This window comes from Paenisporosarcina quisquiliarum (assembly GCF_043641925.1).
GTDB lineage: Bacteria > Bacillota > Bacilli > Bacillales_A > Planococcaceae > Paenisporosarcina > Paenisporosarcina quisquiliarum_A.
Genome location: NZ_JBHZRU010000010.1, coordinates 1 through 115,343 on the forward strand (window position 1 = coordinate 1; position 115,343 = coordinate 115,343).

Sequence of the window (115,343 nt, forward strand, 5' to 3'; positions counted from 1 at the left end):
CTGTTTTTTTTCAACGTTCTACCTCCGTTTTTCTGAATTTCACTATAACGTATGTTACTCTTCTTCAACTAAACTGCCCCGCTAGTTGGATAAGAAAGCTATGTTAAAGTTATTGGTTGATTTTGTATAGAAAAATGCGCTTGGAAATGTATCGCCAAGCGCATTTATTTGACCGTCTTTTTTTACTAAAGCACTCGTTAGTTCAATAAGGGACTTCTATTAAATCTTCTCGTAAGACTTTATTTTGCTCCAAAGTGCCTTATATTCTAACGAATCTGTTCACACTTGCCTAATTCAACGAACACACTTATTAAAGACTTTTTTATTTCAATTTCTTGATCGGTTTGACTAAGTATATTTCTTCTATCTCTATACATAATGAGATTTTCTTTAAAATTTCTTCTTGCTTCTGTAAGAGAGTAATCCCCATTTGGACCACCCCAAACTTCATCTGCATATGGGTCGTCTTGTCCATCATCTTCCCAATTACAAAGTTCACATATATTAAAAATCCCACGCTCTTCTAATGTTGGAAAGCCACAACAAGGACACTTTTCACGTTGCACTAAAATCCCACCCTAATTGTTCTAATTAATTTTAATAATATCAAAATCTTTCTTAAGGTTAAACGTTCTTATTGAACTATTCTGCTGCTTTAGTTGAATATTTAACAGCGAAGTTGAAACCAACCTGTTTCTCTTGGAAAATCCTCTCGAGATAAAACTTTCCCCGTAATAAGTTGACGATATGAGGTAATCGTACCATCGTGGGAAATGATGTATATCCTTTCTCTATTTAGTTGTTTACATTTTCTAAGAAAACTAAGTGCTAACTCTTCAAATGTTTGTTCAGCCATTGTATTTATGCCATCACTCCACAATTTTGATGTAGAATCCAGATCTAATTCGAAGGTTGGATATTCAGTTCTAATCTTTTCTAAATCAAGGATCTTATCACAGGGTAACGTCTTTTTGTGTGGGAGAATAGGAAACATTCTTGGAGATACTAATGGACTTACAATCTTACGGCAATTTATGTTTTCACTTAAAATAATCGCTGTATCCAAAGTTCTTCTAATCGGGCTAATGATAATCACATCATCATCAATTAACTGAAACTGGGATTTTAATAACCGTGCTTGTTCTATCCCTATGGAAGTTAAAGGAGGATTTTTATTCTGAAGACTCCTCGGCATATCCAATGTATGCTCTCCCTGTCCGTGTCGAATAAATATTAAGTCCATCCCATAACCACCAATTCATTTTTCTTTAACTAAACTGCTGCGTTAGTTGAAGAAGAAAAAATGCTTTACCCCTTCTTGAAGTAAAGCACCCGTTAGTGAAAAAAGAACGAAGATTTAACTGTTTTTTAACTTTCTATTTTATAGAAGAAGCTACTTTAATCAATTCATCTTTAGGTAACGACTTATCTCCTGTGTAATCAATTGCATACTCTACTTTGTCCATACGCCAACTAATCATTTGAACATCATTTTTAACGTTATAATATGCTGTTGTACCATTTTCCAAGGTTATTTTTTCGTCCCAACTAGATACATTATTCCAACCAATTTCGCTTGTTGCCCAGGTAGTTAAAGATTCATCTAGATTTTCATACACTATCTTAACCCTATTAAAACCAACCACTTTAACGTAACTATTTTCAACATTCAATGGAATATAGTTAGGTATTTCTACTTTGAAGGGTACAAACCAACCTGCCATATTTACTGGCAACTTAATAAAATAAAATAAGGTCCCAATCAAAATAAAACCAACAATTATAAAATTTAAAATTCTTCTTTTCTTTATACTTCTTTGAATTTTTATTTCCATTTCATCCAACATTAATACCCCCATATCCAATCTATTTTCACTGTTTCTGTTCAAAATGAGGTTAGTTCTTATTTAACTAACTTGCTTCGTTAGTTAAATACGAGAAAGTATAAACGAGTTAGCATAGGTATCCCAAAATACCCTATTAAGATGCCGACAAATAAAACCCAAAAATAACTCCAATTCAGTAATCTTTTCAAAGCATTTCCCCCAATAAATGTTATGTGCTTAATACCTCTAATTGAACTAACCTGCCGCGTTAGTTCAACAAGCATAAGGATTTACCTCTAATTGAAGTAAAGCACCCGTTAGCTAAATAAGAAAACTTTTTTTAGTAAACAATTTCTTTAGAATTTTTCTTTCGTCTCATAATTCTTTCAATAAAAATTACTTCTACCGCAATTAATGTAATTATGGTTGGATAAGTTATTATAATTATGATGGTTGCAAACACAAAGTTTGTTACAATAATCAAAGTAAAATAAATAATAATAGCATATATGAACATAATTTTTTGAATATAAATATGAGTTATTTTAAAGTTGTTCTTATCTTTAAGTTTTTTAATAATGATAGGTATAGAAATCAATAAATTAATTATAATTACCAAAAGTACTGGAATGAGCAATAACAAAATTCCTATGAAAATAACACACCTCCCTTCCTTTAACTACTTCGACATGCCTTCAAATTCTACCTGTTTATTGAACTAACCTGCTGCGTTAGTTGAATAAGAAAAAAGAGCTTTCATCGCAGCTCATCTTTCTAAATTGTCTCTAAGTTTCCTACATCGTTTTTCAATAAAACCTCTTCAATAGAGTTCCAAGCTGCATTTAAATCAATTCTTGTTTTCAAATGACTGTAAGATTCTTCATTAGTTTTTAAAAAATCCTGTTTTATTTGACTATCACTAAGATTAAGAGCTTTCTTAAATTCTAATAAATCCTGAGAAAATACTATAGAATAAGAATTATCATTCAAGTGTTTTGTTAAACCAAACCTCGAATCATCCATTTTCTCAATCGATTCAATAAGTTCGTTATAACGATCACTTCTATTAAATTCTAAATAAAAATCAAAGACTATTAAACTTAGTAAAACATCATATGCTGACTCAATAAAACCACGTCGTTGGAAATTTTTCATATAAAGCAATTTACGGGTCCTCTCAAAGTTCATTCGTTTTGGATAATTATTTTCGAATGAAGATAATTGATTAACAGAGCGATCGATTAGGACCTTCATAACGTCAAAAGAAGAGAATTCTGAACCAAGTTCAATCCAGGTTTTCATAAATTCTTCTTCTGATATTTGTAAATGTGTTAATTCACGTACACACCATCTCTCATCGAAGTAACCTTTTTTTGCCTTTTCAAAATCATCTTTTTCATCTTGTCTTAACAAGACTTTTTTATCTTTCTTTTGAAAGTGACTACGTACCAGAATTTGATCTTTGCATTCTGGACATTTCCGATTTTGTTTAGGGGCTTCTTTCAAGCTAGACCCACAAGACGGACAAACTTTTTTGTCATAACGATCAATCCATAGTTGTTGATTTTCTGATACAGTCTCTTCGGATTTTTCTCTTGCCGACTTATAAAGTCTTTCAGAAGGAACAAAAGAAATTTGAACATCGGCATATTGTTCTTTTACTGTTGGAGATACGGGTGGGGGTGGAGTAGAACCAAATAACTTTTTAAAAAATCCCATTAGACTAACCTCCTCATATAGTTCTATTATACAATTAAAATTTGTATATTTTACCAATAAATTTCTAAAGCAAAAGGGTTATCAATTCGTATGTGAATTGTAACCCTTTTACTTTTGTTTGATGTGATATTTATTGATCAAAAAACGAGCTTCTTTAACTAACCTGCCCCGTTAGTTGAAAAAGAAATCCTTTACTCTTATTGAAGTAAAGCACCCGTTAGTAGAACAAGGTAGAAGGTTGAATCTTTAATTCTTTCTTCTTGTTCCAATAAAAAAAGGGAAGCCCATGCCACCCTTCTTCCGCAGTCGCACCCGATTGAGGAAACCGAGATAATGATTACTTCCAATAGCTTTCTAATTAAAGCACCCAATATAGTAAGCAAAGAAATAATAAAAAATCTTAACCAACTATATTGGGGTCTATTCTTAATACTTCTGTTATTTTAGTTAACGTTCATTTTTGTCCCAGTCTTCGTACGAATCAAAATTATGATTTGGATCTACAAAGTCTCTTCCAGCTTCCATTAAGCTGCTAGCACATCCTTTACAAAAAGACTCACCATCTATCAGTAATTCTGAATCGAGTTGATTTTTGGAGAATTCTCCTCCACATTCATTACAAATATACTTTTTCATAAGTTTCCTCCCTTTCCAATTTAAATAGCGTATCTAAATATTGATTATACAGCACTAGTAATATAGCTTTTATGAGTTGCAATTATAATACAATACTCACCCTGTTCAGACAACTATGAATTACTCTTACACTAAACTGCCCCGTTAGTTTAATAAGAAAAAATGCTTTTCTTCTTCTTGAAGTAAAGCACCCGTTAATGAAAAAATGATTGTATTATTCTGTAATCCTTTTCTTTAATAACACGATAAAATTGTCAGCCTTTTCAAGACAAGTTATTTGCTCTGAAAAAATAGTAGGGTTCTCCGTACCGTTTTTAATGGCGATTTTTTATTATAATGAAAAAAGCCTGTTTTGTGCTACCATACATGGTTATTAAAGTTAACCCAAAATCTCAATATCTTTCAAATTCAACTTACTAAAATCAACCTTAATTGCCCCCATTTCATATATAACATTGGATCTATTGTTAAATCCACCGTGGTCATCATTGCCTATGGTTATTAACATATTATTTTTTTGACAAAAGTCTATAAGAACATTTGTTGTTTCTTCTGTATGAGTTGTGTAATAACATTCAAAGCCATCTACGCCCATATTTTCAAGTTTTTTTAAACGAGGTTCTATTTCAAAAAGATTATTCTTCATTGTTTCTCCGATATGGGCAATAACTGCTTTACCATTTGCATTATGTATTACACTTATTACATATTCTATTGATGGAAATGAATTTTTGGGTTTAATATTATAATCACTGATGAGCTTAAAAAAACTATTAACATCAATAACTAAGTTTTTGGTCTTTAGGTAGTCAAAACCTTTCCAACCACCGTTTTTTAGATTTCGATTGTAAGAATTAAAATCTTCTATACTTATTTCCTTGTAGTCAACACTCATCTTTTTTATTAATTCAAAATCAATATCAGCATAAACCGTCTCGCATTGTTTGCAAATATCAATTATCTCTTTATTTTCAAAATTGAAGTCATATGCGAGAACATGAAATTCTTTATCTTCAAAAGAAGTAGAGATTTCTGCTCCTCGAATTAATTTAATTTGGTTCGCTTTACACAAAGGTATAAGCTCGTTATAAGCTGCTGTTGTGTTGTGGTCGCTTACACATAATAAGTCAATGCCGAGCTCTCTTGCCTTCTTGACAATTTCCTCAGGAGAACGGGTACTATCGGAATAGTGTGAATGAATATGTAAATCTGCATACATTATAATTTCACCTCTAACTTGTAATTGAATGTCTAATTCCTTTTTTTCATGACGGTCCTGGACTCTTCTTCGTTCTTGTTAGCTATGTTTCTGCATTTGTAATTTCATTGAAATTCATTTAATAATTTTTTTCTGGATAGATAAAAACACAACTAATACAATATTACAAAAACGGTTTCTTATTCCTTCGGAAAAATAGACCAACCTCTCTGGTAATCCTCTTCTTTAACTATTCTGCTGCGTTAGGAGAAAGTATAAACGAGTTAGCATAGGTATCCCAAAATACCCTATTAAGATACCGACAAACAAAACCCAAAAATAACTCCAATTCAGTAATCTTTTCAAAGCATTTCCCCCAATAAATGTTATGTAATTAATACCTCTATTTGAACTAACCTGCTGCGTTAGTTAAAGAAGACCGTTCTCGAGCTATAGCACCACGTTAGCCACGCATGCATCGCAATACCTGCGCTGCACCACTGAGGATGAAAATTTATTCAGAACGGGTATAGATTACTACTGCTAGGTGATTAAGGTCGATGAACTATGGTGCCGTAGAGCCCTTGCGTTAGTCTGACTCCAACAACCACGGTGTATCAAAGAATGTCGCGCCCTTAATGGGTAGCACTCATGGGAGATTAATCCTACTCAGGTTGTTGCACTAGTCAATCACCCTATACTTTTTACTAGGGGGAGGATTTTTGATCAGAACCACTATCAATTTTAATAATTAATTTTAACCGGCTCAGCCTTTTTTTAAAAAAGTGTTTTACTGGGTCTATTTTAATTTGCTCTTTTTTAATTTTAATTTTCATGGGAGTTCAATAAGCAAAATATTTTACCTCTCTTTGTAGTGAAGCACTTGTTGTTGTTGAAGTCCATTTACTTTTTCTTTATTTCCTCAATGATAAAAAAAGCACAAAATACTATTATCGAACTTAGTAAATTGATTGAAAATATTAGTCCCTTTATTCCTGTATTAAAAATACCACTTGTCATTTCACCATTTCCGGCATCACGAACGATTGTACCCATTAGATTTGTAACAATCATACTTACAATAAGTACAAGAAAACCATATAGATACTTTTTCAATATAAATACCCCCATAAAAATAATAAGACTGAAGTTGTAACAGAAAATCCACAGAATTAATCATTTGTTGATTCTTTAATTAAAGAATTTATTAGATGAAATGCTTTTACATAATTTAATTTTTAATTACCAATTGGGGATGTTTGTTTTTCCCATTCAGTTGGGCCTTCACCAGTTTCAATAAATTTTCTCCAATATTCTCCACTTTGATTATCGAAAATAATAATATTGCTATCGTTTGGTGAAATCATTTCATATCTATTTTGTTCCGCATCCGTGTTATTAGAATTTGATGAAGAATCTATTATTGCTCTTGAGATTTGAGAGGCAGAAAAAAGGATGGCAATACTCAAAATTATTATTGCACCAGTTAGTGATAATCTCGTTGTTTTTTCATTCAAAATATAACCTCCGATAGTAATTACGCGAATTTTATGGTTAATCACTGTTTCTACTTGGCTAATTAATTCTAGGGTTGTTCTGGAAGAGTTGAATAAATTAATTCTCCCGATTTAGAAAATGCTTTGATATTTGCAGGAAACACTTCCTTAGCTTTTATCTTTTTAAAGAAAAATCGATTTCCATTTGAAGTGATAAGAGGAACAACTTCAGCGGGTTTTTCGTTAGTTTGCACTGTTATTTTTTGGATCTCAGGATTCACTAATTGTCCGAAATAATATACTATTTTATTTTCTTCTCTTTCAGCTAAACTCCAGGTAATTTCGTCATTTTCTTCTGGAGGATAATACGTTGAAGCTAACGTACTTTCTTCGCCAACATCATCTCGGATATTCCATAATCCAAACCAATTTCGCTTTAATTCTCCAATCATTAAAGAATCTTGGTTTCTAAAAATGGTTACCCACTTCCCATCAATTTTTCGGACGAAATAAACTTCTTCAGTTCCTGGAGACCAATTCTTTGTAATTTCAAGGACGTCATTGATTGTTGGTTGTTGTTTGTGATTGTAAATGATGACAGAAATAAAAAGTAACGATATCAATAGTGTACCAATTACTATTTTTTTAATAGCCTATACCCCCATACTCTACTTAAAAGTAGTTTTTTCATTAATAGGTTTTCGGATTAGCTGTTGCTCTCTAAGTAATTCCAATAAATCCATCCTATCCCTATCTAAGTGAAGTCCTCTTATACCAACTCGTTCTGCCCCTTCGATATTTTCAAGTTTATCGTCTATAAATATACTCTCTTCACTTTTTGCATTTGCTTGATTAAGAGCGATATTATAAATTGATTCTCTTGGTTTTTCTTCATTTACAAAGGCTGAAAGTATAATCGAATCAAAATATTTACGGATCCCTAACCGATCAAATATCCAATCCATACTTGGCATTGCATTTGAAATAACAGCTAATTTGTATTCTTTATTTAGTTCCTCTAGAACATATTTAACTTCTGAATATAGTTCACAATGTCCAGCAAAATGAGCGAAGAAAAGCAATTCATTTGTAAGTTCAATTTCACCAAGTTCTTCAGCAATCGCCCCATAATATCGTTTGAAGTATTGCTCCTCTTCGTTCCAATTGGTTATAAAAGGAAGTTCGGTTTGCTTTGCCTTTAAAATAGCTTCTTCAATTTGTGATATTTGATATCCTCTTTCGATTAACAAATATCTGATTCTGTCGTCTCCTTTTATAAAGGTTTCAAAAAGAACACCACCAGCATCTAAGAAAATTGTTTTCACTTCAGTTTTTGTTTGATTCATTTGACCTCTCCATTTCAAATATGTATTAACAATAAAAGTACTCATTAACTAAATAATCCAAGTCACTCATTAGTTTTTGCTTCAATAACAAAACTTGTATATAGTTCGTTATCAACGAGAATGTCGATTTTCCAAAGTCCTGTCTTCTCAAGAACAAATTTTGCTCCACTTTGATTGTTCTCAATACTATCTTCATAAAGTTCAATGGTCTCTTCAGAATCTTTATGAGTTGCCAACATTTTATACGTTTTTCCATTGAAATCTTTGGTACTATCCAAGAAATAAAGTTGATATAGTCTCCCTTGGTCAACTACAGGAAATTCAGGTTCAACAACCTCACCATTCACTTTCCTAATACCAAACTCTCCTTTAGTTCCATGTAAGTCCATATCATCTGCAATAAATGCAGGTGTCGGCTTCCAATCAATTGTATTATCCTCACTACACCCTACTAAAAGAAAACTTGATAAAAAGAGAATTCTAATGACTATATATAATCTCACTGGAATCACTCACCCTCCCATTACTAATCCACATATAACTAATCACTAATTACAATAATGTCGATTCCAATCTCTCATTCTTCACTTCGAGTATATAATTCTTATAAACGTTTTCTCTTCCGCCAAGTGAATCATACCAATCTTGAATTCGCTGCACATGGGAAGTGTCTGCTTTTATAGTAGTCTCGATTTCTACATACTGTTCGTAGCTATCATATTCCCAAATAGCAAAAACGCAGGTAGTCTCTTCATCATTTTGGTGCATCCATCTCCCCACTAACTTTGCTCCTCGTTTCAATTGATTTGGGAGATTTGTTTCATTGAAATGTTTATTGAAAACTTCTACAAAATCACTTTTTACAATATAAGATTTTCTTCGATAGAACATGATATCTCCACCTTAATGTTGAATTAATTTATTTTCTTAATTTCCTTCACAACCGCTTTTCCTGGTTTAGAACCAATGATATCCCCCTGAATCGTTGCGTGGACTTTATCACCAATTTTGAATTCATCAGTATTAACTCCTTCTAAATTAGTGAAATCAAAAATCCATGTATCCAGATCATTTTGAGGTAATTCCACTTTAAGCCATTCAAATTGAAACATGTTTACATCTTCCACGATGACCAGCATATTATCTTTTATTTCGAGCACGTAGCCTTGAACCTCAACATCTGGCATTTCACTTTGTTCTATTTCGGATTGTTCAATGACGTACTCTGCAATTTCCGTCAATTTCAGACCATCATAACTTTGATCGCACGAAGTCCAACGATAATCACGATGACCTCTGTTTAGATGCATTTTTAGTTCATAGTTCGTTGCATCTTCCTCATCACATTTAGCTTGCAAGTCTTTTTCACCTAAATAACTCATCAGCACCAATTTCTTATAAACCTCTTGCATAACACTTTCAGGTAACTCAAAATCGTTCTTACTTTGAAGTTCTTTTGCATTGATAACTTTTCTCATAGTATTACTTACCGTATTTATTTCGTTCTCAAGCTCAACACCATACTTCAGTTCAATTTCAAATAAATCTTGCAGTTTCATGTCATAGTCTATTTGTAAAACACTCTCCATCCCATAAGGCATCCCCTTACAGTCGGTTACAATATACGATATATTGGTCGGATATGACTCCACCAACATATTCCCACAGGTATTTGTAGTGACTTGACCACTTCCAAATGTATCCCTTGTCGTATCGTGTTCCACTTCAATCGTATCCCCGTTAAAGCTTAAATCCGTAACCATTGGATCTCCTTCAATCGTGTAGTGGACAATTCGTAAGTCGGCAGCTATCCCTTTTTGAGTATTTTCATAAAACACCTGCATTTTTTCTACACCTTCAACTCCACCGTGAGTGTTCACGACATCAACATCACTTACTCCTTTCACTGACGGTTTCACTCTCTCTTGTATCTCACCTGAACCGTTAGAAGTATTACAAGCTACAAGAAGCGAGGCAATTACGAAAAGATATATGATGTACTTCATTTTCATCATTCATTTCTCACGCCCATCTAAATAGATTTTTTCACTATTTTTATTCATAACAGCTTTGTTTAATCAAAAAAGAGCCACCGTAGCAGCTCCTTTTTGACATTGCATCCCCTAATCCACCCTCACAAAATGAAAATCAGTACGCGGTAGTAAACTGTATAAGTAACTTGTAAAACTGTGACTGTCATGGGTTTAACTTGTGAGAGGATTTGAACCTCAAGGTTACCCCTGAACCTTTGCCCAGTAGTCCAACTTGCCCTGTTGGCGGGATGTGTACTCGCCTTTTCATGTTGCTACCAACTTGCTCAATTAATCGACTAAATCTGTTAACCAATTCAGTTCTTGAATTCGAGTATCAATCAATCGAAATTTGAGAGATAACTCGTCTACATGCTTCTGTGTGTCTTTGACATTAATTGACGTAACGAATTTAATTTCTGTTTTTGAATATCGATCATGTCGAACAGATGCACGGTCCAATAATTCACTATATATTTTTCTTTCTTGACCAATTAGGTCCCGTTCGACTAAAGCATCTCCAAGTGATTGATGTTCATCAAATGGTGTTAATAAGTTTGTACGATTAACTCTTTGAATGAGTTGTTTTAATTGTTTAAGTAAATGCTTTAATTCTTTTTCTAAGTCTTTTGGATCCTCGCTTGGTGATTCTCCTTCTTGGAATTTAGCGTTTAAAAGCAAACGATGTTTGACCTGTTCTAATCGTTTTTGAGAATCGGTTCTTAATATTAATGCTTCAGCTAGTTTCATTAAAATTCCCCCGTTCTAATCTACTGATTCATTTCTCTACTAAATCATAAATATGCTTACACAGTTAATCTCACAAACTCTTGGAACTTTTCTTCCTCTTCCGAAAAAGGGTTGTGGTTACTTTCTTCAAACGTGATAAATGTTGAGTTGGGTAATAGATTGGCAATTTCAACACCGAATCTATATGGACATTGTGCATCATGCTTACCAGCGTATATATAGCTTGGTAATCTCACATCTCCTAATTCACCTCTGAGATCATAGCTCTTACATTCAATCTTTCTAAAGTACTCTAAACGAGCGCCAACTGTTTTTCCGCTGTTTGGTTTTGTTAAAGCTTCTTTCAATTTATCTTCTGAGAAATAGGACATCAAAGCCCACTCATATCCAAGTTTCTGCCGTTCTTCAACTTGAGTTGAAGATTCATTTAGTTTGTCCATAATATCGATTATTCGATTAAAGTTCTTGTTTTCCGAACAATAAATACTGTCAGGATCTAATCCGTATTCTATACTCGCTGCAGCTCCACCAGCAATAATTTTAGTAAGAGAAGTTGGAGCGACTATGGCATATTTTAACGCAAGCATTCCACCGGTTGAATGTCCTCCAAACCCCCACTTTTCCAATCCCAACGCTTCCCTAATTGCCTCTAAATCTAATACGGTTTCATTCATGCTATATTGTCCTTCATGATCAGCTTTCACTGAATTCCCACAACCTCGAAGGTTGATTAAATACACTCGATAGTGGGATGTAAATGGATTGGCAAACAAATTCCCTTTTTCATTAAAAGCGCAATATAAATGAGTAACAGCAAGCGGTTCACCTTGACCCGCTACAAACAATTCAAATGCTCCTCGGGTTGTATCAATAAATCGTTGAACCCACATGGTCTCACCCCTTACAAAATAGTTCTATAGAAGAACTGTGATGATCATAGAACTAAAAATCGAGACGGCTATAACGCCTAACCAATCAGTAACTTTAGTCGTTTTAAATATGATGTTCATAAATGCACCGATAAGTAAGGTTACAATCAAAGTGAAGATAAATGTCATGATCAAAACCACCTATATTATTGTTTAATCTCATAGTTTTCCTACAAAAAGACCGTCTTGAAATTCTCGAATAAACTTATTCATTATAATTTCTACTTCTTCATCGGAAGGAACGGATGCTAATATATCTTTTTGCTCGTATACTTTCCCGCCTTTAATAACCTGGTGAATGGACAAGGTATGTTCAATATTTTCTAAAGGATTTTTATTTAACACTAATAAGTCTGCAATGAAATCCGACCTGATTTCTCCGAGATTCTCTATTTCTAGAGCTAAAGCAGCATTCCTTGTTGCACTTTGCAATGCTTCCAATTCACTGAAACCCGACTCTACTAGTAGTTGCAATTCTCGGTGAAGAGCAAGGCCAGGATATGTCCATACACCTGCTGGCGTATCGGTCCCAGCTACAATCATTCCTCCTAAATCGTGATAAAGCTTTACGATTTGTTTAATAATATGTATTGGTTTTCCCTGTTTATGTAATGCTTCTTTTAACGATTCTAAATACGTCCATTGTCTAACTAGATTTTGAGGATTCAAAAGACTCGCTGGAAGTTCAGCTGTTGGCTTCCATACATCTGGCATACGATATAATTGATCGTAAAGCGTTAATGTCGGACAAATGATAACACCATGATTGATTAATTCCTGACAAATCGGCTCTAATTCTTGACGATAATCTTCTTTCCAGTCAATCTCATTCCAAATAGTATCTTCTGCCTTCATAGACCACTTCGGAAATAATAATTGAAGAATACCCGATGCATGTTCATTCCATTTAATACCCATTTTTGCCGCATCGATTGCAGTCACGTCAGTAGAGTAAATTAGATCACAACTAACTTCTAATTGATTTTCCTTCGCTTCTTCGACAACAGTTTTCATATTTTCTTTTGATAGCCAACCATATACTTTAATTAAATCGGCACCAGCTTCAACTTGTCGCTTCACTTCATTCCTTGCATCTTCATCATTAGAAACAATGAGGTTCCAAGGACTCGTTTCTCCCCATAATCCAGGGGGACCATCGATTAGACGATCCGCTGAAATAACTCGAGGAGTTGTCGAATCATTAGTCGCTTTTCTCAATGATTCTAATTCGGTAACATTTCCTCCTGTATTTCGAACAGTCGTCACTCCTGCTGCTGTAAATAATGGAGCGAAGTTCTGTTTAATATGAACATGCATATCTATTAAACCTGGAATAATATACTTTCCTGATACGTCTAGTACTTCAACCGAAATTTCATTTTGTATTTCTCCAATAAAAATAATCCTACCTTCATCGATCATGACATTTGTTTTATGAAATTCACCACTTCTTATATCTAAAACAAGACCGTTTTTCAACAAATACATGGGATTCTCCTTTTAAAGATTATTGTTTTTCAACGACTTCTCTCTTAAAAACTTTTCTAAAACCAATGTAAGTAAATAGACAATTAAAAGTACAATCGAAATTATAGTTGATGAATTATATGTAGATTCAAACAACTCATGGGACCAGCGAACTTCACCTATTATCATGTAAGCTAATTGATTGGAAATGCCCATTCCGTCATTCGCTTCAGGAATCAAACTTTGTGTATAATTCTGCGCTAAGGCAACATTCGTTATTATGGAGAATAATAGTAAAATTAATATTGATGATGAAAATTTAATCGTCTTATTAATAGCTAAAATCAAAACAATAAATACGCATAAGAATAAAAAGAAATCCATCACAACAACTCCAATTTAAATCATTTTTTATGAAACCTTTAGGAATAAACTCTCCCATACTTACATTTCTCCAAAGACTTCCAAAATTCCTGCAACTTGTTAAAAATTAGCAATTATTCTTTTATCAAATTCCTTGGTATTCTTAGGCAACTCTTCACAAATTTTATTTGGTTGATATTGGAATTAACCTATTTGTAAGTTATGATGAAAATAAAAAGGAGGGGAAATATGTCAACTTTATTAGGATGGTCACCGGTAATCTTAATGGTGATTTTGGGATTGATCATTTTCTTAATCTATCGTTTAGTAACTAAGAATCGTCATACTTCACTACCGACTAGCAATCTTGAGAGCAGGGTTGCGAGATTAGAAGAAGAGAATCGCTTACTAAAAGAGGAATCGAATCGTGAGAGGTAGTCGAGGATATCATTTAAAGAAGTTATTTTTTGTTGTTCTTCTCCTTTCCTTTATTTCTGCTTGTGATGACAAAAATTCAACTGGCGATGCCTTTATTAAGGATGTAAAGCTGAGTGAAAATGAACAAAAACTGCTTAGTCTTTCGAACAAGGATTTTCAAATCTTTGATATTGAATTGAAGAATGATTCAATCAGAAAAGTAATTGTGACGATCGATTATTATGAGAACGGCAAGTTCATCAGTCAAATAAGTCAATTAACTCACTTAATTTCAAAAGAGCAACCACAAGATCATTTGAGAGCTTTGATTTTAAGACAAACAGCTAATAATAGTGAGGAAAAGTGGTTCACTAATCTAACCGTTGACAGTTCCTCTGAATTGTCTACTAGTTCTTTTCAGAATATCGAACATATTGTTGAAGGTGAATATGGCTCGAGTCAAAGTAATGTTAGAACTGGTCCAATAAAAATGGGAGAGAAAAAAATCATTTCCACACTTTTATATTCAAATGATGATGAGTTTGCATATCTCCGTGAAATTGAAACTGAAGAAGATTTCATGAAGATACCAAATAATGATTTAGTGTATCTTTTTTCGATTGAATTACAATGACAAGGACATTCTGTCTTATACAAAAATGAGCAATAACTATCTTTTCTCCTGTTAATGCTGCTATGTATAGCGCTTGTCTAGCTCTGAAGGATGGTAATGATGCTTAGTATAAAATTATAATAGTGATCTTTAAAAACATAAATATGGAGAGTGTATTAGAGGGAAATGAATTTTAAATATTATTGAGGAAGTGATGCAGTGCTCTATTTATATATTGTTTTTGTATTTTTAATATTGATTATTAGCATTGGTTTTCTAACTGAGAACAAACATAATAATAATAAATTTTTAAACTTTATTTACAGTTGTTGTGTAGGTTGGCTCCTAATTACTTTTTCTATGGGATCAGTCTTTAGTCTAGTAAGAAACGAGCATTTTTCTCTCCCTCCATTGATTTCTTATTTTATTATGTTTGTTCTTCCTTTAATCACATTTTTCTTATTTGAAGTAAAATTGTATAAAAAAGAGAAATTGATTGATTAAGTGGATTGTAACTTCTTATATGAATACGGATATAATTGTTTCTTTTCAATGCATTTAACACCTGAAGTTGCACGTTTGGATAGCTGCAAAACATGCAATTCGTTATAAAGAAATGTAATGCGCAAAAAAGGGTCCATCTCTCAGTCACTAAACGACTTTTGAGACAGACCTTTTTTAAATTTCATTTAACACTTCTAAAGATTCTAATACATGTTCTAGAAATTCTTCAATCTCATCCATGTGATCTTCATTTATCAGGTGATGAAATGACACTTCGATTGTATCTAAGTAGCTAGAAGTATCTTGCTCATACATGAAGCTTAATGTTTGAGTTAGTTTTTGGTCAGCTTCCCAAATTTCTTTTAAAGCTTGATCGATTTCTTTACACTGCTTCGTCACATTGTGAACACGCTTATAAAAACGCAATAACAAAGAACAGCCTGGATTTTTCCCTGGAAGTTCCATGATCTCAGCTGCGGTATTTTCTAATGAAGCTTCTAATACAATTTCCGCAGTGACGTCAGGCAAATCGACGAGTGTAAATTCAATGGTGAATTCCCGGCCCATTACCGCAAAATCCATCCGATCGATTCGGTTTGTAATGGTGATTTCATTTTCCAAATTATCGAGATCGTACACTTGGTTTTCAAAAGCTACTTTTAAATTGTCAAAGATGGTTGGATCATACATACCGATTCCTCCAAATGATAGTCACTTTATCCTCGAATTTCTCCTATACTTTTGCCACCTAAAAATGCGTGTCCCGTCATTAGTTTTTCTACTGTATGAAATCCGTACTTCAAATAGACTTTTTCGATTTCCTCATTAATCGGGAAGACCCAAAGGTTTTCTAAATCCTTTTTTGCCGCTTCCTTTTGAATATAATGAATTAGATCTCCAATTAAGCCTCTTCCTCGATATTCTTCTAATGTAGCTACAGTTTCCAATCGAGCTTGATTTCCACTAATAAATAGACAGGCAGTTGCACACGCTACCCCGTCATATCTGAGCAAATAGTGAATGAAGTTTTGGTTATTAAATTCCTCTTCAAACGCTTTCTCTCGAACTTCTCTTCCACCAAACTCTTGAATGCTGCATTCAATATCAAGTGCTTCCGAATAATTACTTTCAGTTACAATTTCAAATTGGACATTTTCATTCAGTTTTTTATTCAAGATTTTATTGTCCCAAAGTTGAACTGGCGTTGTTAATTCTTCATAGCCGAAGTGATTATTTTTTAATGTAGAGATAAGATCTCCAATCGCTTCTAAATTGTATAAATAAAATCTTGGAATGATATTTTTAGACTGATAAAACGCTATTACTTCCTCCATCACATCTTGCGGGTTTTCACAAGGTTCACTGATATGTGCATGGTTCGCATCGTAATAGGAAGGCTGATTTTCATTCAAAAACAATGAACCCCAATTCTTCTCTGTTCGAGTTGAGAATGTTTCTAAATAAGCAAAATCTAGTCGAAAGATCTGTTCAATGCGCATGAGTGTGCTCCTCTGTTGTATCGTTTATTTAATCATTTCGAAAATATGCTTTAAATCCTTGCGTTCTAATTTTGCTCTTATTGATCATGTAAAGTTATATCATTCTCTTTCGCATACTCTTCCGTCCACGTACAGAGACCATTAATTAATGGAATTAGGCTGGTGCCGAAATCGGTCATCGAATATTCCACTTTCGGTGGAACAGTTGCGTAGACTTTTCTCGAGATAATTCCTCGTTCTTCAAGCTCCCTTAACTGTTCAGTCAGCATTTTTTGCGTGATGCTCGGGATTGAGTTTTTCAACTCGCCAAAACGCTTCGCTCCACCGATTAAATACCATAGAATAATGAGCTTCCATTTTCCTCCGATTAAATCGATAGTTAAAACTAATGCGCAATCGTACTCTTTTTTGACTTTGCTCATGTCGACCATCCTTTATGCCTTGGTATGGTTTTCGTGCCTAACGCACAAAATAGTGCCGTATTGTGTAAACAAAAAGCTCATCTTATACTAGTCATCATATTGAAAACATTCATAGTAATTGATAGGAGTGAACTAATAATGACATATCCACGTGCATTTTCACACATTGGATTATCTGTACCCAATTTGGAAGCAGCCGTAACATTTTATCACGAGGTCATGGGTTGGTATATCGTTATGGAACCTTCGGAAGTTGTCGAAGAAAGAGAAACTGCAATCGGTCAAATGTGTATTGACGTATTTGGAGAAGGCTGGAATACCTTTAAAATCGCTCATATGGTCACATCTGACGGAATCGGAATCGAATTATTTGAGTTTCCGAACAGCGAAAAACCAGAGAATAACTTTGAATACTGGAAAAGTGGCGTGTTCCACTTCAGCATTCAAGATCCAGATATCGAAGGCATGGTTAACAAAATCGTAAAAGCCGGTGGCAAACAGCGAATGCCGATCCGCGAATATTATCCGAACGATAAACCATATAGAATGTGTTACGTCGAAGATCCTTTCGGCATCATCTTTGAAGTATATAGCCATAGCTATGAAGTTACTTACTCCAAGGGAGCATACTGAGATACCTCTAATCAGTAGAAAAGAAACGAGCGATTTTTTATACATCGCTCGTTTTTCTATCTATTCGTCTATTTAATCGTATCAATAAAATGCTTTAATATCCTCGCGGTCAATCCCCAAACCGTATATTGCTCATAGTCATAAAACCATTCCTCAATGACGCGCGATCTCCATTGATATTGATCACCGTTTGCAATTTTTTCATATGGAAAATCAGTTAGTGGCATGGGTTGAACAGGCACCTTATGTAAATAAGGCTCATAATTTAACAGCCAGTTAACTGGAATTGTAAAGATTTCTTCGACTTCATCTTTATTAAGAGAATGCGCTAGATGGTTATCGATTGTCGCAACAAAAGGATAGACAACAAAGGATGAAGTTGGAATAAAAGCACTCATCTGACCGATGACGGTTATTTCACTTGGATCGATTCCTAACTCCTCATGAGTTTCTCGAATGGCCGCATCAATTGGTGATGCATCGGTTGGATCAATTCGACCTCCTGGAAAACTAATATCGCCAGGTTGATGTCTCATCGTGAGTGAACGAACTTCAAAAAGGACATGCCATTCTTCTTTTACTTTTACTAATGGAATAAGCACGGCTGAACGCATGGCCGTGTCTTCACCTATAAATAGAGGCTGATTTTGAATAAACTCATTCTTAATCCGATCTAAGAACATAAAATTTCCCCCATCGTAAATTTTCATATAATCCCATGTTATCAGATTTCATTAAAGAGGTTGTTTTTTGCGTTCAATTAATACGCCAATAAAAAAAAATAACGCCCGAAATTTCGGACGTTACTGATATGTAAAGTCTATGATTTCAAATATCTCTTTATGATGAAGGACCCAAAATTTCCACTATTCGATCCGCTCGAACACGATTTTGACAAAGCTTAAAGAGATGATTTACAAAGGATTCAACTTCTAAAACAGATGTTGGAAATGGAATGTTCATGATTGTTGACCCATGCGTTTGCTTAAAATACGATTTACGGACGTCATTTTTCCTATCTCGTTTTAACGGATTGTATTTCCACGAAAGAACTATTTCGCCGTCTTCCTCAATGACTTTGTTGAGTTCGGCTAGAGTCGTGGATTTATTGTACGCATAAATTACTAAGTAATAGTTATCATTTCGGTGCCAATCAATGAACAAGAAAAAATAACGATCGTGACCAAGTTTGTTGACATCAAAGGCAGCTACGACTGGTTTTCTATTTGCCCATTGATGAAAGTTAATTATCGTATCATTTGTTGTGTCTAATTTATTGAGTTCATAAGTTGAAGAACCGGATTCATTCCAACGATCAAAATAATTACATAAGACTATAGCTTGCTGTTTCTCCATTTTTCCAATCCTCCAAAATTTCGCGAACGCTATGTATGTATATCTTCTGCAAGATGCAAAACAAGTGTAAAGGCTAACTTTATATATGAAGGGTATACTATAGATAAGTAGCAGTCACTGAATTTTTATTTAGACAAAAATAAAATCAATAAAATAATGGATAAAAATATCATGCCAAAAAGAGACACCAATTTTGTATGCCGAATAGCACTTTCAGTTATTTGAGGCTCATTTTGGTACATCCAACGCCTGCCCCATACCATTGCTTCTTTTGGATTTAAATATTGCCAAATCAATACTGCATATAAAGGCAGACTAATGATTAACCAGAAAATCGCATTCACCACGATGATACACCTCGCTTTTTTTATTAAATTATATACGATGAAATGTCATGATGAGTTTCAAAGTTAGCGATTAAGTAATAATGATCGAGTTAAAAAAGACAAAATACGAGGATGAAATTTAATGACAAAACAAACCAACGAAACAGGATGGAACTTAGATAATAGTTATGCACGCCTACCACAGTCATTTTTCTCAAACATTACGCCAAATGTGGTGCGTTTACCCAAGTTAATCTTTCTGAATGAACCCTTAGCAAAGTCGTTAGGATTGAATATCGAGGCGTTGCAAAGTGAGGAAAGCGTCAAAGTCCTTGCAGGAAATGAGGTTCCTAAGGGCTCTTTGCCAATAGCTCAAGCATATGCCGGGCATCAATTCGGTCATTTTAATATGTTAGGAGACGGACGTGCTTTATTGATTGGCGAACAAATGACACCAACAGGCGAACGATTCGACCTTCAGCTTAAAGGCTCTGGACCAACTCCATATTCCCGTAGAGGGGATGGTCGCGCGGCACTTGGACCAATGTTACGCGAGTACATCATTAGCGAAGCGATGCATGCGCTAGGAATCCCTACTACTCGCAGTTTAGCAGTTGTAGAAACGGGCGAACCCGTCCTTCGTGAAACCGAATTACCTGGAGCCGTTATGACCCGAGTAGCAGCAAGTCATTTACGTGTTGGAACCTTTCAGTATGCGGCAAATTGGACAAACATAGATGAGTTAAAGGAACTAGCGGACTATGCGATTGAACGTCATTATCCAGAGATGGAAGACGGAGAAAACCGCTATTTTTCATTCCTTCGAGAAGTGATAAAACGTCAAGCTGTCCTCATTGCCAAATGGCAATTGGTAGGCTTTATTCATGGTGTCATGAACACTGATAATATGACCATTAGTGGAGAAACAATCGATTATGGACCATGTGCATTTATGGACACGTATGATCCAGCAACCGTCTTCAGTTCGATTGATCAGCAAGGTCGCTATGCGTATGGCAATCAACCCTATATGGCTGGTTGGAACCTCGCGCGTTTTACTGAATCCTTACTGCCTTTATTGCATGAAGAACAAGAAAAAGCGATTGAATTAGCGCAAGAAGCAATTGGCGAGTTCAACAACTTGTATCATGTGCATTGGTTTGCTGGGATGCGTGCCAAGCTTGGACTTTTCAATGAAGAAAAACAAGATGAAGAGCTAATTGAAAATCTTTTGAGTATGATGCAAAAACATAAAGCGGATTATACGAACACCTTCCGTGCACTGACTTTGAATCAATTAGAGGATGCAGATTTGTTTAGTAGTGATGAATTTTCTCAGTGGTATGAAGTATGGCAAGCAAGGCTTACTAGACAAGATGAATCAAAAGCAGACTCACAACAATTGATGCAAAACAGTAACCCTGCGATTATTCCTCGAAACCATTTAGTAGAGGAAGCAATCGAAGCTGCGGTTGAAAATGGGGACTACAGTGTTATGGAGAACCTCCTTAACATCCTTTCCAATCCATATGCACATTCCCAGGAACAAACAGATTTCAACACTGTACCTACTGAGTCGAACCTACCTTATAGAACGTATTGTGGAACATGATTTTATGAATAAAATAGAAATGCCTGTCATCAAGAGTGAAGTTACTTCTTCTGATGACATGCGTTTTTATGTGAACTTTATATATTCAGGAAAAATCAAATAGGTCATGATATAGAAACTCGACATCAAAAAGAAAAATTCAGATAGCGTATACTTAAAGTCTTTTGGATTTTCAGCATACTTTTTTTCAAAAATAGCTCGAATTCCAAAAAACATAATAAAATAAACAATACTTACATTTAAGAAAACTATAAATTCCACATTATTCATTGTCATCAAAAATGTTGTGATAGCGAATCCTATATTCATAACCAACTCAACCATTTTGTGAGTACGATTTACATGTCTCTCGCGACCCCACATCTTTTTATCTACATTCAATAATTTTGACATGCGTAAAGTCAAAATAGTAGTCAACCCTAGAACACCAATTAACCAAACGGTTACTTTAACTCCTATACTCGCCGTTGATAAGAACATGAAAAAAACCTCCTAAAACAAATATACCATTATTACCCATTATATATTTGCCATTTCACAAAGTTTTTTGATTGTAATAATCTAAAGCTGAATTGACTGAAAACAAATCATAAATATTGTTTTCGAGGCAATATTGAATAATCAAATCAAAGGTGTTGCTATCTGATAAGGAATATCCAGCAGCACTAAGTAATGAATCAGTGTCTTCCTTATCCAACTGCAATGCCAGAGCTAAAGAAATGGCTGTGTTTTTACTCGGTCGATACTCTGGGTTAGAACGGATCTTCGAAAAAAGTCTTCTGTCGATACCCGCCTTCTTATAAATATCGGTGTCACTTAATCCTTTTTCGTCAATAAAGCCAAACAATACTTGATGCACTGTTGGTTGACGATGATTCTTAATATAATCCTCCATTTCAAGTGAAAAACTTTCAGCTTGAATCGTGTAATCAAGATCTTGCATTTTATTATGAAGAACCAAATTTTCAATACTTAAGTGAAACTCGATATACTCTTTTAACTCATCCAACATCTGTTGATCACTCATGAACATCCCCCTTAAAAATGTCGCTTCGCAGGCGACCAAACCTTCTTAAAAATTAGTTACTATTATCATACCAACAAACGAAAGAGGTTGATGATAATGAAAACCAATTTAACTGAAATTATTTTCCTGTTAGACCGAAGCGGTTCCATGTCTGGTTTAGAAAGTGACACGATTGGAGGGTTTAATGCTTTTATTAAAAAACAATGCCAACTTGAAGGAGAAGTTTCCCTTACGACAGTTCTCTTTGATGATCAGTACGAATTATTATGGAACGGCATCGATGCAACCAAAGCAAAACTGACGAAGAAAGAATATTACGTTAGAGGCATGACAGCTTTATTAGATGCAATCGGAAAGACCATATCAGAAGTCGATCACAGATTATCGAAAACGTTAGAAGATCGAAAACCAGACAAAGTCATATTTGTCATCACAACAGATGGAATGGAAAACGCCAGCCGCGAATTCACTTATGAAAAAATAAAAGACCGCATTAAACACCAAGAAGAACATCATAACTGGGAGTTCATTTTCATTGGGGCTAACATCGATGCTGCTAAGGAAGCAGACAGTATGGGGATACATGTAAGTAACTCATTTAGTTTTGTTGCATCAGAAGCTGGTGTTGAGTCTATGTATGAGATGGTGAATGAGAATGTTTCTAGTAGGAGAAAGAGAAATATAAACAATTAGTTACAGAATTAAACTAAACTTACTATAGTGGACTAATCTCATTATATAGAACTATTTATTTCATCTATTTTGAGTAATAGATTTGGATATAATATTTTTATATGAAGAAATGATAACCCTGGCATTAGAGCTGCGCCTCAAGCTGGACAAGAAGAAGGAAAAATAAATTCTTAATTGCCCGCTTGATTAGCACATAATGAACATGCAGATTCATTTACCTTTTCATTAAATTTTTATTAATAGTAATTACACCAATTTGGTTGGAATAAACCTACGTCCTTTTCAATAGCACTAATCCAATTGGCAATTTCTTGTAGTTTTTCTTCTAATTCGCCGACTAACATTTCTTGCTCATCTGCCATTTCCCATAATGTTTCAAACGCATATTTCACACCGTCTATTGGATATTGAATAGAATCTTGATTCAAGTTATCCAGTATTGATCCTGTTCCATCTTTTTTTGATAAACCATTTATTGAAAGATGTTTAACATACCATCCATCAATCCTTCTTTCAATAGAATAGTGATCCTCATGTCCCCATCGTCTACTAAAAACTTTAAAAACCATCTTTTTATTTAAATTCACATCACCTTTTAGAGAATTAGTTTGTAACATTGTACCAATTAACGTTTCATATAAATCTTCTAAAGTATGATAGTGATTATAATATTCATTTATATCGGTTTCCGGTAACAAACCCCTATTAATAATAGTACTTTCTGAATACTCTGGAAGTAATCCCCAATGTAATGTTTCTAAATCCGGACATATTTTTTCATAAAAGTTTTTAAATTTTTGGTTGGTATCTGAAGAAAATAAATTTTTTTGATATTCACTTCTATATGTGGCAAACAAATTAATATAATTATCTTTTAACAAAATGAATGAATTTTGTGATGCAATTTGTTTTTCTATTACTTCTTGAATTTTATTTTTAAATCCTTGATTAAATCTAAATTTATCCCCTTTTTTAGAAAAAAACTTTTTCATTGACTTAAGTTTATCTGATTGCCGAAAATAGAATATATTTGAGATATCTTCCATAGTAAATACATCATTTATGCTTGCCTTTTTCTCGCTTATTTGCTTAATAATTTTTATTTCTAAATTTCTTTCCCTAGCTTCAATCTTGGAGATTTCGATCATATCATCTATTCCATCCTTTCATACTTATCATTTATATATTGAATAAAGCCAAATGAATCTGGATATACAGTCATAGAATTAATATTTAATCTCTCTAGTTGACTCAATATTAAACTTTTGTACTTACTGGAAATAATAAATTCTACAGAATGATCAATTAAGTTCGTTTCATAACTATGATCCTCTTCCCTCCAAAAATTATTATTGTTTAGTTCTGAAAGAAATATATCAAAATCGAAATGTTTGTTAATATTTAAATTTTTGTTATCAGTAAAAAACTCTTTCATTTCTTCCAACTTAAAACGCGCAATTTTTTTATATATATTCATATCAATTTTGCTTTCCACAAAATTTGTATGCATATTAGAAGATTTTAAAACTTCCTCTCTAATTACATCAATATACTGAGGGCGAATATCTATTAGTATAGAGAATAACCCTCTTTGTGCCTTTAGACGATCATTCTCATTAGAGGTCTCAAGAAAAATAGATTGCGGTAGTGAGTTTCTAAAAATAGACACCAATAATTTTATTGATTCTGCAGATAACTGTGATTTATTAAAGTCTTCTTTAAAATAATTTGAAATACTATTATATTGTTCACCATCAAATTCATAGATTATGCTTGGTTTATACGCAGATACCCTTCCTATTTTAGAATTATCCGAACACGCAAAAAATAAAGGTATAAGAGGATTTTTACTCCAATCTAACAATCTTGTAGGAATACCATAATGCTGCATGTGAATTAAATTATCTAAAAAGTTATCACTAATAAATTCATTGAATCTATTTTTTTTAATTTCTTTAAATATATTGTATTCTTTATTATGATTATAATTCTTCCTAAAAATACTAGCAATTAAAGCCCAGTCTTTATTTTTTTGACCCCTAAATACATATTCTGATGTTTCATTTAATATGTCAGTTATTTTTATGAATTGTAACAAATTATTTATTTTTATTACGCAGATATCTTTAAAAGCATTATCTACCACTTGAATATATGTATCGGAGGCAAAACTTTGTATAATAGATAACTCGATATCTATAGTATCATTTAAAAGATTAAAGACATTTAACGACCCATTTTTATTGTTATAATATATAACTTCTACCTTTATATTATTTAAATCTCTAGTATGTATAAACCAAACTATTGCTTCATTTTCTTCAGAAATCAATTTTTCAATTTTTGATTTATTTTTTCTTACTCTATTTGAATAATAAATATATTTCAGCATGGTTTAAATTTCACTCCTTATGTTTATTAGGATTAAATCATTATATCTAATCCCTCATACCAATCAACCTAAAATTAAACACTCTATGGGAGTTTCTGTTTTATTAAATTCGGAAAAATAACATAAACCAATAATCTCCATAAAGAAACACCTACTATTTAAATAATAGAAGGTGTTTTAATACATTTTTTCGAAAATTAATAAATAGAGCTATTTGTAACTGCCCTTTCGTCACTAACATCCGCATAGATAATATCTTTAACAAGTAATAATTCAAATTTATTTTTAATTTCATTAAATTTATAATTGATAGTAATAGGTGATGGTGTTATTAACATTTTTCCGTCAAACTGTTCGCTTTCTAAATAACCTGATATCTGAATTTGTTCTTCGAGAATGATTTTGATGTTACCAGTCAAAGAATTGAACGATACCAACTTAGCTTCGATATTCTCAAAAATTTCTTCTTCATCTATTGAAGACAATATTGAATCAATTGATGTAGTAATATAATAATTTTCATGTGAATAGTTTGATATTGGTTCGTAGTATTGATCCCGTACGGTAAAAGTATAATCATTTTTATTTATAAATTTCAACAAATTATTTACCTTATCAACAACTTTAACTCCATTATCTTCTTTTACAAGGCTTTCGATATATTCTAAGTTGCTGTCAAAGCTACTTGTTGTAATAGCTTTAAAAATATCAACAAGTTTTGATAAACCATCATAAGAAAAAATATCAATTTCAGTAACATCTTTTTTATATGGAATAACTGTAATTCCAAATGATCCACGTGGAGTTGCTTCAGCTGCAAGGAAGCCATCTGATAAGCTGTGGTATAAAGAGTTAACTAATGAGGTGATATTTTCCAAGATATTCAAAGGCATATAGTGACTATTATCCTTATCAGAAAATGTGAATGAGATCCTCTCATTAAATGCATTTAAAACTGTGGATGCTTTTCTAGAAATAGAAAGCTTTGTCTTTGTTAAATAATCATAATTAAATTCAGCATCTAAATCCGGAAAATCTAGTTCATCGTATAAATCATTATTATAAATTTTTATTGATTTTAAATGATTATCATACGATGTTTCTAAGTAATATAATTTTTCCTTACTATAATAACTTTTAAGTAAAGTTGTAGGATGTATCTGTTGGTTATAGATTTTTTCATTTATTTCTGATGATATTTTAATTGTTAACCAAGCATCACAATCATCTTTTTCTTCAATATAATGAAATAAATACATAATTCCCTGATACTCTTTAACGTATGTTAAAGGCATGTCATAATATCCATAGATGGCAACCATAGAGCCTTTACGTCTAATTAAATCAATTGTTTTTATTAAGCTCTCGTTATCCAATTATTACGCCTCCTGTTGAGCCTCAGTATATATTTTAAAACCTCGTTCTAGGGTTGTATTATAAAAGGGATAAAAATCAACATGATAGTAATTGTTATTATCACATACACTTAAAGCTTGAGACGCGAGGACTTGTCCGACGGCAATGTAAGAATTCCCAAATTTCTTTTTATATATCTTTTTTTGTTTATAACAATAGTCTAATGTTCCCATTGAAACTCCTAATAAACCGCAAATGTCCGCATTTGGATTTTCTAATCTCTCAGGTTTCTCTTCGCCAGGACTTAAAAAATCTGCTCCATCAAATTCTTCCTTTTGTACGAGTCTATAAATTGACGCAAAATCTCTTTTTTTTGAACCTAGGTCTTTTGGGCACCCTACAGGTAATTCTGCTCTAAACAACATAATCAAGCCCCTTTAATTTCTTTATTTAAAATTTATGCTTTGCATTTTCCTCTTAGCTGAGTTATAGAACCTCTTGTTTAATCTTATCTTATTAACTCTTTCTTCGCCGAGAATCTTCTCGACAATTTCCGACATTTTACAAATCCATTTAGTAATACCAATGTTTCAAAATACATATTACTTACTATTAAACAGGCAATTAATTACTTGTTCTTAAACGATTTTCATTAGAGCCAGATGCAACTGTAGTCCACTTGAAACAGCACATTATTAATTTCATTAATTTCTAAAGTTCAAAAATCTTTCTCTAGGTTTCATAACAGTATGGACCTTGCCAAAAAGTTTAGCAGTCTTCCATATCAAAATATTAAACTCATTTTTTTCTTATGTAGTGAGAATTCAACTGGTCTATCACGCTGCAATATCGGGAAAATTCCAAAACGGTAACGACAATGGCTTGTCAGATTTTTTAACAAATCAATATCATGACTAACGAATGCTATAAATCAATAATTGAATATTATTTTTCTAAAACACCGGACTAATTGTTTGGTGTTTTTTGTATTTTTACCCGACTTAACTAAGTATGTTATGTTTCTTTCTATTAAAGTGGTTGTTATAATGTAGTCATCTATTTACTTCGAGTACAGAAGGATTGTGTGTTATGACAACTAAAAAAACTACTTCATCTTCATTGTCTTCAAATCCAGTCTATCCAATCATATTTGCGATTGGCGGCGTTCATTTATTAAATGATTCCCTGCAATCGGTCATTCCAGCGATGTTTCCTGTTCTTGAAAAAGATCTCGGTCTTACATTTACACAGCTGGGATTAATCGCTTTCGCTTTGAATATGGTTGCGTCCATTTTACAACCGGTCGTTGGTTATTTTAGCGACATGAAGCCTAGACCCTATTCCCTTCCTTTTGGAATGACTCTTTCATTACTAGGTATCGCAGGACTCGCATTTGCTCCAGAGTATTGGATGATTCTCGTATCCGTCATTTTTGTCGGACTTGGTTCTGCCATCTTCCATCCAGAGGGATCTCGGGTATCTTTTATGGCTGCGGGTTCTAAAAGAGGTTTATCGCAATCTATTTATCAAGTTGGTGGTAACTCTGGACAAGCATTAGCTCCACTCATCAGTGCATTTATTTTAGTTCCTTTGGGACAAAGAGGGATTGCTTTATTTATATTAGTTGCGGCTCTAGGAATTTTTATTTTAATGAAGATATCCGCTTGGTATAAAGGACAGCTAGAACAGGAACGATTATTGAATCGGAAAAAAGTGTTCCTTTCTTCCATGGCTAATTTAACAAAAAAACAAATTGGTATCGCACTTACTTTGTTACTTCTAATTATTTTTGCCCGCTCTATTTATGTAACAAATATCACTAGCTTTTATGTCTTTCATTTAATTGAAGCTTATGGGTTAACGATTCAAAAAGGACAACTCTTAATCTTTCTTTTTCTAGCAGTTGGAGCAGCTGGTACATTTTTCGGTGGGCCTTTGGCGGATAAAATGGGACGGAAAAATGTCATCGTTCTGTCGTTAATCGTGCCAATTCCGTTATCACTTATCTTGCCGTATGTCCCACTGCCAATTGTCATTCTTTTGTTAATACTCATTGGATTTTTCATCATGCTGAGTTTTTCGGTGACGGTTGTTTATGCACAAGAACTGGTTCCAAGTAAAATTGGTACGATGGCGGGGTTAACTGTTGGATTAGCATTTGGTATGGGGGCAATCGGAGCTGTCGCGATCGGTATACTGATGGACCATATTGGAATCTATCATACAATGATCATCATTTCATTCTTACCTATAATCGGACTCGTTGGTCTTGCCCTGCCTCGTGACCAGAAAATAACGGCAAGTCCACTTACTACTGACTGATTTGGGTAGTTGAAATTAAAGCAAAAAAGACTATTCCTTAACAATGAAAAAGGATTCCAACTAGAATACTAGCTGGAATCCTTTTAATTAATCTATTATTCTTTTGTTACTAAATAAGCTTTATACTCAGCAACTCCAGCTTTTTCAACATAGACTGCCAATACCCAATCTCCATTAGGTAAATTTATGCCGTTTTGTACAGTTCCATCCCATAAGAATTCATGATATGGAGCAGAAGCATTTGTATAATAACCTAATGTATCTACCTTTCCACCAATTGTCCCACTTGCAGTGAGTACATATAAGTCATACTGAAGCACTTCAGCGCCACCAGGTAAATAAGCACCAACATAGTATCCATTATCTACTTTATCCATGAATGCCCCAGTTACACGAGGGTAATCTGGCTCTCCCACAAACAGAATTGTTGGAACGTCAATTGTTTGATTACCATCCTTTACTGTAATCGTTCCTTCATAGTAGCCTGGATCTAATTTAGAAGTGTCCACTTGAACATTAAAGTTCACTTGTTGAGATTTTCCTGCATTCACTTTTAAGTTATTACTTAACATCACTTTGATTCCATCTGGATTTCCATCAAATTCTACGTCAAAGCTATAGTTCTTATTTACATTTGATAGGTTCTTAATTTCAAAGCTTTGTTTTTCTACTTGTTTGCCACTACCTTTAACAAACTTACCATATGAGTGGCTACCAGGAGCTACAAGCGTTTTTGTATTTAACGCTTCAACGATACGAATACTACCTGCACCTTGTGAATTGTGTTTGTAAGCTTCTTCTGTCGCAGGGTCAATCACATCTACAGCGGTGTTCATTAATGCCGCTTTTACATCTTCAGTTCCCCAATTTGGGTTCTTTTGCAATAATATTGCAGCAGCACCAGCAACATGTGGAGAAGACATACTTGTTCCTTGTAATGCAGCGTAAGTATTCCCTGGGAATGTACTTACGATATTCACACCAGGTGCAGAAACATCTGGCTTAATCATCCAAGATAATGTTACTGGACCACGTGAAGAGAAAGACGCCATTGTTTCTTCAACATGCTTAGAGAATGCAATGTTAAAAGAAACTTTGTTATTGCCAGCTTCCAATTCAGCAAGAAGCTTTTGTCCATCTGCAAGTTCCGTTTTAATGGTCGGGATTGCCATTCCAGGAACATCAGCATGCTCGCCAGCAACATTATTGAAAATGATCGCGCCAACTGCTCCTGCGTTCTTAGCGTTAGTCGCTTTATCAACGAATGCAAAACCTCCTCGGCTGATTAAAGCAATTTTTCCTGTAAGATCTTTACCTATAAAATCTGCTTCAGAACCTAGTCCTACATAAACAAACTCATATTCTTCTCCATTTAAAGCTAATAATTCTTCATCTGATGGGAATCCCATAACTTTTGCAGTAGGATAACTTACACCTTCAGAAGTTGATAATACGGAAGTATAAACGTTATAAGGAAGCTGAGTAGCCCCTACAGAAATAGCATCACGAGAAGTACCCGGAGATCCAACAGTCCAATTGTTTGGTCCTGCGTTACCGTTAGAAGTAACCGCTACTACTCCTTCAGCCATTGCCCAATCTAAAGCAATTGAAGTTGCCCAGTCAGGATTGTTTAGTGAATTACCTAAAGATAAGTTCATAACGTCAGCGCCATCTTGCACTGCACGTTCAATACCAGCTACCACATCTTCAGTTGTACCACCTTCTGGTCCTAAAACGCGGTAACCTAACAATGTAGCTTCAGGTGCAACGCCTTTGATTTGCCCATTTGCAGCTACTGTACCAGATACGTGTGTACCATGGTATTGTCCTGCACCTTCTTGTGGATCGTTGTCATCATCAACGAAATCCCATCCTTTATAACTCCCAAACGCATGAGTTAAGTCAGGATGCGTATAGTCTACACCAGTGTCAATAACAGCTACTGTTATCCCTTCACCAGTGAAGCCACTTTCCCAAGCTTCATTCGAACCGATAAATGGAGCACTTTCCATCATATTTGGGCTGAATGCTTCTGCCGTAATTTCTTCTGCAGAAATGACATCCGCTGTATAATGTACATTCGGATAAACAGCTTTCACACCTGGGATTGCTAATAACTTAATTATTTCATTAGCAGGCAGTTCTACAGAGAAACCTGAAAATACATAGTCATATTCTCTGTTTACATCCGCACTAACTACTGCTTTTTCTAATGCACTGATTACTTTACCTCGCTCGGCACTTAAGTTTGCCTTCGTTTGCTTTTTCCCCTTGTTTTTTGCTTCAACAATGGACTCAGCTTTTAGCTCGACAATAACCGATGTCGGTCTGCTTGAAGACATTTCAATATCGCCAAAAATTTCAGCTAACTGCAATTCGGTTAACTGTGTTTTTGGTGTAGTACTTGCTGTTGCACCTAGACTAAATGTTGAGAAAATTAGTATAAATGCTAAGAAACTAAATAACCCTTTTGAAAAATTTCTCTTCATCCCCTTAGTTCATCCTCTCTTATAATTCGTGTTAAGAATTCATTTTAATACTCACACTTCGCCCTATTTGAAGATTGCTCCAAAAGAAAAAAAGTTAAGTATAATCAATAAATTCCTACACTTATATAGTTAACCAATCACGGTATTATCTCCTTTGAATCATTTGTCTCAATTTTCCGACTTTTTAGGACAATTTCTGTTGAATAAATTCTATGAAACGATTAAATGCTTCAAATTCAGATAATAATCGAGGAATTATCTTAAAAGTAGTTTTAGAGGAATAACAGTTGTTTTGTTGAAATGAACGACATTTTAAAAGGGACTTCCACTTGGAAGTCCCTTTTGAGTAATTCAAATTTAATTGCTTATGTATTAATATTTTCACCTTTATCATTTTCGTAAAACTGTAATAAAACCATCTAAAATGTCATGACTGATACAGAACCCTTTTCGTTTATAGAATTCCAAGGCATCATCATTTCCATTCGAGACAAAAATAAAGTAATCTTTGATTTCGTCAAACTGTTCCAACCACTCCATTGACATCGTAAATAGCTTTGATCCAATTCCATATTGCCTATAACCTTCTTTAATATAAAATTGAGATAAGCAACCAACGTTGTCCCCAGTTACACTAGAAAGGTCAAAGAAAGTGGCGAATTCATTTGAATAAGTCTCTTTTGGAGAGATATTGGAATACACATATCCTACTATCTGATTCTCATCTTTCACCACCACAATATAATTATGTAATGCTTTTTTGACGGACGGAATCATGCGTGTGTCAAAATTCATGTTATCAAACAGTTCTGGTTGTATGTATGCTTTTGACTTTTGAAAAGCCATAAGTTCATTGCAAAGTTCTCTACAGCATTCAATCTCTTCTTCAGAAATAATCTCATATTTGAAATTCATATATTTCACCTCTTTTTTTACTTAAAGTAAATTACATTACAAATAAGCAGAGAATCCGTTTGTGATTCCCTACTTTATCTGTGTTGATTTCGAGTTCTAAATGGACCCATCCTATGTACGTCTTTACTTTACATCGTCGAAGCTGAGGAAGCAGCCGCTTGGTCAGCCTTCACACAATCAATTGCGATAACTAACGCAATTATGATGGTTTCCATCTCCTCATTCAATATTTGAACCTTGTAGCTATCGCCCCAAGTGAACCACTCTTTGTTCACTTGCCCGATGACTTCACCTTGCTGTAAAACTTGGAAATTCATATCCCACCAGTTACCCTGTACCTCAATGCCTGCAGCATCAATCGTATAACGTGCTTTTAAGAATGAAAACTCCTTCTTAATTGTTAACACCTCTTGACCATTTACCTCAACAAAAAATTTCGGTAAAAAGCTTAACATCTTTTTTGTAATAAGTGCGACTTCATCTCTGGTAGTATTTAAAATAGAGTAAGTCTTTGGGAATTGCATAAAACTCCCCTCTACGTAGTAAACGTCGTTCTCCTGCTGATCGATTACCGTAAATTTACCACTTAGACTGAATACCTTTTGTTTTATGTAAAGTTCTTTCATAGTAAGCCTCCTTCGTAATAAGATTTAATTAAAATGACGATTTGATTATAAATTTACCTATCATATATATTCAACGCATTATTTAGAAATACCTTCCTCCAGTCGTTGGTTGATATGACCAACTGGTATTGGTATAATGAAATTAGAATCTGAGTACAATAAAAAAGACCGACTGGTGCGTTAACACCAACCGGTCAATGTAATAGCAGGTTCCCTTCAAGGGGACTGGCAAAGTGGAAGTAATAACCCATCTGAGCTACCAACTCAAGGATGGGTTATTTTTTATGGTTAAACGACAGAATTGATACTACCAATGCTGCAAACGTTACTGCGAACATTAATGCTTCGAATACTGACACGGCACCACCCCCTTTCTACGGGAGTGAGCCAACCACCCTTGAGTTACCTATTCTATTACTCTTCGATTATACCACACGTATGTTCTGTTTTCGTATTATAAAATTCCTCTTCATTGTTGGAGATTTATTTACACTATTTATATTGACTAGCCGCCACACTTACAACATATTCTCCTATTAAGAATTCAGCAATAGTATAATACCGGGGTACAATTACTTGTGCTTTTCTTACTTGGAAAATAGCTCGAATTTCTATTGTGGTGTTTAATAATCGTAACTTTTAAACTATTATATTCTTTAAATACGAATTTTTTAATAAGGAGGAAGGAAATGTTTAAAATAGGTAGTATATTTATTCCAGTAACAGATGTTAAAAAATCTACAGAATGGTATGAAAAATATCTCGGTGTAAAGAAAATAGATAGTTGGGAAGATGGTGTTGGCTTTTATTTACCAACTGGTTCAACTCAACTAGCTTTAGTAAAAGTTGAATCTCACCAGCCTACCGATTTCCCCATAAAAGACAATCAAAAGAATTCCTATTATAATTTTGTAGTTGATGATATCTATACAACCCATCAACACTTTAAAAATAATGGCATAGAAACTACTGAAATCAATGATTTTGGTGGCATGAAATTCTTTGATTTTTTTGATCTAGATGGCAATTCATTTAGTGTGGTAAATGAAGTTGATGGATCCCCTTTCCACTCGGATAATGTTAGGAAAATGCAAGAAAGAGATTAAAGTGCATTTATTTTCTTAACATAAGACAGTGAAACTGATGGACATAAATAAGGATCGATACTACTACCATAGGACCGATCCTTTTTTGTTAGATTCTAAAGAATCTTTAAGTGTGTAAACAGTTATTGTAGTAATTTCATTTATTAGCGGTGATTAATTTAATCCTATATATTAACAACAAGCCGACAATTGCAGGAACTGCGAACATTAACATAAACACCATGTCAATGTACATCCAAATCGTATAGTCGTCGAAAGTCAGCCATCTTTTTATGAAGATACCTAGACAAAATAATGTGAAAAATCCATAAATCCCTGTCACCACTTTTAGGAATCGGTCAGAAAAAAATAAAACAATAATCAGCAACAATACCGCAAATAAAATAGATACATTGAAGGATAATCCTTCATGCATTGAAAACTGAAATGGTATATCACTCATCATAATGTGCTTGTCAATCCAGTTCCAAATTATAAATAAGACAGAGAGAACAGCACTTACAATGAAAACAACAATATCTCGTGAACGCATTTTCACACCCTCCTATTTCCCACAATTCTTAATACCATAATATACCATATATAAAACTTTTATTCTCACAACATTTTCATCTCCTATTCTCACCCTATTAAATTCTTCAAGGTGGCGTATACCGAAGGCATACTTATTAAACAAAAAAACCTAGAGTAGGTACAGATACTCTAGGTCTTCCTAAATATGTTTTTCAAAAGTGGAGAAATCGTCAGTTTGAGAGTAGTAGTTTGCTTACTCTAATTCAAGAACCTTTAAAACCGCATGATCAGCTGATCGAAGTGCACCTTCAAGATGTCCCCCATGTTCAGAAGAGGTTTCGGTGCCTGCAAAAATGATTTTCTTATCCCACACACTAATAGTTGTTGGAAGACCATAGGTCGGAAATTCCCTTAGCGGCTCCAAGTCTTCTTCAACTGCTGTATCCTGATCACTAGACCAATCCTTATATAGGAGGGAAATCGGTGTTGCAGCCAACGGTCCAAAAAGATTAGTCAACTGATCGACGACAAGTTTGAGAACTCGTTTCTCTCCTAACTCTTGTCGCATCTTTGCAGATATCCCAAAGAAACCAAAGAGTGCCCCTGAATCTGTCCCAGGTGATGCATCATGGATTTCTTGCAAAGGACCTGCCCAACTTGTTACCTGACCAGAAAGTCCATCTTCACGCCAAAATGGCCGATTATAAATCGCGACTACCTTGGCTTGTCCGGCCATCCAAGTGGGCTTGTCTAGTAGGCTCGTCATAAGCTCAACAGGAAGAGAAGATGAGAATGCTATGTGACGCGCAACGATGCGTGGGGGTAAAGCTAGGATAACAGCTCTTGCGCGTATACTTTTCTTTCCTTCATCGGTTTCTGCGTCTAGAGTAATTGCTCCTTCTAAATCCATATGGATCGCCGTTACCCGGGTGTTTAATTCAACTGTCCGTGGAGGAAGAGTAGCAAATACGGCATCAGTAAGAGACCGCACACCGCCTACGATTCGAACTGACTTTTCAAAAGTTCCTTCCGGTAGTACATGTCGCTGTATAGGCTCATTCTTTGACTGTTCAAAAAGTAATGCGCCTTCAGTGTGCTGTGCGAATGTCTGTAAACCGAGTTCGCCTACAAGACGAGAGATAGTAGGTTCATGTTTTGGCCAGAACCATGTTGGTCCTAAATCAAACGTGCCAAGGTCAGGCATATCCACGACCGCTTCACTTAATACTCTACCTCCAATTCGTCCTCGTGCTTCCAGTACCCTACAGTCGATACCCTGTGAAGTAAGCAAGGAAGCTGCACGAAGGCCGCTTATACCGGCCCCCACGATTATAATCGGATCATTCATATTTACCTCCACCATACAGACATTTATCAAAGCAAAAGTTGCGGGCTTGATAGGAACTTGAAAATGAAGCAAATAAGTACACATGAATGAGTCTCATTTTCCTCTAACTTTTTAATAGTTAAATCATTTCACTGTTCCCGTCTCGTCAACATTCTTTTCAAATTCATCCAGCAATGCACGCACTTCATCTGTTGATTTCGTGTTCATTAATTGATTTCTTAATTCACCAGCACCACGGAATCCTTTGACATAAATTTTGAAAAAGCGATGAAGTCCAGAGATTGAACGTGGCACCTCTTCTGCATATTGATCTTGAAGATCAAGCTGCAGTCTTAATAAATCAAGGTATTCTTTACTGCTATGTTCTTTAGGCTCTTTTTCAAAAGCAAAAGGATTTTTAAAAATACCTCGCCCAATCATAACGCCATCAATACCATATTTCGTCGCAAGTTGTAGCCCGGTTTGACGGTCAGGAATGTCTCCATTGATTGTTAGGAGTGTATTTGGTGCGATACGGTCACGTAATTCTTTGATTTCCGGAATTAACTCCCAATGTGCATCAGCTTGACTCATTTCCTGTCTTGTACGTAAATGAATTGAAAGGTTTGCAATATCCTGTTTCAGAATATGCGTTAACCATTCCTCCCACTCATTTAATTCATTATAGCCAAGTCGAGTTTTTACGCTGACAGGCAATCCGCCTGCTTTTGCAGCTTGAATAAGTTCTGCCGAAACATCTGGACGCAGAATAAGGCCACTACCTTTCCCTCTCGTTGCCACATTCGGTACAGGACAGCCCATATTAATATCAATGCCTTTAAATCCTAACTCAGCCATGCCAATACTCATTTGACGGAAATATTCGGGATTATCCCCCCAAATATGTGCCACCATTGGCTGTTCATCTTCTGTAAAGATTAAACGGCCACGCACACTTTTCATGCCTTCTGGATGACAATAGCTATCCGAGTTTGTAAACTCTGTGAAAAATACATCCGGTCGACCTGCAGCACTTACTACGTGACGAAAAACTACATCTGTCACATCTTCCATTGGTGCAAGTACAAAAAATGGTCGTGGTAAATCACGCCAAAAATTATCGATCATTTTAAATTCAAATCCTCTCACTATGGATACAACTTCAAACTGTCAGTCAAAAAATATAGAGTCTCATTTTCCTTTTACACTTATATCATGCTCAATAAGCTTTTATCAATCACAAGTACATTTGGACATTTTAATATGTGAAAAACTATTGTGAAAATCGCCAATGTTTATTTTAACGAAAATCCGTCCTGAATGGTATTTTTATAAACAAAAAAAGCAACTGTTATAGATTTTTGTCTATATCACCCGCTTTCTATTATACCAGCACAAACATGGAAACGTTTTTGTGTCATGTTCTATCGGTATGGGTAAATATCAACGATTTGTACAAGGAAAATTTCAAACTCTGACTAGTTGAGTTGATTTCCCAACAGTAGAAAATAAAAAAGACCAATAACCAGAAAAGTAAAGTTAGCTTCTAACATCACTCATCTAGTTATCTGTCTATATAAAACAACTATTAAGTATTCATTTACTCAAGCATAACAAAAAACATTTCAGGATCTAAAACCCAGGTTTTATTTTGCTCAGTATATTTCCAGTATAATACGATATATCCAAGTTGGTCAGCATGTGATGTTCCAGCGATATCATGTTGCGCTTCCAACTTATATGGCACGGTTCCATCAATTTTTATAGGATATAGATGGGGGAAATCAATTACAAATCCTTCACGGGGGTTAATGAGCTTGCCGTCACTGTCATAAACTGTTCCCTCATAAACTTCTTTTCTAGCGCTTACATCCAATGTATAGGATTGTTCAAGTTTTTCACTTTTAACAAGTACTTTATAGTTATCCATATATATAACTTTAAATCCCAAGGTTTCTGAAAGGCCCATAAATTGCTCTGGGCCAAGAATATATTCTGCATTGTTATTGAAAAACGATATGACGTAGTAATAGGTTAGTGCCCCGCTTCCTCCTACAGGGAGGTTCACCATAATCTCCTTCGTATTTGAGTTAGTAAAATTGACAAGAATCAGCCATGGAGTATAAGCCATACTGTAATTTGAATACAAAGGAATAACAGACCACTGCATGCTCCTTCCGTCTTGTACGATTACCTTTATATTTTCATAAAAAGGATTCTCTGTCTTTTCACCTACCAGATACACGATATCCGGTATTTCGTCGCCATTGACATCTCCTATTTGTTTATCAAGTAAATAAATCCTCTGAGGACTATTATATGGATTGATAAAGTGAGTCAGCGTGTCGACCTCCTAAAAGTTTTTTTGTTTTCATGGAATATATTTTGCGAAGGACATTAAGGTACCTATTAAATGTAGTTTAAAATATTGTGGATAAAGTGAGGTTGCTGATAGGAATGATAGCGGGGTTCAACAAGTTATTCTATTCTAGGGTGTCATGATATTAAAGTTGTGATTCAACGGTTCTTGTAGGGATAAAAATAGATTCCACTTATTTGTATCTCCCTCTATACTGATCTTTGAACTAATTGGTTTTTTATTGGTTGTTGCTAATTCATACAATATTTCTTTTGGCATTGTTACACTGACATCTGCATCCTCGGCCAATTTATCATTTAAATATCGAAAGATTCCTCGTTTCACCTCTGTTGAAGCGACCTCTTCTCTATCTGAAATGATAAAATTCATCTTATAATTTAAATCCCCTGCCTTAACACCATCAAGTCGAATACTTAGTAAATAAAGTACATCTCCTAGAGATAAATTATTTAAAACATCATTGGAAATAAACGATCCCTTAGTTGGAATAATGCCATAGCGCAGTTCCTGAGCTCCCATTAAATACTCATTTCTCCATGGACCAGATTCAGCGATATATCCTAATTGCTCTAAAGCATCCGCGCAAAGATGCTTTGCCTCAGTATTACTAGGATCCGCATAAATGACATGTTTTGTAACCTCAGCAACCCATTGATAATCTCCTTCTTCAAAGGATTTACTTGCTTTCTCCAAAATACAATTAGGTCCCCCCATAAATTCAACGTATTTTTTTGCTGAATCTACTGGAAGTAATTTATTGAGATCTACAGGATTTCCGCTATACCAGCCTAGATACTTCTGGTAGACTGCTTTCGCATTATGAATAATTGTTCCATAAAATTGACTATTATACCATTCATCTGTCAAACTTTGTGGAACCTTAATCATCCTCCCAACTTCTTCAAGGGTATATCCTCTATTCATTAATCTTAATGTTTGATCGTTTAGATATTGATAAAAATCTCTTTGTTTCTCAAGATATTCTATGCAATACTGATTTCCAAAACGGGGCCAGTTGTGGACCCCGAAGACTGATGTCAATTCATTCCCCCATAAATCAATTGACTTTTGTATACCTTTTGCCCAAGCAATGGGATCTCTAATCTTTGCCCCTCTTAGAGTTAATAAATTATGAAGCGTTGCATTACAAAGCTCTGCAATACATAGTGAATGCTCACTTGGTATATAAATCAACATTTCTGAGGGAGCTTCCGTGTCTAAAACTAATTGAAACTCCATTGTAACTCCATCAATTTCTTTTTTTTCATATTCCTCTTTTATTTCTTCAATTTCCCGTGTAAAAGTCACTGTTCCAGTTGATTGGCCCTTACCTATACCATTATCTATCTGACCTTTCTCATCTCGTGGTAATTCTACGCCGTACATATAAATGCCTCTTCTTGTCATTGCAATCCCAACATTAACATTCTCTTCTAAAGCTGAATGAATAAAATTTAGGGGAGCGTAAATTTTAACATTCTCCATAGCAAATTTATCCAAAACGCCTAAAATACCTCCATAATGGTCCTCATGGGAATGAGTGATGATGACTGCACTAATAGAAAGCTCTCCAAAATAATCTGCAACAAACTGTATAGCTGCTTCTGCCGTTTCTTTTGAACCCAAACAATCAATTACAATCCAACCGGTATCTCCTTTAATAAAAGTCATGTTAGCAAGATCAAAACCTCTAACCTGATATATATTATCTGTAACCTTAAACAAGCCTGTATTTAGGTTCAAATTCCCCTGTACCCAAAGTTTTGGATTAACTGTGTGAGGGATATAGTTACTTAATAAAAAAGCATATTTTTTTAAATCCCAAACTGGAATGAGAGAATTCTCTCCTTTTACTACAGGTAAGTTAGCATTAGCTTGCATTCCTGCTTTAGCTAGTTGGTTTTCAACCGTTATTTTATTCCAGTCTATTTTTCTATATGTTTCTTCATTTATTAACATGGTTTTACGTGTTGCATTTTTTCTCAAATCATTATTTATTCTTTCTTGCCCCTGATTATTATTAAAATTCATAAAAGCACCCCAAACTTATAAAGTTTCCGTCACTACTATGTATGCAATTGGTTAAATTAAAATGAGTTATTAATCATGCCCAAATTTATTGGTTTTTCATATCATTGATTTTTGAGACCCTGCGCTAAAACAAATCATGTTAACTTAAAATAGTATGAACTTTTATCTTTTCATATTTGTTTCGGATAAAGGACACTTTTCTGTTTCCTAAGACAGGGAGTATTTTATAGATTGTATTGGAAGTGTCAGTATGTATCGGAAATCGACAGTGTCATTTGCATATGAAAAGAGGGCTGCCCTAAAAGTCATTTCTATGACTTTTGGGACAGCCCCATGAATAACTCTTTACTATTTAAGCTCTAACCAAGCAACAGCCTCACAATGAGTTGTCTGAGGGAACATATCCACTGGTTGTACTTCTTTCGTCTCGTAACCACCGTCTTCTAAGATTCGCAAATCTCTTGCAAGTGTTCCTGGGTTACACGATACATAAACTATCCGCTTCGGTTTTTGTTCTAAGATTGTTTGTAGCAAAGCTTCATCGCAACCTTTACGTGGTGGATCGACGACTAGTACATCTGCTGTTTTGCCTTCTTTGTACCATTTCGGTATGACTACTTCTGCTGGACCTGCTTCGAAGTAGGTGTTTGTGAAGCCGTTGATTTCTGCGTTTCGTTTCGCGTCTTCAATGGCTTGAGGCACGATTTCTACACCTAATACCTGCTTCGCTTGTTTGGCTAAAAAGAGTGAAATGGTTCCAATGCCACAATAAGCATCAATCACTGTTTCTTCACCTGTAAGTTGTGCATAGTCTAATGCTTGTTGGTATAAAACTTCCGTTTGTTCTGGATTTACTTGATAGAACGAACGAGCTGAAATTTCGAATCGTACATCACCGATTAAATCTTCGATCGCGTCTTTGCCCCATAATGTGATCGTCGTTTCACCAAATATCACATTTGTTTTTTCACCGTTTATATTTTGGACGATCGACGTTACTTCCGGAAGAATTCTTCTGATTGCTTCAACTGCTTCGTCTTTTTCACGGAATTTCTTTTTATTCGTGATGAGTACAACCATGATTTCGCCTGTTGCACGTCCTTTACGAACGACGATATGTCGGAGCATCCCTTGATGAGATTTTTCATCGTACGGCATGATGCCTAATTCACGCATGACTTCTTTCATTTCACGTAGAACGTCATCTGCTTCTTCACTTTGAATAATACACACATCTGTATCTGCGATTTCGTGTGAACGCGTTCGGTAAAAGCCTCCGACTACTTTGCCGTCCTGAAGTCCGAAAGGAATCTGGGATTTATTGCGGTAACGCCAAGGGTTGTCCATTCCTTTCACTGGATGTACTGGTACGTTTGGCAATTTCCCAATGCGTGTCATGGCGTTTTTCACCATTTGTTGTTTCCACAGTAATTGTCCTTCATAAGAAAGGTGCTGAACTTGGCAGCCACCACAAATATCAAAGACGTGACATGGTGGTGCTACACGATGTTCGGATTGTTTAATCACTTCGATCAATTTTCCAAAACCATATGATTTTAAGGTTTTCATCACATGAACTTCTGCCGTTTCTCCAGGCAATGCGCCGACAATAAATAACGGGTAGCCGTCTACTTTTGCGACACCTGCTCCGTCATGTGTTAAATCTTCTATATGAACCGTGATGCGGTCATTTTTTTGTACGGGTAAAGACATGTAACTTCCTCCATTTCAATTACGTTTATTGTATCATGAGACCACTAATTAAGCAGACCTATAACGTGTGTTGTGATTAATTAATTAACCGGTGAATAATTACCTTTTTGTGGTAATATGTTTGAAAGAAAATATTTAATGACATGAGCTATCACTCTTTGTATAAACTGAGTCCGATTAAAACACTAATAACGTTAGGGGTAGTTGATTATGAATCAAACACATCAAACAAATAGTAAATCGGTCATCTCTTTTACACTCGGTATCCTTTCCATTCTCATTCCTCTTATTGGTTTAATACTTGGTATTATCGGTGTTGTGTTTTCTAGAAAAGCAGCAAAAGATATTGCCTTTTCGAATGAATCTGGAAGTGGGTTTGCGACGGCTGGTTTAGTTTGTAGCGTGATAGGAATTATTCTTCAAACGTTTAATGTAGTAGCCCTTTTTCTTTTTGCTTCAGTAACGACCATCGGTTAAATATATCGGATTCAGTCGTTCCTATAAGGAATGATTTTTTTATTTTTCACCAAAAGAAAGTTTATTGAACTGCGAAAAATCGGGTATATATCCACAAACACATAAAGTTTAGTGGAGGTCTACTATGTCTCGATATCAGTATCAATTTGAAACACATTGGAAGTTCGAAGCTGAAATCGAACAGATATGGGAACTCATCAATGGTTTTGACCACGGTGATTGGTGGAATGGAATGGACGCTAGAAAAATAAAGAAGGGTAAGAGATTGAACGGAGTTGGAGATCGATTTATTACCACCTTCCATACCAAGCTTCTTTACCAACTTTCGTTTGAATCGGAAGTCATAAAAAAAGAAAGTCCAAGATACATTGAAATTAAGGCTTCGGGTGAATTAGAAGGCAAAGGCATTTGGACCTTGTCTCAAGAAGGTGAAATCACTCATGTACGATATACTTGGAAGGTTAACACCAACAAGAAATGGATGAATCTCGCAGCCCCCCTTCTTCGTCCAATTTTCGTTTGGAATCACAATCAAGTGATGGACGAAGGTGCAAAAGGAATTGCCAACAGATTAGGTGTTCCAATAGTTGCAACTTAATCAAAGGTTTTATTACCAGCAGAATTGGAGTGAACATGATGGACATTAAACCAGCAATTGGTGACTATCCGGCTTACTATTCAAATTATATAAACTTAGTGACAGAAGGAACTTTAAATGAGATTCTTCTTAAACAACTTGAGGAAATGACAGCTTTGATTTCTCATGTCAATGAAGAACAGGCAAACTATCGGTATGCCGAAGGAAAATGGACGTTGAAAGAAGTGATTGGTCATATAACGGATACTGAACGAATTATGGCTTACCGTCTACTTCGTTTTGCGAGAGGTGATCAAACTGCGTTAGCTGGCTATGATGACAATTCTTATGTATTAGAAGCCGAATTTCATTGCCGTTCCATACCTGACCTTCTTGAAGAATTTACAGCTGTTAGACATTCAACGATAAGCTTGATTAAAAACCTGCCAGAAAAAAGCTGGAACAAAAAAGGAATTGCGAATAAGGGAGAGATCTCTGTTGCTGCTCTGGCTTACATAATTGCTGGACATGAATTGCACCATAGAAGAATCATAGAAGATAAGTATCTTTTCAAAAAAAAAAGAGCTGAAACCTGAGGACATATATCCCTAAAGGTTTCAGCTCTTTTTTAATTGAATAATAATCCAGCGGACCTATAAAGATTTTTGTTTTGGTTAAGTCACTTTTTTCACGTTCTAATTCGAAATTAAAAACTAGACCAACTTTTTCTTATTTCATCAACAACCACATCTGGGTTATCCCAATGTAACATGTGAGTAGTATTGAGAATCTTCTTCATCTTCTCACCAGTCTTTTGTTCAAATATTCTTGAAGTCATTACTCGATAATCCTCTTGCTCTTTAGGCAACGTGGCCCTTAGCAATAAGATATCAGAAGGCAATTTTTCAAAGATGTCTGCAGTTTCATGTTTGTGCATGCCTTTAATAACATTACCGCCTGTTATTCCTCTGGCGTGCCAATAATACTTGCCGTCTTTTTCTAAAACAAGATCTTTAGCTGCAATATCCAGTAAAGAAGACCTTCTTGAAACCTCTCCATATACAGCATCTGTTAAAAAACTATCCCAAGTTTCTACATAGTCTTCAGAATCTTTTTCATAGTAAGCAACTTCTTCTTCCATCGATTGTCCTTTTAATCTTTTCGATTGATAGCCACCATCAATAAGAATAGTCCCTAATACCTTCTCAGGGAACTCAGCTAAATAAAATAACGAGACAAAACTCCCCCAAGAATGAGACAAGAAAAAGAATTGTTCGATTTGAAGTATCTCGATTATGTTATTCAGCCATCTTGCAAGTGACGGCAGTTCATATTCATCAGCTGTGAGAAATGGATCCGTTTTGCCGTGTCCTGGAGCATCGATGGAGATAATTCTATACTCTTCTTTTACCTGTTCAGCTATTTCAATAAAACTTAGGCTTGTACTACCTAGTCCATGCATACAGAAAATGATAGGCGCATTATGATTTCCCCATTCAGTAATATGAACATTTATCTCTCCATCATTAATAAAATATCGCTTCAAACTATCTCCCCCTTATTAATGTAATAAGTTATTTATCTATCTTTAGCTGATATAATGACGAATTAGTTGATATATTGCTATGGAAAGTCCTAAAAGACTCGCTTTCATTTTAGATGAATGGTACCTTTCACTGCGATACAAGTAAAAGAAAATCAACACAAAACCTAACGGAAACCATAGCTGAAAGTCACCTTCATTTGTTGTTCTAGAATAAATAGGAGTAATAAAACTGCTTATGATAAAGTAAATAAAGACCGTAAAACGTCGTGTTTCCAATTGCTTGCTCCACCTAACTAAAAAGAAAATAATAATTATTGCGAGAATCGAAATGTGTAAAGGGGGTAGCATAATAACTCCGCTCCCAAATTTGAATTCCATTAAGGATTATCCCTCCTTTTCAATATTTATCGTCATATTTAGTAACATTAAGAACTGTTTTATTTGCGGTCTTCATCTCACCCTAAATTTCAATAAAACATATTCCAATCAAATTTTTCATTATTAATTGATACTTTTCTACAATCTCCATTTATCAGTTCTTCGATTTTATCTACCTTTTACAATCAAGCACATTATTATAAGTTATACGTTTGAAATGAACATCGGTTCCAATCGAGGAGAATATAATCATTGATTTTAATCATTTCGTGCACACTTTGATAAATGATATTAGGAAATGTAATAAAACTATTCCTTTTTAAAATAGACTAAAGAAACCCAGCAAGCTTTTTGCACAAGCTAACTGAGTTTCTTCACTTAATAGTTTTAAAATTATTGCTTCCGATAATTGGTCATATGTAAAGTGTTTCTTAATGAGTGCACCCTCCCTCTTAATTCCATGTTTTGTTGAAAACTCTAGGAACAAAAAATGATGTGATGATACCTGCTAATAAAATAGCAATGCCCGCTAGCAAAAAAACCATACCCACCCCTACCCACTTGGCTAAGATTGCGCCTAATGCTGGAGCAACGAGCATTGAACCGTTTTGAAAGGCGTTTGCAGAAGCAGACACTCTTCCCATTAAGCTTTCCGGCGTCTGGATTTGGAGGATGTAGCCGTAAGGAACCATAGCAGCAGATCCACTAACCCCTATAAAAAAAGCAATCATAATCCACATGAGAACCCCTATTTGTAAGAAACCAGTTCCCCCAAGTCCAAACAAAAGAATCAGTACTCCTGAAATGATAGTTGTAGCAACCATTAGTCGAATCGGATTTTCTTTCCACTGATTCCACTGACCGAATACTAAAGAGCCTGCGACACTTCCGAATCCCACTGCGCTGATTAGAAACCCATACGTAGCTTCCGATAAACCAAGAGATTGTGAAAGCAAAACCAGCAAGCCGTCGTATAGAAAGACAAAAAATAACAGAAGCGAAACCAAGCCGATGGAAATCAACAGAATACGGTTGGACAAAATATGCTTCCAGCCTTCCATCAACTCGAACCAAAACTGCTTTAAGCTGTTGTCTGATTTAAAATTACTTGCTTGATTAACAAAAGGTATGAAACACCTAGTTAACAGAAATGCGGAAATCAGAAACGCAACTGTCTCCAAAATAAACGGACTTCGTGGACCCCAAACAGCAATCAGTAAGCCACCTAAGGCGGGAGCAATGATTTTTGAAGAATTGCTGGAAAGCTGGCTTAATGAATTCGCTTGAGGTAAGTGTACCTCAGGAACAATCGAACGAATTGCCGCTTGCTTCGCTGGATCAAAGAGCGCACCGACGGAACTTTTTAAAAAGACGAGCACCAGCAGTAATGGTAAATTGGGTGTCCAAATTAATCCGATTGCAATCACGGCCCTTAAAAAATCGCATATGATCATAATCTTCTTCCGTGGAAGACGGTCTGTCCACACACTGGCAAAAGGGCCAACCAAAACCCAGGGAATCCCCACTGCGATGGTCAGAGCTGCAATCGCTCCAGGACCCATTTTCCAATGGTAGGCCACTAATACTGCAAGCGCAGTAAAATCAAGCCAATTGCCAAAATCAGAAAAAACCTGGGCGAAAAAAAGGCGACGGAATGAACGTTCTTTTAAAGGGACAAAGATCGAAGAATTCATACTCTGTCTTCATCAGTACTGGATTCAGGATGAACGGTTATAACTGGTGGATTTATGGCCAGATTTCGCCGCTCTTGTTGTTTTGGTATCAAGTCATAAGGATCCTGCACAGGTGGTTGCGGTTCCCCTTCTAACTGTAGAATCGCCTTTTCAATCCACCTTAATTCTGTTTCCAATCTTTCTTGAACATACTGAATCCCCAACATGCCAAATTCACTGATGGAAGAATGCCCGTTTTGTGGCCATTGAAGATAGTAATCCAACAATTCTTGGCTCTGTTCTTTCCGGTTCTTCATGTGGTAAATCAATGTTTGACGGTCTTCCGGACGTCCCCTGTCCCACATGGATAACTTTAGAAGCAGTTCATCTTTGATACTCGGATAGCTTGGCAATTCACCTAGCCACTTGTGTAAAGCTTCCCATCCTTTCGGGGTAAGCTCATACATTTTCTTCATTCTTCCCTTTGTTTCAGTCCGATAGTTTTGAATGAGACCCTGTTCTTCCATGCTTTTCAACTTGGGATAGACACTTCCAAAACTGACTCCCCATACCATACCAGCCCCTTCATGTTCAAACTCTGTTTTTATGTCGTATCCTGTACATGGTCGTGATGCAATCACTCCCAAGATGGAATGTTCAATCGTCATAAATGATTCCCCTTTTCATCCAAATATATATCACGTTGATATATCAATACGATATATTTATTTAAATGAAAAAGCAATAAATTCTCTTTCTTCCTAAATAAAAAAGAGTCTAAAAAGCTTAATTAAACTTCTTGACTCCCCTGAAAATATTCTATAAATTATGATAATTGTTATAAATATAAATACTTCTGATAACGCAATATGTTAACTAAAGTTCTTATGATAAACGAGCTCTTTATGAACTTTCTTTCAACAGTTGGTAGGGTAAAGTTTTCAATGCTTTGATTGCTGGTATTAGAGCACCAATGACACCAATGAGAACCGGTATAATAATTGTCAACAACAATACCTCCAACGAGTCCCAAGGGAAAATATCATACATAAAGCCAATATAGGACATGGATAAGATTACTCCAAGGAGACCGGCTAGAAAACCGACGATGGCTCCTTCTAGGAAAATTGTTCTGCCGACAGTGCCATTCTTCCAGCCAACGGACTTGAACAACGCCAGTTCATCTTGCCGTTCCATTACATTCTGCCACAACATTTCCGCAGTCGTTAGCGCACCGACCAAGAGAGCTGCGGTAATGATGAAGTAATGCGATTGATTGATTTCTACTGCGACAAACTCACCCAGATAAGAAGTGAAAAGAATGCCATCCAAACGGATTGTGACGAACAAATAAAATGACAAAAGTGTAGAGGGAATAGCAATCGCCATAATAGACAATAGATTTCTGCCGGGTCGTTGAATGATTTGGTTCATGACAAATCCACCCAAGAAGTTATTGCTTATGATTCGTTTAGAACGGCGGTTGATTTCCCCATTCTTAATTCCTAGATAAGGTTGGATTTTTCCAACTTGAATCAGTGGCACTAATATTCCCAAAGAATAGATAACTACAGCTGTAGCACTGATTAGGCCAATTTTCATCAAGTTGAAAGTCTGGCCGTTTGTTATCAAGATCAACTCGACGATGACCGCAGTGATAATAATGATGAAGACGAAAAAGACAGATTCCATGAACATCATTCTCCGCAGCATATTAGTTTTCCAACCTAGCGCAAGAAGGATGCTATATTCACGCTTTCTTGTCAGATATGAAACGTAGGTAGTCGCCAAGATGTACATCGCCCCAATCAAAAGGACTGCTAACAACACACTTGAGTAACCTAAAGACACTTCTCTAAAAATCGTGATAGCCGCACCGACGTGAATCCACGGTTGCTCAATCCACCCCAGTGATTCCCCTTCTTCTTTCACTTCAATAATCGTTGATTGTGGTGAAGACCCTCGGGTGATGAACACGTCCAAACCCGTCATTTCTTCGATTCCCCTTTTCATTTCCTCTAACTTCTCCTGAGCTAACTCGCCCATGTCTTCAATACCGTTCACTTTAATTCTGATGGCAGAAATACTACCTCCACCAGTAATCTCTTCGGCCGCTTCAATTGTTGTAAGGATATTAGGTGGACTTGTTAGTAGTCCAGTTGGTCCAGGTGCGCCTTCAAAATGTTGAATTGGATTCAAAGGTTCGTTTTTAGGTCCAAGCACGATATCTGCTTTAGCTGGTCGGTACGTTTCAAGGGGAAGTTCTGTTAAAGAATCATTGCTAAATACCAGTTTATCCGGCGAGTAGGTCCCAATGATGTTTAATTTCACAAGAGGCAGTAAAGGAACACCCATGTCATTTGTTTCATGTGCCCTCAATTTTGCATTACGGAAACCAGATTCAGGCAGGCTACCTTCGAATAATTTATTTTCCAAGTTAATAGGACGATTAGAAACTGCAAAACTTTTAGACCACCTACTTGGAAATGGACTTTTCACTTCCTCATAGTCCAGTGAACTAGATATGAACGTTAGGCCAGTACCATTAACTGAGACAGACGGATCGGCATCTGGATGTTGGAGTTTACTGAATACCATATCCTCAAACTGTGTGCCAGATAATTCGAACGAATCAAGTTCTGTAACTTCAACTTTCTGTAAATACGAATATCCTCCTCCATCTATAACCTGACTAACAGTTTTCTCCTGTTCTTCCTCGGTTTCAAAAGGAAGTTCTAGTTTTCCTAATGTGATTTCGAATTTGCTGTTTGAAAAGCTTTGTTCGCTTAACAAGATAGGAATCTCAAATATACTTTTCTCTGAATGAGGAACATCTCCATGCAGTAATATCCCACTTCTGTCAGACACTAAAGTCTTATCTTCAGGCTGTAAATAACGACTTGTATTTGATAAGGTTGTTGCCTGATCTAGTCCCACTAGTTTAGCTTCTTCTTCAGGATCAATTCCAACAATTAATTGAGACTGTCTTAATGAGACCGTCCCGTTATAACCCGAGCCAAAACCAATACCACCTTCAGAATAAATAGTCTCTCCTGTTGCAAACGAGTCAAAATGCTGTAATGTCTTTTCAGAAAAGCCATCATTATAAGTTTCTGTAAGTGTATATTTATAAATGCCTTTATCTTTAATTTCCGATTTAAATTTCTCATTCATATTTAAACTGAGTGGCATATAACCTAATATTGAAACAGGCGCAGCTATTCCAATATCATCTAGCTTTTTAATATCTATATATTGATCGTATGTTATACCACCGTTTATTCCATTTAAATAATTTGGTTCTACCAGTTGTTCTTCATTGAAGATTGATCCAGGTGGTGTAACAACTAAATCGTAGGCACTCTCCCATTTTTTTTGCAGATTATTATTGACAGTCCCTTTCGTTGTTTCCGTCAAATTAAATAGATAAATCAGCACACCGCTTATTAGCGCGACACCGATAAGAGACAGCAAGAATCGCTCCTTGTGACGAATCCATTGTTTTAGCATAAAGGAGATCATACAGTCGTTCTCCTCTCTTCCGATAGGATTTCACCATCCTGAATCTCTATTTGGCGGTCCATTTTCTTAGCGAGTTCCAGATCATGCGTGACGATGATTAGTCCACAACCCGTCTCTTCTTTAAGCTCCAACAAGAGCGAGAGTATCGTGTCACCTGTCCCTGTATCAAGATTCCCAGTTGGCTCATCTGCCAAAATCCATGCTGGATGGTTGATCAGCGCTCTGGCGATGGCGACGCGTTGTTGTTGCCCACCGGACAGCTGGGAGGGTAGTTTATGAAAATGATCTTTTAAGCCAACCCGTTCCAAGAGAGAAATTGCCCGTTCTTTCTTATTGAATTCCACTTTCCGCATCAAGAGAGGGCTTAACACATTTTCAAGAACCGTCAGCGAAGTGACCAGATGAAATTGCTGAAAGATGAAGCCAATGTCATTAAATCGCACCTCCGATAATTCTCCCGCTTTCATTTTCAAAACATCCCTTTCTCCTAAAAAAAACGACCCGTTTGTTGGTCTGTCTAGCGTACCGATGATGCTGAGCAGGGTCGATTTGCCGGATCCTGATGTTCCTACAATCGCAGTTGACTCACTAGAGATGAGCTTAAGCGTAATATCTTTCAGCACCTGATTTTCAGTCCCACCTGCTTGGAAAGTTTTTGTCAATCTATTCAATGTAATTGGAATGTTCATTATGGTCTCCCTTCGTACTCTATCATTCTGTTGAAGTCTTTTCCCTCTGTAATTTTCTCAAGAATCCGCTTTATCTCCTCCAAGCTAATGATATCCGTATTCCCAGAAACGAAGAAAGTGAGTTTCCCTTTGCTGAAAAAACCGATATTTTTGTCTCCTTCATTTTGGAGATAAATCGTCGTATCACTAACTTGCACGATTTCTTTAATTTCAGGTTGTTTCATCTGCTCCTCTAACCATGGTGGAGAGCCGAAACTGGTGTGCCACTGTTCAATGAAAAGATGATCTGAGGAATCAGTACCAGATGTGTAACGATGACGGATGAGAGTATCTTCACCGTTGCTTTTGAGGAATCTGACCGGTCCACGTAAAACAAAAAGAAACTCTTCATCTTCTAAATACGGCAGTCCTATTAAATCTGGAACCCTTAGAGCTGATGAATGAATATTTTTCCATTCTGGCGTGATTAATTTTCCTTCCTGCAACCTACTATCCATATCTTCCAATCCCTCATCGGCATTCTGTTGCCATCCAATAGCCTCATCATCGACAAGATAATGATGTAAATACATTGCCCCAACTAAGAAAAAGGAAGTTGTAAAAATCACAGTCAGCGTCTGCGGAATCCATACAATCCTTTTTTGCTTGGAACGTACATTTTGAAAAAGCTCTTTCATTTCTTTGTCTGTAAATCTTTTTTTCTTGTATACCGATTCATCCATCATTTCTCGTAATTTCTCTAGTTCTCTACTCATTCAAGCTCCCTCCTTTCAGCAAATCTCCAAGTCGATCTCTTGCTCTTCTTAAACGGGTTCGCACAGTATTTTCGTTAATTCGGATAATCTCACTGATCTCCTTCGTATCCAGTTCTTCGTAGTAGTAAAGTAAAACAACTTCCCTGTACTTTATCGGAAGTGCAAAAACCGCTTCAATCAACTGGTTATTCTCTTCATTCCGCAATGCCGCTGTTTCTGGGCTATGTTCTACAGCGTGAATAAGTTTTACCAGGCTATTATTTAAGACAACCTTTTTTAGAAATGAACTCTTTAATATATCCTTAGAACGATTTACAGTGACCCGGTAAATCCATGCTTTGTAAGAAGAGATCTTCGAGCGATTCTCATAGTTTTTAAAACAGGTCAGCAGGACATCTTGTGCAACGTCTTGAGCCTGGTTCCAATCTTTTAAATAACTGTATGCCAGTTTCGTAATCTGATCTCCATATGTATAAGCGATTTCTTTCAGCCATTCTTCTCTAGCTAATTCATGTATATCTTCATTTTCATAATCTATAATCATTGAGTTCACCTCTTTTCTCCCATCGTTGCTAAAGAGATGGCTGTGTATTGCTATCTTAAAGACGAAACATAATAAGCTCACGGTTCAATTTTTTCGAAAATTTGTATAAAATACCACAGACATTGATTTTCCACTCATCTGCATATTTAATTACAAAATTTTGATCTCAGTTTCTCAAACTCAAATATAGTTTTTATAATGAGTAGGAGTGCTTGTTAAAAAATAAAAAAGAAAAGAAACTTCTATTAAGTTACTTTTCTTCGGATAAATATAATATATCTAGTAATTATTCTGTACTCTTGTCTGCTCAATAATTTCATTTCCAACATGTTATAAATACTTCAAAAAACCCCTACATGTTACACTCCCATGAAAGAACGTAATATTCTTTCATGATCTGTGGTGTAGCTATTATTTTTAGCTACTTGGGTGGCTAACCTGCAGTTTTAGTTTATGTAAACCCTGCACACACTCAATTATACTTTAACATAAATATCCAATTATCCGTTTAATTAGTTGAGATTCGGAATTGTTTTAAAAGAATAATTTAAAACTTTAAATATCTAAGTTGACATACAACATTTTTTGAAATAAATACGCTGCTATTTATACAGCGATAAATGACGATTTTAGAATATAAATATGCGATACAACAACAAATAAAGGACTACCAATTCGATTGCGAATTGAAAGTCCTTTGTTTATGTTTTTGTTTTTGCACCTCAGAAGAGAACCCTACACCAAGTTGAGCACCTTGTTTATAACGGAAGATCCTCTTCAGGCAATGCTGAATTCTTCTCTTTAGTCAGGAACCAACCAGCTAAAGCAATCCCTATTAAAACGGTATAGAAAATGAGCTTCCATTCTGTTGAGTGTGCAAAATCATATGAGATGACGCCAACGTCTTTATGTCCGAGAGTTAAAACAGCTAGCTTTACCCCAACCCATCCAACGATGGCGAAGGCAGCAATTTCTAAACCAGGTTTCGAATGCAATAATTTCACGAAGAAGTTTGCAGCAAAACGCATGATGATTAAACCAATTAATCCACCTGCAAAAATAACTAAGAATTTACCTCCGTCCATTCCACCAATCGGAGGAAGGTTTGTGTTTGGTAACGTCATGGCTAATGCTACAGCCGCTAAAATAGAGTCTACCGCAAAAGCAATATCAGCTAATTCAACTTTGAAAACCGTTCCCCAGAAACCTGCTTTTTTCTTTTCTACACCTTCTTTTTGTTCTCCTTTGTTTTTAAAGTACAGCTTCCTCGCGATATGATTAATCGCTATGAACAATAAGTAAAGCGCTCCAATTGCTTGTACTTGCCATACGTCCACAAGGAAAGAAATGATGAACAATGATCCGAAACGGAAAACAAACGCTCCTGCAAGTCCGTAAAATAATGCTTTTCTTCTTTCTTCGTCTGGTAGATGCTTCACCATGATCGCTAAAACGAGTGCATTATCTGCCGCTAATAAACCTTCTAAACCAATTAGTAAAAGTAAAACCCAACCATATTCTAATAAAATTGAAACATCCAAATTAATTTCCTCCTAAAAAATAGTTTTAGTTAAGCTTCTAAAATGTATATCGCATCATGATCAACACTTTCTATCCCTTGTTTAAATGTCAGTTTCGACTTAAACCGGTAGGAAGGATTACATGAAGAATCCACTGAATGTGGCAGTTGAAATGAAAATGGAATGTGATTAGTTGTAGAAGACTCAATAACTTTCGTCGTATATATAGTAATCGAATCAAGTAACTTTTCGTTCTTACTTTCATTTGGCTCAGTGCACATCATTAAATCACAATCAATTCTGTTCAGTCTTTGTTCAATTAATCCACCCTTTACGATAAAATTTCCTTTAACGATTTCACCTGGCCTATAGGTGTCTTTCTCTAGGATCAAGTCAATTTGTGCAGATCCAACGCCTAACATTGCCATGTATTTTCTCAGTATCATGTGTTTCCTCCAATTAAATTTTTAGTTGAGGTTCAGCATCGCAATCGGTGCGTTTCCGGAGGATAAACAGAAAAAAACCTTTACCGGAAACGGCAAAGGTTTTTGAAAAAATAAAAGACCTTTACCAATTTGGTAAAGGTCTTGCTAACAACGAAGACGTTGCCAACAAAGCCGGAAGATTAACTCTTCGAAATGACGACTTTGCTGTAAAAGCTACTCCCCTTTAGGAGATACGATTCAACTAGTTACTCATAATATATCTGATAATTAGATGAAATGTCAACAGACAAACAAAATTTATAAGTTAATTATCTTCCATTAATTCTTTTTCTAATTCTTCACTATACTCTTTATCCAGCGTTCCATACCCTTCTTCTTTTTCACTACTCCCAATAATGGCTGATCCATTTGACTGATTCCACCAAATTTTATACTCAAATAATCGTTCTGGCAAATTCTTATCAAAGTCAATGAAAAAAATAGCCTTAACATCTTCTTCACTAGACATATCGTATATCTTATTTGGATTCCAACTGACTTCTTTCATAATGGACTTAATCCGATTAATCTTTTCTGCATCTTGAATATGCCTTTCTTTATCAATACTTTCACTCTTTACCTGCACATCGATTCTTGTCAATTCACCAGGTCCTCCAAGACATCCAACCAATAGAAAAACGAAAAGGAATACCAAAACCAAAGCTTTTATATTCATGAATGAGTCACCTTCTTTTCTAATCACTTAGACGTATAAGGAAGAAATTGGTTTCAATCTTAAATTAAATAAACATGGTGTACCTAGATGTATTTCATGAATTCAGGTGGAGTGAAATGATTGATATTCAAATTATTTGTCTTTGATTCGATCTAGAAACTTTTAAATTGGAAATATTTCTATGCTTCTACTGATTGAAATGAAGCCGGCGACTCCTGGGGGAATCAGCACGAGTTTTAGACCCTAGGGCGCTTTTAAAGGAACAAAGACTATGAACGCCACATCGTTCGGCAACGTCTTTGAAACCAACATCCTGTTGGCCTCGTGCCCCCCGGAAAGCGTCCGGCGAAATGAAAATCAGTCCCTTTATACATCTACTGATTTCCAAAGTTTTTATCAATATAAAAAAAACGCCTGAATCAATAAGTATGATTCAAGCGTTTTAGCGTTATTCTTTATCTCGAACGGGACCGTCTTTAGGTGCGAACACAAATGCCGTAATGATGGCACCAATTAAGACAATGAACGGTGCGTAAAAGATCATAAAATCTGTCATGAGTCCTGCCTCCTTTAGGCGTGATTGTCTCTTTTACCACTGACATAGTCTTTATTAAACAAGAATAGACGTAATAATAGATAGAGGGATGGTATTAACAATCCTAGTCCCGCGATGAACGCCACGATTAAGGCAATGGCCATCGCTTCATTCGTGAAACTGTCATAAATCGTTAAATACGGATATAACAAGAATGGATAATGTGAAATGCCATAACCGAAAAATGCGAGTGCGAATTGTCCGGCTAATAAGCCAAATGCCAATCCATACTTTTGACGATTCCAGATTAGCCATACGGTACCTACGAATAGAAGGAAGGACAATCCGAATACCCACCATAAATCGAGGATTCGATTGTAATGCTCTGGATTATGCCCTCTTAATTCGAAAATAATGCCTGAAGCTGTAACCATTGTTGGCAAAGCCCATATCAAGGCGTATTTTCGTAATAACTCGGTTGCTGATTGGTCTCCAGCTTTATTGGCATACCAAGTTAAGAACACAGCGGAGATATAAAGAACTGCTACAATACTTAGCACCACAATGCTCCATGTTAAGGGGCTTGTGAACAGTGCCCAATAATCGAGCACGGGATTGCCATTGACCATGGATATAAATCCACCTTCAGAAATTGTGAGCACTGTTGAAAGTGATGCAGGAATGAATAACCCCGTGATCCCATACATGAATGTATACCCTTTGTGGCCGTTCGTACCGTAAGTAGCAAATGCATAGTACGAACCGCGAAGTGCCAGCAAGATAATTGCGATACTTGCTGGAACTAAAAGAGTTGTCCCGTAGTAAAATGCTGTTTTCGGAAAGAACCCAATAACGCCGACGAAGAAGAACACAAGAAAGACATTAGTCACTTCCCAAACTGGTGATAAATAACGTTGAATGATATTCGTTAAAATATGTTCACGTCTTGTTAACGTATTGTAGGCATTAAAGAAGCCTGCTCCAAAGTCAATGGACGCAACTATCACGTAACCAAACAAAAACATCCATAAAACCGAAATTCCGATAATCTCAAGTGTTAGTGTCATTTGATGCCACCACCCTGTTCTTTACGTCGGTCTTCAATTTCCTGCTCGACTGGATTTCTCTTGAACATGCGTCGAAGAACAACCACACTACCAACGCCAAGTATTAAATACAGTCCCGCAAATAAGACAAGCATGATATCGACTTGGCCACTCGAAGTTGCTGCATCCTCTGTGCGCATAATCCCTCGAAGTACCCAAGGCTGTCTTCCGACTTCAGCCATCCACCAACCAGCTTCGATCGCAATCATAGCTAACGGACCCCCAGCTACGATTAGCCATCTAAACCACTTGGTTTGGACAAATGACCAGTTTCTCCATTTTGCAAATACGTACAAAGCAGATAAGAATGCTAACCACATTCCTATGGTCACCATAATATCGAATAAGTAGTGAATGTATAATGGTGGAATTTCATCTTCAGAGAATTGGTCTAAACCAATTACTTCTTCAAATGGATTGCCATGAGCCAGTATACTTAGAGCATAGGGAATTTCGATGGCATATTTCACTTCACCATCATCTAAAATTCCGTACATAATGAGAGAAGCGTTCTCTTCTGTTTCAAAATGCCATTCAGCCGCTGCTAATTTTTCTGGTTGATACTCGGCTAAATATTTACCCGAGAAATCCCCGATAATTGCTGCTGCAATCGAAAAGATTAAACCAAGTTTCATTGTTAAGAATAAAGCTTTCTTATGATAGACATGATTCGAACCTTTTAACAAACGGAATGCCGCGATTGACGCCAACACAAATGCCGAGGTCATGTATGCAGTAACTACAACGTGAGCCACTTTCGTTGGCATTGCTGGGTTAAACATTGCTAGCAATGGATTGATGTTGATTAACTCCCCGTTTACTAGGTCAAACCCTTGAGGTGCATTCATAAACGCATTAACGATGGTAATAAAGACTGCAGAGAAAGATGCCCCAATAGCCACGGGAATTAATAATAATAAATGCTTTTTCTGATTTTCAAATCGATCCCACGTGTATAAGTAAATGCCTAAGAAAATTGCTTCAAAGAAAAACGCGAACGTTTCCATGAATAAAGGCAAGGCAATTACATTCCCTGCGAGTTCCATAAAGTTCGGCCACAATAGTGAAAGTTGAAGACCAATCGCGGTACCAGTCACTACACCGACCGCAACCGTTATTACAAAGCCGCGTGCCCAGCGTCTAGCAAGCAAAATATAATGTTCATCATTTTTCTTTATACCAACCCATTGTGCGATCATGATCATAAGTGGAATACCTACGCCAATGGTGGCATAAATAATATGAAATGAAAGCGTCAATTCAGTTAAAACTCGACTAAAAAATAAAGCTTCTTCATTGCCCATTTGACTTTCCCCCTATTAACGGCCGAAAATACGACCCAGTATCGACAATAGCATGATTGCGGCGACAATAATCACAATCCACATGAGTATTCGTTCTTGCTTCTTATACATAACGTCACCTTCCTTAATTCCTATCATACCTCATTTGGGCTGCTTTAAAAAAACGTGAGGGTTCATTTCATGAACAGTTGTGAAGGAACTGTGAATACCTGTTAAAAAAATAGATTGCGAAAGTTTAGAGTATTTTGTATTCTTATTAAATCATACTTAAGTTTAGAGGTGCATGCGATGAAAACAAAGCGTAAAGTGCTCGCTTATATTACAAGAGGTAAAGATCCAAATTTAGAACTACTCGTTTTCGAGCATAAGAATCATCCTGAAGCAGGTCTTCAAGTACCAGGAGGAACGATTGAAGAAGACGAAATGCTAATCGATGCCTTATATCGAGAAATTGCGGAAGAAACGGGCATCGTGAAAAATGACCTTTCCTTCATTGGTAAAATTCATAAATATAATTTCTATCCAAATGGCAAACAAACGGCGTATGAACGAAACTTTTTCCATTTGAATTATGAAGGTTCGCAACAAACTTGGGATCATCAAGTCATTAGTGATGGTCTAGATAATGGACTCACGTTCCAATTCCGCTGGGAACCAATTGAATTGCTACCGAAACTTGCTGGTGAACAAGATAAAGCGGTGGAATTGTTGTAAAGAAAGAAAAAGCGCTTCCCCATTTTTAAAGGAAACGCTTTTTTATGTTCATTTTATGGGCGATCTTGTTCACGAATATCATCGATTGGTACGAAAATCTCAATATGACGGTGTAAATTTTCAAATACCGCAGGCAAATTCCCACCGTATTCACCATCGAGATTCAATTGAACATGGTCTTCTGCCGTCACTTTAATATGACTCGCTTTTTTGTAAATAACTAACGGATCATCTAGATGGTTTCCACCAATAGCTAAAGTTGCTAAACGAATGAATTCTCCAATATGACATTTTCTCAATATCATCAACGTGAATTTTCCATCATTAATACTTGAATTAGGTGCTAGTTTTTCAAACCCTCCAACCGAATTCGTCAGACCGATTAAAAACATCATCGCTTCATCTTCAAATACCTCATCATCGTATTCAATACGCAGTCTTGACGCACGAATCGATGGGATCATCTCGATTCCCTTTAAGTAATATGCAAGTTGACCAAGAACGGTCTTCAATTTACTCGGAACATCATACGTTAGCTCTGTCATTTTACCGCCACCTGCGATGTTAATGAAATGACGATTATTAACAACACCAACGTCTACAGGAATCGAATCGTTGGCAATGATGATATTGACCGCTTTTTCAATATCACGTGGAATTCGAAGAGCTCGTGCGAAGTCATTGGTCGTGCCCATTGGAATCAGACCAACTTTCGGACGTTTTTCATAACCGCTAATTCCCGCAACTACTTCATTTAGGGTACCGTCTCCACCCGCTGCAATGACCAGGTCAAACCCGCGTTCTACTGCATGCTTTGCAGCTTCTACCGCATCGCCTTCACAAGTTGTTGCGTGACAAGACGTTTCGTATCCAGCTATTTCTAGTTTTTCTAATACTTCTGGTAAGTGTTTTCTAAATAACTCACGTCCCGAAGTCGGATTATAAATAATACGTGCACGTTTCATACACATTTCCTTCCTGCTTTACATATTCATCAATTCATAAGACTCTGCTTCTTCACAAAAAGTTGCATATCCCACGAAAAGAAGCCGTGCAAAGTCTGCCGGCTTCATTTTCTTTATTATAAACCAATGCATGCAATCGAACAATTATGACTGTTTTTGCAGGGCTGCTGTAAATTCTTTTCGGAGGTCTTCGTATACCCACAACCAATATTCTGGTGTCGAAACATATTCATCCGTAATATTTTTAATGAATTTTTGTTGTTTTTCTATAAAAGTTGGATCTTCAGTTGATGGTAATTCTTTTTTCAACTTCATCACGTATTCTTGCAATTTAGGTGCTCGTGGCCCCCATTGGCTGATGACTTCGCCATCTTTATTCAATAGCAAATAGATGGGAATTGAACGTCCACCATTTGTTAAGTATCGATCCATTAAATCTAACGTTTGGTCCCGATACACGACGTTCACATCGATACTTGCTGCTTCTGCTATTCGACGTAAAATCGCATTATTCATCATCGCATCGCCACACCAGTCTTCTGTAATCGCTAAAATGCTAGGGCCTTTTTCTTTTAATAATGAAATAAATTCATCATCCTGAGGGACATGAAAATGCTCATATACACGTTCACTATTTTCTTTATGTTGATCCATTTTCTCCATATATGTTTGCAGTGAAATGGCTTCATCGAAGTATTGTTTTTCAGTTTTCATTCGTTTTCCAACTCCTTTTTTACAGTTTACTCATAAAAAATATAGGAATCAATTTTGAGCTTCAAATCCTTGTGGTTGTAAGGATTTTGTCGAATAAGTTATTGCCCAAAAAGCATTTTTCGAAAAATATTTTCAATTGTTAGGTTTTAGATTTATTTTCTAGGGGTAAATTTCAACTAGAACACAAGCAAAACAAAAACAAACAATTCGAGGAGGAAACAAAAATGGCAGAGTGGAAAAAGAAATTATTAGCTAGTGGATTTGCAGGCGGATTAGTATTAGCAGGATTAACTGGATGTGGCGACGGTGTCGATCAAGACAACGGCGTAGACGACGGTGAAGAGATGGACGACGTGGATGATGAAAACAAAAATGAAGAAACAGAAGGCGAAGAGTAAGTCGTAGAATAGCTTTTCTATTCGATACTTCGTATACTGAATTCATTTTACGCATTCATATGAAAGGTACTTCTACTAACTTTAGGGTTGGTGGCAGTACCTTTTTTATTTGAAAAAAGTAACTATGTAGAGCACTTAGCTAGAATCAAAAATCCTATTAAGACGATAACAATTAATAAGATTTTTTCCATACATCCACCTTTTGTGAGCGCGGTCAAATCACCTACCATGGAACGGTTAATGGAATCAGGTAAGTGAGGAAATGGATTTTCTCTCTGTTATGACGTTGACTTGAATTTTCATGGTCAATCATAGAAACCTACCCCTTCATCGGTTTTCGAATAAACAAACTACAAAATATTAAAGACGCCCCAACCATTTGCATAGTCGTAAAAACCTTATAAGAGTCTAAATAACCTAATGGAAAAATAATTCCTGAAAGGATGAATCCAAGTCCAATTCCACCAATAGAATATCCTATTTCATTTCGAGTCATTTTTTACTCCCACGTTTCATCCAACTTATCTGCATAGAATGTGATTGCTTTCTTGTATTTATGAATATCTTGATCAGCTGAAGTTTCTACAAGAGAATTCAGAAGAATCTCCATTGCTGAACTATGTTTTTGTAAATTATATAAAGTCATCGAAAAGAATACTTTGATCGCTTTATTGTCAGGATAAAGTTCCATTCCTTTTATGAAAATATTATATGACTTTTCATATTGTCCCAGTGTTCGGTATGTACTTCCTAAACCTACGATTGCTCCTTCTAAATCTTTTCCTGATAGACCCAATTCAATTGCCTTTTCATAATAAGGAACCGCTTTTGATTCCTCACCCATGACATCAAAACTCCATGCACATTGGTAATTAATATAGGCATCGGTTGGAAAGCTTTGAACCAACTCAATTAGAACACTATTTGACTTCTCTAATTGCCCATACTCTCTAAGTTTTATTGCGTGATTTAATTTTTCATTCATAGCGATCACCTCACCTATGCAATTAATTAATTAATTTGCTTGCATTTTCTCTGCTATTTCTTTTAATGCTAAAGCTCGATTCACAATAAATGCCTGCATGTATTTCTCTAGGAATAGTCGATCGGCTAGTCTGCCTAACAAGCCTAGAGGTGAAATGTATGCAAATTCATCCTTCATGACAGTACCCGGACCACTTTCAATAAATTCGTGTGTATGTTTAAACGAATGGAATGCGCCTTTCACCATTTCATCCGTAAATCGGTATGGCTTTTCCATTTCAGTAATCTTCGCAGTCAACTTTTGTTTTATTCCTAAATGCACCGCTTCCCACGTAACGCTTTCACCTAACTCAATCAATCCTTCAGTTACTCCACCAATTGCTCTTTCCTTTGTTTTTGATGTGGTTTCCATATGTACTTGAATGTTTCTAGCAAGATCAAAACAAACAAGGATAGGTGCTGCTATATAAATTTCGTGTTTTAATAATGGCATGTTATTGTTACCTCTTCATTTTATTGAATGAATATGCGTTGCTAAACTTAAGCAAATTTACTTCAAAGATGAATAAATTTCGCCAATCATTCCTTTTAGTTGATGAACACCTAAGTCTGTATTCGTCATAATGATTGCTCCCTTTCCCAAATATGGGAATGCGACCATCATACATTGAAATCCCACACCCCAACCTAACGAAGATATTTCAAGTACTTGTTCTGATTCATCTAAAAACATCCCTAGACCATTCCAGCCTTTACAACCTTTTGAGTCAAATAATGCTTTGACACTGTTTTTCGAGAGACCAAGTTTACTCTCGCCTTGAAGAGAACTCATTAGCTCCAAAACTAATTTACCTATATCTGTAGGGGTAGTCCAAAGCCCAGATGCTGCTGCGTACGGATATATCGGATATTTCTCATTCACTACATTCCCATCTTTATTATGGCCACAAGAAAATTTCCCTTTGATAGCATCAGAAAGTATTATTTCGTATGTACTGTTATTCATTTGTAAAGGAGCAAATAGAACTTCATTCATTATGTCCCCAAACTGCATTTCAAAAATGTCTTCAATCAATTGTTGAATGATACAAAAACCTGCGTCTGAATATTGAAAGTCGGTTTCTGGTATATATTTAACTTCAATAGGATCCTTACAATACGAAGTTTTCCCCATTAATAAATCGATCATGTTTGGAACACCATCTGTAATGTTTAAATTACTAAAACTACCTTTTGGATCAACGATTCCTGATTCATGACTGAGTAGATTTCGTACCGTTACCTTTTTCGTTTGAGTCAACTCATTTTCAGGAACCTTCCATGATGTTAATCTATTATTCACGTTGTCATTTATATCAAGTAATCCTTGGTCGGATAACTTTAAAACGAGAATCGATGTTAAGAACTTACTAATTGAGCAAGCATTAAACATCGAATTACCGTCAACCTTTTTACTAGTTTCCACTTCAAGTACACCAAAACTACTGCTATCGCTAATTTGACCATCATTTATTAAAGTTAGACTTAAACCCGCAACGTTATAAAATTTCATTCGTCCTTTAATATCGATATTCTTTAATTGCATTTTGAATATAACTCCTTTAAAATCAGCCCCATTAGGTTTGCAGTTATAACTAATCATCGATTGAATTCATCTTGTATTTGTCTACAAATGAATTCATAAATACATCAACTTATAAGGATTGGATTCTTTTAAAATTTAAGCCTTACTTATTCTATTTACTTTATTCAAAATTTCAGAAACGCAAATGGCTATACTGGCGTTCAACATTCCAAATATCGAAACAATAAAACCTTGCCCATCATATTCTCCCACAAAATTCATCACCATGAAGATGAAGCTAATGCCAAACACTATTAAACCGAAAGCTAGTAAAAACCGATCCATCACTTGACTCCCTCTTTACAGCAATGTTATTCTCATCTTCTGAAACCCAAACTCTCACTTTTTGACCATGCTTTAAATCTGTTATGTCATCAATCAAAAAACGTTTAATACCCATTCCAGTAATAATTGTTTTGTCTGTAATCTTCGCCTCTACTAGCACGTAACTTTCGTCTGGCTTAATTTCTAATACAGCTAATACTAATATATCGTCATTAACTTCCACAATTTGTTTCTTCATATCGTACTGGCTATATCTAATAAATTCGAATGTGTACCAAATAACGAAGAGTGAGAAGATTAATATTAAAATCCACTTGAAATAGTTAATGGTATTCAACTCCTCTAAAGAGCATAATTATTGAATTTTAATCCTGACCATTTACTGCTTCAAAAACTATTAACATTTACAGATCATCAAATGATTTCCGTCTGGATCGGCAAAAGTAAAATAGTGTTCATGTTCAATTTCAGTTAGTAAATTAATGTCTTTTTCCTTCATATACTTATATGCTTCTTCAATATTCTCTGTGTTGAAATGAAACAACGGCGTTTTTATTACCTTATCTGTTGAATAAATTTTGCTGTCTAATACGATCCCCGTTCCATTCATTGGTATCACATAAATATGTCCAAACTGGATGTCTCCGTTAGCTGGTAAACCTAGTAGGTCACAATACCAGTCCCTCGCTTTTTCTATTTCACTTACAGGAATAAAAACAGTGCCGATTTGATTTAATATTGGACTCTTCAAAAAAGCTCCTCCTATTCTTTACCGTTGACCATATTTTTTGCGATAAATATAAGTAGTAATACAATTACCCAAGGCAGTATAAATTCAGTAACCCATTGGAATCCATAAATAAATAAAAACCATAAATCGGACGTTACATATCCCAGTGATGTAAAGATGATTAGAAAGACAACCAATGACAATAAAAACATGATGAAATATTTCATATTAACCTCCAAAATCTTTATTATTTAACCTCGATTACAAACGTGTATGAGACTTCACCTCTGACATGACCATTTGACCAATTTGCAATTACTTCATAAATGTATCGTCCTTTCGTTGATGGTGGAGAGAATTTATTATCACTTAATGGAATGTTATTAATCCTTCTATTTTCATTCCATTGGTAAACGGATAACTCAGGATTATCCTCTACCTCTATAGTAATATTTGAACCTTCTTTCATTGGAATAGCTGTTAGTTCCTCTGCAATTTGATTGGGTGAAGCAGCATCCGTAGTTACAATCTGTGTATCATTGCCACTTTTCTTCGTCCATCTATAACCACTTGGTTTCATATCGTATTCTTGATTGTTAATCAGAACAACTCCAGTCATTGTTGGGGGGAATTCTTCATTTTTGGCAGCCCCACTGGTACATGCCGATAATGCTAATAAAGAAAACAGGAACAATATGAACAACCATTTCTTACATTTCATCAATCAAACCTCCCTTTCTTCATTAGACTTTTAATTTCTACCAAGGTTTCGTAGTTCACATGAAATTTTCAATTTAATTCATCAGATTGTAAAAATTGTTATTTTTGTATATTCTAAATATAACAAATTTATTGTATGTGTTGTGGAGAAATCAGAAATTATTGTGGGGATATCGTTAGGAGGAAATTTGTGTTTTGGCTACCGTTTTCGTTGATTCTTACTTTTGCCACTGTCATGTCTTATGTCGGAGAGAAAGGTTGGCCAGGTGTTAGTCTTATCGTGGTTTTGCTTCATACCTTAATCGTAAGAATTGCTTTTTTGGACCATCCTCTTTTTTGGATCATCCTCTTTTCAACTATAATTTTATGGGTCGTTTTTATCGTTACTTATTTCCAACGAGATCGCTGGAGAAATATTAAGAAATTGAATTAAAAATATTCTTCTCAAACCGGTAAACCGTTTAATTGTTAGGTACTTACTTAATATTAGAACTTGAAATAGACACCCAATTAACATATCAATTGGATGTCTATAACCATTTTATAAATTTATCTATTTTGCTCATCCCCTAATCAATCTTTTTCTTAATTACTAAAGTAAAGTACATAGTACCTTCATGATGTACATTTGATATTATTTATGTTTCAAATCTTATTATCCCTTCAAGTTCCTTTTCTCAACACGACGGATAATGTAAATCGCAACCACAATTAACAATATAAAAATAGCACTGGAGAAAATGATAAAATTAGTAGAGAATATGCTTCTCTTTTCCGTATCATTTAAATCTATTATTACTTCTTTAGATGGCTTTTCTCCTATACCTAATTCATTTAAATCCTCTTGTGCTAAAGATAACAAAGTTGTTCGAGAACAAAGACTTACCCTTAATTCCCCATCATATTTATTTGCATAAACCAAATATTCATTGGAGGTAAATTCAAAGCCACAACTGGCTGAATCTCTTGTTGTATACACGATAACCTGTGTCTGATTAATGCCTTTCCAAGCCTCATCAACTTCAAAGAGAACAGCTAGTTCATCACCAGAAGATTGCATAGATTTAAATTTCTTCTTGTCTAAAATTCCAAGCACTTTTCCACTGAATACAGCAGAACTCTTCTCGAGTTCTACTTGAACTGATTCAGGGGCAGCACATGAACAAGCATAACTGGTACTCGGTGAATAATTGAAAAATAATAATGTCAATGAAACCACCATTACATAGGATGTAATGGTATGAATCCACTTCTTTTTCATATTAATCCTCCTCGTATTCGTATAGAACTTTACAAGATACTATTTATTCCCCTGGCATATAACCAATTACTTTCTTTGTCTTTCGGTCAACTAAAATAGTCGGCGTTCCGACCAAAACATTATTTTTATCAACAAATGAAACGGACCACGCTTCTGTTCCTTCAAATCTACTGTCAATTAATTCATAGTTATCATTAACAATTATTTTCTTCACAACTGCATAATTCGAATCTTTAGCGTTTTCACTCCACCTTTGTTCATTTAAATAATCCCATGCTACTTTTTTAACATCATCATAACTCTCTTCGTTATCTGTGCTTTTTTCAACTTCAGTACAACCTGAAACCCAAATCATGATGATCAACAGAATTAGCCATTTGCTTTTATTGATAAAGAGTACCTCCTTCTTCATTGGAGACTTATGCTTTTATTGCCATCTTTATAGATAAATTCATCTTTTCTTTAAACTCACCGGTTTTATTTATTTCTAGCAGCGCTGCTTTTAGCTCACTTTCAAACTCTTTCAATCGATCACCTAGAAAGCGTTTAGATCCAAACGAAGTTGAATATAAATTTCCGAGTATTGATTCAATAGTCCAACTGATTTCATATGAAGGGAATTCATGCATTTCGAGTTTGAATCTCGAATTTGATATCACATCTTCATGTCGTGAAACTGGATGTGTGAATGTTGTATTACCTGCTCTTCTCTCACTCCCATACCATTTTCCAATTACTTCATTCATTCTTTCTTGCCATTCTGCTTGTTTTTTGTCAGGTTCAAAATTATCAATGATAGCAATACCACCGCCATTATTCAGCATGTCATATAAGTTTTCTAACACTTTAGACCGATCCATCCAGTGAAAAGCCTTCGCAATGGTAACAAGCTCAAACTTTTCGTGATGTTGAGATAATCTATACTGTTCTAAATCTCCATTAAACCACTGAATATCCCCAATTCTTAATTCACTATGGAGACGTTTTGCTTCTTTTATCATTTCTTTTTCAGGATCAACACCAACAACCTTATTACACCAATCCGCTAGCCTTATTGTAAGGTTCCCTGGACCACAACCTAAATCCATCACTTGCTGCTCACCATTGAGAGAAAATCTCTCAACTAAATACCTGATTAGCATTGGCGGATACATGGGTCTGTATTTTGAATAATAGGTCGCTGCTCCTTTAAATAAATCTTCTCCGTATATTGTCAATTGCTCACCCTCTCACAACATCAATGGAAATTATATTACAGCTTTGAACTCTTAATAATAATCGTAGTGGGTACTACTTCTGCCTTTTCTAATGAATACCATCGATTTGAATGTCGCTTGAGATCTTCATCGGAGCAACATACATCTTCTATAACCTTTTCAATTTTAAAGCCGTTTTCGACAAGTGTATTCATGTATGTACTTAACTTAAATTGCTGCATAATCGCTGGATGGTTCCATGCCTCGTGATCATACGCGCCTTCTTCGTGATAAGATTTATTCACAACGAGTGTTCCATTTATATTACTTATGCGGCTATATAGTGGGTGTTCCCAACTAAAAACAAAGATTCCACCCTTTTTCAAATATTTACTGACATTCGATATGGTTTTATTCAAATCAGTCGTCCATCCTAAAGCGTAAATAGAATATACAATATCAAAATAGTTTTCTGGTATTCCTGGGTTCTCTTCCATTGGCGATTCAAATAAATGCAAGGGTACAGTAGAATTTTCTAATACAACTTTTGCTGTATCAATTTGCTTTTCAGAAAGATCTATTCCCCATAATTCAGAAGCACTTCTTTGGTTCATGTATTGTAATGAATGCCCACTTCCACATCCAATATCTAAAACTTTAAGATTTGTCACGTCACCTAATAAATTTAAATCATTTTCGCTCGGTGCCATGGGACCATATTCAGGCAAAGGGTTTCTCCCAAAAAATCGTTCTGCTACATCATCCCAGCTTTTCTTGTTCGTCTTTAGTGTCGTTGTGTTCAATTCAATTCCCCCATTATTAACCACTGTATAACTTCTGTTTCTGTATGAAATTACTAATCATAAAGTTCCTGGTAATTGGAAAGTCTTCTTTACCCTTCCATAAATTAGACGGTACTGTGTTCGGATTGTTTCATTTTCATTTGATTATAAGCTTCAAGAAGCTCTTCAATTGAAATATTGTTTATTTTCATCCCTTTCATTTCACTATCCGTTATTTCCACATCTTTGAGATTACAATTAGTCAGTTTTCCACCTTCAAGATTGCACCTTTCAAATGAAATCGGATCTGTTATGTCTCCAAGATTAGTATCTGAGAAACGCACTCCACCTAATGTGACATAGATAAATTCACTTTTAGAAAGATTAAGATCGGCAAAAAGTGCATTCCTAAAGTTAATATTTTGGAACGTTGACTGGCTTAGATTACAGTTCCTCACTTGACTGCTCATTAAATTGCTATTGCTTAATGAGCTACCTTGCAAATTCACTTGATAACCTTGCGTGTTTGACATATTGCAATTTTCATATTGTCTATTCGAGATGTTTTCATTTTCAATTAAATTATCCTGTTGATTTGAAGTTGCTATTCTTTTGATGTAACAAAATTCATCATTAGTTTCAAAGGTTGTTCGATAGCCCATTTTTTCATAAAAGCGATGGTTATTGATTTGCCTACTCGAAGTTTCTAAATCCCAAGCTCTAACATTCGGAAACTCTTTTTCAATTAACGTAATAACACTTGAACCTATACCTTTTCCTTGAAATTTTGGCTCAATAAAGATTCGGTCAATTCTTCCATACGATTGCCCTGAAATCGTCACGATAATTCCACCAACAATTTCTTCATTCCATAAAACCTTAAAATAGTTTAAATGATTAATCATATATAAATTCATTTCTTTCGATGAATACCCAGGAGGTTGAATATTGTAATCCGTTACATTATCTTGATCTGATAGCCATTTCTTTGCTTCTTCATCAAAAGTGATTTTCATTATTTCGGTTAATTTTTCTGCATCCTGACTAGCTGCTTTTACAATAGTTATATCTGTCATTTACTCATTCTCCATTTCGTTGACACTCTACAATCTTCTATTTACTTTTCATATGATTTCGTATGAGGTTTATTTGTCCCCGATGATTTAATTCATCTTCAAAAACATGGAACCATTTAAAATAATTATTCGCTAAATATTCTGGTCCAAACGGTGTAACTTTGTCTAACCAAGTATCCTCAATCCCCTTAAACAATTCGAGCGTTCGTTTCCTAACGACTTCTAACTGTTGCTTATAGAATTCTATTTCTTTACCATGTATTTCTTCATGTGCTTTTTCACCAAGCTCTAAACCCACAGTTAACCTTTGCACTTCTTCTTCATTCGGATCACGGGCTTCTAATGATGTGATTACATAGATTTCTTCCAAACATGCTATATGATATAACAGGGCACCGATTGAATTACCCTTCCCGTCTATGCCATAATCCAACTGTTCTTGCGTTAAATCATTTACTGCTTCTAATGTTGTCAGCCTCGTATACTCCATCATTGAGAGTAGTCTTCCAATCATCGGTGTATAACCGATTTTTTCTTCGACAATGTACCTCTTGCTTTCCAATGTTTTCATACCAACCATCCTTTTTCTACCTATTCACTCAATTCCAATTATTTCAAATAACCCTGGATAACTCAATCTTTTATTAAAAAAAGGACGCAATCCTTTGTTGGATATGCGTCCTTAGCTAGAAATAATTATTTATTTTGTATTATTCAAGTAGTATTTCGATCTCTTTTAACCATCGTCATAAATTCTGCATAATCGGTAATAAATTCATTTTCATAAACAAAGCCCAGTTTTTGATATAAATGAATTGCTCTGTGATTGAATTTAGCCACAGTTAATCGAATAGGTGTTTTCTGATATGTATCTTCAATATGTTTGATAATAAATGAGCAATATTCTAAACCATTTCCTTTGCCTGTCAGACGCGGATTCATCCCTAAACCCAAATCAATTAGAGATTCTTGATACATATGATATTTATTACCTTTGGGTACTTGAGCTGACTCACCCATACAAAAAAATCCAACTAATTTATTTTGATCATCGATAACACAAAAATAAGATCCATCCATTTTCTCATCAAATTCTTCATCCGATTCGTCACTATTGTAAAAATCATATGGTTTTTCATATTTCCAAGAAAGTACTTCTTTAGCCTTTTCATTATTCATTTTAGTAATTAGGAAATTCATTCTTAACACCACTTCGAATATATTTATTTAAAGCAAGATATTAATTGTTCATAGAAAGATGAGAAATTTGATTGTAATCTTTAATAAACCATTTACCTTCCTGCATGAAAATGTTACTCATACAACCATTTAGTAACTCGGTTTTCTCAGAACCAATCTCCCCATTAGATAATTCATCTAAAATAGCGTTGATTACACCACCATGGGCCACAAGCAATATTTTGTTGTCCACATATCTATGATTAATGGTGTTCAATCCTTCCATTACCCTTTTGCGAAAAGATATTCTTTCTTCTTGCTTGGGATAAATTCGATTAGGAAACTTTGAATTTCTTTCATCGAATGTCATTCCTTCCGCCAAACCAAAATCTCGTTCGATAAAATCAACCATCTCAATAACAGGAACATTTAGTTTTTCATTAATAATTGTCGCCGTTTGTTTTGCTCTTTTTAATGGACTAGTTATAACTACTTCCCAATGTGAGGATTGAAGAACCTCGCGACATTGCTTTGCATGCAAAATTCCAGCTTCATTCAAAGGTATATCTTTTCTTCCTTGTAACATTCCAATTGAATTCCAATCAGTCTCTCCATGCCTTATTAGACAAACAGTGGTCATCTTCTTTCCCCCTTACATAAATAATTCTTGGGATTCATATTCTTATATCTCATTCACTCTGATTCCAATCAATAATCTCCAAACCTTTAATTACCACTTCTCCTTGACTCAACACATGTGGAACGTATGGGAACATACCAAATTTGTTTCCTTTTGCCTGCTCGACTTTGTAATATTCGACTGTGTCTGCAGGGATTTCAGTTAACTCTTTATAATCGCAAATGTTCAGCATAACCATCTCATCATCATCGATGTCTTCTGCTGGCCCGTAATATTTGTGCTTTGAATATAATTACATTGCATTATTATTATCTTTCAGCTTTTCAATTGGAATTTTAAAAAAACGCATATCTTCTACTATTTGTATATCCAAGCTTTTAAGTGCGTTGTAAACATGATTAGGATGTAAAGGCAGAAAATGAATTACATCGTTCCACAAACAGTTTAACTTTGGCACTTTTTTTGTTAGTAATTTTGGTCTGTCTGGATGATCAAAATATTTTTTCGTATATCTTTCGTATAATGCAGGGTTAGTTTCCTTGAAAGAGTTCAATGCTACAAGTTTGTTGCCAACTATATCTTTCTGAACGATATGATATACAAATTCTTGCATAAGCTACCTCCATTAAAATATTAGTTTGTCTGAAAAACTCTTCCCATTATGATTGTATTGTAATATTTTCCATCTGATAAGTGTTTATCTTTTTTTAAAATCCCTTCTACTTCAAAACCATTTTTCCGATACAGTTCTATAGCCTTCACATTAGTTTCGAGAACACTCAACGTTATTTTTTTTATTTCATTCGTGTCCGCCCATTTTATCGATTCCGTTAAAAGATTCTTCCCTATACCAAATCCCCAACATTCTTTTAAAACACCAACTCCAAATTCTACTTTATGAGCTGTTCTTTTCAAATGGTTTCCTTCACATCTCGAAAAACCTGCAATTTCTCCATTGACCTCAGCGACTAAAAAGAGGTTCTTACTATTATCTGTATCATTTTTTATTAACTGTTTAAAACTAGCTTCATCTAAGAAAGCTTCTCCTTTTTCTCGATCCAAATTTTCTGTTTCCCCATCAATTTGTAATCGAACAAACGACAAGCTTTTTGCATCTTTTTCTGTTGCAGACCTTACGATGTACTTGATGCTTTGCATGTGTATTTCTTTCGAATCAACTTTCATTAATAACACCCACCCCGATCAAACCATTTTCCTGTAACTTTGAACTGAGTATCTTTTCCACTCTTCTTTTAATGTATCCCAGTGAACAATTTTCCATGGGTTAAAGAAGGTTTGTCCATTTTTATTGAAAAACAGGTTGTTCCCTAAACAATACGATGCGTGTTGTATAATTCCCGCTTCGTTTACCCAGGTAACGACATCACCATCTTGAAATTCATCGTACGTTTTTACATACCCTGCATTTTCAATTCCCTTGATGAATGTTTGTTGATGAATCCATTCGTGAATTATCCACTCATGATTTATTGGAGAAGTACTAATTGCATATAGAGTTGCTGCAAAACAATTGGCACCTGCATCTGTTGAGAATGTATTTGCATATTTTTTAATGTGCCTTGGTACTCCTGTAGGCAATTCTATTGAATTCCAGCTATCCCATTCCAATGCATATGATTTTATGATTTGTTCCCTTGTAGTAATCGGAAGTTTCTTCCACATGTCATATTGAATGACAATGTAAAGTCCTTCATCTTTTTTTACAATATGTTCTTTGGGAATGATATTTAAATCTGAAGTTAACTTGGTTGGTACAATCAAGCCTCTTCCCACTTCTACTTGTAATAGAAGAAGCTTTTCTCTTTCTTTCGGTTCTAATTTATTAATCCAATCAGATTGAGCAACTATGACAATCTCAATCTCCTTTGAGATATTCCAGTGCTCGTAGCTGTTTGCTAATTCAATCTTTCTATAGGAAGCATGATTGAAAAACTCATCTCTAGGAATAACAAGTATTTCATTTAGATAACTCATTATGTACCTTAAATCCTCTTCTTTCATAAAATAGAAGTCTTTTTCTGGTACATATGCCGAAATCCAACTAGCCATTTGTTCTCTAGTTGGATGTAGTTGAATGTTCATTCTAAAATCCCCTTAGTAAATTACACTTTTAATAAATGAGTATTACAATAACTAATTATGTATTTTGAAAACCCGATCGTATCTTTCACTCGCAGCTCGTCAGAAGTGTAGTGAGTATTTTTAACTCCCTTACGAATGTCGATTGCTTCTTTTACAATTGGATGCCACTCAATAGGGACATGCTTCAAACCATATTCGCCTGCATCAATTTTTGAAATGATGTCGTGTTACTTCAACACATTTACCCGTTCAATTTCCTAGATTCATAATCGTTTTTAGTCAAACCAAATATATTGTGGTCAACATATTTGTCGTAAAGCCATTCCGCACTTTTTATACAACCTTCATTTTGAAAGCCTAGCCGATTAGGAATAGCGAGACTCTTATGATTCTCTGTTGCAACTCGAATTTCAATTCTATTTAATTTCAACTCATTAAAACAATGTTCAATTACTGCAGCACAAGCATTTGTCATTAATCCTTTTCCTTGAAATTTCTCACCTAGCCAGTAACCGATTGAAGTTGATTTATTCGTCCAATTCACCGCATGTAAACCAATAACTCCTGCTAGTTCGCCTTTATACCAAATGCCTGCTTGAAAGCCATTATTCTGACAAAATTGTTTCATTGTACTTTCGATGAACATCATTGAATCTTTAGGGGACTGCGTAAAATCAACCCAAAACAACCACTCACGGAGAGTAGTTCTTGATTGGTTTGTTAGATTATAAAGATCATCTGCATGTCTTATTTCTAATAAACGTAAATCTGTATGATCATCAATTAATAGTTTAAACATCATGAAGCCTCCACTCTTTTAATAACGATAGTTTCCTAGAATTTTAATAACTCAATTTATGTATCTTTTTAAACATTGAAGAATGATATCAGGTCTATCAATATGAATATCATGATCACTATCTTCAGCAATGACCATTTCACCTAAACTAGACATTTGTGACAATTCTACCTGCAACTTACGCCAAACATCTTCATATAAAGCAGCTTCTTCAGAAGGGATACCATGTTTTGTAAAAGCTTTAATGGATGTTTTTTTATCTCTGGCAATAACCGTTAGAGGAATGTCAGGGAACTTCCCTAGTTTGATTATGTTTCTGCTACTTGATTCCCAGTTTTCGAATTCATTTGCAATCGTTTCGAAACGTAGAGGACTTGAAATAAAATCTTTAAATTGCCTTGAATCCCTACTCGGCAATATCATTTCGTATTCCGAAATTAAATCATTATATTTAATTTCAAGTTTCTCTTTTGAATTTTTTGATGTATTTAAATTGTTCTCTACCATTTTCTCTATTGATATTAACGAATTCAATACCGGAATATTTAGCTTGTATAACTTACTGTAGTTAAATGAAGTTGAATCGATAAGGATTAAACCTTTAATTTTTTCAGGATACATCTTGGCATAATGTTGTGCACATAAGCCTCCAAAAGAGTGACCCATTAGAACGAATTGTTCATGAATCCCTAATCTTTCCACTAGTTGATTAAGTTCTGTAGCAATATTGTTTGTTGTTCTAGTTTTTTGTGAAACTGCACTTTTTCCATAACCTGCCCTATGATATATGACGACTCTAAAATCTTGTTCAATTTGGTTAATAAATGAAATCCAATTATAAAAGTCTCCACCTATCCCCATCTCAATGATAAGTGTTAATTTCCCAGTTCCAAATACTCTATATTCCAATTCAAGTTCTTTCACTCAGACACCTCTTTTGATATTTCACAAGTTACTTCATACTTTTAATAAATGAGAGTTACAATAACTAATTATGTATTTTGAAAACCCGATCGTATCTTTCACTCGCTGCTCGTCAGAAGTGTAGTGAGTATTTTTAACTCCCTTACGAATGTCGATTGCTTCTTTTACAATTGGATGCCACTCAATAGGGACATGCTTCAAACCATATTCGCCTGCATCAATTTTTGAAATGATGTCGTACTCCATTAAGGTATAATATTGACGCAACAATCCAAGGACAGACCATTCGATTGTAGTATTAATCTCTTCCTTCGAGTATTTGCTTATTTCATTAAAAGCACTTTCCAAACTCGATGTTCGATTTGCCCAATACGTATTCATATTGCTATTAACATATGTTATTAAGTCATGTGGGCTTGTCTCATATGTGAACGATGTACATTCCGGTCCTACAATGCAAATGCCCTTTGTTTTTAACAGCCACCACGTAATCGGATTTATGTAAGATTCAATTCTAATTTCCCCACTCTTATAAACAGGATAGCGATTTTCATGAATAGCCAACTTGCCAAGGTCATCCCAAACAATATAGACTCCATCCATTTCAATAGAGTTGTATGTATGCGCAATTTCCCGATGTATTTCAGATAATACATTGATATCAAACTCTAATAAACGTCGACTCATTACTGTAACAAAATCAATATCACTGCTACCTTCAACATAAGCATCTAATGCAATTGATCCCTGAATATAAACGCCCTCAAGGAGATTTGGAAATCGTTCATTTACTAATGAAATATAGTCATTCATTACTCCAGTTACTAACTGCGGTATTAGTTGCTTCATATTAGTTTCCCCTTCGCTACAATTGAATGGCTCTTATATCAGTCCATCCATACACAATTTCGTTTAGTTTGTCTCCAGCAATTTCTACCTCGATACAATCTAATTGCTTTCCACCAAGCGCCTCATAGAATTGGCAAGAGTTGTTTTTCTCCAATACTAGTACCAACATTGAATTTATATTTAAGCTTAATAGTTCATCAATGACAGGTTTCACGAGCAATTTACCTATCCCTTGTCCTTGATATTCTTTTAAAATGTAAATAGCGTAAAGTTCACCGTCAGTTCCCGTGTAATTCCCACTTCTTTCTTTACCTCCAGTGGAAAACCCTACAATGACACCTTCATCGTTTTCAGCTATATAAACCTTCATATTCGACATATTTGATGCCCATAATTTTTCTCGGCTTTCGTATGACAACTTGTTTAAAAATTCATCAGAAATAATGTCCCTATAAGTAGTTCTCCAACTATCCACGTGGACCTTAGCTATTCCATTGACATCAGCTATATCAGCCATTCTAATTTTCATGCTTAATTCACCTCACATTGATAGTTGAAAATACTTTCCGATAACTCTTCTGTATTTAAATGTTATTACTCATTAATTTCATAAATTAAGGTATCAAATAATTTATCGTCTCTATAAAGTAAAATAGCCCATTCTCCTTTTTGAGGGATTTTTATAGAAGATGGTGAATGGGAATCTGCTCCATTATTAGGACCACTTAGTATTAACGACCATGAATCTTCAAGTAAAAGAGGATAAACTTTTTGTGTTTCTTTATGAAAGCCTGCTATCGTTAACTCTTCATTTGGCGGTACATCCCAAAGGTGCCACATCCACTTTTGTCTATCTAAGCTCGGCATATCTGCACCGATAACACCGGATTTATTTTCATTTCCGATGACACCATATTCACCAAATTCAACTGCTTTCTTTTGCCAATCAATTTTTTGAAAATCACTTTTTTGAATAAAGTCAGGTGCAGTATCAGGAATTTTCACCTCTTGATTTGTACAACCAGCAACAATTAGTAAAGATAAAAATAAAACAAATAACTTAGTGAGTTTATTCATAAAATCGCCCCTAATTTTAGAAAAATCTTATATCGGATTAGTTCAACAAATTCCCGATGATCACGATAACGATTGAAATGGCAAAAAAGCCGAATACGAAATACCCAAAGAATCGCAACGGTTTGGGCAATTTATTCATTTCGATTTGGGCAGGCACACTTCCTTCTATATTACTCATATGGTCAATTACATCATTCATCGGTTTTTTATCTGTCATTCAAATTCCTCCTTGTATTCATTCCCATCTGCATCGAAATATTTAAAATCAAATCTTAGGCTATCTTCATCACCATTAGGTTTCGCTATAGTTATCCAGGATACATTGCTTTGACTCACATCAAATCCCTCTTTAAAAATGCGTTCATTAACACTCAATTCCATTTGAGCAATCTCGTTAAATTGGTTCGAAACAATCAACATTCTTAGAACATCAGATTTTTCATCTCGTAAGTTAGGAATGAATACAGCAAAGGATTCTCCCTCTTTCTTCTCCACATAATTCCACTCATAATTCCCTGCAGGGTTTTTATAAAACTGAATAAATGCTGGACTGTCATGAAGTAGAAAGCTCACAATCCTATTATTATGAATATCTTTGATTTCCAAAATCTCAATCGATTCGCTATTGTAACCATCTATTGATTGGATGACTTCAATTATGGACTCTTTGTCATTTCCGTACGCTTGTTTATTAATAACTGATACATAAATAATGATGATAGCAATTAGAGTAATAGCTATAATTGTATACTTACTGTTAAGTTTATTTATAAAACTATTAAACACACTCATTGTCGGCTATTGAACCACTCTTTGTACTCTTCCTGCGTATATTCATCTGTTTTAACTACCGTCCATTGACTGTTCGTTTTTTCCAAGAAAATCTTCATTACATACTCTCCTCCAGACTCATCAAAGTCCTTTCTTAAATAGACAGTGCTCCCATGAACAAGAACGATAGCATTTTGATCGTCTATCATATTGACTTTCATTCGACCATAACTTTCGATATTGTAATTGGCATCTATTAAGTCAAAATGTTTATTTAAAGATTCCATCTCTTCTTTCTCGACGTTAACGCCTTCTTTGAAATCGATATCGTTTTTCAATCTCGGATATTGGTTCCACAAAATTTGAATATCATTTTTAACCACCGCTTGTGTTCGATAGTACATATACTCTCTAACAATCTTTGAATATTTGACCCATTCAGATGGTTCAGGCTCAATAAAATCTTTCATATCTTCCTCGGCATTCAAATTTTCCGTTTGTGTAGGATGTTGGCAGCTTACTAATAACGATAAAGGTAGGATGAAAATGATTACTAAAAAGAATCTTTTCACTTTTACACCTCCAATTTCGACTTCACTATTCCGATTACATCCCCTGGACTATTTAGCTTTGGAAAAACATCCCCATGCAAATTTGATTGCCTGAACCACGTCGCTTGATAGGAATTTATTCCAACATCAGCAGCGCCTTGTAATTCATTAGAACCTCCATCGCCAATGAAGATTGAATCTTGAGGGGCTACTTGTAATGCTTCACATGCGATTGTGTATATTTTGGGGTTTGGTTTAGCATACTTCACCTTGTATGAAAAAATAGTAGTATCAAATATCTCTGCAAGTGGAGATTGAGACCAGCTCTCCACTTCTTCTGGCGCACAATTGCTAATTAAGCCAAGTTTTATATTCATGTTCTTTAAGAGATGAAGAGTATTTATAATCTCGCTATCAATATTTAGAAATGGAACAGTTTTCACATGAACTCTTTGTAAATGAATTTCATCAATTATACTTTTATCAACTGTTTGATTATGACTCTTTAAAATATCCTCTAATGCACATTGATGATTTTCAAAAGCTCCTGTCATTCTTCGATCCATTCTTTCTGCCCATGCTTTTCTATAAACTTGCTCATCTAATCCCAATTTAGCGACGGAATATGTTGCCTTCTTTTGATCGCCTTCCCATTCAGTAATCAATGTTTCATACAAATCAAAAAATACTGCTTGAATAATATAAATCCCTCCAAGAATGAATTTTAATCTAGGTTGACATTACTAGTTAACCTCTCATTAATCTTCTGAATAACAAATCGATAGTAGGATAATTGATGAGGTACAAAGTCATTTATGTTTACCACTTTATTTATGAAAGATTTTTCACCTAATTCATTTATTTCAAAACCCTCTACAAACAGTTCTTCTCGATTCCCAAAAAACATCTCCGAAAAGTTATTAAATTCAGCTTTAAAGAGCCCTGCTACTTCATCTTTATCTAACGAAAATTCTTCGAAGCTCTTATGATTTTTGAATAAAAATATATGTGCAATTTCATTGTCTATAAAGTTAGGCTTTGTCACACTATACTCAACTTCACCCAATGGAACTAACTCTTGGAAAGATACATTAATACCTAATTCTTCTTTAATCTCCCGTACACCTTCTTCTATTGTCTCAGTTGACAGTATATGCCCGGCTGCAGTTATGTCCAAAAGGTTGGGATAATCTTTTTTAGAATTACTTCGATGCTGCAAATAAATATAATTTTTTTCATTTTCTTCGCTAATAAACCAGCAATGAAATGCGTCGTGCCAAAACCCTAATCGATGTACTTCTTTCCGAGTAGCGATTCCAATTTGGTTTCTCTTATGATCCATAATTTTTAATCGTTCAGTCTCCATAATTTCCTCCTGGTCCCCTCTAACTAATGTAAAAAAACTGCTCTGCTGGTTTTTGTTTGGTCTATCATAATAAAGTCTTTATTCACTAAAATACCTACCGACAGCACCGCCATACCGAAATAAACCTTTTAACCTTCAAGCATTTCTTGGTAAAAGTATTCTTCCCCGTCAAGTTCAACGATTAAAAAACCACCATATCCTTCTTCACTTGTAGAATAGAATTTTGTTCCAACAGGTAATTTCGTTGCTTGTAAGTCCTTGAATCCAAATCTTTTAGTTGATTGATATTTTATTTCACCTAAAAGATCGTACTTAGTAAATGAACTTGTTTTTTGTTTGACCCATTCAACTTCAGTCACATTACCGAAAATGCGACCTTCAAATTGGAATATATCCTCATTAGGATATTGTTTTAACAACTCACGTGCGGTTACTCGACCTCCATCAGCCATACCGCAACCGACTAAAAGAAGAGTTATGATCAAAAGTATAAGCATCACCAAAGTTTTCATTGATTTACTCCTCTAACCTAATACTTTTCAATTGATAGCATGCCTTTAACATCCAATTTGCGAATCGAACTAATTCTTCATTATCTAAATTCGTTTCTGAAGTTCTTCCTATGTAGACATCTAAAGTTTCTCTTACAATCGTCTGAAATTCACTTGGAAGATTTTTAAGCCCCCATAGCCCGCCTTCTTTTTTCGAAGATATCTTGTCTTCTTTGAGATACAGCAAAACTCTACATAAATTCAACGTGAAATAAACGGGATTTTTAATAACCTCTTGTGTCGCATCTTCAATATCATTCATTATTGAGTGGATATAATATTCTCGCTTAATCGGTTTGAAGATTGTTTTTATTTCTTCTCCAAATAATGTTCTTCCCCGGTGATAGGTGATCATCATATGTGCAGCTAAATCATAATCTTCAAAGCCTGGTCCTCCACATATGTAGGTCTCATCTTCTAAATATCGAGGATGGAAATAATGCAACTCAAATGGTGTAGGGTAGACAAATGTGGATACATATTTTTTTAAGATGATACTCATTTCCAATTGATTTGGATTTCCCGATGTGACCTCTAACAATCTCTTAATGATTCTCATCTTGATGTCATTTGAGATTTCCCTTTCACAAACAACTAATACATCCACGTCACTCTTATTTGGATTGAAACAATCCATAGCTAAAGAACCATGCAAATAAACACCAACTAAATTGTCATGTAATTCATCTTTAAATACTTCGAGGATTTCATTTAGATATTGTTTAACAGACATCTTTTCACCTGCTTTTTTAAGCTAAGATTTTATACGGTTTAACTAATACTGGATTTTTTGATTCCACCTAAGCTACCTCAATCATTTATTGAAATTCAACTTAAGAGTTACTACCTCCCATTAATATTAACAGATGTTGGTAATTAATTTTACGCATTTTTGCACTTATCTGAATTTATTAATTAAGAAACCATAAATAAATATTCTTATTGACATCATTAAAAAAGAGGCATAATGTTTAGTATTATTTTGAATTCTTTCAACTTAGGAAGTGTCTGTATGAGGACCATTAAAAAGAAACGCTTTTCAATCTCGCCTCCGCTAGCTATTGCAGGAAGTTTTTTATTCCTTATTGCTCTTGGGACGGCGATGTTGAAGCTGCCATTTGCAACGACTACATGGATATCATGGACGGATGCGTTGTTTGTAGCTACTTCAGCTACAACTGTTACTGGATTAAGTGTATTCGATCCTGGGACAACTTTGACGTTGTTCGGAGAGCTCGTATTATTGGTTCTCATTCAATGTGGTGGGATTGGGTTAATGACATTTGCAGTCGCGTTGTTGATTGTATTGGGAAAACGAGTGGGACTGCAAAACCGAATTTATTTACAGGAGTCATTTAATCAAAATTCGGTTGGTGGGATTGTCAAATTGGTTCGTTTAATCCTCACTTTTGTTCTAACAGTGGAAGCGGTAGCTACCATTATTTTAACGATTTACTGGTTTGAGGATTTTGGATTGAAAGATTCGTTTTATTTGAGTTTATTTCACGTCATCTCCGCATTTAATAATGCAGGATTTTCTTTATTTCCTGATAATTTGATGGGCTTTGTTGGCGATCCGATCGTGAACTTGATCTTGTCATCGCTCTTTATACTCGGTGGTCTTGGGTTTACTGTCGTAATTGATTTATATCAAAAGCAATATTTTCGACAGTGGTCATTACATACGAAGTTAATGATTGCTGGAACCGTGATTATAAATATTTTTGCGACACTTGTTATTTTTGCTCTTGAATTTAATAATGCTCAAACGATTGGTGATTTGCCAATGTATGAAAAAATAATGGCATCCTATTTTTCAGGAGTAACTCCACGTACTGCTGGATTCAACACATTAGACTATGGGGTTATGGAAGATCCAACTTTGTTATTTACAATGTTTCTCATGTTCATTGGTGCTGGTAGTGCATCTACTGCCTCAGGAATAAAATTAACCACATTCATTGTCGTTATTTTAGCCACTATGGCATTTTTACGTTCTCGTGGAGAGCCCGAAATCTTTGGTCGTTCTATTCGATTAGAAACGGTCATTCGTTCATTGGCGATAACCACGATTGGGTTACTGCTAGTGGTGTCATTCATATTCTTACTAACTGTAACGGAGACATTACCATTTTTACCGCTCGCCTTTGAAGTCGTATCGGCATTCGGTACAGTCGGACTATCAATGGGTATTACGTCACAACTCTCTGATCTCGGCGAAGTTTTACTTAGCATGGTCATGTTTGTAGGACGTATAGGTCCGTTGACGATTTTCTTTATTTTAATGAAACCGAAAAAAGTGAATTACCGATATCCTTATGATCAAGTGTTTACGGGATGATATATGACGACTCATTGACAAGAAACTTGTCGATGGGTCGTTTTTCTCTCGTCCTGAATTGTGTGGAAATCATGAATTTTTGAATTGGACTGTTGAATGCTTGAATGTGTTGGATGAAATGGAGAATACGTCTACTGAATCCTTGAATATACCCAGCGAATCCTCGAATACACCCCACGAAATCGAGAATGCGCCAATTCCTCTCACACAAAAAAGATGTCCTCACTTTCGCGAGAACATCTACCTAACTTCCTATTCTGTAATATGCATAAAACAGTGTAATTCGTTGAGAAATGCACTGTTTCATACATATTATGTCTTAAGCACAATCATTAATTGCCTGCATTATTTTTCGAACTTCCTTTTCCTGGATTCGAAGGATCAATACCTTTGATATCGGTACTAGTTCCATCTGCTGGTTCAGAACCATTTCCAAGACCGTTATTGTTTTTTTCTTTTTTCTCTTTTGATTTTGTTGAAGTTGAAGTTGAAGTTGAATTGTTCTTAGTTGAATTTGTTGATTTCACACTTGAATTACTATTTGTTGTAGATTTTGCTTTTGTTTGGGCTTTACCTGGATTTGAAGGGTCAACACCTTTGACATCGCTGCTTGTGCCATCTGCTTCTTCTGATCCATTTCCTAAACCGTTATTATTTTTTGTTTTCTTTGTTTCTGTTGTTCTTGAAGATTCTTGATTCATAATCGTGCTAATTCCTAATATTGATGTTAAACCATTGTTTGTCCCTGTAACTTCTTCAGTTTCAATCACTTCTTCAGTTGTTGTTTTGCTGCTTGTAATGAAACGTTGAATCATTTCTCGATAAGAATTTACCGTCGCAGTAGTTTCACTTTCTGGTAATTCAGTTGAAACGCCCATTACAGCTGTTTGATCATTTAATTCAGCTTGTTCAGTTTGTATTTCAGTTAAGATTGTTACCAGCTCTTCTTTTGAAAGAGAATTGTCACTATCATTTGAGATTGCTTCGATTAAACCTGTTGTTAATAACATGTCACTTCCTGTTGGCATAAGCATAACGGTTGTTTCACCATGACCACATGCACAGTTGCAATTTTCATTTTTTGAATCCTCTGAATCTGCCATAACCGTAGGCATAATCGTTCCACCCGCAAAACCTAATCCGATAAGAGCTGTAAATAACAAAACCTTTTTCATTAATAAATCCCTCCAAATTAGTATTAATAGTCTATTGACTAATTCGAATATAAATAAACTCATATTTTTGAAAAAACAATAGGTCTATAGAATCTAATTTTATTTCGGATTTTATGTACCTTAAGAATCAACACACTTACTAATAAAGGGTTATCAGTACTTTTCCAACTAGTTTAGGAGTTTCAAACAATAAAAAAACGACTCCGCATTGAAGGAGTCGATTTATTTCACAGTTATGAAATTTGAAAACAAAGTTTGCACCATTTTCAGGTACAAACTTTGTTTTTTAAAATTTATCGTTTTGCAATTTCTTCTTGTAAGATTTTATTTACAAGTGGTGGGTTAGCTTGGCCTTTTGTTGCTTTCATGATTTGACCAACTAAGAATCCAATTGCACGATCCTTACCATTTTTGAAGTCTTCAATTGATTGCAGGTTCGCATCCAATGTTTGAGTCACGATGTCACGAAGAGCACCTTCGTCTGATATTTGAACTAAGCCTTTGTCTTTTACAACTTGTTCAGCAGTTCCACCATTATCAGCAAGTTCTTTGAATACTTTTTTCGCGATTTTCGAAGAAATCGTCCCGTCGCTGATCAACTTGATCATTCCAGCTAAACCTTCTGGCGTAAGTTTCGTGTCATGTAATTCTTTTTGATCAACGTTTAGATAAGCTGATACTTCACCCATCATCCAGTTGGAAGCAAGTTTCGTATCCGCACCCAAGTGAATCGTTGATTCAAAGAAATCGGACATTTCTTTCGTCAAAGTTAAAACCATTGCATCGTATGCTGGTAAACCTAATTCACTTACATACCGTTCTTTACGAGCATCTGGCAATTCAGGAATTTCTGCACGGATACGGTCCATCCATTCTTGGTCGATCACAAGATCCACTAAGTCCGGCTCTGGGAAATAACGATAATCGTCAGATCCTTCTTTGACACGCATTAACAATGTTTTCCCTGTTGACTCATCAAATCGACGTGTTTCTTGCAGGATTTCGCCACCTGAAAGAAGTACTTCCGCTTGACGAACTTGCTCGTGCTCTAAACCGCGACGAACGTAGTTGAAAGAGTTTAAGTTTTTCAGCTCTGCTTTTGTACCGAATTGTTCTTGACCATATGGACGTAAAGAAATATTTGCATCACAACGAAGTGACCCTTCTTCCATCTTACAATCAGATACACCCGTGTACTGGATAATTGATTTTACTTTTTCCAGATAAGCATATGCTTCTGCAGGCGTGCGAATATCTGGCTCTGAAACGATTTCGATTAACGGCGTACCTTGACGGTTGTAATCGACAAGTGAGTAGCCTTTATCCGTATGAGATAGTTTACCTGCATCTTCTTCTAAGTGAAGACGAGTAATTCCGATGCGTTTTTTGTAACCGTCTACTTCAATTTCAACCCAACCATGTTCACCGATTGGTTTGTCGTATTGTGAGATTTGGTACGCTTTCGGATTATCCGGATAGAAATAGTTTTTGCGATCGAATTTTGTATGCGTTGAAATTTCACAGTTAAGTGCCATTGCAGCCTTCATTCCGAATTCGATTGCGCGTTTATTTACAACAGGTAAAACACCTGGGTATCCAAGGTCAATTACATGTGTATTTGTATTAGGTTCTGCACCAAAATGTGCAGGTGAAGGTGAGAACATTTTTGAATCTGTTTTTAGTTCAACGTGGATTTCTAATCCAATAACTGTTTCAAAGTTCATTATTTAGCTCCCTCCCAAATTTGAGGAGTTTGTTTGTGGAAGCTTGTTGCTTGCTCGTAAGCATGTGCAACACGGTAAATTGTCGCTTCATCAAAGTGTTTCCCGATAATTTGCAAGCCTAGTGGCATACCATCAGCAAATCCACACGGAATCGAAATTCCTGGTACACCCGCTAAGTTAACTGGAATTGTTAAAATATCATTTGCATACATCGTTAATGGATCATCATTCTTCTCGCCAACTTTGAAAGCTGGAGTTGGAGTAGTTGGTCCAATAATAACGTCATACTTTTCAAATACTTGATCGAAATCATTTTTGATCAATGTACGCACTTGTTGTGCTTTTTTATAGTACGCATCATAAGAACCTGCACTCAACGAGTATGTTCCAAGCATGATACGTCGTTTTACTTCGTCACCAAATCCTTGTGCGCGTGTTTTTTTGTAAAGATCCATAAGGGATCCTACATTGTCAGCACGGAAACCATAACGGATTCCGTCAAAACGAGCTAAGTTTGATGATGCTTCAGAAGATGAAAGTAAGTAGTAAGTTGCTAAACCATATTTTGAATGTGGCAATGAAACTTCTTCCCATGTTGCGCCTAAAGTTTCAAGTACTTTCAAAGCATCCAAAACAGATTGTTTCGCTGCTTCTCCAACACCTTCACCTAAGTATTCTGATGGTACAGCAATTCGAAGTCCTTTAATATCACCTGTTAGTGATTTTACAAAACTAGGCACATCAACATTTGCCGACGTTGTATCACTTGCATCTACACCTGAAATCGCTTCTAGTAAAAAGGCATTGTCTTCTACTGTGCGTGTAATCGGACCAATTTGATCTAATGAAGAAGCAAAAGCGATAAGGCCATAACGTGAAACGCGACCATATGTTGGCTTCATTCCAACTACACCACAAAATGCTGCAGGTTGACGAATCGATCCACCTGTATCTGAACCTAGAGAAAATGGTACTTCACCAGCAGCTACTGATGCAGCGGAACCACCTGAAGACCCTCCAGGTACACGATCTAAGTCCCAAGGATTACGTGTGATTTTATACGCAGAGTTTTCATTCGAAGAACCCATAGCGAATTCATCCATATTCAGTTTACCAACTGTTACGAGTCCAGCTGCACGAAGTTTATGTACAACTGTTGCGTCATAAATTGGGTTAAATCCTTGGAGAATTTTTGATGCACTTGTTGTTTCTAATCCTTCTGTCACGATGTTATCTTTCACACCGATTGGCATACCAAATAATGGCCCACGTTGTTCAAATGGCACTTGGTCCATTTCGCTTGATTGAGCGGTTGCTTTTTCTTTATTTAAAGCCAAAAAGGCATTTACATCTGCGTCTACTGCTTCGATTCGTTTGAAAGATTCAGCTGTAAGATCAGCAATCGAAATTTCTTTTTTATGTAGTAGAGCTTGAAGTTCAGATGCTTTGTGGTTGAATAATGTCATTGGGTTCACTCCTTGCTCTGGTCTATTCTAGAATGGTTGGTACTTTAACTTGTCCCGCTTCTTGCTCGTGAACGTTTTTCATCATTTTTTCTCGGTCTAGACCAGGAATCGATTTGTCTTCGCGTAACACATTTACAAGTGGTAAAACGTGTGTAGTAGGTTCTACATCCGTTGTATCAAGCTCATTTAATTGCTCCGCAAAATTAGTAATCGCTGCAAGCTGACCTGCAAACTTTTCAGCCTCTTCCTCTGTAATGGCAAGACGCGCTAAATGCGCAACGTGCTTCACTTCTTCTTTTGAAATATTCGCCATTTTATACACCTCCGAATTCGACAATCATACCGACTATCATATCATTTTTCAGCCTAAAAGAATAGAGACAGCTCAAGTGCTGTCTCATGCATTAAAACCATCTTGCAATATGGCTCGCTAGAACTACAGATGCGAAAGTCTGTTTTCAGTTTGAAATTTCCCTCTTTTACAGAACGTCTTCTAGCAGTATCGATATATTCATGAAAAATCAATCATAAATATGTACGTACGGCTCTTTGTCTCCTGCTTTTTTAATCAAAAATGCTTCGGGTCCGTTTATAGACGTCACGCTCACTTCAACTTGAATCGAATCTGGGAAACGTTTAATAACAGAGCCCGCCATATATTGCGTGAAACCTATAATTTCTGCTGAGCCATAAAACTGAATTGGGATATCAATGGTCACTTTTTTCACCAAATCATCCTGATAGAAACCAGTGGCGATTACACTTGTATAATTCGAAAAATATTCATCAATGTCTTGCTTAAATTTTTTAAAAGCATTATCCATTTCACGATATTTTTCTTCGGTAATCGGTTGCGGGAACAATATAAATTCCTCGTTTATAGGTGTCCATTCTCCAATACTGCCTTTACCTTCAGATGCGTTTCCAAATGCCATATAGGTTCCCGGCACAATCGAGTTACGACTCTCTTGTTTGAATAAACCAATTGTAATTGGGACATTCTCTAGACCTTCCATTGTTCGCATTCTAGCAACAATTTCATTGGCCATTTTCTTACCTTGTTCCAACAAAGCACTTTCTGGTATCGGTTCTTCGAATGTTGGACCGTATTGGATTTTTTGATAATAATAAATCGAGTTTAATGCCAATCCAATCGAAATTCCGTCAAGTTTAACTTTGTTATCATCTGTCTTCACTAAATAATTTTGTTCTAATATGTGTGCCAAGTACATCGGTGCTTGTGTAGCTCTTTGTTCAGGAGTCATATCTTTAGTCACTGATGGGTTTAATCCAAGTGGTTGTTCTTCAGATTTTCTTGACAACCAAGAACTGATCACTTCAGCATCTAACATTTGACCTTCTTGGAAGAAATATTTATCGGGTGAATAAGAGCGCTGCGAAATACGAGTCAGCCCATTTTCTACTTCCTTGACATCATACTTTGAGTTGACATTTGAAACGATCATGCCTCGGCTAGCACTCTTTTCGTAAGGCAATAACGTACGGTAATACTGATCAGAAAGTTGAAGATTTGGAATGGTGGTTGTTTCAACTTCACTATCGATTTCTTGAATCACTTCTGTATCGTTGGTCATGGATGGAACACATCCGACTATTAAAGATAAAGAAATCATGGCCGGAATCCAGCTGATTCGTTTGATCATATGAAGGACTCCTTTACTGGTTTAGTTCTTCGATTAAGCGATTTTCATCCCACACAGGAATATCTAAGCTATTTGCTTTGTCGAGTTTAGATCCCGCATCTTCACCTGCGATGACGATGTCGGTTTTTTTACTGACACTCCCTGATACAATGCCGCCTACTTGTTCTATTTTCTCTTTTGCTTCTTGACGTGTCAATTGTTCTAATTTCCCGGTTAATACAACTGTTTTACCAGTTAATAGATGATTTAAATTAGAAGTGTCTACTTTTTTACCTGTATAAGAAAGATTGACTCCATATTCTTGTAGACGTTTGAGGAGGCCTTTAACTTCTTCATTATCAAAATAACGAATAACGGAATCCGCCATTTTATCGCCTATTTCATGAATTGAAACGAGTTGTTCACTTGTTGCATTTGATAAAGCGAACATATCTCCAAACTCTTCGGATAAAATTTTAGCTGCTTTTTCACCTACATGACGAATCCCCAAACCGAATAACACACGTTCCATCGAATTTTGTTTAGACGCTTCTATCGACTCCACTAAATTTGTAGCTGATTTTTCACCCATGCGATCTAGTTGAACAAGCTGTTCTTTCGTTAATGTAAATAAATCAGAAACGTCATGAATAAGTCCTTCACGGAATAATTGCTCGACGACCTTTTCACCAAGTCCATCTACGTTCATCGCATTTCTAGATACAAAATGAATCAAGCCCTCTGTAATTTGAGCAGGGCATTGTGGATTCACACATCGTAAAGCCACTTCCCCTTCTATGCGGACAAGCTCACTTTCGCAAACCGGACAATCTGTCGGCATTTCAAATGGGATAGACTCTTCATTTCGTTCAGCGAGAACGACAGAGACAACTTCAGGAATAATATCTCCCGCTTTTCGGATGATGACGGTATCTCCAATGCGAATATCTTTTTCACGAATAAGGTCTTCATTGTGTAAAGAAGCTCTTCCCACAGTGGTACCAGCTACTTGAACCGGTTCCAAAATAGCCGTTGGCGTTAAGACACCTGTTCGACCAATCGTCAATTCTACCGAAAGAAGTTTCGTTTTCACTTCTTCAGCTGGGAATTTGTACGCAGTTGCCCATCTTGGGCTCTTTGCGGTAAACCCAAGATCTTGCTGATGTACGTAGCGATTAATTTTAATCACAATGCCATCAATTTCATACGGCAGGTTTGGTCGTTGCTCTGTCCATTTCTCGATGTAAGCTTGCACTTCATCAATGGACTGGCAAAGTTTACGTTCTTTATTCGTTTGAAAACCAAGTTCATCTAAGTAATCAAGCGCTTCAGCATGCCCATCAAGTCCAAGTGCTTCTCCATCTCCACCAATCCCGTAAACAAAAATGGAGAGATTGCGACTTGCTGCTATTTTAGGATCCAATTGACGAAGCGAACCAGCTGCTGCATTTCGTGGATTCGCAAATTTTTCTTCTTCATTGGCCACTCGTTGTTCATTCAAAGCTAAAAAGGATTTTTTAGGCATATACGCTTCACCGCGAACTTCAATCGTAACAGGTTTCTTCAAACGTAACGGAATCGCACGAATGGTTTTGAGGTTTTCGGTAATATCCTCTCCCACTCGACCATCTCCACGAGTAGCACCACGAACGAAGACTCCCTCTTCATAGGTAAGAGAAATCGCAAGTCCATCAATTTTTAGCTCACATACATACGAGAACGAATCGCCGATGCTTCCACGAATTCGTCGATCAAAGTCATCTAAGTCATCACGTCCAAATGCATTCGATAAACTTAGCATTGGATACGTATGTGCGACTTTTTTGAACCCTTGTAAAATCGTCCCTCCAACACGTTGAGTGGGCGAATCTGGGAAGATTAAATCGGGAAATTCTGTTTCAATTTCAATCAGCTCTTGTAAGTACTGATCATATACAGCATCTGGCACGAGCGGTTTGTCCAGTACGTAGTAGGCATATCCAGTATCATGCAACAGCTGATTTAGTTCTTTTACACGTTGTTCCAATTGCACTTTATCCATTTTTGTTCCTCCGCTCGGATCATATAATTCAAGTCTTAAAAGTTATTGAAAGTAGCAATTCCTTTAAAATTTATACTTTTTCAATCGGCGCAAACTTCGCTAATAATCGTTTAATACCAGTTGGGCTTGGGAAAGCAATGTCTAGTTCCGTGTTTTCACCTTCTCCACGAACACTAACGACCGTTCCTTCTCCCCATTTCTTATGAAGTGCTTTACTTCCAACTTGCCATCCTAGTTTGTCTCCACCAGAAGTTTTATAAACGGGACGTTGAACGGCAGCACGTGTTGTGGTGCCCGTTGAGCGACTTGTTGTCGTCGTCCGATTCGACCCGGCTTGTTGTTTTAAGACCACTTGCTCCATAATATCATCTGAAATTTCAGCGATAAATCGAGATGGGTTGTTGTAACCGCTGCGTCCAAATAATGTACGAGACTGTGCACATGTTAAATACAAGCGCTCTTCAGCACGTGTAATACCTACGTAAGCAAGTCGACGTTCTTCTTCCATTTCATCGGTATCGCCAATGGACCTTGAGTGAGGAAACACATTTTCCTCCATACCTACGATAAAGACCACTGGGAATTCAAGTCCTTTTGCAGCATGCATTGTCATTAATACGATATTGCCTTTCGACTCATCTTCTTCGCTTCCTAGCTTGTCTAAATCGGAAATAAGGGCTAAGTCAGTTAAGAAAGTAACGAGCGATTTATCATCACTGCGCTCTTCAAAAGCTTTCGTTACGGATAAAAACTCTTCTATATTTTCTAATCGGCTTTCTGCTTCGATGGTTTTTTCATTGCGAAGCATATTACGATAACCGGTTTTGTCTAGCACCTGTTCAACAAGTTCTGTTACCGATAAAAATTCCTGCATTTTCGAAAAACCCTCAATTAATGCATGGAACTTGGCCGCTTCATTTGCTGCGCGTGCAGGAAGTCCCATGAAATCAACTTCTTGAAGTGCATCAAAAATTGAACGATCTTGTTCAATCGCAAATCGAGCCATTCGCTCAAACGATGTAGCGCCAATATTACGTTTAGGTTCGTTAATTACACGTGACAACGACAAATCGTCCTCATTGTTCGCTATAAGACGTAAGTATGCGAGTAGATCTTTAATCTCTTTTCGATCATAGAACTTCGTTCCGCCGACAATGGTGTAACCCATGTTCGACTTCACTAAAACTTCCTCCATTACACGAGACTGTGCATTTGTTCGGTAAAGAATCGCAAAGTCGTTTAATGTACGACCATCGGTTTCCATGATTTCTTGAATGGTTTTCACAACAAATTGTGCTTCTTGTTGTTCATCGTAAGCTTTATACACTCGAATCGGTTCACCCGACTTATTTTCTGTTCGAAGTTCTTTCGGATAACGACCTGTGTTATTAACAATGACGTCATTGGCTGCTTTTAGGATGCGTTGCGTCGAACGATAGTTTTGCTCAAGCATGATAACTCGTGCTTGAGGATAATCTTTTTCAAACGACATGATGTTTTGAATATCCGCTCCACGCCATCTGTATATGGATTGATCGGAATCTCCTACTACACAAAGGTTGCCAAACTTTTTCGCCAGCATTTGAACTAAATCATACTGAGCTTTGTTTGTATCTTGGTACTCATCCACATGAATATACTGAAATTTGTTTTGATAGAATTCCAGTACTTCAGGAACACGGTTAAAGAGTGTCAACGTCGTCATAATCAAATCATCAAAATCAAGTGACTGGTTTTTCCGTAGGCGTTTGTCGTAGGCAGTATACACTTCCGCCGCTGTTTTCTCGAAAGGATTGAATTGATTGGCTTGGCTTTGGAATGTTGCCGCATCAATGCATTCGTTTTTAGCTGAACTTATGGCATTTAACATCGAGCGTGGATCATATTTTTTGGGGTCGATATTTTGATCTTTTAAGATTCGTTTAATGACGGTTAATTGATCACTTGTATCTAAAATCGAAAAGCTTTTCGAATAGCCAATGCGGTCAATATCTCTTCGAAGAATTCGAACACACATGGAGTGGAATGTTGAAACCCACATACGGTCGCCTGTTCCATTCCCAAGTAATCCATCGATCCGATTTCGCATTTCACGAGCCGCTTTATTCGTAAATGTAATTGCTAAAATTTTTGAAGGATAGACGTCTTTTTCCACAACTAAATAAGCGATGCGGTGCGTTAAGACACGCGTTTTACCAGATCCCGCTCCTGCCATTATGAGGAGGGGTCCTTCCGTTGCTTTTACTGCTTGTTCTTGTTCAGGATTCATCCCGTTTAATAAGTTTTTTACGAGTAATTCCATTTTGCACCGTCCTTTACCAAACATTTGTTCTTCTATTATAAGCTGTTTTGAATCAATGTCAAAAAGCCTCTGATTTAACTGCTTCTACTGTTAATAAAGCTTCATCAAGATTGTCATATAGATGATTTCCGATGACAATTGTATCTGCGTAAGTAGCCATTTCTTTCGCTTGTTCGATGGACGTAATTCCACCACCATAAAATAGACGCGTGTGGTTTAGCACATCTTTAGCTGCTGCAACCATATGAGGATTTCCATATATACCGCTGTATTCCATGTAGAATATCGGTAACTTGAAGAAATTCTCGGCTAATCGTGCATGAGCAACGACGTCCTCTTGTGAAAGCTCTGTGTTCGCATCCGTCACGATGGCCGCTTTACAATCTTTATTTAAAATACAATAGCCCTCAGGGATGAGCTCGTCCCAATCCATAAAATCGCCATATGCTTTTATGGCATCTAGATGGAGTTCCTTCACCCATTTCGTGTTCGAGCTATTGAGTACAGTGGGAATAAAATAATAGTCAAACCCTGGTGAGATTGACTCTACATTTGATATTTCTAGGACGACTGGGAGCTTATAATGACGTACACGCATGAGTAAATCCAAGACTAACTCGAGTGTCACTCCATCTGTACCGCCTATGATGATGGCATCGGTTCCAGACTGACACACTTTCCTTAAGTTTTCGTCAGATATCTCTTTTGCAGGATCTAGTTTAAACACATGTCGCCATTTCAAGTAGTCCATGGTCAGCCACCTATCGTTAAATTCGGTATTAACATCCAATACGAAAATCAGTTTTTACCTATCTTATTAGTATAACAAAAAAACTGACTAGAGATGGTCTCTAATCAGTCTTTAGGGAATTGAAATGGTTTTTCGTCAGGATATAATCTTCCAAGCATCTCATCATATGTATCATTGCCGTAATCGAAACAGCGTCGAACACGCGAGATAGTAGCTGTACTTGCCCCAGTTTCGTTTTTAATGACTTCATATGTCTTTTTCAGACGAAGTAAATGGGCCACTTCAAATCGTTGAGCAAGAGATTGGATTTCGCTTATTGTGCATAGATCGTCAAAGAATCGATAACATTCCTCGATGTCTTTTAATTCTAAAACAGCTTTAAATAATTGTTCAGTTTGATGTCCGCGAATTTTTTCTATTTGCATGAATGGACCCTCCTTTCTTATGTTTCTTAAGGACTAAATGTCACCATCTGTTCCATACCCGGTTTCGTTTTCACTAAGTGAACCCAAGACTTTCCTGGAACTAACATGGCCGGCAATCCGTTTTCCATTGGAACGAGAATGCCATCTATTTGTTGCCATTCGATTTCTTTCATAATACCTGCTTGAAATAAATATGCACGACCGCCAGATGTTAGGTTAAGCTGTTGTCTTCCTTGGTCATCGATGGTTTGGTGTGGAACTTCAAAAAAGAGTAAGTTCGACAAACTCACTTGTTCAAGCGTGTCTTTATCCGTCGTTAAATGACCACCTGAAGAACGCGAGTATTGTTGAGTAAGTGTATCATACGTGTAGACATGGTGGAAGTCTTCACTTACACCAAAACGAACATCAATCACACTTGCGATCGCACCCATTTTCGCTCCTTCTGCAGACTCATAATAAGAAAAAGGCGGCATCTTTTCGATTTCAATGCTCGCTCCTACTTTTTCCATCCCTTGCAAAACGTGTTCCCCAGTCGTATATGAATTATGTGGCGCTTTCCGATCCTTCGATCGATTAAAAAGCGTTCCATCATACTGCATCCCATTTATATGGTCGACTACACCTGAAGCTAGAATTTGGCGTGCTTCTGGACTGTATCCATGTGCGACGTAAAATGCATCAAGCCCATTTGCGATTTCAATGAAATAATCACGCGCACTTCGAACCGGTCCAATTCGTTCAGGCAGTTCGCTTTGATATAAAGCTAGTAATCTCGTTACGTTAGCTTCCGCTACCATTTCGTAGACAATGTCTGCTTGCGCAATACCAGATTGCGGACGAGCGTGTGGATGATTATTAATCGTGACTAGCACTGGACGATTCGTGAACTCTTCTTCTCCGCGAACACCAGTAAATGGCGCTTGATAGGGTAGAATCACTTCGACTTCTTCTTCTCCATCTGTCATGTCGACGACTTCAATTTCTTTTTCTTCATCGTCTTTTGCTATTTCGGTTGATTCTTCTTTGTCTTTTGAACAACCTGAAATAAGTAACACCGCGAACACAGCTACTAAATACTTCTTCATTTCCCCATCCCCCTTACGATCTCATAAACGAAGGGAACAATACTGATTTTTTCATGACGTCATAAATCCCACGTTGTGTAATTCGAACGTATGGTAGATGCGTAGATTGTAAGAACAACAAAGTGTAGATGGCATCGCCATATTTATAACCTCGCTCTGAAAGTGCTTTTTTCAAGGCTAATTCTTGTTCAATCAGTACTTCAACACTCTCTGATGAAAGACCCCCACCAATCGTCAGAGGAATATCTGCTACCACTTCGCCTTCTTCAACTAACACGATTCCACCTTTGCGACGTTTCATTTCATTGAAAGCTATCAGCATGTCTCTTCGACTCTTCCCGATCAGAATGATATCCCCTGTATTCGAGTAAGACGAGGCAAAACCCTGCACAGATGTGGCAAACCCTTTAATCATCGTATTGACACGCCACTTGCCTTGTCGATCCACGAGCATTAAAAAGCTTTCGTCATGATCACTGCTTAATCGATCTTCCCCAATATGAATAGAAACACTATACGGTTTCGTAATCACATCGTTGACCATCTCAATTCCAAACGGCATCGAGAATTCGAAATCGCCTTCGTGCATATCAAACGGGAGCTCAAGTTCACCGAGCCCAGACCAATCGATTTTCGGAAGATTCATCACTCTCTCGCCATCACGTTTTAACCAAACACCTTTTGAAAGAACACTCACTGGCACTGGATTTGTTTCGGATTCAAGGAAGTTCATAGTGGCAAATCTACCTGTGGCAATAAAACCATGGAGATTGGACATATTGTAATACCTCGCTACATTGTATGAAGCCATTAAATACGCATCAATTGGTTTTACCCCAGCATCAAGCGCCACTTGAATACACTTATCCATCACGCCATCTAGATGGAATGAAGGCGTCGAGCCATCTGTTGTCATCATGACATGATCGAAGACGTTCATTTCCTTCTCGACCATTTCTTTTAATAGATTTGGCAAGTCTGGACGTATCGATGAATGTCTTAACGTAACCGCATATCCATGAAGTAAGCGGCGTTCCACTTCCTCAACCGTCATGGCTTCATGGTCACCATCTGAACCTAGTAAGCGCATGCGTGCAAGAGTTCTCTCAGATGCACCAGGGAAATGTCCCTCGATTTTCTTGCCCTTCATTTTCGCTGATTGTAACCAATACAGCATCTGATCATCTCCAGCTAAAAGTCGTGGCCAAGCGGTTAACTCTCCGCCCATCAACACTTCAGGTCGCTCTAACCACTCACCAATTGATTTCGTGGTAAACAACTCATCTTCATTTTCAAGTTCCGTTTGCGAATCAAACCGAGCCCACCAATAGAACGAAAATGGCAGTTCATTTAACTGATCCAAAATTGAAAACGCTTTCTCATTTTCAAGCAATAAAAACAAAATTAAATTGTCTGATAGAAAAGTAGTCGTCCCTAATTGAGACGCATAATCAGCAAAAGATTGGGGATGATAAAGCTGGAATGGATGAACATGCGGTTCGATATAACCAGGCACAATATATTGTCCACTGGCATCAATCACTTCCGCCCCATCCGTTGAAGCTGGGAGTTCAGGTCCAGCATAAACAATTCGGTCTTTGGAAATCCAAATATTCCCTTGTACCCATTTTTTAAAAACACTATGTAAGTATGTTGCATTTGTAATGATCTTATCAGGACAAGCTTTTCCATCAACAATTTTTAGTTGATGACGAATTTCTTCGATTTTCCACAATGGATGTTGCAACGATTCCATTCTCCTTTCATGTGCCGGATTTTAAGGATTCCATACGAATCGATTATCCGTATTAGAAAAGATAGCAGCCCATCCTAAGTTCCGGACAAGCTGTATATCCTTTATCTTAGCATAGCAATATTGGAAAATACAGACGGCAAGGACACAATTTTGAAAATTCAGATAGGAGGAAACACGAAAATGTCACAATCTCAAAACATCAGCACGCGCAACGCCCTCGCACGACTAACAATGGGTCTTAGTATGCTCGCTTATGGCACGGCTAAACTCTCTCGAAACCCACAATGCAACAAAGGTCGCTTATTAGTCGCTCTAGGCGCTATGAAAGCAGCAGAAGGCACCGTCAAATATTGTCCAATGAAAGCCATGATGCAACAAAGTGGCATGACAGGTCATACTGGCGTACCCGAAGTCGGCCAACTAATGAAAGACTTCGCAAACAAAGGAATGAATATGGCTAGCGGTGGAAGCGCGGCTGGAGGGACTGCAGGTGGATCTGGCGGTGGCATGGCTGGTGGAACTATGGCCAATGCTGCCATGGGAGTAGCTGGCATGGCCGCTAACGCTATGAGTGGCAACACTTCTACTGGGACAGGTATGGGATCTGGTAGCAATGCAGGCAATAATGGGAATGGAAATGCTAATAAGTCGACTGGTTCATCAACGAACAACAACGGTATGGGTAATGGAACTGGTGTAGTTGGAACGAAAGCTGGTTGGTCGAGTTCTTGATGGTAGATGCGTGTAACGACAGATTATAGACACGTTGAGCCAGAATAATTGTTGGTAACGCCAAATTATGAACATGTTTCGCCAATAAAAGAAAACAGCTACTCCTAAAGTTTCGAGGAGTAGCTGTTTTCGCTTTCATTTCATAAAAAATATAGAAATCCTGCTAAAAGCATATTCGGTAAACCAATTAAACCCGATCGAACAGCTGTCTGAGTTCTTTCTCGACGATCAACATCTGATTCAGTGGCGAAATTTGCTCTCATTTTATCACCATTTACCATCAACCCTGAAAAAAGCATTGAAATGATAATAAAGAAAAACCCTATTCCTCCTGGAATGACATAAGTCTGGTCACTGCCTAATGCGATGTATGAAATGACTAGTGCAACAACAGAAACAATAACGCCAACTAAAAAGTATTTCATCCGAACTCACCTCCCATATATTTCTATACGGCTTTGAATGGGAATTCGTTTCATTTATTCGGGTGAAAACAAGCTTTTCTATATTCAATATTCAACAAAAGCATTAGTTAGTTGCCTAATGGGTTTCGCGCTGAATTAATTTCATTAATTTCATTAATAGCCAGGCCAATCAACTTTATCTTCTGCTCTCAATCAGAATAATAAATATCATAAATATCAATACGCCAATACCAATCATCGATGTGAATTTCACATAACTGATTGCACCTTCAGTTATTTTCGGTTCTTCCTTATAAGCCCATCGTCTTCCCCATAAAATACTTTCCTTAGGATTTCTATAGGTCCAAATCAGAATACCAATTAAGGGTCCAATGAATATTAAAATTAAAAATATTTCAGTCACTTAATCACCTTCAATCCATTGTCATTAGCGAAAATGATACCTTGTTCGTCATTTCAAGAAATTAATAAATTTCCGGTATTCCGGCTTCTTTTAAAAACATGTTAAAGTCCTTGTCCTTATTTAATAAATATCGATTTGGTATCAAAACATCTTTTCTTAATATTGAAAATAGCCCTCCATTAACTTCTGGAAACTTCAGTTCATAAGGTATTTGATACTCTTCTTCAATTTCCAATAAAAATCGAACAATATATTTAAACATAATCGGAAAGTCTTGTTTAATTTGCTCGTGATGTAAAACGAATGCTTCAACATAATTATTCAATTCATGACTTGGCTCATAAGGTGCAAAATATCCATCGTATTTTCGGTCATGTTGAGGCGTAAAGGGAAAGCTACATTTCGAATGCCAATTTCCTAGCATCACCGTGAATTCTGCTAGAGAAGACTTTCGAGTATCAAAATCAGGGTTATTGAAATATAAGTAATAGTCGTCAAACTCACTGGCTTCACAAGTATGAAATCCACCTATGCTAACGTTTTTAAGTCCCTCTGAAACTTTTTTTACTATCGACTTTTCACTTTGGTTTATTTTCTTAGAACCCTTCGTAAGCTGTACGATTTCGTCACTGCTCGAATCTAATCTGTGACCTAAATAACTGATCGCACGATAATGCTTTAAGATGTCTTGATTTGTTGTCGTCCAGCTGAGTACATCAATTAAAAACTCCATTGCTTTTCTATACTCGCCTAAATTATAGAGAGCCATAGCGTAGAACACTTTCATTTGCTCTTTTCCTGGAAATACACTAATTGAAAGTTCAAATAGTGCTTTCGATTCCAAAAAACGTCCGTGAGAACGATAAATAGTGCCTAATCCTACAAAAGCATATTCGAGTTCATTATTCGGTAATCCAAGTTCAATTGCTTTCACATAATACGGAATCGACTCAATCTCTTGTCCCAAAATATCAAGACCGACCGCTCGTTGATAGTGTAATGAAGCGTTATGAGAATCTAGCAGCAATAATTCCATAATTACCTGATTGGATTCAATCAATCGTCCTTTTCTCCGTAACTCTAAAGCGCGGGATAAATCATTTTCCATATCATTACCTCACTTCCGTAAAAGAACTAGGCATTTAAATTAAATAACTTTGTGCATGGATATAGAGGATGTAGTATACCCTAACTTTTTATAAAGGTTATAAGCTCCCTCGTTTTTTCCGAACACGCTAAGCGCTAAGGAATCCATTCCGAGTTCCTTTACCCTGACTTCCAGTGCCTTCAGAGCTTTTGTTCCGTATCCTTTATTTCTATGAAGTTCATCGATAAAAATATGATATAAAAACGCTCTATTTATTTCAGTATTAACATTGAACCAAATAATTCCTACGTTCGTATTCGAATTCGAATTCGAATCACTGATGTTAAATATGTATTGTCCTTCTGTCAATAAACCGTCAGAAAATGTATTCTTCACCATCATCTCTGATTCTTCTAAAGCTTTATCCATTGGTAGAGAAAAATTAGCCGAAATGTCTTGTGCATATTCCTTTTTCATAAAATCTATATATTTTTCAAACTCTTGATTGTTCATTTTTTCAAAACTAATCATTTTATAACTCCTTTAAATAGGTATTATTCTCATATGGTATAATTAGTAAAATTGTTTTAGGAGGTCAATATGGACGTACTTTCATTTTTCTACATAATCGTTTTATTAGCTTTGTCAGTAATAGGAGTAATTTCTTTCACGTTGTTTATTAAAAGATTATTAATTAATGCAACACCGCGAAACAATCATTCGAAAGAAATTGAACTAAAACTAGATCGAATCATTGATCTACTCGAAAAAGATTCTAAGTAGTTATTGAGACATCCCTTGATGTCTTTTTTTATTTCAATCAAACTTCGCAAAACCTTTTCCACCCATTGGTGTTAAGGTACTGATTCTTTCCATTCCCGTAATGAGTGGCATCGCTTGTTTAATTAAGGTTTTAGTGGATTTTAAGTTTAATGATGCTTGATGAGCTGATTCATTGCTCCACACTTCGTATACAAATACAGAATTGGGCTCATCTTCTGAAATGTGCACATGGTAAACTTCGCATTCATCCAAGTCTTCCATTGATTTCGCTGCATCTAACAATATATTCACCATCGTGTGTCGCTCGCCTTCTTTTATAACGAACTTGCCATATAAACCGAATTTCATCATAATCCTCCTCTTATTTTCTTTATTCATAAACTCTAATCAAAATCATGAGTACGGGTACCGCTAGGAAAAAGGAGTAGACAGCTCCAAGTAATTTTTGGTTATGATAATTCTTACCATCTTTCATTTTCTCTAACAATGTCACTACATTCAAAAACCATTGAACTGCAATTAACGGATATAGCAATAGTAGATAATGCAAATTAATTAGTCTCCTTATTTTCTATTCTCAAAAGCTTTTTGGTTTTTGGCAAATAGCGAATAGTATAGGATTCCCCTTCTTTTACATCATTGAATCCCTTGCCTCGATACCCTTCTTCAAAAGTTCTTCCATCTTCAAATGTATAGTAATAAATCGGTCCGTCTGGGGTTGATACATCTTGGAATTCTGTTATTACGACATTCTCTTCCCTTACATTTCCACTCAAATAACTAGCAACATCTGATAAATCATCATTTGTATTTTCAGCTAACAAGAATCCAAGTATGAGTAATATTGATGATAATAAAACAGTTGGAATGATCATTCCCCTTGGGTTCACGGCTTTCCGACTGATCATCATGTAAAGACCAAAGATTAATGCAAAAAGTCCTCCTGAAATTAAAACAATACCGACCACATTTACTGCAATGACATCAAATAGTAGAAACTTAATAAATTGACCGATGTCTTCCAGCATACTAATTAGTACAAACGCCAATATAATGAATGTAAACATCACGATTTTCAATAATTTCTTTTTGTTTTTATTTAAATTAACTTCTTCCACGAGCAGATCACTCCTTTCATTCAAAAAAGATATATTGAGAGTTTGAATAGAATACGTTTTCAATAGTTGGAAGGTTTCAAAGTATAAATTCTACATATAGATTAGTAATATGAATCAATAAGCAACAAGGGGGCAGAACACATGGCAATTAACATTATTATTACAATCACTTTGGTTTTAGCTATTTTCGCATCAATTGCAGCTTGGCTAAATACTCAAATCATACTCAGAGAGCTATCTCAGATTAAGGCAAAGTTAGGTATTGCTGAAACTAAGAAATCTTCATTTCTAGATAAAGACTTAGATAACGACTAATTACATTCTAAAAAAAACGGTTACTCCAATGCGGGAGAAACCGTTTTTTTGTTAGAAGTTACTTTGAAAGAACTGAAAGACAAATCGAGATACTTTCCAATAAATCATTGTGTGACCAGCTAGCTATATTGCCATGTTCAATCGCAAGTTCGTGAGATGCTGGGATATGAATGAACCCACTTGGAATCGATAGATTATTTGTTTTTACATAGTGAAGCGCCTCATACATGACATTGTTGCATAAGTATGTGCCAGCAGTGTTCGAAATAGTTGCCGGGAATCCAGACTCATTTAATTTGTCCACCATCTCACGAATCGGCAACGTCGACATATACGCCGCAGGACCGTCCATTTGAATCGATTCATCGACGGGTTTATGTCCTTCGTTGTCTGCATCGCCATCCTTCACATTTATAGCAACACGTTCAGGCGTAATTTTCGTACGACCACCCGCTAGACCAAGTGAAACAACAGCATCGGGTTTGGTTTCTCGAATAAATTCAAGTAACTGGTTGCCAGAACGAGCGAAATCTACAGTCATTGTCTTTCCAACAATTCGATACTCCCCAATCGTTTGACCATCTAATTCTTCGACAATTTTCATTGTAGGATTGATCGTAAATGAAAGAAACGGTTCGAAACCAGTTAGTAATAATGTTTTCATCTTTACCACCTCATCAAATTAATCTATTAATCATTTGAATTTCTACTAAAGAAAAGATCGAACAGAAACAACAACACACAAGCTACAAGGATGATAATCGCAAACAAGGTTGACTGAAAATCATCTTTCCAATTTGTTATGATGATGTACATTTGGAAAAGCATCAAAAAGGTTATTCCTAATCTAAATGGCAATTTTTTTATTTTAAAACCGCTCACCTATTTCAGTTGTTATAGATACTTTAAGATTAACAATTATTTTCCATTTAGCAACTCTTAATAGTGCAACCAATGAAATTTCCTAAGCCACTCACCAACAGCAAGACCCTCTTAGCGACAGCGTAAGGGCATTACAAGCATTTAAAAACATAGTTTGGGCTGCACACTTCGTTTTCGCAGCCGTTTTCTGTGACGAGCCGTAGTTCTACTTTTATGTAATTACAACTGAGATGACAATTATTCTAACTGAGATCGCTGTTTTTCTAACTGAGATCGCCATAATTCTAACCAAGACTCCATTTTTTCTAACTGAGCGGCCACTCACCAACAGCAAGACCCTCTTAGCGACAGCGTGAGGGCATTACAAGCATTTAAAAACATAGTTTGGGCTGCACACTTCGTTTTCGCAGCCGTTTTCTGTGACGAGCCGTTGTTCTACTTTTATGTAATTACAACTGAGATGGCGATTATTCTAACTGAGATCGCTGTTTATCTAACTGAGATTGCCATAATTCTAACCAATACTCCCAAAATTCTAACTGAGCGGCCACTCACCAATAGCAACACTTGCATAGCGACAGCGTGCGGGGCATTCCAAGCATTTAAAAACATAATTTGGGCTTTCTACTTCGTTTTCGCAGCCGTTTTCTGTGACGAGCCGTTGTTCTACTTTTATGTAATTACAACTGAGATGGCGATTATTCTAACTGAGATCGCTGTTTTTCTAACTGAGATCGCCACAATTCTAACTAAGACTCCCAAAATTCTAACTGAGCCGTCATTCACCCCCACTCACCAAAAAAGACCCTTGAAAAACAATCGTTTTTCAAGGGTCTCCATCTTTTATTTAAAAGCACGCCAGCCAATGTCGTGGCGATAGAAGAATCCATCCCATGAGAGCTCAGTTAACGCTTTGTATACTTTTTCTTGTGATTCCTGTAGAGATGGTGACTTGGCGGTGACTAATAGTACGCGTCCACCGTTTCCGATAAATTTCCCATCGACTTCTTTCGTTCCAGCATGGAAAATTTGTAAGCTACTATCTAACTTTGATAAATCGGGCAATGGTGCACCTTTTTTCACATCGTACGGATAGTTATCTGCAGCAATCACAACACCTAACATTTCATCATCCGACCATTTTAAATCGTACGGTTTTTCATTCAGAAGAGCATCCATGAATTCACCGAAATCGGATGCCATACGAGGAAGGACAACCTGTGTTTCCGGATCGCCAAAGCGGGCATTGAATTCGATCACTTTTGGACCCTCGTCCGTTAAAATCAAACCGGCATATAGAATGCCCGTAAAAGCATGACCTTCTGTTGCCATTGCTTCTACAGTCGGTTCGATGACAGATTCATAAGCTTCTCTAATCACTTCATCAGAGATGTGTGGAACTGGTGAATATGCACCCATACCGCCTGTATTTGGGCCACGGTCTCCGTCATACGCTCGCTTATGGTCTTGTGCGATGACCATTGGATAGATTTGTCCTTTGTGAACAAATGACATGTAGGAAAATTCTTCACCTTCAAGGAATTCTTCAATCACAACACGTGAAGAGGACTCACCAAATTTTTGATTGCCGATCATATCTTCAACCGCATTCAATGCTTCTTCCATGTTCATGGCAACGATTACGCCTTTGCCTGCCGCTAAGCCATCTGCCTTCACAACAATAGGCGCACCTTTTTCACGAATATACGCTTTCGCTTCTTCTACATGTGTAAATGTTTCGTAAGCTGCTGTAGGGATTCCGTATTTCTTCATAAGTTCTTTCGCAAATGATTTACTGCCTTCAATTTGAGCGGCTTCTTTTGTAGGACCAAAAATGCGCAATCCTTCTGCTTCAAAAACATTAACGATTCCTGCAGCGAGTGGTTGTTCAGGTCCGACGAATGTCAGATCAATCGCATTTTCTTGAACAAAGGCAACCAGCATATCAAACTCTAACGCTTCAATCGCCACACAAGTAGCGTCTTGTTTCATGCCGTCATTTCCTGGTGCTACAAATACCTCTGTTACAGACGGAGAATTTTTAAATTGACGAACGATTGCATTTTCACGTCCACCACTGCCAATTACTAATACTTTCATTCGTTCTTCCTCCTTCAGACCTTAGCAATATCGGACGAATTTAGTGTTTGAAATGACGAACGCCAGTAAACACCATCGCAATTCCATACTCATTTGCTTTTTGAATGGAATCGTCATCTTTCACAGATCCGCCTGGTTGAATAATAGCCGTGATTCCTGCTTTAGCTGCTGCTTCTACTGTGTCATTCATCGGGAAAAAGGCATCAGATGCAAGTGTTGCACCTTGCGCTTTATTCGCAGCTTGCTCTAAAGCAATTTTGGCTGCACCGACGCGATTCATTTGACCCGCTCCGATGCCAAGTGTCATTTGCGCGTCCGTTACCACAATGGCATTAGACTTCACGTGTTTGACAACACTCCATCCAAGTTTTAAAGCTGTCCACTCTTCTTCAGTGGGCTCGCGATCCGTTACTACACGCACGTCAGCTTCTGCAAATCCGTAGCGATCAGGTTCTTGTATTAATAAACCACCCTCAATGGACACTGTGTTCCATTGATCTTGCTTATTTTGTTCAAAAGGAATGGTTAACAAACGGATGTTTTTCTTTTTCATTAAAATCGATAGTGCTTCTTCTGTAAATGAAGGAGCTAAAATAATTTCTAAGAAAATGCCTGAAAGTTGTTCCGCCGTTTCTACATCGACTTCGCGATTTAGTGCTACAATGCCACCGAAAATGGACATGCTATCGGCTTCATACGCTTTTGCGAATGCTTCAGAAATTGTACTTCCTGTTCCCACACCACATGGATTCATGTGTTTGACAGCTACTGCTGCCGCTAAATCAAATTCTTTTACAATTTGAATCGCCGCATTGGCATCTTGAATGTTATTGTAAGACAGCTCTTTCCCATGTAACTGCTGAGCTGATGCAATGGAGAAATCTGAACCTAGTGCACGCTTGTAAAACGCGGCTTTTTGATGTGGATTTTCCCCGTAACGTAGTGGCTGTTTTAATTCATATGTAAATGTAACTTGCTCTGGAAATTCTTCGCCAGCAAGATCTGTTAAATAGCCTGAAATATAGGCATCGTATGAAGCCGTATGACGGAATACTTTCGCAGCTAAACGTCGACGGGTTTCAATCGTTGTTTTGCCATCCGATTTTAATTCAGCCAAAACTGCTGGGTAATCTGTTGCATCTGTGATGACCGTTACGTAAGCATGGTTTTTCGCAGATGCACGAAGCATTGCTGGGCCGCCGATATCGATATTTTCAATAGCATCTTCTGCCGTGACGTTTGGTTTAGAAATCGTTTCACGGAAAGGATATAAATTCACACAAACTACTTCGATAGGCAAAATGCCATGTTCAAGCATTTGTGCTTGGTGATCGGTGTCGTCATGTTTAGCAAGAAGACCTCCATGAATCATCGGGTTCAACGTTTTGACACGCCCACCTAAAATTTCAGGAAAACCTGTTACTTGGTCAACTGGCGTAATCGCTACCCCATTTTCTTGTAAGTAAGCTTTCGTTCCACCTGTTGATAAAATTTCATAGCCTAACTGTTCCAGTTCTTTTGCAAAGTCAAGAATTCCTGATTTATCTGATACACTGATAAGCGCTCGTTTCGACACCCAAAGACCTCCATTTTAGAAAAGATTTTTATAAAGGAACGAAGGCTAAGTTCGCGATATCGTTTCGCAACGCCTTCATGACCCACAACACGCGGGCCGTTAACTCCATAGTTGTTGTAACGTTTTTGTATAGACCTCATGCTCGATGGCATGAATGCGTTGTTCTGCTTGTTCTCGATTACAGCCTTCAATATCGACGGCTTTTTGCGCTAAAATCGGACCCGTATCCATGCCGGCATCAACCGTATGAACCGTTACACCTGTCACTTTGACACCGTGAGCAAGTGCTTGCCCAATCGCGTCTTTTCCTGGGAATGAAGGAAGGAGCGACGGATGGATATTGACGATTTTATTCGCATAAGCCTTGAGCAATGTTTCACCAATAAGACGCATGTATCCAGCTAATATTAACCATTCAACATCTAGTTTTTTCAATTCAGATAAAATTGCTTGCTCATACTCCGTTTTAGAAGCAAAGTCCTTTGGTCGAATAGCAATTGCAGGAACTCCCGCCGATGCTGCACGCTCAACTACATACGCTTGAGGACGATCGGTCACTACGGCAACGACGTCCGCATGTAAATCATGCTTTTTCGTCGCATCAACTATCGCTTGAAAATTGCTGCCGTTTCCTGAAGCGAAAACGGCAATTTTCGGCTTACTTTTCATCGCCTAGACTCCCGTCATGTCTTCCGTTGAAATGAACACCCGTGACATCCACTACTTGTCCGATTTCATAAGCTTTTTCACCATGTTGAAGCGCTAATCGAATCGCATCCTTTGCTTGTTCAGCAGGAAGTGCAATGACAAACCCAATGCCCATATTAAAGACATTGTATAAATCACGATCTGATAAAGAACCTTTATCCTTCAACATTTGGAAAACAGGAAGTACTGGCCATGAGCCAAGATTGATTTCAACGCCAAGCCCTGCAGGCATCATACGTGGCAAGTTTTCATAGAAACCCCCACCTGTAACATGAGCCATTCCATGGACATCTAAGTTTTGATGGATATCAAGAGCCGGTTTTGCATAAATCTTTGTTGGTTCAAGAAGCCCTTTACCAATACGTCCTAATTCTTCATAACCCGCTACATACGAATCGATTTCATATCCTTGGTCTGCAAATACGATTTTACGCACTAATGAAAATCCATTCGAATGAATTCCGCTTGAAGCAAGACCGACTAAAACGTCACCAGCTTGAATTCGTTCGCCAGTCACTAGTCGAGACTTCTCTGCAACTCCAACTGCAAAACCAGCAACATCATACTCATCTTCTTCGTAAAGTCCCGGCATTTCAGCTGTTTCTCCACCGATTAAAGCAGCACCAGACTGTACACATCCATCTGCTACACCTTTAACGATTTGCTCAATCTTTGCAGGTTCTGCTTTCCCTACAGCTAAATAATCGAGAAAAAACAATGGTTCTGCGCCTTGAGCGACAATATCGTTTACACACATTGCAACACAATCAATGCCGATTGTATCGTGCGTATCCGTCATAAAAGCTAATTTCAGCTTCGTACCAACACCATCTGTTCCAGATATCAAAACAGGTTCTTTATAATCTAAGGCCGACAAGTCAAACATGCCGCCAAAACCGCCGAAAGCACCCATAATCCCTTTACGTGCCGTGCGGTCAACATGCGATTTCATTCGTTTTACAGCTTCATAGCCAGCTTCAATGTTCACACCAGCTTGTTCATATGCTTTCGACACACAATCGCCTCCTAGCGAGCCAATTCTTTTTCGTGCGGTAAAATTGTATCCGGGTAAATTTCAGTTGGGTAATTATTTGTAAAACAAGCTAGACAATGCCCAGCTTCAGGACCTTCATCTGTACGTCCAATCGCTCGCACCATTCCTTCAACCGATAGGAAGGTTAATGAGTCTGCACCGATCAGTTCACGCATTTCTTCAATACTGTTATTCGCTGCAATTAATTCAGCGTTTGTACTTATATCGATCCCGTAAAAACAAGGATTTTTGATTGGCGGCGAGCTGATGACTACATGGACTTCCGTTGCGCCCGCTTCTTTTAACATCGTCACAATTCGGCGAGAAGTAGTTCCCCGCACAATCGAATCATCCACCATGACGACACGCTTGCCGTTAACCACTTGTCGAACGGGTGATAGCTTCATCTTCACACCGCGTTCACGTAAATCTTGGGAAGGTTGTATGAACGTACGACCTACATAGCGATTTTTTATTAAGCCTAACTCATAAGGAATGCCTGTTGATTCTGAAAAACCAATCGCTGCAGAAATACTCGAGTCAGGAACACCAGTTACAACATCTGCTTCAATTTGGACTTCTTTCGCCAGTTCTTTTCCTAAACGTTTTCGTGCTGTATGAATATTGATGCCATCGATGTCTGAATCTGGACGTGAGAAATACACATATTCCATCGTACAAATCGCGCGTTTCGCAGGAAAAGCAAAACGTTCCACACGCAACCCTTCATCGTTAATGATGAGCAACTCGCCAGGTTCAACTGAACGAACCACTTCTGCCCCGATAATATCGAAAGCACATGTTTCTGAAGCAACAACCCAAGCATCTCCAAGCTTTCCAAGTGAAAGTGGACGTAAGCCGTTCGGGTCAAGAGCAACCGTCATTTCATCTTCTGTCATCATAATGAATGCATAGGCACCTTTAAGTAAAGACAACGCATTTTTAGCGCGTTTTTCAAAAGTCGAGTAGCCACTCTTTTTAATTAAATGCGCCAAAACTTCCGTATCTGAAGACGTTTGGAAAATACTCCCTTGGCGTTCTAAATGTTGCTTTAAATGATTGGCATTTACTAAATTACCGTTATGGGCAATCGCTAAACTACCAGTTGTTGAACGAAACAGGAGTGGTTGAACATTCTCAATTCCTCCACCACCTGCAGTCGCATAACGGACGTGACCAATTGCGCCACTTCCTTTTAAATGGTCCAGCTTCCCGTTTCTAAAGACTTCATTCACAAGACCCTCGCCCTTTACAGCTTGAAGCGTCTTGCCATCAGTCACGACAATTCCTGCACCTTCTTGTCCGCGATGTTGCAACGCGTGCAAGCCATAATACGTAATTTGCGCCGCGTTTGGGTCACCCCAAATTCCAAAAACGCCACACTCTTCGTTTAACCCTCTGAGTTCAGCAAGCATGGAATAGCTCCTTTCCAAGCAGATTTGAATTCTTCAACAGAACCTGAAATCCACTCTTCGCCACGTTCATTTCGAATGATGACGGCATGATCTGATGTGACATACCCAATTTTCACTGCATCTTTTACAATCTCTTCAAAGCTTTTGGCGTTTTGTTCTTTAACCGTAACAATGAAACGTGATTGTGATTCGCTGAATAAAGCCGTAATTGCTGAACCAGAAATCGTAACGTCTACTCCAAGGTTGTTGGCACCAAACGTTTTTTCAGCCAACGCAACAGCAAATCCACCTTCTGCAATATCATGTGCAGAAGCAACCAAACCTGATTGAATTGCTGTTAATAAAGCTTCTTGTCTAGCTGCTTCAACTGTTAAATCGATAAATGGTGATTTCCCAAAAATACGTCCTTCGACCATCTTTTGTAACTCACTACCACCGAACTCCGTCATCGTTTCTCCGATTAAGTAAACGAAGTCTCCAGAAGATTTTACGTCTTGCGTTGTTACATGTGATAAGTCTTCAACTAATCCAACCAAACCAATAGTTGGTGTTGGGTAAACAGCGACACCGCTACGTTCGTTATATAAAGACACATTACCGCCAATGACTGGTGACTCAAGCGCTAAACAAGCAGCAGCCATCCCATCAGCCGATTTTTCAAGCTGCCAGAAGATTTCTGGTTTCTCTGGATTTCCAAAGTTTAAGCAATCGGTAATCGCAAGTGGTTTCGCACCTGAACACACGACGTTACGTGCAGCCTCTGCCACCGCAATTTTGCCACCCATTTCAGGATCTAGATAGATGTAGCGAGAATTGCAATCTGTTGTCATCGCTAAGCCTTTGTTCGTTCCTCGTACGCGAACGACTGCCGCATCTGAACCAGGTGTAACAACTGTGCTCGTACGTACTTGATAATCATATTGATCGTAAACCCATTCTTTCGAAGCAATGGTTGGTTGTTTTAATAAATTCAGCAGTGTTTCTTTATAATCAGATACTTGAGGTTCTACATTATCCATCGCTTGGTATTCCGTGAAATACGCTGGAACACTTGATGGTTTATGGTAAACAGGTGCTTCTTCAGCTAAAGCATCAGCAGGAACTTCTGCGACTACTTCACCTTTATGAAGCAAACGAAGCATTTTATCATCCGTAACATGTCCAACTGACACAGCATCTAAATCGTATTTTTCAAATAACTCTTCGATTTCTGCTTCGCGTCCTTTTTTCACGACGATTAACATACGCTCTTGTGATTCAGACAACATCATTTCATAAGCAGACATACCAGTCTCACGCTGTGGGATAAAGTCTAAGTTCATTTCAACACCAAAACCAGCTTTAGATGCCATTTCGGCTGAAGATGATGTAAGACCTGCAGCACCCATATCTTGAATCCCAACAAGGGCATCTGATTTCACTAGCTCTAAGCAAGCTTCCAGTAATAGCTTCTCCATAAATGGATCCCCTACTTGTACGGCTGGGCGTTTTTCTTCAGACGTTTCGCTTAACTCTTCAGATGCAAAAGTAGCACCGTGAATACCGTCACGTCCAGTTTTCGCTCCTACATACATCACTGTATTGCCAACACCTGAAGCAATCCCTTTTTGGATGTCTTCATGGTTAATTAAACCGACACACATTGCATTCACTAATGGATTTCCTGCATAACAATCGTCAAACTGCACTTCGCCACCAACAGTTGGAATCCCGATACAGTTCCCGTATCCAGCAATTCCTGCAACGACTTCTTCAAATAAATAACGTACGCGCGGACTTGTTAATTCCCCAAATCGAAGTGAATTTAACATCGCAATCGGACGTGCTCCCATTGAAAAGACGTCACGGATAATTCCACCAACACCTGTCGCCGCACCTTGATAAGGTTCAATTGCAGACGGGTGATTATGTGATTCCATTTTGAAAACTACTGCTTGTCCATCTCCAATATCAACGATCCCTGCACCTTCACCAGGTCCTTGTAAGACACGAGGTCCTGTCGTTGGGAATTTACGCAAAATCGGTTTCGAATTTTTATACGAACAGTGTTCAGACCACATGACCGAGAATAAACCCGTTTCCGTGTAATTCGGCAGTCTGCCTAAAATGTTTTCCACCATTTCAAATTCAGCATCGGACATACCCATTTGTGTATATAGTTTCTGATCTTTAATTTGTTGCGGATTTGGTTCAAGCATGACTGACATGAGATTCCCTCCACTGTTTAACGATTGATTTGAAAAGTGCTAATCCATCTGTTCCACCAATTAGTTCATGGACAGCACGCTCAGGATGCGGCATCATGCCAAGTACATTTCCTCGTTCATTGATAATCCCAGCAATATCTTCTACACTGCCATTTGGATTGTCATTGTATGTGAAAACAATTTGGTTATTTGCTTTTAATGAAGCTAGCGTTTCTGCGTCACATGTGTAGTTTCCTTCACCGTGTGCAATCGGGACTTTAAGAACGTCCCCTTGTTTATATGAATTCGTAAACATCGTATCTGCATTTTGAACCGTTAAATCAGCTGTGCGACACATGAATTTTAAATTTTTATTGCGAAGTAAAGCACCTGGTAAAAGACCCGCTTCCGTTAAAATTTGAAATCCATTACAAATACCAAGAACAGGTTTACCAGCTTCCGCTGCTTTCTTCACTTCATTCATGACATTTGAAAATTGAGCAATCGCGCCACAGCGTAAGTAATCTCCATACGAAAATCCACCTGGCAGTAAAATACCGTCGTAGCCACTTAAATCTTTCGTATCATGCCAAACATATTCAACTTCTTCACCCAGCTCGTCTTTGATCGCGTGATACATATCTATATCACAGTTCGATCCTGGGAATACGAGGACTGCAAACTTCATTTGCTGATAGCCTCCTCGACATCGTATCGATAATCTTCAATGACTGTATTTGTTAGTAATTTTTCGCACATTTCCTTTACAATCACATCTAGTTCACGTTCTGAGTCATCCACTTGAAGCTCTAAGTATTTTCCAATGCGTACGTCTGCTACTTCGTCATAGCCCATTGTATGAAGTGCACCCATTACCGCTGAACCTTGTGGGTCTAAAACGCTCTCGCGAAGTGTTACATAGATTTTTACTTTTTTCATTGTGGTTGTCCTCCTAGACGGGAAAGTATAATTTCATATGCGTCCGTTAATTGACCAAGGTCACGTCGGAACACGTCTTTGTCTAACTTTTGTTTTGTTTTTTCGTCCCATAATCGGCACGTATCAGGTGAAATTTCATCAGCAAGTAGAACATTTCCTTGTGCGTCTCTACCAAACTCTAGCTTGAAGTCTACGAGAATCACACCAATTTCCTTGAAGAAACGAGTCAACACTTCATTGACTTGAAGACCCATTTTATAAAGGGTATTCACTTCATCGGGAGTTGCGATATTCAACAGTTCAATATGTTCTTCCGTAATTAGAGGATCGCCAAGCTCGTCGTCTTTATAGTAAAATTCAACGATTGGGCGAGGAAGTTGTGTTCCTTCTTCTAAACCTAGACGCTTCGCTAAACTCCCAGCTGCGATTTGGCGAACAACGACTTCTATTGGAATGATGTCTACTTTTTTTACAAGTTGTTGATGATCAGATATTTGTTCAACAAAATGTGATTCAATGCCAGATGCCTTCAATTTTTCAAACAATAAAGAAGTGATTCGATTATTTAACGTTCCTTTTCCAGCGATTTCCGCTTTCTTTTCTCCGTTAAAAGCAGTTGCACTATCTTTATATTCCACAAAAAGAATGTCCTCTTTCTCTGTTGTATATAATCGTTTCGCCTTACCTTCATACAAAAGTTGACCTTTTTCCACGTGAATTCCTCCGATTAATTTAGTCCGAGACGCTCAAAAATCATGTCGACATGTTGAATATGGTAGTTATAGTCAAAGCAATCGTCTAATTCTTCTTTATTCAAATGAGCAGTAATTTTCTCATCTTGATCGACCACGCCGCGGAATGAAATTTGGTTTTCCCAAGCTTCCATCGCACAAGGTTGAACGGTATCGTAAGCTTCTTCGCGAGCTAGTCCTTTGTCGATTAAAGCGAGAAGTACACGTTGTGAATAAATCAATCCTAATGTACTGTCCATATTGCGTTTCATATTCTCAGGGAACACTGTTAGGTTCTTAATGATGTTGCCGAATCGATTTAACATGTAATTCAAAGCAATTGTTGCATCCGGTAAAATGACGCGTTCCGCTGAAGAATGAGAGATATCACGTTCGTGCCATAAAGAAACATTTTCATAAGCAGTTAGCATGTATCCACGAATTAATCGAGCAAGACCCGTCATATTTTCTGAACCGATTGGATTGCGTTTATGTGGCATAGCTGAAGATCCTTTTTGCCCTTTAGCAAATGACTCTTCCACTTCACGCGTTTCTGATTTTTGCAAACCACGAACTTCCGTAGCGAATTTTTCAACAGAAGTAGCGATTAATGCAAGTGTGCTCATGTATTGTGCATGGCGGTCACGTTGAAGGGTTTGTGTAGAAATTGGTGATGCTGCAATTCCTAAGTTTTCACAAACATACTCCTCGACGAACGGATCGATGTTCGCATATGTACCGACCGCACCAGACATTTTTCCTGTTTCAATCGATTTTGCAGCCGCTTCAAAGCGCTCTACATTTCGTTTCATTTCTTCATGCCATAAGGCAAGTTTTAAACCGAATGTTGTTGGTTCTGCATGAACGCCATGTGTACGTCCCATCATAACTGTGAATTTATGTTCTTTAGCTTTATTCGCCAATATCTCAACAAAGTTATTTAAATCTTTACGAAGAATTTCGTTTGCTTGCTTGATGATGTATGAAAGGGCAGTATCCACTACGTCTGTAGAAGTTAAACCGTAGTGAACCCATTTGCGTTCTTCACCAAGTGTTTCTGAAACAGCACGTGTGAATGCCACTACATCATGACGTGTTTCCTCTTCAATTTCTAAAATACGATTTACATCAAACGAAGCATTGGCGCGAATTTTCGCTACGTCTTCTTTTGGAATATCGCCTAGTTCAGCCCATGCCTCACATGCTAATATTTCAACTTCTAACCAAGCTTGGTATTTGTTTTGCTCTGTCCAAATTGCTCCCATTTCAGGGCGTGTATAACGTTCAATCATATATGTTCTCCTTCTATTCTGACCAAATGCCAGAATGCTCGATTTGTTTTAGGGTTTCATTCAGATCGTCAGTCAAAATTGTGACATGACCCATTTTACGTTTTGTTTTTGCTTCTTCTTTTCCATATAAGTGAATGGACCAATTCGGATATTTAGGAATCGCGTTTGATAACGGAACAACATGTTCACCTAACACATTCACCATCACCGTTTGTTGGTGTAACACAGGCTTTCGAAGCGGCCACCCGCAGATTGCACGAACATGCTGATGGAACTGCGAAATCGTACAACCTTCTATTGAATAGTGTCCTGAGTTATGAGGACGAGGAGCTAATTCATTGATCACAATCGTGTCATCTTTTAGTACAAACATTTCGACTGCCAAAGTACCCACGAGATTTAAATGATCCGCAATTTGTTCAGCCGCTTTTGTAGCTTGTGTTAAGACCACGTCAGTTACTCGAGCTGGAACAATCGTTTCATGTAAAATATGATGCTTGTGAATATTTTCTCCAGCAGGTAAACAATACGTTTCTCCTTTGCCATTACGCTGTACAATCACTGAAATTTCTTTCGTAAAAGGGACAAATGCTTCAGCAATACAGGCACCATGTTCGAATAAAGGCGTTGCTTCAGGTAAATCTTCTATTGAATTCAGTTTGACTTGGCCTTTACCATCGTACCCACCGAAAGCCGTTTTGACGATACAAGGGAAACCGATGTCTTCAATCGATGCTTTAAGTTCAACATGACTTGTTGCTACTACGTAATTAGCAACTATGACACCCGCTTTACGAATCTCAGCTTTCTCCGTAATGCGGTTTTGTG

The 115,343-nt window shown here is 36.6% G+C and carries 133 protein-coding genes (1 of these 133 running past the window's edge); 16 read left to right on the plus strand and 117 right to left on the minus strand.

Features of this window, described 5'->3' with window-relative positions:
- Window positions 1–266: 266 nt before the first annotated feature.
- From ACHUE4_RS08850 to ACHUE4_RS08935, 18 genes are all read right to left on the minus strand, one after another.
- Window positions 267–566 (minus strand): CPCC family cysteine-rich protein, encoded by a 300-nt coding sequence (locus tag ACHUE4_RS08850; protein WP_394189107.1) that lies wholly within the window; start codon window positions 564–566, stop codon window positions 267–269.
- Window positions 567–667: 101 nt separating this feature from the next.
- Complete coding sequence (locus ACHUE4_RS08855; protein WP_394189109.1) at window positions 668–1,243, minus strand: histidine phosphatase family protein; 576 nt, start codon at window positions 1,241–1,243, stop codon at window positions 668–670.
- A gap of 133 nt (window positions 1,244–1,376) precedes the next feature.
- A complete protein-coding gene (locus ACHUE4_RS08860; protein WP_394189367.1) occupies window positions 1,377–1,835 on the minus strand; it encodes a DUF4367 domain-containing protein in 459 nt (152 codons plus the stop codon).
- 765 nt (window positions 1,836–2,600) lie between these two features.
- The gene (locus ACHUE4_RS08865; protein ID WP_394189111.1) at window positions 2,601–3,545 is read right to left on the minus strand and encodes a hypothetical protein; all 945 of its coding nucleotides are present in this window, start codon (window positions 3,543–3,545) and stop codon (window positions 2,601–2,603) included.
- A gap of 447 nt (window positions 3,546–3,992) precedes the next feature.
- Entirely contained in the window at window positions 3,993–4,181 is a 189-nt protein-coding gene (locus ACHUE4_RS08870) for a hypothetical protein (RefSeq protein WP_394189113.1), read from the minus strand.
- A gap of 379 nt (window positions 4,182–4,560) precedes the next feature.
- Complete coding sequence (locus ACHUE4_RS08875) at window positions 4,561–5,400, minus strand: PHP domain-containing protein (RefSeq protein ID WP_394189115.1); 840 nt, start codon at window positions 5,398–5,400, stop codon at window positions 4,561–4,563.
- Between the two features lie 882 nt (window positions 5,401–6,282).
- A complete protein-coding gene (locus ACHUE4_RS08880; protein ID WP_394189117.1) occupies window positions 6,283–6,495 on the minus strand; it encodes a hypothetical protein in 213 nt (70 codons plus the stop codon).
- Between the two features lie 122 nt (window positions 6,496–6,617).
- Entirely contained in the window at window positions 6,618–6,896 is a 279-nt protein-coding gene (locus ACHUE4_RS08885) for a hypothetical protein (RefSeq protein WP_394189119.1), read from the minus strand.
- Between the two features lie 68 nt (window positions 6,897–6,964).
- Complete coding sequence (locus ACHUE4_RS08890; protein ID WP_394189121.1) at window positions 6,965–7,498, minus strand: hypothetical protein; 534 nt, start codon at window positions 7,496–7,498, stop codon at window positions 6,965–6,967.
- Between the two features lie 45 nt (window positions 7,499–7,543).
- Window positions 7,544–8,221: an HAD family hydrolase gene (locus ACHUE4_RS08895; protein ID WP_394189123.1), complete on the minus strand. Its 678-nt coding sequence runs from the start codon at window positions 8,219–8,221 to the stop codon at window positions 7,544–7,546.
- A 62-nt stretch (window positions 8,222–8,283) separates the two neighbouring features.
- A complete protein-coding gene (locus tag ACHUE4_RS08900) occupies window positions 8,284–8,724 on the minus strand; it encodes a hypothetical protein (RefSeq protein ID WP_394189125.1) in 441 nt (146 codons plus the stop codon).
- Window positions 8,725–8,773: 49 nt separating this feature from the next.
- Window positions 8,774–9,112, minus strand: a complete 339-nt coding sequence (locus ACHUE4_RS08905) for an NIPSNAP family protein (protein WP_394189127.1) — start codon at window positions 9,110–9,112, stop codon at window positions 8,774–8,776.
- Between the two features lie 23 nt (window positions 9,113–9,135).
- A complete protein-coding gene (locus ACHUE4_RS08910) occupies window positions 9,136–10,233 on the minus strand; it encodes a DUF4362 domain-containing protein (RefSeq protein WP_394189129.1) in 1,098 nt (365 codons plus the stop codon).
- Between the two features lie 309 nt (window positions 10,234–10,542).
- Window positions 10,543–11,001, minus strand: a complete 459-nt coding sequence (locus ACHUE4_RS08915; RefSeq protein ID WP_394189131.1) for a DIP1984 family protein — start codon at window positions 10,999–11,001, stop codon at window positions 10,543–10,545.
- A 56-nt stretch (window positions 11,002–11,057) separates the two neighbouring features.
- Window positions 11,058–11,891 carry an alpha/beta fold hydrolase gene (locus tag ACHUE4_RS08920; protein ID WP_394189133.1) on the minus strand — a complete coding sequence of 278 codons (834 nt, stop codon included), beginning with the start codon at window positions 11,889–11,891 and terminating at the stop codon, window positions 11,058–11,060.
- A 24-nt stretch (window positions 11,892–11,915) separates the two neighbouring features.
- Entirely contained in the window at window positions 11,916–12,059 is a 144-nt protein-coding gene (locus ACHUE4_RS08925) for a hypothetical protein (protein WP_394189135.1), read from the minus strand.
- Between the two features lie 30 nt (window positions 12,060–12,089).
- On the minus strand, window positions 12,090–13,418 hold the full coding sequence (locus ACHUE4_RS08930; RefSeq protein ID WP_394189137.1) for an amidohydrolase family protein: 1,329 nt from the start codon (window positions 13,416–13,418) through the stop codon (window positions 12,090–12,092).
- 12 nt (window positions 13,419–13,430) lie between these two features.
- Window positions 13,431–13,781: a hypothetical protein gene (locus tag ACHUE4_RS08935; protein ID WP_394189139.1), complete on the minus strand. Its 351-nt coding sequence runs from the start codon at window positions 13,779–13,781 to the stop codon at window positions 13,431–13,433.
- A gap of 228 nt (window positions 13,782–14,009) precedes the next feature.
- Between ACHUE4_RS08935 and ACHUE4_RS08940 the strand changes: the two genes are divergently transcribed.
- Window positions 14,010–14,198 (plus strand): hypothetical protein, encoded by a 189-nt coding sequence (locus tag ACHUE4_RS08940; protein WP_394189141.1) that lies wholly within the window; start codon window positions 14,010–14,012, stop codon window positions 14,196–14,198.
- Window positions 14,188–14,811, plus strand: a complete 624-nt coding sequence (locus ACHUE4_RS08945) for a hypothetical protein (RefSeq protein WP_394189143.1) — start codon at window positions 14,188–14,190, stop codon at window positions 14,809–14,811. Before ACHUE4_RS08940 ends, ACHUE4_RS08945 begins: the two co-directional genes overlap by 11 nt.
- 657 nt (window positions 14,812–15,468) lie before the next feature.
- On the opposite strand, the gene ACHUE4_RS08950 is transcribed toward ACHUE4_RS08945, so the two are convergent.
- The 3 genes from ACHUE4_RS08950 to ACHUE4_RS08960 all read right to left on the minus strand — a co-directional run bounded on the left by ACHUE4_RS08950 (window position 15,469) and on the right by ACHUE4_RS08960 (window position 17,215).
- A complete protein-coding gene (locus ACHUE4_RS08950; RefSeq protein ID WP_394189145.1) occupies window positions 15,469–15,984 on the minus strand; it encodes a hypothetical protein in 516 nt (171 codons plus the stop codon).
- 26 nt (window positions 15,985–16,010) lie between these two features.
- Window positions 16,011–16,793 carry a GNAT family N-acetyltransferase gene (locus tag ACHUE4_RS08955; protein ID WP_394189147.1) on the minus strand — a complete coding sequence of 261 codons (783 nt, stop codon included), beginning with the start codon at window positions 16,791–16,793 and terminating at the stop codon, window positions 16,011–16,013.
- A gap of 77 nt (window positions 16,794–16,870) precedes the next feature.
- Window positions 16,871–17,215 carry a winged helix-turn-helix transcriptional regulator gene (locus ACHUE4_RS08960; RefSeq protein WP_394189149.1) on the minus strand — a complete coding sequence of 115 codons (345 nt, stop codon included), beginning with the start codon at window positions 17,213–17,215 and terminating at the stop codon, window positions 16,871–16,873.
- A gap of 138 nt (window positions 17,216–17,353) precedes the next feature.
- Here ACHUE4_RS08960 and ACHUE4_RS08965 point away from each other — a divergent pair, with 138 nt between their 5' ends.
- Window positions 17,354–17,848 carry a lactoylglutathione lyase family protein gene (locus ACHUE4_RS08965; protein WP_394189151.1) on the plus strand — a complete coding sequence of 165 codons (495 nt, stop codon included), beginning with the start codon at window positions 17,354–17,356 and terminating at the stop codon, window positions 17,846–17,848.
- Window positions 17,849–17,916: 68 nt separating this feature from the next.
- Here the strand turns inward: ACHUE4_RS08965 and ACHUE4_RS08970 are convergent, their stop codons facing one another.
- The 3 genes from ACHUE4_RS08970 to ACHUE4_RS08980 all read right to left on the minus strand — a co-directional run bounded on the left by ACHUE4_RS08970 (window position 17,917) and on the right by ACHUE4_RS08980 (window position 19,548).
- Window positions 17,917–18,531, minus strand: coding sequence for an NUDIX hydrolase (locus ACHUE4_RS08970; RefSeq protein WP_394189153.1), 615 nt, complete (start codon window positions 18,529–18,531; stop codon window positions 17,917–17,919).
- A 157-nt stretch (window positions 18,532–18,688) separates the two neighbouring features.
- Window positions 18,689–19,204, minus strand: coding sequence for a hypothetical protein (locus ACHUE4_RS08975; protein ID WP_394189155.1), 516 nt, complete (start codon window positions 19,202–19,204; stop codon window positions 18,689–18,691).
- A 125-nt stretch (window positions 19,205–19,329) separates the two neighbouring features.
- On the minus strand, window positions 19,330–19,548 hold the full coding sequence (locus tag ACHUE4_RS08980; protein WP_394189157.1) for a hypothetical protein: 219 nt from the start codon (window positions 19,546–19,548) through the stop codon (window positions 19,330–19,332).
- Window positions 19,549–19,672: 124 nt separating this feature from the next.
- On the opposite strand from ACHUE4_RS08980, the gene ACHUE4_RS08985 reads away from it, so the two are divergent.
- The gene (locus ACHUE4_RS08985; protein WP_394189159.1) at window positions 19,673–21,142 is read left to right on the plus strand and encodes a protein adenylyltransferase SelO; all 1,470 of its coding nucleotides are present in this window, start codon (window positions 19,673–19,675) and stop codon (window positions 21,140–21,142) included.
- A gap of 66 nt (window positions 21,143–21,208) precedes the next feature.
- On the opposite strand, the gene ACHUE4_RS08990 is transcribed toward ACHUE4_RS08985, so the two are convergent.
- Both ACHUE4_RS08990 and ACHUE4_RS08995 read right to left on the minus strand, forming a co-directional pair.
- Window positions 21,209–21,622 (minus strand): DUF4181 domain-containing protein, encoded by a 414-nt coding sequence (locus tag ACHUE4_RS08990; protein WP_394189161.1) that lies wholly within the window; start codon window positions 21,620–21,622, stop codon window positions 21,209–21,211.
- 55 nt (window positions 21,623–21,677) lie between these two features.
- Entirely contained in the window at window positions 21,678–22,169 is a 492-nt protein-coding gene (locus ACHUE4_RS08995) for a hypothetical protein (RefSeq protein ID WP_394189163.1), read from the minus strand.
- Window positions 22,170–22,265: 96 nt separating this feature from the next.
- On the opposite strand from ACHUE4_RS08995, the gene ACHUE4_RS09000 reads away from it, so the two are divergent.
- Entirely contained in the window at window positions 22,266–22,862 is a 597-nt protein-coding gene (locus tag ACHUE4_RS09000) for a vWA domain-containing protein (protein ID WP_394189165.1), read from the plus strand.
- Between the two features lie 236 nt (window positions 22,863–23,098).
- On the opposite strand, the gene ACHUE4_RS09005 is transcribed toward ACHUE4_RS09000, so the two are convergent.
- The 4 genes from ACHUE4_RS09005 to ACHUE4_RS09020 all read right to left on the minus strand — a co-directional run bounded on the left by ACHUE4_RS09005 (window position 23,099) and on the right by ACHUE4_RS09020 (window position 27,035).
- Window positions 23,099–24,010, minus strand: a complete 912-nt coding sequence (locus tag ACHUE4_RS09005; protein WP_394189166.1) for a hypothetical protein — start codon at window positions 24,008–24,010, stop codon at window positions 23,099–23,101.
- A gap of 5 nt (window positions 24,011–24,015) precedes the next feature.
- Window positions 24,016–25,254, minus strand: a complete 1,239-nt coding sequence (locus ACHUE4_RS09010; protein ID WP_394189168.1) for an FRG domain-containing protein — start codon at window positions 25,252–25,254, stop codon at window positions 24,016–24,018.
- Window positions 25,255–25,451: 197 nt separating this feature from the next.
- Complete coding sequence (locus ACHUE4_RS09015; protein WP_394189170.1) at window positions 25,452–26,630, minus strand: DUF6575 domain-containing protein; 1,179 nt, start codon at window positions 26,628–26,630, stop codon at window positions 25,452–25,454.
- 3 nt (window positions 26,631–26,633) lie between these two features.
- Entirely contained in the window at window positions 26,634–27,035 is a 402-nt protein-coding gene (locus tag ACHUE4_RS09020; protein ID WP_394189172.1) for a hypothetical protein, read from the minus strand.
- Window positions 27,036–27,699: 664 nt separating this feature from the next.
- Between ACHUE4_RS09020 and ACHUE4_RS09025 the strand changes: the two genes are divergently transcribed.
- Window positions 27,700–28,932, plus strand: a complete 1,233-nt coding sequence (locus ACHUE4_RS09025; protein WP_394189174.1) for an MFS transporter — start codon at window positions 27,700–27,702, stop codon at window positions 28,930–28,932.
- Window positions 28,933–29,027: 95 nt separating this feature from the next.
- Here ACHUE4_RS09025 and ACHUE4_RS09030 read toward each other — a convergent pair whose 3' ends face one another.
- The 3 genes from ACHUE4_RS09030 to ACHUE4_RS09040 all read right to left on the minus strand — a co-directional run bounded on the left by ACHUE4_RS09030 (window position 29,028) and on the right by ACHUE4_RS09040 (window position 32,962).
- Entirely contained in the window at window positions 29,028–31,421 is a 2,394-nt protein-coding gene (locus ACHUE4_RS09030) for a S8 family serine peptidase (protein ID WP_394189176.1), read from the minus strand.
- A gap of 390 nt (window positions 31,422–31,811) precedes the next feature.
- Complete coding sequence (locus ACHUE4_RS09035) at window positions 31,812–32,336, minus strand: GNAT family N-acetyltransferase (RefSeq protein ID WP_394189178.1); 525 nt, start codon at window positions 32,334–32,336, stop codon at window positions 31,812–31,814.
- A 128-nt stretch (window positions 32,337–32,464) separates the two neighbouring features.
- The gene (locus ACHUE4_RS09040) at window positions 32,465–32,962 is read right to left on the minus strand and encodes an LURP-one-related/scramblase family protein (protein WP_394189180.1); all 498 of its coding nucleotides are present in this window, start codon (window positions 32,960–32,962) and stop codon (window positions 32,465–32,467) included.
- 689 nt (window positions 32,963–33,651) lie between these two features.
- Here ACHUE4_RS09040 and ACHUE4_RS09045 point away from each other — a divergent pair.
- Window positions 33,652–34,068: a VOC family protein gene (locus ACHUE4_RS09045; RefSeq protein ID WP_394189182.1), complete on the plus strand. Its 417-nt coding sequence runs from the start codon at window positions 33,652–33,654 to the stop codon at window positions 34,066–34,068.
- Between the two features lie 136 nt (window positions 34,069–34,204).
- Here ACHUE4_RS09045 and ACHUE4_RS09050 read toward each other — a convergent pair whose 3' ends face one another.
- The 6 genes from ACHUE4_RS09050 to rlmD form a co-directional block, all read right to left on the minus strand.
- Window positions 34,205–34,600: a hypothetical protein gene (locus ACHUE4_RS09050; protein ID WP_394189184.1), complete on the minus strand. Its 396-nt coding sequence runs from the start codon at window positions 34,598–34,600 to the stop codon at window positions 34,205–34,207.
- A gap of 234 nt (window positions 34,601–34,834) precedes the next feature.
- On the minus strand, window positions 34,835–35,929 hold the full coding sequence (locus tag ACHUE4_RS09055; protein WP_394189186.1) for a flavin monoamine oxidase family protein: 1,095 nt from the start codon (window positions 35,927–35,929) through the stop codon (window positions 34,835–34,837).
- A gap of 123 nt (window positions 35,930–36,052) precedes the next feature.
- Window positions 36,053–37,036 (minus strand): tRNA dihydrouridine synthase, encoded by a 984-nt coding sequence (locus ACHUE4_RS09060; RefSeq protein WP_394189188.1) that lies wholly within the window; start codon window positions 37,034–37,036, stop codon window positions 36,053–36,055.
- Between the two features lie 472 nt (window positions 37,037–37,508).
- Complete coding sequence (locus ACHUE4_RS09065) at window positions 37,509–38,078, minus strand: hypothetical protein (protein ID WP_394189190.1); 570 nt, start codon at window positions 38,076–38,078, stop codon at window positions 37,509–37,511.
- A 318-nt stretch (window positions 38,079–38,396) separates the two neighbouring features.
- Window positions 38,397–40,319, minus strand: coding sequence for an alkyl/aryl-sulfatase (locus tag ACHUE4_RS09070; protein ID WP_394189192.1), 1,923 nt, complete (start codon window positions 40,317–40,319; stop codon window positions 38,397–38,399).
- A gap of 348 nt (window positions 40,320–40,667) precedes the next feature.
- On the minus strand, window positions 40,668–42,032 hold the full coding sequence (gene rlmD / locus ACHUE4_RS09075) for a 23S rRNA (uracil(1939)-C(5))-methyltransferase RlmD (RefSeq protein WP_394189194.1): 1,365 nt from the start codon (window positions 42,030–42,032) through the stop codon (window positions 40,668–40,670).
- Between the two features lie 210 nt (window positions 42,033–42,242).
- On the opposite strand from rlmD, the gene ACHUE4_RS09080 reads away from it, so the two are divergent.
- The 3 genes from ACHUE4_RS09080 to ACHUE4_RS09090 all read left to right on the plus strand — a co-directional run bounded on the left by ACHUE4_RS09080 (window position 42,243) and on the right by ACHUE4_RS09090 (window position 43,682).
- A complete protein-coding gene (locus ACHUE4_RS09080) occupies window positions 42,243–42,509 on the plus strand; it encodes a DUF4190 domain-containing protein (RefSeq protein ID WP_394189196.1) in 267 nt (88 codons plus the stop codon).
- Between the two features lie 124 nt (window positions 42,510–42,633).
- The gene (locus tag ACHUE4_RS09085) at window positions 42,634–43,107 is read left to right on the plus strand and encodes an SRPBCC family protein (RefSeq protein ID WP_394189197.1); all 474 of its coding nucleotides are present in this window, start codon (window positions 42,634–42,636) and stop codon (window positions 43,105–43,107) included.
- Window positions 43,108–43,145: 38 nt separating this feature from the next.
- Window positions 43,146–43,682 (plus strand): DinB family protein, encoded by a 537-nt coding sequence (locus ACHUE4_RS09090; RefSeq protein WP_394189198.1) that lies wholly within the window; start codon window positions 43,146–43,148, stop codon window positions 43,680–43,682.
- Between the two features lie 110 nt (window positions 43,683–43,792).
- Here ACHUE4_RS09090 and ACHUE4_RS09095 read toward each other — a convergent pair whose 3' ends face one another.
- The 13 genes from ACHUE4_RS09095 to ACHUE4_RS09155 all read right to left on the minus strand — a co-directional run bounded on the left by ACHUE4_RS09095 (window position 43,793) and on the right by ACHUE4_RS09155 (window position 57,819).
- A complete protein-coding gene (locus ACHUE4_RS09095; protein ID WP_394189200.1) occupies window positions 43,793–44,632 on the minus strand; it encodes an alpha/beta hydrolase in 840 nt (279 codons plus the stop codon).
- Between the two features lie 830 nt (window positions 44,633–45,462).
- Complete coding sequence (locus ACHUE4_RS09100; RefSeq protein WP_394189202.1) at window positions 45,463–46,704, minus strand: MFS transporter; 1,242 nt, start codon at window positions 46,702–46,704, stop codon at window positions 45,463–45,465.
- Complete coding sequence (locus tag ACHUE4_RS09105; RefSeq protein WP_394189204.1) at window positions 46,701–47,351, minus strand: PadR family transcriptional regulator; 651 nt, start codon at window positions 47,349–47,351, stop codon at window positions 46,701–46,703. Before ACHUE4_RS09105 ends, ACHUE4_RS09100 begins: the two co-directional genes overlap by 4 nt.
- 235 nt (window positions 47,352–47,586) lie before the next feature.
- Window positions 47,587–50,205, minus strand: a complete 2,619-nt coding sequence (locus ACHUE4_RS09110) for an ABC transporter permease (protein WP_394189206.1) — start codon at window positions 50,203–50,205, stop codon at window positions 47,587–47,589.
- Complete coding sequence (locus ACHUE4_RS09115; protein WP_394189208.1) at window positions 50,202–50,894, minus strand: ABC transporter ATP-binding protein; 693 nt, start codon at window positions 50,892–50,894, stop codon at window positions 50,202–50,204. Before ACHUE4_RS09115 ends, ACHUE4_RS09110 begins: the two co-directional genes overlap by 4 nt.
- On the minus strand, window positions 50,894–51,649 hold the full coding sequence (locus ACHUE4_RS09120; protein ID WP_394189210.1) for a hypothetical protein: 756 nt from the start codon (window positions 51,647–51,649) through the stop codon (window positions 50,894–50,896). Before ACHUE4_RS09120 ends, ACHUE4_RS09115 begins: the two co-directional genes overlap by 1 nt.
- The gene (locus ACHUE4_RS09125) at window positions 51,642–52,193 is read right to left on the minus strand and encodes a sigma-70 family RNA polymerase sigma factor (protein ID WP_394189212.1); all 552 of its coding nucleotides are present in this window, start codon (window positions 52,191–52,193) and stop codon (window positions 51,642–51,644) included. The genes ACHUE4_RS09120 and ACHUE4_RS09125 overlap by 8 nt, the downstream gene beginning before the upstream one ends.
- A gap of 758 nt (window positions 52,194–52,951) precedes the next feature.
- Window positions 52,952–53,734 (minus strand): TerC family protein, encoded by a 783-nt coding sequence (locus ACHUE4_RS09130; protein ID WP_394189214.1) that lies wholly within the window; start codon window positions 53,732–53,734, stop codon window positions 52,952–52,954.
- A 29-nt stretch (window positions 53,735–53,763) separates the two neighbouring features.
- Window positions 53,764–54,159: a sporulation protein gene (locus ACHUE4_RS09135; RefSeq protein ID WP_394189216.1), complete on the minus strand. Its 396-nt coding sequence runs from the start codon at window positions 54,157–54,159 to the stop codon at window positions 53,764–53,766.
- 304 nt (window positions 54,160–54,463) lie between these two features.
- On the minus strand, window positions 54,464–54,874 hold the full coding sequence (locus ACHUE4_RS09140; RefSeq protein WP_394189218.1) for a hypothetical protein: 411 nt from the start codon (window positions 54,872–54,874) through the stop codon (window positions 54,464–54,466).
- A 448-nt stretch (window positions 54,875–55,322) separates the two neighbouring features.
- Window positions 55,323–55,430, minus strand: a complete 108-nt coding sequence (gene cydS, locus ACHUE4_RS09145; protein ID WP_394189220.1) for a cytochrome bd oxidase small subunit CydS family protein — start codon at window positions 55,428–55,430, stop codon at window positions 55,323–55,325.
- 14 nt (window positions 55,431–55,444) lie between these two features.
- Entirely contained in the window at window positions 55,445–56,476 is a 1,032-nt protein-coding gene (locus ACHUE4_RS09150) for a cytochrome d ubiquinol oxidase subunit II (RefSeq protein ID WP_394189222.1), read from the minus strand.
- Window positions 56,473–57,819 carry a cytochrome ubiquinol oxidase subunit I gene (locus ACHUE4_RS09155; RefSeq protein ID WP_394189224.1) on the minus strand — a complete coding sequence of 449 codons (1,347 nt, stop codon included), beginning with the start codon at window positions 57,817–57,819 and terminating at the stop codon, window positions 56,473–56,475. The genes ACHUE4_RS09150 and ACHUE4_RS09155 overlap by 4 nt, the downstream gene beginning before the upstream one ends.
- Window positions 57,820–58,107: 288 nt before the next feature.
- Here ACHUE4_RS09155 and ACHUE4_RS09160 point away from each other — a divergent pair, with 288 nt between their 5' ends.
- Window positions 58,108–58,533, plus strand: a complete 426-nt coding sequence (locus ACHUE4_RS09160; RefSeq protein ID WP_394189226.1) for an NUDIX hydrolase — start codon at window positions 58,108–58,110, stop codon at window positions 58,531–58,533.
- Between the two features lie 53 nt (window positions 58,534–58,586).
- Here ACHUE4_RS09160 and ACHUE4_RS09165 read toward each other — a convergent pair whose 3' ends face one another.
- On the minus strand, window positions 58,587–59,498 hold the full coding sequence (locus ACHUE4_RS09165) for a diacylglycerol kinase (protein WP_394189228.1): 912 nt from the start codon (window positions 59,496–59,498) through the stop codon (window positions 58,587–58,589).
- A gap of 144 nt (window positions 59,499–59,642) precedes the next feature.
- Entirely contained in the window at window positions 59,643–60,212 is a 570-nt protein-coding gene (locus ACHUE4_RS09170; RefSeq protein ID WP_394189230.1) for a thioredoxin family protein, read from the minus strand.
- 224 nt (window positions 60,213–60,436) lie between these two features.
- Between ACHUE4_RS09170 and ACHUE4_RS09175 the strand changes: the two genes are divergently transcribed.
- Window positions 60,437–60,610 carry a hypothetical protein gene (locus tag ACHUE4_RS09175; RefSeq protein WP_394189232.1) on the plus strand — a complete coding sequence of 58 codons (174 nt, stop codon included), beginning with the start codon at window positions 60,437–60,439 and terminating at the stop codon, window positions 60,608–60,610.
- Window positions 60,611–60,929: 319 nt separating this feature from the next.
- Here the strand turns inward: ACHUE4_RS09175 and ACHUE4_RS09180 are convergent, their stop codons facing one another.
- The 33 genes from ACHUE4_RS09180 to ACHUE4_RS09340 form a co-directional block, all read right to left on the minus strand.
- Window positions 60,930–61,106: a hypothetical protein gene (locus ACHUE4_RS09180; protein WP_394189234.1), complete on the minus strand. Its 177-nt coding sequence runs from the start codon at window positions 61,104–61,106 to the stop codon at window positions 60,930–60,932.
- Between the two features lie 3 nt (window positions 61,107–61,109).
- On the minus strand, window positions 61,110–61,595 hold the full coding sequence (locus ACHUE4_RS09185) for a tetratricopeptide repeat protein (RefSeq protein WP_394189236.1): 486 nt from the start codon (window positions 61,593–61,595) through the stop codon (window positions 61,110–61,112).
- A 30-nt stretch (window positions 61,596–61,625) separates the two neighbouring features.
- Window positions 61,626–62,087 carry an SRPBCC family protein gene (locus ACHUE4_RS09190; RefSeq protein WP_394189238.1) on the minus strand — a complete coding sequence of 154 codons (462 nt, stop codon included), beginning with the start codon at window positions 62,085–62,087 and terminating at the stop codon, window positions 61,626–61,628.
- A gap of 57 nt (window positions 62,088–62,144) precedes the next feature.
- A complete protein-coding gene (locus tag ACHUE4_RS09195; protein ID WP_394189240.1) occupies window positions 62,145–63,179 on the minus strand; it encodes a serine hydrolase domain-containing protein in 1,035 nt (344 codons plus the stop codon).
- A 277-nt stretch (window positions 63,180–63,456) separates the two neighbouring features.
- Complete coding sequence (locus ACHUE4_RS09200; RefSeq protein ID WP_394189242.1) at window positions 63,457–63,840, minus strand: hypothetical protein; 384 nt, start codon at window positions 63,838–63,840, stop codon at window positions 63,457–63,459.
- Window positions 63,841–63,900: 60 nt separating this feature from the next.
- Window positions 63,901–64,254, minus strand: a complete 354-nt coding sequence (locus ACHUE4_RS09205; RefSeq protein ID WP_394189244.1) for a VOC family protein — start codon at window positions 64,252–64,254, stop codon at window positions 63,901–63,903.
- A gap of 11 nt (window positions 64,255–64,265) precedes the next feature.
- A complete protein-coding gene (locus ACHUE4_RS09210; protein ID WP_394189246.1) occupies window positions 64,266–64,460 on the minus strand; it encodes a hypothetical protein in 195 nt (64 codons plus the stop codon).
- Between the two features lie 20 nt (window positions 64,461–64,480).
- Complete coding sequence (locus ACHUE4_RS09215) at window positions 64,481–64,954, minus strand: hypothetical protein (RefSeq protein ID WP_394189248.1); 474 nt, start codon at window positions 64,952–64,954, stop codon at window positions 64,481–64,483.
- 654 nt (window positions 64,955–65,608) lie between these two features.
- Window positions 65,609–66,214, minus strand: a complete 606-nt coding sequence (locus ACHUE4_RS09220) for a hypothetical protein (protein WP_394189250.1) — start codon at window positions 66,212–66,214, stop codon at window positions 65,609–65,611.
- 43 nt (window positions 66,215–66,257) lie between these two features.
- Window positions 66,258–66,626, minus strand: a complete 369-nt coding sequence (locus ACHUE4_RS09225) for a hypothetical protein (RefSeq protein ID WP_394189252.1) — start codon at window positions 66,624–66,626, stop codon at window positions 66,258–66,260.
- 7 nt (window positions 66,627–66,633) lie between these two features.
- Complete coding sequence (locus ACHUE4_RS09230; RefSeq protein ID WP_394189254.1) at window positions 66,634–67,431, minus strand: class I SAM-dependent methyltransferase; 798 nt, start codon at window positions 67,429–67,431, stop codon at window positions 66,634–66,636.
- Window positions 67,432–67,466: 35 nt separating this feature from the next.
- Entirely contained in the window at window positions 67,467–68,213 is a 747-nt protein-coding gene (locus ACHUE4_RS09235) for a class I SAM-dependent methyltransferase (RefSeq protein ID WP_394189256.1), read from the minus strand.
- A gap of 104 nt (window positions 68,214–68,317) precedes the next feature.
- Window positions 68,318–69,268 (minus strand): GNAT family N-acetyltransferase, encoded by a 951-nt coding sequence (locus ACHUE4_RS09240; RefSeq protein ID WP_394189258.1) that lies wholly within the window; start codon window positions 69,266–69,268, stop codon window positions 68,318–68,320.
- Between the two features lie 37 nt (window positions 69,269–69,305).
- The gene (locus ACHUE4_RS09245; RefSeq protein ID WP_394189260.1) at window positions 69,306–69,839 is read right to left on the minus strand and encodes a DinB family protein; all 534 of its coding nucleotides are present in this window, start codon (window positions 69,837–69,839) and stop codon (window positions 69,306–69,308) included.
- A gap of 143 nt (window positions 69,840–69,982) precedes the next feature.
- Window positions 69,983–70,468, minus strand: a complete 486-nt coding sequence (locus tag ACHUE4_RS09250; protein WP_394189262.1) for a GNAT family N-acetyltransferase — start codon at window positions 70,466–70,468, stop codon at window positions 69,983–69,985.
- Between the two features lie 40 nt (window positions 70,469–70,508).
- Window positions 70,509–71,087: a histidine phosphatase family protein gene (locus ACHUE4_RS09255; protein WP_394189264.1), complete on the minus strand. Its 579-nt coding sequence runs from the start codon at window positions 71,085–71,087 to the stop codon at window positions 70,509–70,511.
- A 49-nt stretch (window positions 71,088–71,136) separates the two neighbouring features.
- Window positions 71,137–71,319 (minus strand): hypothetical protein, encoded by a 183-nt coding sequence (locus tag ACHUE4_RS09260; protein ID WP_394189266.1) that lies wholly within the window; start codon window positions 71,317–71,319, stop codon window positions 71,137–71,139.
- Between the two features lie 60 nt (window positions 71,320–71,379).
- Window positions 71,380–71,700 (minus strand): hypothetical protein, encoded by a 321-nt coding sequence (locus tag ACHUE4_RS09265; protein WP_394189268.1) that lies wholly within the window; start codon window positions 71,698–71,700, stop codon window positions 71,380–71,382.
- Window positions 71,701–71,720: 20 nt separating this feature from the next.
- Window positions 71,721–72,272 (minus strand): GNAT family N-acetyltransferase, encoded by a 552-nt coding sequence (locus ACHUE4_RS09270; protein WP_394189270.1) that lies wholly within the window; start codon window positions 72,270–72,272, stop codon window positions 71,721–71,723.
- Between the two features lie 18 nt (window positions 72,273–72,290).
- Window positions 72,291–73,190, minus strand: coding sequence for a hypothetical protein (locus ACHUE4_RS09275; RefSeq protein WP_394189272.1), 900 nt, complete (start codon window positions 73,188–73,190; stop codon window positions 72,291–72,293).
- Window positions 73,191–73,210: 20 nt separating this feature from the next.
- The gene (locus tag ACHUE4_RS09280; RefSeq protein WP_394189369.1) at window positions 73,211–73,411 is read right to left on the minus strand and encodes a DUF4111 domain-containing protein; all 201 of its coding nucleotides are present in this window, start codon (window positions 73,409–73,411) and stop codon (window positions 73,211–73,213) included.
- Window positions 73,412–73,431: 20 nt separating this feature from the next.
- A complete protein-coding gene (locus ACHUE4_RS09285) occupies window positions 73,432–73,989 on the minus strand; it encodes a GNAT family N-acetyltransferase (protein WP_394189274.1) in 558 nt (185 codons plus the stop codon).
- 51 nt (window positions 73,990–74,040) lie between these two features.
- A complete protein-coding gene (locus ACHUE4_RS09290) occupies window positions 74,041–74,913 on the minus strand; it encodes an alpha/beta hydrolase (RefSeq protein ID WP_394189276.1) in 873 nt (290 codons plus the stop codon).
- Between the two features lie 33 nt (window positions 74,914–74,946).
- Window positions 74,947–75,762, minus strand: coding sequence for an aminoglycoside adenylyltransferase domain-containing protein (locus tag ACHUE4_RS09295; RefSeq protein WP_394189278.1), 816 nt, complete (start codon window positions 75,760–75,762; stop codon window positions 74,947–74,949).
- Window positions 75,763–75,778: 16 nt separating this feature from the next.
- On the minus strand, window positions 75,779–76,291 hold the full coding sequence (locus ACHUE4_RS09300) for a GNAT family N-acetyltransferase (RefSeq protein ID WP_394189280.1): 513 nt from the start codon (window positions 76,289–76,291) through the stop codon (window positions 75,779–75,781).
- 65 nt (window positions 76,292–76,356) lie between these two features.
- A complete protein-coding gene (locus tag ACHUE4_RS09305; RefSeq protein ID WP_394189282.1) occupies window positions 76,357–76,839 on the minus strand; it encodes a hypothetical protein in 483 nt (160 codons plus the stop codon).
- A 37-nt stretch (window positions 76,840–76,876) separates the two neighbouring features.
- Complete coding sequence (locus tag ACHUE4_RS09310) at window positions 76,877–77,056, minus strand: amino acid transporter (RefSeq protein ID WP_394189284.1); 180 nt, start codon at window positions 77,054–77,056, stop codon at window positions 76,877–76,879.
- Window positions 77,053–77,631 (minus strand): hypothetical protein, encoded by a 579-nt coding sequence (locus ACHUE4_RS09315; protein ID WP_394189286.1) that lies wholly within the window; start codon window positions 77,629–77,631, stop codon window positions 77,053–77,055. The genes ACHUE4_RS09310 and ACHUE4_RS09315 overlap by 4 nt, the downstream gene beginning before the upstream one ends.
- A complete protein-coding gene (locus tag ACHUE4_RS09320; RefSeq protein WP_394189288.1) occupies window positions 77,628–78,182 on the minus strand; it encodes a hypothetical protein in 555 nt (184 codons plus the stop codon). The genes ACHUE4_RS09315 and ACHUE4_RS09320 overlap by 4 nt, the downstream gene beginning before the upstream one ends.
- 2 nt (window positions 78,183–78,184) lie before the next feature.
- On the minus strand, window positions 78,185–78,880 hold the full coding sequence (locus tag ACHUE4_RS09325; RefSeq protein ID WP_394189371.1) for an HAD family hydrolase: 696 nt from the start codon (window positions 78,878–78,880) through the stop codon (window positions 78,185–78,187).
- A gap of 5 nt (window positions 78,881–78,885) precedes the next feature.
- The gene (locus tag ACHUE4_RS09330) at window positions 78,886–79,527 is read right to left on the minus strand and encodes an NUDIX hydrolase (RefSeq protein ID WP_394189290.1); all 642 of its coding nucleotides are present in this window, start codon (window positions 79,525–79,527) and stop codon (window positions 78,886–78,888) included.
- A 128-nt stretch (window positions 79,528–79,655) separates the two neighbouring features.
- Window positions 79,656–80,039: a hypothetical protein gene (locus ACHUE4_RS09335; RefSeq protein WP_394189292.1), complete on the minus strand. Its 384-nt coding sequence runs from the start codon at window positions 80,037–80,039 to the stop codon at window positions 79,656–79,658.
- A 4-nt stretch (window positions 80,040–80,043) separates the two neighbouring features.
- Window positions 80,044–80,811, minus strand: coding sequence for an aminoglycoside adenylyltransferase domain-containing protein (locus ACHUE4_RS09340; protein ID WP_394189294.1), 768 nt, complete (start codon window positions 80,809–80,811; stop codon window positions 80,044–80,046).
- 279 nt (window positions 80,812–81,090) lie between these two features.
- On the opposite strand from ACHUE4_RS09340, the gene ACHUE4_RS09345 reads away from it, so the two are divergent.
- On the plus strand, window positions 81,091–82,419 hold the full coding sequence (locus ACHUE4_RS09345) for a TrkH family potassium uptake protein (RefSeq protein ID WP_394189296.1): 1,329 nt from the start codon (window positions 81,091–81,093) through the stop codon (window positions 82,417–82,419).
- A 332-nt stretch (window positions 82,420–82,751) separates the two neighbouring features.
- On the opposite strand, the gene ACHUE4_RS09350 is transcribed toward ACHUE4_RS09345, so the two are convergent.
- The 11 genes from ACHUE4_RS09350 to ACHUE4_RS09400 all read right to left on the minus strand — a co-directional run bounded on the left by ACHUE4_RS09350 (window position 82,752) and on the right by ACHUE4_RS09400 (window position 96,781).
- Complete coding sequence (locus ACHUE4_RS09350; protein ID WP_394189298.1) at window positions 82,752–83,594, minus strand: hypothetical protein; 843 nt, start codon at window positions 83,592–83,594, stop codon at window positions 82,752–82,754.
- Between the two features lie 293 nt (window positions 83,595–83,887).
- Entirely contained in the window at window positions 83,888–85,318 is a 1,431-nt protein-coding gene (gatB, locus tag ACHUE4_RS09355; RefSeq protein ID WP_394189300.1) for an Asp-tRNA(Asn)/Glu-tRNA(Gln) amidotransferase subunit GatB, read from the minus strand.
- Window positions 85,318–86,784 carry an Asp-tRNA(Asn)/Glu-tRNA(Gln) amidotransferase subunit GatA gene (gene gatA, locus ACHUE4_RS09360; RefSeq protein WP_394189302.1) on the minus strand — a complete coding sequence of 489 codons (1,467 nt, stop codon included), beginning with the start codon at window positions 86,782–86,784 and terminating at the stop codon, window positions 85,318–85,320. The genes gatB and gatA overlap by 1 nt, the downstream gene beginning before the upstream one ends.
- 22 nt (window positions 86,785–86,806) lie before the next feature.
- Entirely contained in the window at window positions 86,807–87,097 is a 291-nt protein-coding gene (gene gatC, locus ACHUE4_RS09365; protein WP_394189304.1) for an Asp-tRNA(Asn)/Glu-tRNA(Gln) amidotransferase subunit GatC, read from the minus strand.
- Between the two features lie 208 nt (window positions 87,098–87,305).
- Window positions 87,306–88,445 carry a CamS family sex pheromone protein gene (locus ACHUE4_RS09370; protein WP_394189373.1) on the minus strand — a complete coding sequence of 380 codons (1,140 nt, stop codon included), beginning with the start codon at window positions 88,443–88,445 and terminating at the stop codon, window positions 87,306–87,308.
- Window positions 88,446–88,461: 16 nt separating this feature from the next.
- On the minus strand, window positions 88,462–90,468 hold the full coding sequence (gene ligA, locus ACHUE4_RS09375; protein ID WP_394189306.1) for an NAD-dependent DNA ligase LigA: 2,007 nt from the start codon (window positions 90,466–90,468) through the stop codon (window positions 88,462–88,464).
- Between the two features lie 70 nt (window positions 90,469–90,538).
- The gene (gene pcrA, locus ACHUE4_RS09380) at window positions 90,539–92,770 is read right to left on the minus strand and encodes a DNA helicase PcrA (RefSeq protein WP_394189308.1); all 2,232 of its coding nucleotides are present in this window, start codon (window positions 92,768–92,770) and stop codon (window positions 90,539–90,541) included.
- A 58-nt stretch (window positions 92,771–92,828) separates the two neighbouring features.
- Complete coding sequence (gene pcrB, locus ACHUE4_RS09385; RefSeq protein ID WP_394189310.1) at window positions 92,829–93,521, minus strand: heptaprenylglyceryl phosphate synthase; 693 nt, start codon at window positions 93,519–93,521, stop codon at window positions 92,829–92,831.
- A gap of 104 nt (window positions 93,522–93,625) precedes the next feature.
- Window positions 93,626–93,946, minus strand: a complete 321-nt coding sequence (locus tag ACHUE4_RS09390; protein ID WP_394189312.1) for a YerC/YecD family TrpR-related protein — start codon at window positions 93,944–93,946, stop codon at window positions 93,626–93,628.
- A 26-nt stretch (window positions 93,947–93,972) separates the two neighbouring features.
- Window positions 93,973–95,034: a DUF3048 domain-containing protein gene (locus ACHUE4_RS09395; RefSeq protein WP_394189314.1), complete on the minus strand. Its 1,062-nt coding sequence runs from the start codon at window positions 95,032–95,034 to the stop codon at window positions 93,973–93,975.
- A gap of 13 nt (window positions 95,035–95,047) precedes the next feature.
- Window positions 95,048–96,781, minus strand: a complete 1,734-nt coding sequence (locus tag ACHUE4_RS09400; protein WP_394189316.1) for an adenine deaminase C-terminal domain-containing protein — start codon at window positions 96,779–96,781, stop codon at window positions 95,048–95,050.
- Between the two features lie 189 nt (window positions 96,782–96,970).
- Between ACHUE4_RS09400 and ACHUE4_RS09405 the strand changes: the two genes are divergently transcribed.
- Window positions 96,971–97,522, plus strand: coding sequence for a YgaP family membrane protein (locus tag ACHUE4_RS09405; RefSeq protein ID WP_394189318.1), 552 nt, complete (start codon window positions 96,971–96,973; stop codon window positions 97,520–97,522).
- 140 nt (window positions 97,523–97,662) lie between these two features.
- Here the strand turns inward: ACHUE4_RS09405 and ACHUE4_RS09410 are convergent, their stop codons facing one another.
- From ACHUE4_RS09410 to ACHUE4_RS09425, 4 genes are all read right to left on the minus strand, one after another.
- Window positions 97,663–97,947, minus strand: coding sequence for a DUF5316 family protein (locus ACHUE4_RS09410; RefSeq protein WP_394189320.1), 285 nt, complete (start codon window positions 97,945–97,947; stop codon window positions 97,663–97,665).
- Between the two features lie 175 nt (window positions 97,948–98,122).
- Entirely contained in the window at window positions 98,123–98,350 is a 228-nt protein-coding gene (locus ACHUE4_RS09415; protein ID WP_394189322.1) for a hypothetical protein, read from the minus strand.
- Window positions 98,351–98,411: 61 nt separating this feature from the next.
- Window positions 98,412–99,458 carry a tetratricopeptide repeat protein gene (locus ACHUE4_RS09420; protein ID WP_394189324.1) on the minus strand — a complete coding sequence of 349 codons (1,047 nt, stop codon included), beginning with the start codon at window positions 99,456–99,458 and terminating at the stop codon, window positions 98,412–98,414.
- A 39-nt stretch (window positions 99,459–99,497) separates the two neighbouring features.
- Complete coding sequence (locus tag ACHUE4_RS09425) at window positions 99,498–99,968, minus strand: GNAT family N-acetyltransferase (protein WP_394189326.1); 471 nt, start codon at window positions 99,966–99,968, stop codon at window positions 99,498–99,500.
- A 69-nt stretch (window positions 99,969–100,037) separates the two neighbouring features.
- On the opposite strand from ACHUE4_RS09425, the gene ACHUE4_RS09430 reads away from it, so the two are divergent.
- Window positions 100,038–100,220: a DUF4083 family protein gene (locus ACHUE4_RS09430; protein WP_394189328.1), complete on the plus strand. Its 183-nt coding sequence runs from the start codon at window positions 100,038–100,040 to the stop codon at window positions 100,218–100,220.
- A gap of 33 nt (window positions 100,221–100,253) precedes the next feature.
- On the opposite strand, the gene ACHUE4_RS09435 is transcribed toward ACHUE4_RS09430, so the two are convergent.
- Genes ACHUE4_RS09435 through ACHUE4_RS09445 form a run of 3 tightly spaced genes read right to left on the minus strand, consistent with a single transcriptional unit; the run spans window position 100,254 to window position 101,338 of the window.
- A complete protein-coding gene (locus tag ACHUE4_RS09435) occupies window positions 100,254–100,568 on the minus strand; it encodes a putative quinol monooxygenase (RefSeq protein ID WP_394189330.1) in 315 nt (104 codons plus the stop codon).
- 22 nt (window positions 100,569–100,590) lie between these two features.
- Window positions 100,591–100,770, minus strand: a complete 180-nt coding sequence (locus ACHUE4_RS09440; protein ID WP_394189332.1) for a hypothetical protein — start codon at window positions 100,768–100,770, stop codon at window positions 100,591–100,593.
- Window position 100,771: 1 nt separating this feature from the next.
- Window positions 100,772–101,338: a hypothetical protein gene (locus ACHUE4_RS09445; RefSeq protein WP_394189334.1), complete on the minus strand. Its 567-nt coding sequence runs from the start codon at window positions 101,336–101,338 to the stop codon at window positions 100,772–100,774.
- Between the two features lie 141 nt (window positions 101,339–101,479).
- On the opposite strand from ACHUE4_RS09445, the gene ACHUE4_RS09450 reads away from it, so the two are divergent.
- Window positions 101,480–101,653, plus strand: a complete 174-nt coding sequence (locus ACHUE4_RS09450) for a hypothetical protein (protein ID WP_394189336.1) — start codon at window positions 101,480–101,482, stop codon at window positions 101,651–101,653.
- Window positions 101,654–101,711: 58 nt separating this feature from the next.
- Here the strand turns inward: ACHUE4_RS09450 and pcp are convergent, their stop codons facing one another.
- From pcp to purK, 12 genes are all read right to left on the minus strand, one after another.
- Complete coding sequence (gene pcp / locus ACHUE4_RS09455; protein WP_394189338.1) at window positions 101,712–102,317, minus strand: pyroglutamyl-peptidase I; 606 nt, start codon at window positions 102,315–102,317, stop codon at window positions 101,712–101,714.
- 1,061 nt (window positions 102,318–103,378) lie between these two features.
- Window positions 103,379–104,635 (minus strand): phosphoribosylamine--glycine ligase, encoded by a 1,257-nt coding sequence (purD, locus tag ACHUE4_RS09460; protein ID WP_394189340.1) that lies wholly within the window; start codon window positions 104,633–104,635, stop codon window positions 103,379–103,381.
- A gap of 40 nt (window positions 104,636–104,675) precedes the next feature.
- Window positions 104,676–106,211 carry a bifunctional phosphoribosylaminoimidazolecarboxamide formyltransferase/IMP cyclohydrolase gene (purH, locus tag ACHUE4_RS09465; RefSeq protein ID WP_394189342.1) on the minus strand — a complete coding sequence of 512 codons (1,536 nt, stop codon included), beginning with the start codon at window positions 106,209–106,211 and terminating at the stop codon, window positions 104,676–104,678.
- A gap of 99 nt (window positions 106,212–106,310) precedes the next feature.
- Window positions 106,311–106,880 (minus strand): phosphoribosylglycinamide formyltransferase, encoded by a 570-nt coding sequence (purN, locus tag ACHUE4_RS09470; protein WP_394189344.1) that lies wholly within the window; start codon window positions 106,878–106,880, stop codon window positions 106,311–106,313.
- Window positions 106,870–107,934: a phosphoribosylformylglycinamidine cyclo-ligase gene (purM, locus tag ACHUE4_RS09475; protein ID WP_394189346.1), complete on the minus strand. Its 1,065-nt coding sequence runs from the start codon at window positions 107,932–107,934 to the stop codon at window positions 106,870–106,872. The genes purN and purM overlap by 11 nt, the downstream gene beginning before the upstream one ends.
- Before the next feature lie 11 nt (window positions 107,935–107,945).
- On the minus strand, window positions 107,946–109,367 hold the full coding sequence (purF, locus tag ACHUE4_RS09480; protein ID WP_394189348.1) for an amidophosphoribosyltransferase: 1,422 nt from the start codon (window positions 109,365–109,367) through the stop codon (window positions 107,946–107,948).
- Window positions 109,343–111,574 carry a phosphoribosylformylglycinamidine synthase subunit PurL gene (purL, locus tag ACHUE4_RS09485; RefSeq protein WP_394189350.1) on the minus strand — a complete coding sequence of 744 codons (2,232 nt, stop codon included), beginning with the start codon at window positions 111,572–111,574 and terminating at the stop codon, window positions 109,343–109,345. The genes purF and purL overlap by 25 nt, the downstream gene beginning before the upstream one ends.
- Window positions 111,558–112,241: a phosphoribosylformylglycinamidine synthase subunit PurQ gene (purQ, locus tag ACHUE4_RS09490; RefSeq protein WP_394189352.1), complete on the minus strand. Its 684-nt coding sequence runs from the start codon at window positions 112,239–112,241 to the stop codon at window positions 111,558–111,560. The genes purL and purQ overlap by 17 nt, the downstream gene beginning before the upstream one ends.
- The gene (gene purS, locus ACHUE4_RS09495) at window positions 112,238–112,492 is read right to left on the minus strand and encodes a phosphoribosylformylglycinamidine synthase subunit PurS (RefSeq protein ID WP_394189354.1); all 255 of its coding nucleotides are present in this window, start codon (window positions 112,490–112,492) and stop codon (window positions 112,238–112,240) included. Before purS ends, purQ begins: the two co-directional genes overlap by 4 nt.
- A complete protein-coding gene (purC, locus tag ACHUE4_RS09500; RefSeq protein WP_394189356.1) occupies window positions 112,489–113,205 on the minus strand; it encodes a phosphoribosylaminoimidazolesuccinocarboxamide synthase in 717 nt (238 codons plus the stop codon). Before purC ends, purS begins: the two co-directional genes overlap by 4 nt.
- Before the next feature lie 14 nt (window positions 113,206–113,219).
- Window positions 113,220–114,515: an adenylosuccinate lyase gene (gene purB, locus ACHUE4_RS09505; RefSeq protein WP_394189358.1), complete on the minus strand. Its 1,296-nt coding sequence runs from the start codon at window positions 114,513–114,515 to the stop codon at window positions 113,220–113,222.
- A gap of 13 nt (window positions 114,516–114,528) precedes the next feature.
- Window positions 114,529–115,343, minus strand: partial view of a 5-(carboxyamino)imidazole ribonucleotide synthase gene (gene purK, locus ACHUE4_RS09510; RefSeq protein ID WP_394189360.1) — the 3' portion only. Its footprint extends 310 nt past the window's final position; 815 of the gene's 1,125 nt are visible here — the last part of the coding sequence; its start codon lies off the right edge, out of view; its stop codon occupies window positions 114,529–114,531.

Bases quoted from the DNA above. Each gene is read 5' to 3' on its own strand.
- ACHUE4_RS09115 (WP_394189208.1), bottom strand. From the start codon at position 50,894: ATGAACATTCCAATTACATTGAATAGATTGACAAAAACTTTCCAAGCA.
- cydS (WP_394189220.1), bottom strand. From the start codon at position 55,430: ATGACAGATTTTATGATCTTTTACGCACCGTTCATTGTCTTAATTGGT.
- ACHUE4_RS09105 (WP_394189204.1), bottom strand. From the start codon at position 47,351: ATGACGATTGAACATTCCATCTTGGGAGTGATTGCATCACGACCATGT.
- ACHUE4_RS09250 (WP_394189262.1), bottom strand. From the start codon at position 70,468: ATGAATTTCCTAATTACTAAAATGAATAATGAAAAGGCTAAAGAAGTA.
- ACHUE4_RS09020 (WP_394189172.1), bottom strand. From the start codon at position 27,035: ATGTTGTTTAGAGCAGAATTACCTGTAGGGTGCCCAAAAGACCTAGGT.
- purN (WP_394189344.1), bottom strand. From the start codon at position 106,880: ATGAAAAGTAAGCCGAAAATTGCCGTTTTCGCTTCAGGAAACGGCAGC.
- ACHUE4_RS08975 (WP_394189155.1), bottom strand. From the start codon at position 19,204: ATGGAGAAACAGCAAGCTATAGTCTTATGTAATTATTTTGATCGTTGG.
- ACHUE4_RS09430 (WP_394189328.1), top strand. From the start codon at position 100,038: ATGGACGTACTTTCATTTTTCTACATAATCGTTTTATTAGCTTTGTCA.
- ACHUE4_RS09025 (WP_394189174.1), top strand. From the start codon at position 27,700: ATGACAACTAAAAAAACTACTTCATCTTCATTGTCTTCAAATCCAGTC.
- ACHUE4_RS08875 (WP_394189115.1), bottom strand. From the start codon at position 5,400: ATGTATGCAGATTTACATATTCATTCACACTATTCCGATAGTACCCGT.
- ACHUE4_RS08955 (WP_394189147.1), bottom strand. From the start codon at position 16,793: ATGCGCATTGAACAGATCTTTCGACTAGATTTTGCTTATTTAGAAACA.
- ACHUE4_RS08930 (WP_394189137.1), bottom strand. From the start codon at position 13,418: ATGTATTTGTTGAAAAACGGTCTTGTTTTAGATATAAGAAGTGGTGAA.
- ACHUE4_RS09135 (WP_394189216.1), bottom strand. From the start codon at position 54,159: ATGATACTGAGAAAATACATGGCAATGTTAGGCGTTGGATCTGCACAA.
- ACHUE4_RS09005 (WP_394189166.1), bottom strand. From the start codon at position 24,010: ATGATCGAAATCTCCAAGATTGAAGCTAGGGAAAGAAATTTAGAAATA.
- ACHUE4_RS08920 (WP_394189133.1), bottom strand. From the start codon at position 11,891: ATGTGGGTTCAACGATTTATTGATACAACCCGAGGAGCATTTGAATTG.
- ACHUE4_RS08905 (WP_394189127.1), bottom strand. From the start codon at position 9,112: ATGTTCTATCGAAGAAAATCTTATATTGTAAAAAGTGATTTTGTAGAA.
- ACHUE4_RS09405 (WP_394189318.1), top strand. From the start codon at position 96,971: ATGTCACAATCTCAAAACATCAGCACGCGCAACGCCCTCGCACGACTA.
- ACHUE4_RS08970 (WP_394189153.1), bottom strand. From the start codon at position 18,531: ATGTTCTTAGATCGGATTAAGAATGAGTTTATTCAAAATCAGCCTCTA.
- ACHUE4_RS08940 (WP_394189141.1), top strand. From the start codon at position 14,010: ATGTCAACTTTATTAGGATGGTCACCGGTAATCTTAATGGTGATTTTG.
- ACHUE4_RS09085 (WP_394189197.1), top strand. From the start codon at position 42,634: ATGTCTCGATATCAGTATCAATTTGAAACACATTGGAAGTTCGAAGCT.
- purS (WP_394189354.1), bottom strand. From the start codon at position 112,492: ATGAAAAAAGTAAAAATCTATGTAACACTTCGCGAGAGCGTTTTAGAC.
- gatC (WP_394189304.1), bottom strand. From the start codon at position 87,097: ATGGCGAATATTTCAAAAGAAGAAGTGAAGCACGTTGCGCATTTAGCG.
- pcrB (WP_394189310.1), bottom strand. From the start codon at position 93,521: ATGGACTACTTGAAATGGCGACATGTGTTTAAACTAGATCCTGCAAAA.
- ACHUE4_RS09275 (WP_394189272.1), bottom strand. From the start codon at position 73,190: ATGAACATTCAACTACATCCAACTAGAGAACAAATGGCTAGTTGGATT.
- ACHUE4_RS09395 (WP_394189314.1), bottom strand. From the start codon at position 95,034: ATGAAGAAGTATTTAGTAGCTGTGTTCGCGGTGTTACTTATTTCAGGT.
- pcp (WP_394189338.1), bottom strand. From the start codon at position 102,317: ATGAAAACATTATTACTAACTGGTTTCGAACCGTTTCTTTCATTTACG.
- ACHUE4_RS09310 (WP_394189284.1), bottom strand. From the start codon at position 77,056: ATGACAGATAAAAAACCGATGAATGATGTAATTGACCATATGAGTAAT.
- ACHUE4_RS09180 (WP_394189234.1), bottom strand. From the start codon at position 61,106: ATGACTCGAAATGAAATAGGATATTCTATTGGTGGAATTGGACTTGGA.
- ACHUE4_RS08855 (WP_394189109.1), bottom strand. From the start codon at position 1,243: ATGGACTTAATATTTATTCGACACGGACAGGGAGAGCATACATTGGAT.
- ACHUE4_RS08995 (WP_394189163.1), bottom strand. From the start codon at position 22,169: ATGAGTGATCAACAGATGTTGGATGAGTTAAAAGAGTATATCGAGTTT.
- ACHUE4_RS09125 (WP_394189212.1), bottom strand. From the start codon at position 52,193: ATGATTATAGATTATGAAAATGAAGATATACATGAATTAGCTAGAGAA.
- ACHUE4_RS08910 (WP_394189129.1), bottom strand. From the start codon at position 10,233: ATGAAAATGAAGTACATCATATATCTTTTCGTAATTGCCTCGCTTCTT.
- ACHUE4_RS09240 (WP_394189258.1), bottom strand. From the start codon at position 69,268: ATGACAGATATAACTATTGTAAAAGCAGCTAGTCAGGATGCAGAAAAA.
- ACHUE4_RS09295 (WP_394189278.1), bottom strand. From the start codon at position 75,762: ATGAAGCAACTAATACCGCAGTTAGTAACTGGAGTAATGAATGACTAT.
- ACHUE4_RS09165 (WP_394189228.1), bottom strand. From the start codon at position 59,498: ATGAAACGTGCACGTATTATTTATAATCCGACTTCGGGACGTGAGTTA.
- ACHUE4_RS09040 (WP_394189180.1), bottom strand. From the start codon at position 32,962: ATGAAAGAACTTTACATAAAACAAAAGGTATTCAGTCTAAGTGGTAAA.
- ACHUE4_RS09190 (WP_394189238.1), bottom strand. From the start codon at position 62,087: ATGCCATTATTAAAACACGAAATTTATATAGCAGCACCTATCCTTGTT.
- ACHUE4_RS09345 (WP_394189296.1), top strand. From the start codon at position 81,091: ATGAGGACCATTAAAAAGAAACGCTTTTCAATCTCGCCTCCGCTAGCT.
- purB (WP_394189358.1), bottom strand. From the start codon at position 114,515: ATGATTGAACGTTATACACGCCCTGAAATGGGAGCAATTTGGACAGAG.
- purF (WP_394189348.1), bottom strand. From the start codon at position 109,367: ATGCTTGCTGAACTCAGAGGGTTAAACGAAGAGTGTGGCGTTTTTGGA.
- ACHUE4_RS09080 (WP_394189196.1), top strand. From the start codon at position 42,243: ATGAATCAAACACATCAAACAAATAGTAAATCGGTCATCTCTTTTACA.
- purD (WP_394189340.1), bottom strand. From the start codon at position 104,635: ATGAAAGTATTAGTAATTGGCAGTGGTGGACGTGAAAATGCAATCGTT.
- ACHUE4_RS09150 (WP_394189222.1), bottom strand. From the start codon at position 56,476: ATGACACTAACACTTGAGATTATCGGAATTTCGGTTTTATGGATGTTT.
- ACHUE4_RS09175 (WP_394189232.1), top strand. From the start codon at position 60,437: ATGGCAGAGTGGAAAAAGAAATTATTAGCTAGTGGATTTGCAGGCGGA.
- ACHUE4_RS09285 (WP_394189274.1), bottom strand. From the start codon at position 73,989: ATGTTTAAACTATTAATTGATGATCATACAGATTTACGTTTATTAGAA.
- ACHUE4_RS09160 (WP_394189226.1), top strand. From the start codon at position 58,108: ATGAAAACAAAGCGTAAAGTGCTCGCTTATATTACAAGAGGTAAAGAT.
- ACHUE4_RS08960 (WP_394189149.1), bottom strand. From the start codon at position 17,215: ATGAGCAAAGTCAAAAAAGAGTACGATTGCGCATTAGTTTTAACTATC.
- ACHUE4_RS08865 (WP_394189111.1), bottom strand. From the start codon at position 3,545: ATGGGATTTTTTAAAAAGTTATTTGGTTCTACTCCACCCCCACCCGTA.
- ACHUE4_RS09050 (WP_394189184.1), bottom strand. From the start codon at position 34,600: ATGCGTTCACGAGATATTGTTGTTTTCATTGTAAGTGCTGTTCTCTCT.
- ACHUE4_RS09420 (WP_394189324.1), bottom strand. From the start codon at position 99,458: ATGGAAAATGATTTATCCCGCGCTTTAGAGTTACGGAGAAAAGGACGA.
- ACHUE4_RS09340 (WP_394189294.1), bottom strand. From the start codon at position 80,811: ATGTCTGTTAAACAATATCTAAATGAAATCCTCGAAGTATTTAAAGAT.
- ACHUE4_RS09170 (WP_394189230.1), bottom strand. From the start codon at position 60,212: ATGAAAACTGAAAAACAATACTTCGATGAAGCCATTTCACTGCAAACA.
- ACHUE4_RS08990 (WP_394189161.1), bottom strand. From the start codon at position 21,622: ATGTTCTTATCAACGGCGAGTATAGGAGTTAAAGTAACCGTTTGGTTA.
- rlmD (WP_394189194.1), bottom strand. From the start codon at position 42,032: ATGTCTTTACCCGTACAAAAAAATGACCGCATCACGGTTCATATAGAA.
- ACHUE4_RS09055 (WP_394189186.1), bottom strand. From the start codon at position 35,929: ATGAATGATCCGATTATAATCGTGGGGGCCGGTATAAGCGGCCTTCGT.
- ACHUE4_RS09010 (WP_394189168.1), bottom strand. From the start codon at position 25,254: ATGCTGAAATATATTTATTATTCAAATAGAGTAAGAAAAAATAAATCA.
- ligA (WP_394189306.1), bottom strand. From the start codon at position 90,468: ATGGATAAAGTGCAATTGGAACAACGTGTAAAAGAACTAAATCAGCTG.
- ACHUE4_RS09120 (WP_394189210.1), bottom strand. From the start codon at position 51,649: ATGAGTAGAGAACTAGAGAAATTACGAGAAATGATGGATGAATCGGTA.
- ACHUE4_RS09000 (WP_394189165.1), top strand. From the start codon at position 22,266: ATGAAAACCAATTTAACTGAAATTATTTTCCTGTTAGACCGAAGCGGT.
- ACHUE4_RS09065 (WP_394189190.1), bottom strand. From the start codon at position 38,078: ATGCAGTGGTCTGTTATTCCTTTGTATTCAAATTACAGTATGGCTTAT.
- ACHUE4_RS08895 (WP_394189123.1), bottom strand. From the start codon at position 8,221: ATGAATCAAACAAAAACTGAAGTGAAAACAATTTTCTTAGATGCTGGT.
- ACHUE4_RS08935 (WP_394189139.1), bottom strand. From the start codon at position 13,781: ATGGATTTCTTTTTATTCTTATGCGTATTTATTGTTTTGATTTTAGCT.
- purQ (WP_394189352.1), bottom strand. From the start codon at position 112,241: ATGAAGTTTGCAGTCCTCGTATTCCCAGGATCGAACTGTGATATAGAT.
- ACHUE4_RS09045 (WP_394189182.1), top strand. From the start codon at position 33,652: ATGTTTAAAATAGGTAGTATATTTATTCCAGTAACAGATGTTAAAAAA.
- gatA (WP_394189302.1), bottom strand. From the start codon at position 86,784: ATGACATTATTCAACCACAAAGCATCTGAACTTCAAGCTCTACTACAT.
- ACHUE4_RS09030 (WP_394189176.1), bottom strand. From the start codon at position 31,421: ATGAAGAGAAATTTTTCAAAAGGGTTATTTAGTTTCTTAGCATTTATA.
- ACHUE4_RS09265 (WP_394189268.1), bottom strand. From the start codon at position 71,700: ATGCAAGAATTTGTATATCATATCGTTCAGAAAGATATAGTTGGCAAC.
- ACHUE4_RS08925 (WP_394189135.1), bottom strand. From the start codon at position 12,059: ATGACATTTATCTTCACTTTGATTGTAACCTTACTTATCGGTGCATTT.
- ACHUE4_RS09300 (WP_394189280.1), bottom strand. From the start codon at position 76,291: ATGAAAATTAGAATGGCTGATATAGCTGATGTCAATGGAATAGCTAAG.
- ACHUE4_RS09350 (WP_394189298.1), bottom strand. From the start codon at position 83,594: ATGAAAAAGGTTTTGTTATTTACAGCTCTTATCGGATTAGGTTTTGCG.
- purL (WP_394189350.1), bottom strand. From the start codon at position 111,574: ATGTCAGTCATGCTTGAACCAAATCCGCAACAAATTAAAGATCAGAAA.
- ACHUE4_RS08965 (WP_394189151.1), top strand. From the start codon at position 17,354: ATGACATATCCACGTGCATTTTCACACATTGGATTATCTGTACCCAAT.
- ACHUE4_RS09245 (WP_394189260.1), bottom strand. From the start codon at position 69,839: ATGAAAACATTGGAAAGCAAGAGGTACATTGTCGAAGAAAAAATCGGT.
- ACHUE4_RS09450 (WP_394189336.1), top strand. From the start codon at position 101,480: ATGGCAATTAACATTATTATTACAATCACTTTGGTTTTAGCTATTTTC.
- ACHUE4_RS09140 (WP_394189218.1), bottom strand. From the start codon at position 54,874: ATGAATATAAAAGCTTTGGTTTTGGTATTCCTTTTCGTTTTTCTATTG.
- ACHUE4_RS09070 (WP_394189192.1), bottom strand. From the start codon at position 40,319: ATGAATTTTAATAATAATCAGGGGCAAGAAAGAATAAATAATGATTTG.
- pcrA (WP_394189308.1), bottom strand. From the start codon at position 92,770: ATGGAATTACTCGTAAAAAACTTATTAAACGGGATGAATCCTGAACAA.
- ACHUE4_RS09410 (WP_394189320.1), bottom strand. From the start codon at position 97,947: ATGAAATACTTTTTAGTTGGCGTTATTGTTTCTGTTGTTGCACTAGTC.
- ACHUE4_RS09260 (WP_394189266.1), bottom strand. From the start codon at position 71,319: ATGCTGAACATTTGCGATTATAAAGAGTTAACTGAAATCCCTGCAGAC.
- ACHUE4_RS08950 (WP_394189145.1), bottom strand. From the start codon at position 15,984: ATGTATGATCCAACCATCTTTGACAATTTAAAAGTAGCTTTTGAAAAC.
- ACHUE4_RS09185 (WP_394189236.1), bottom strand. From the start codon at position 61,595: ATGAATGAAAAATTAAATCACGCAATAAAACTTAGAGAGTATGGGCAA.
- ACHUE4_RS09155 (WP_394189224.1), bottom strand. From the start codon at position 57,819: ATGGGCAATGAAGAAGCTTTATTTTTTAGTCGAGTTTTAACTGAATTG.
- ACHUE4_RS09195 (WP_394189240.1), bottom strand. From the start codon at position 63,179: ATGCAATTAAAGAATATCGATATTAAAGGACGAATGAAATTTTATAAC.
- ACHUE4_RS08985 (WP_394189159.1), top strand. From the start codon at position 19,673: ATGACAAAACAAACCAACGAAACAGGATGGAACTTAGATAATAGTTAT.
- ACHUE4_RS09305 (WP_394189282.1), bottom strand. From the start codon at position 76,839: ATGAATAAACTCACTAAGTTATTTGTTTTATTTTTATCTTTACTAATT.
- ACHUE4_RS09215 (WP_394189248.1), bottom strand. From the start codon at position 64,954: ATGAAATGTAAGAAATGGTTGTTCATATTGTTCCTGTTTTCTTTATTA.
- ACHUE4_RS09255 (WP_394189264.1), bottom strand. From the start codon at position 71,087: ATGACCACTGTTTGTCTAATAAGGCATGGAGAGACTGATTGGAATTCA.
- ACHUE4_RS09335 (WP_394189292.1), bottom strand. From the start codon at position 80,039: ATGAAAACTTTGGTGATGCTTATACTTTTGATCATAACTCTTCTTTTA.
- ACHUE4_RS08915 (WP_394189131.1), bottom strand. From the start codon at position 11,001: ATGAAACTAGCTGAAGCATTAATATTAAGAACCGATTCTCAAAAACGA.
- ACHUE4_RS09315 (WP_394189286.1), bottom strand. From the start codon at position 77,631: ATGAGTGTGTTTAATAGTTTTATAAATAAACTTAACAGTAAGTATACA.
- ACHUE4_RS09270 (WP_394189270.1), bottom strand. From the start codon at position 72,272: ATGAAAGTTGATTCGAAAGAAATACACATGCAAAGCATCAAGTACATC.
- gatB (WP_394189300.1), bottom strand. From the start codon at position 85,318: ATGAACTTTGAAACAGTTATTGGATTAGAAATCCACGTTGAACTAAAA.
- ACHUE4_RS09330 (WP_394189290.1), bottom strand. From the start codon at position 79,527: ATGGAGACTGAACGATTAAAAATTATGGATCATAAGAGAAACCAAATT.
- ACHUE4_RS09060 (WP_394189188.1), bottom strand. From the start codon at position 37,036: ATGATCGATAATTTTTGGCGTGATTTACCACGACCATTTTTTGTACTT.
- ACHUE4_RS09390 (WP_394189312.1), bottom strand. From the start codon at position 93,946: ATGCAAATAGAAAAAATTCGCGGACATCAAACTGAACAATTATTTAAA.
- ACHUE4_RS09090 (WP_394189198.1), top strand. From the start codon at position 43,146: ATGGACATTAAACCAGCAATTGGTGACTATCCGGCTTACTATTCAAAT.
- ACHUE4_RS09435 (WP_394189330.1), bottom strand. From the start codon at position 100,568: ATGAAATTCGGTTTATATGGCAAGTTCGTTATAAAAGAAGGCGAGCGA.
- ACHUE4_RS09100 (WP_394189202.1), bottom strand. From the start codon at position 46,704: ATGAATTCTTCGATCTTTGTCCCTTTAAAAGAACGTTCATTCCGTCGC.
- ACHUE4_RS09210 (WP_394189246.1), bottom strand. From the start codon at position 64,460: ATGAAATATTTCATCATGTTTTTATTGTCATTGGTTGTCTTTCTAATC.
- ACHUE4_RS09110 (WP_394189206.1), bottom strand. From the start codon at position 50,205: ATGATCTCCTTTATGCTAAAACAATGGATTCGTCACAAGGAGCGATTC.
- ACHUE4_RS08860 (WP_394189367.1), bottom strand. From the start codon at position 1,835: ATGGAAATAAAAATTCAAAGAAGTATAAAGAAAAGAAGAATTTTAAAT.
- ACHUE4_RS08870 (WP_394189113.1), bottom strand. From the start codon at position 4,181: ATGAAAAAGTATATTTGTAATGAATGTGGAGGAGAATTCTCCAAAAAT.
- ACHUE4_RS09220 (WP_394189250.1), bottom strand. From the start codon at position 66,214: ATGAAAAAGAAGTGGATTCATACCATTACATCCTATGTAATGGTGGTT.
- ACHUE4_RS09425 (WP_394189326.1), bottom strand. From the start codon at position 99,968: ATGATTAGTTTTGAAAAAATGAACAATCAAGAGTTTGAAAAATATATA.
- ACHUE4_RS09035 (WP_394189178.1), bottom strand. From the start codon at position 32,336: ATGAATTTCAAATATGAGATTATTTCTGAAGAAGAGATTGAATGCTGT.
- ACHUE4_RS09225 (WP_394189252.1), bottom strand. From the start codon at position 66,626: ATGAAGAAGGAGGTACTCTTTATCAATAAAAGCAAATGGCTAATTCTG.